Below are 115,343 nucleotides of genomic sequence, written 5' to 3' on the forward strand. Positions count from 1 at the left end.
CAATATAACTTGAACATAGACTACAACGCTAAATTAGAAGTAGATGGAATAGCAGGTCCGGCTACTATGGCAGCATTAAAAGGAATCCAGGGTATCATTATTAAGGGTCATAAGTCCCATGTAGTTCTCTGGATTCAACAGAAACTTGAACAATATGAATATTTAAAGGAAAATTCTTATACTCAAATGCTCTATGACGAACCAACTTTCCAAGCTGTAACTGAACTCCAGAAGAATTGGGAAAGGCCAACGGATGGGGTCTTGAAAATAGAAACCTGGAGTATATTTTTGAATAATTAGGGAGCTGAAAGGCTCTCTTTTTAAATTATAAATTATGGAGGAATGTATAAATGAAAGAACAAATATTAAGTATGGGAGTACAGTTTATTATAGGAGTGTTTGGAATTATAGGAACCTTTGTATATAAAGAAGGTTGCAGATGCAATAGAGGTACAGAAACAGGCTCTTGCAGCGAAAAAAGGAGCAGATAATTACAATCGTGCTCTTAGTGTTGCGAAGGGCTTATACTATGCTTTAGAAGATGAATTTAAGGATTTAGTCAAAGCAGGAGATGCCAAGAGAGCTGAAATGGAGAAAAGGCTGCTTGAAATAATACCAGGGCTTACCCAGAATGAACTGGATGCTATAAATAAAGAGGTATGTAATAATGTCATGAAGGTAGGGGAGGGAATATTGACACCTATACATTCAGCAGCAAATGCTCATAGATAGTAGCATTATATGAATAAGCCTATTGGGAAGACCTCAATAGGCTTATTCATATATTTATTTTATCCCCAGAAGTTAAAGCTTCCTACAGATAATGTAGCTGTCCATGATGAGCCTCCTCGGTTAACAGTACTTGTTACAATCATTCCAAGTCCATATGCCACATCAATATCTACATAATTCATACTTACATCATAATAAAAAGTTGATCCAGTTGGATAAAAATGCTTTTCGGGTTCAGTATCATATGATCCATTCATTAAGCCGCCATGAGTTACAGTTCGTACGTGTTTATTTCTAACTGATACACTTGAATCTAATATATTCCAACCACCTGATACAGATTTTAATGCTCTATAAGTATGATTATTATAACCAGAATACTGAACGGTATCATAGTATATTGTGCCGTATGTTAAAACACAGTAAGAAGAAGAATCATATGAAGAATCATATATACTTCCAATTACTTGAGGACTAATTGCAACAAGCTCATTATTGCTATTTACTTCCATTGGAACAATTATTGTTTCAGCATAGTGGTTAATTTGTTCACCTGTAGTAGTATTTTTTTCAACTTTTAGTAATTGCCTAGTTGAATAATCCTTATTAATATTTAAATTTTCTCTCGTAGAATTATTAGCTATTGAGAGAGTACTGTTAAATTCATTAGAAGGATCATTACTATTGGTTGCTACATTTGAATCATTATAAGAATCATTAATATTATTCTTTGCCCTGTAAAATAGGGTATTTATGTCTTTTATCTCACTTTTTTGATACACAGTGACTAGTTTAGCATCCTCTTTTAAAGATGTACTTTGTGCTTGTACACTTGTTGTTGAAAATGTTATGCCCAAAACTACAGATAAGGCTAGCAATTTTAAAAAGTTTTTTTTCATAAATTTTAATCTCCTTCTTATTATTTTATTAATATTAAAAAGACTTTATAAGGTCTTTTTTATATTTTAAATAGATGAATAGAATAAATATCATTTTTTAAATTAATAATTACTTTCTTTTATAAATAATTCTGTAAGAGTATATCCAAGTAGAATTCCGAAAAATATAAATAAATAAGAATATTGAGTTGTTAATATCGCTATAAAGTTAAACGGAGTAAGTATTTTAAAATATTCTAAAATATATAATATAAAAATAATAATTAGTATAACAGCTAATGTTATTTTAGGAATATTCCATTTAATAACTCCATGTAATTTAATTTGTCTAATAAAATTTTCAATATTTAATAGAAAACTAAAAGCTATAGACAGTAAGCTAATAGAAAATGGAACTAAAAAAACATCTAAATTATTTTTTGCAACTTGTGTTATATGATTAATGAATGCTCCAACAATTATTAAACATATTAATTTAACAATTAAGAATACATGAGAATTTATAGATTTATTCATAAAGTGCAATCCTCCTATATATTTAATATTAACTTTTTAAATAATACATAAATTGAAAATATATTTACTAAAATCAAGTTATGAATTTAATAAAGTTTAAAATCTATTATGATTTATGCATGTGAAATGTTTTTTTAAATTAATTATGAATAAATGATATCATATAATTTGGAAAAATTTTGTTGTAATTTGTTTTAAAAAAGTTTTTTTCTCATTAATTTTTTCAAAAGAAATCGACAAGTATCTTTCGAAAATGTCATATGAAGAGAAGATATTCTCTATTTACGGATATATCGACAAATCTGATGTTATAATGCAACTATAATAAATAATTTGAGTTGCTTTAGCTTACAATTTATTACTATGCAACAGAACAAAAGTTTAAATTCATACCACAGGTAGGAGAACAGAAGAGAAAAGAGTTTGACAAGCTTTTGCTTGAGAAGATTCCAGGAATATCTCAGGAAGAGTTGAACCATTTTAGAGAGGCTATTTGTGGAAAGATAAATTCAGAAGTTAAGGAAAATAAGTTATTAGCTCCTGCGTTTAATCCTAATACAGATAGTGCAGATGTGGTAAATAAAACAGTGTAAGTTAACTCTAGCGGCCTGTTAAGACCACTATATTTTATAAAGAGTGCAATTTGAGCACTCTTTATAATTTCTTTAGTATATAATTTATACTTGATGCATCATATGATGCATGAGGGACATTTCAACAATTTTACTTAAATATTCCCTTGCTTGATTTATTGACATGCCGCAGTTTGTTAATGTCTTTAACATATCAGGATGGTGCTGCTCGAACATCATTACAATCTCTTGTACATCTAATTTCATTTTTTCCATATCTTTTTTTGACATATCCATCATATCTGGCATTTCTTGTTTCATGCCTGATTTCTTCTCCATAGAGGGCATTGTACTTCCTTTATTAATTTTGTTTTCTTTAAATTTTTCTTCCCCCTTGAATAAAGGTTTAGGCTCTTTGCGCATCACAGGCGGATACATAGTTCTATTGACCATCATACAGTAACAACACATTGGTGGTGTTGTTTCTAATGGTGGATACATGTATTTATACATGAAAAGCCTCCAATAAAATTTTTCTCACAATAGTATACTATTCAAAAAACTGTTATTTGGAATGTTTACGTTTCGATTTTTCTTGATACATCTCTTAACCTTAAAAGTAAATTTCTATAATAAAAGCCCTGGCAGCACCAGAGCTTTTATGAATTATGGTAAAAACATATTGAGTGAGATAATAAAACATTTATAGGAGCATTAATTATTATATCCAAATTCAATAAATTCAAAACAAAAGAAAGCTTTATGCCTTGAAACCATTTACATGTCTTATAAAATCATATATCATATACTTATAAGGCTAACCCCCTTAATTAATTTTTCACAACCTAAAATAAGTTTAATTTTTTTAAATCAACACTCCAAATAGTATGATTATCAACCAATCATACTATTTTTTTGACCGATATATACCTTAAAGGTAAATTTATTTTAAGTTTGCTAGAGATTTTCTGGTAGGGTTTATTTTTGTTTAAATATATATTCACATAAAAAGCTGACCAAAGGCCAGCTAAAAAATTTAAAAGGAATAACTATACTTAAATAGTATGACCAAAATTTTCAAATTGCATATAATATATAGGAAACAATTTTAATTAAAATATAAGGTATTCTTTAAATAAAAATTTTTATAATAAAACTAATTTAATGAGATAAGTGTTTTTGTGACATTAAGCATTATACCCAACTTTAAACATTTTATATTTATTTTTCAAAAATTCATTTAATTACCTAGAGTATTTTTTATAGAACTGCACAAACTTTAAATGTAGCATCAAAGATTACTATTTAGAGAGGTGTTTATTATGACACGTAACAATAAGTTAGTAGTCCCAGAAGCCAGAAAAGCCTTGAACAGGTTTAAGGTGGAATCAGCCAAAGAGGTTGGAGTAAATTTAAAAGATGGCTACAATGGAGATCTAACTGCCAGAGAAGCTGGTTCAGTGGGTGGAAACATGGTTAAGAAAATGATTAAAGCCTATGAAGAAGACTTAAAATAATAAAGTAATGGGAAGCCTGTACCTTGAGGGGTGCAGGCTTTAATTAAGACAATAGAGTTCATACTCTCAAATCTTCTTCCACGTATCGTAGAACCATTCCATGTTCTTTCTTCCGAATTGCTTTGCCACATCCTCTTTAACCCTTTCGTCATAGATATTTAAGTTTGGAGTATATATAGCAGCTGCCTCAAATACTTTCTCATACAGCAGATCGAAAAGCTCATCATTAAATGTGTCTAATCCTTTAAACATTAATCACGCCCCCTTTTTGTTTCATTATACCTAATCTAAACAATTCGTCAAAATCCCTATATTTTCTACAGTTTCTATGCAAGAACATATGGATATTTAGTGCATACATTGTATATTACAAATTGCTATTAGATTATTTATTGAAAAATCCTGATATAATAGTGAAGTAGATTAATGTTTGTTCGGTAAACTTGGGGGCGAACTTACATCATAGTAAGGGGAAATCGATTATATGTCATTTCTTGATAACTTAAATAAGACAGTCGGGAGTGCAGCGTCAGCGGCTGCTAAAAAATCAGGGGAACTCGTCGAAATAACTAAAATCAATATGAGCATCAACAAAGAGGAAGACAATATCAATAAGGTTTATGCAAAAATCGGAAAGAAATTCTATGAAGCCAATGCGGATTCAATGGAAAATGATGAATATGCTAAGCTTTTTAAACAGATAAAAAAACATCAGCAAACAATTAATGAACTAAAGAAAAAGCTGAAGCAGATAGGAGGATAAAGACAATGAAGTAAGGAGGGGAGTTTAATATTCCCCTCTGTTATATTCTATAAGACATCTTTAATTTTTTCTTTCATTTTGTCAAAAGTCTTCTTGGAGATAAAATTTTTTTTATTTATACAATTTAAATATGCATTTTCCGAAATACCTAAAATCCTAGAGGCGTGTCTTTTATCTAAGCTATTTTTATTTCTCCATAGTTCTAATATTTTACTACAATCACGCACTATAAATTCCATGTAGTCATCACAAATTATAATATTGCCAAATAGTTCATATAACTTTATTATTATATTAGGAGATGGGTTAATATTGCAATTTTCGTAAGATATAATTGTACCTGTAGAGATATTCAAAATTTTGCCTAGTTCTTTGGCTTTTATATTCTTATTTTTTCGTATTTTTCTTAGTCTAATTCCAAATGTATCTGATTCTAAATAAGGATATATAAGTCTTAGGCAATCATTTAAGTTGAATTCAAATGATTGGGTTAGTGTCGCAATACTATAAGTCATGGATGATTGTGACCTGGAAAATTTATATTTTTATGCCTTGTAACACTATCTGTGATATTTATTAAATCTCCTGCTCCAAGAGCAATGATTTCTTCAGCAGCTGTATATCTGCCATTATTTCTCATTATGCCGCCTACATTTCCAAGGCCAAGTACCATATCTGTTTTTTCGTACATGACTACATCTGCTCCTGCTTTTTTAGCAGTTAGAGCTGCTGCACATCCAGACCAGCCGGAACCAATTACTACTGCTTTCATGAAAAGACCTCCTATATAAATTCTTTATTTTTAAACAAATCTCTTGGATCCATTTGAATTTTGCATAACCTCTTAACTCCATTATTGGTACAGCTTGAGCATATTCCTTCACCACAGTTCATTTTAGTGTTGTTACAGCAGGAGAAATTTATAGATTTTACTGATTGAATAATTTTATAAGTTAGGGTATCAGAACCACCACAGTGAATTATATTTATATTTTCAGCATCTATGATTTCCTTTAAGATAGATTTAAATTCTTTTGTAAGATTTCCATCTTCTAATATACTGCAATGTATGGTTTTAGAACTATACTCTTCGAAGTACTCCCTGGCAAAGTTATTTTCAAATTGAGTATCCAAAATAGATATAATTTTGTTATTATTACAGTGTAGATTTTTCATAACGGAAATTGAAGGCGAAATACCTATTCCTCTTGCTATAATTAAAGATGTGCCATCTTTAGCATTATAAATATTTGATAATCCCATTATTCCATTTGAAAAAGGACCTCTAAGTAGTATTTTCTGATTTTTATTTAATTGAAATAGTTTTTTAGTTTTTATGCCAATTAATTTTATGGCAACTTTTAAAAAAACTTCATCTGTGTTAGCTTCCATTATTGATATGGGAACATCGTAATAATTTATACTTTCTTCACCTCTCATAAATACAAAACTTCCAGGATAAGTTAGCTCTTTTACAAGATTTTCGGGAGCTTTTAGTGTAAATATACATACATCATCCTGAAGTATTTCTTTTTTTAATATATATGAGATATAAGTTCCTCTTAATTTTTTTACTTTATTTCCATTTGACATACATTGTTCATATATACATATACCATGCCAATTTTTACATTGACAGAATTTTTCACCAGAAAGTTGGGAACAGGACACGCAGTCAAGAGTTTCTGCAAGATGACATGGACAATAAATACTCCCAGCGTCAATACAATACATGCAAATAACCTCCGTCTATTATTTATTGTAAGTTTTTATTTTTGATAAAATATTTATCCGAAAGCTGCAATTAGCTAATACCCCAGTCTCTCGAAAATGGAGGATAAGCAATGCTGCGCTCCTGGATAAGTTCTTCTAAGATTTAGATGAAGAGTATTCCCTATAGCAAATTCCATCTGAATCTAAGAATCACTTGATTATAAATATGTGTATAATATCAGATTATTTTTCTATATAATGTTTTGTTACTTTAAAATATATAACAGTAGAAATTATTTAATCTATCTATGTATGAACTTGCAGTGCAATTTATTTTGTGCCATTTAATGAATTAATCGTATGTAAAAAATAAACACCAGTAATAAAACTGGTGTTTATTTCTGTATTATATAAATTAAGTAAGTTATATGAAGTAAGTGTTCTAAATATTAATACCAATCATCGTGACCACTATATGGCAGCATTATAGGCATGATAAATGCCATTGGCATATGATGCATTTTAGGTCTGCGTCTACGCCTTCTTCTACGTCTGCGCCTTCTTCTGCGTTTTCTGGGATCTTTTCGTCTATACCCAGGATAGTATAAAGAGTCCTCATCATCTTCAAGTTCATCATCATAAGGATCTTCGTCTATACACTCATCGTCCATTAATCGAGTATAAGGCATGGAACAGTAAGGACAATACATAGGGGATTCGAAATCGTAGGAATTTTCAAAGTCATAGGAGTCCTCAACCTTTTCGTTACTGATATTGTCATTAGCATCATTAATGCTCATGAAGTACCTCCGCAAATTTATTTACAATGTTATACTATGAATAAAATAGAATATTTGTGAATGAATAATAAAATATATTTATGAACAGTATTCCTTATCTAAAAGAACATATTTAGATTTATTATTTTTCATTTTAGTTCCATATCATTTATTATTTTTCTAATTGTCTTCCTGTATACATTTAACATTCCGGCAATTTGTGTCTTGTTATATCCTTTTTCAAATAAGGTGGTAAAATTATAGAACTTAAACTTAAAAATTTTATTTGCACTTTTTGATAAAATTTTAACATTATAATTGCAATAAGTTGATAAACGTAGTAAAATAAAATTATTAGATAAGAGGAGGCATATAAAATGGATAAATTAGATCAAATATTACAGATATTCAATACTATAAAAGAAGGAGAACCATATTTATATGGCAATTATAAGGAATTTGGGATAAATATAAAAGTATATATAGGATTTGATAAGTATAAGAATAGTTTTTGTCAAATCGTAAAAGAAAATGGGGCTATTAGAAATACAAGGGATATTCAAATTAATCAAGTATTCTTTTATTTAAAAAATATATTTGATGAAATAGATGGAGTTGAAAAAAGTAATTGGCAAAAAAATTTTAAAGAGGAATATTAAGTTAAAAATATAGGGTAGTTAGTTAAATATTTAACTAACTACCCTATAATAATTTTAAGAGGATAGATCAAAATAAGTGGCTAATTTGAGAGTTTTCTCAATTTATCTTGTGTATACAGATGTCATTATCAATGATGATGATACATATTTATCCTGTTTAAACTTGATAATAATCGAATGATCGTTTATTATTTAAATATGAGATGTAAAGATGAAAATAAAAAAGAAAATATTTTTACTGCAACGATACAACTTATTAATGAAATTGGTTTTTCTGAGATATCTATGTCTAAGATCGCTAAAAGGGCTGGTGTATCGTCTTCAACTATTTATGTATACTTTAAAAATAAAAATGACATGATTAATAAATTGTATCTGACAGTCAAACAAAAGATGAGCTGCGAAATATTTTATGGCATTGATGCATCTACTACGGTAAAAGCAGGATTTGAGTTGGTGTTTAGAAACTATCTCAAGTTTCTTTTGAACTGTAAGGACTATTTTCTCTTCATAGAACAGTTTGCAAACTCACCATTGATTCAAAGTTTAAGCCGTGAAGAGGGTTTAAACTTATTTTTACCAATGTATCAGTTATTTGAAAGGGGAAAAAGTGAAAATATTTTAAAAAAAGTAGATACAGATTTATTGATTATTTATGCTTATACTCCTATCAATCAGGTAGCAAAAGCTTGTTTAAATGGGGAATTTAAATTAAATGAGGAGAAAATCAAGAAAATAATTCAAATGAGTTGGGATGCTATAAGACTACACTAGTTAGTAACTTAAGCTATGTTATAATAAAATAAAAATCTGGTAAAAAATTCAACAACACAAACTACAAAATATTTTTGGGAGGAATTATAATGTTATACAGAAAATTTGGTAGGACAAATGAAATGGTTTCAATTTTGGGATTTGGATGTATGAGGCTTCCAATCCTTCCAGGAAGGGATTTATCTAAGATTGATGAAAAAAAAGCTATGGAGCTAGTTCGTTATTCAATCGATAAGGGAGTAAACTATATAGACACTGCATACCCTTATCATGGAACTGGTATGAGTAAAGGCGGGAAAAGTGAACCATTTGTAGCAAAAGCGCTAAAAAATGGTTACAGGAAGAAAGTTAAATTGGCTACTAAACTACCTAGTTGGTTGATAAAAACAAGAAATGATATGGATAAATACTTGAACGAACAATTGGAACGCCTTGAAACAGATTATATAGATTTTTATTTAGTACATTCACTTAATCACAGAGATTGGGATAGGTTAAAAGAAAATGGTATTGATGAATTTTTAGATTCCGCTATAAAAGACGGCAGAATAAAATATGCTGGATTTTCATTCCATGACAAACTGGATCTCTTTAAAGAAATAGTTGATTACTATGATTGGTCATTTTGTCAGATACAATACAACTACCTGGATGAGAATTTTCAGGCTGGAACAGAAGGATTAAAATATGCGGCTGGAAAGGGATTAGGAGTTACAATTATGGAGCCTCTTAGAGGAGGCAAACTTGTTAATAATCTTCCCGAGAAAGCTAAAACCACTTTCAGTGAAGCAACTATAAAAAGAACCCCATCAGAGTGGGGATTAAGATGGGTATGGAATCATCCAGAAGTATCAGTTGTTCTCAGCGGTATGAATTCCATAGATCAGGTCATAGAAAATATAAAAATAGCTAATGAGGCAAAAGAAAATTCGTTGACAGAAAAAGAATTAAAAATAATTGATGAAGTTAAAAATATTATTAAGGGAAAAGTGAAAGTTAATTGTACGGCCTGTGGATACTGTATGCCATGTCCTTCAGGTGTAAATATTCCTGGATGTTTCAGTTCTTATAATAATCATAGTATGTTTGAAAAAGATGAAACTTATGGATTTATTCCACCTGATCAAAAGGCATCAAATTGTGTGGAATGTGGTAAATGTGAAACTCATTGTCCACAAAATATTCCAATTCGTGAAAAATTAAAAAAAGTTAGATTATTATTTGAATAAAATTTAATAATATTCACTTGATAAAGGCTTAAAGGTTGAGATGGAGAAAAGCATTCTTTACGAGCAAACCCCACCTGGACCTAAAAATCACTTGATAAAAAATGCATTGGAGAGTATAGAAATGAAAGTATTATATTATGATTGTTTCTGCGGAATAAGCGGAGATATGAATTTAGGAGCATTAATTGATTTAGGTGTAGACAAAGAATATTTAATAAAAGAACTTTCAAAACTCAATTTGGATTCTGAATATGAAATAGTAATTAAAAAAAATATTAAAAAGGGTATAACAGGAACTAAGGTTGATGTAATTCTAAAAGAACAACACAGCCATAAGCATGAGAATTATCATTACCATGATGAACATAGTCACCATAGAAATTTGAAAGACATTAAAAATATAATAAGTACAAGTGATTTAAGTAAACAAGTTAAAAAGTTAAGTCTAGATATATTCATGAGAATAGCACAGGCAGAGGCTGAAGTACATGGAACATCTATATATGAAGTTCATTTTCATGAAGTTGGTGCTGTAGATTCTATTATAGATATCGTAGGAGCGGCAGTAGCATTAGATTATTTGGATGTTGATAAGATTATGGCTTCACCTGTCCAAGTGGGAGGCGGATTTGTAAGGTGTGCCCATGGTCTTATACCTGTTCCTGCACCAGCAACTGTTAATATATTAAAAAATATACCAATTAAGTCTGGCATAGTATCCTTTGAGACTACTACCCCTACAGGAGCGGCAATTTTAGCAGAGAATGTTACAGAGTTTTCCGATAAAATAGAATTCTTAGTAGAAAAAATAGGATATGGAATAGGAAATAGAGATTTAGAAATTCCTAATGTGCTAAGAGTCTATTTAGGTAAAGAAAAAAAACATGAGGAAATAGAAAAACAATATGTATTGGAAACCAATATAGATGATATGAATCCAGAATTCTACAGTTATGTTGAAGAAAGGCTTTTTGACAGAGGAGCCTTAGATGTGTTTAAAACCCCTATTATTATGAAAAAAGGAAGGCCTGCCATAAAGCTAAGCATACTGGTGGATGAAAAAAATGAAAAAGGTGTAATGGAGGTAATTTTTAAAGAAACTACTTCCATTGGCATTAGAAAATTTGAAGCTGAAAAAATAATGCTTCATAGAGACTTTTTAAAAGTCAAAACTCAATATGGATATATAAATGTAAAAAACTCATATTATCAAGGTGAGTTAATTAAGTATAAAGCAGAATATGAAGATTGTAAAGCCATAGCGGAACAAAACAATATACCTATCAGAAAAGTTTATAGGGAAGTTCAGAAAGTAATAGAAGAGAATGATATATATTCATAAGGTACTAGGAGGAATACAATGAATAAGGATGATATAAGAAAATTACTTGAATCTGTAAAAACTAATGAAATTGAAATAGAAGAAGCTGTAAAAAAATTTGAAGATTTGCCTTTTAAGGATTTGGATTTTGCTAAAATTGACAATCATAGAGAAATAAGAATGGGATACCCTGAAGTAATATATTGTGCAGGAAAAACAGTAGAACAAGTAAAAAATATCATTCAATTTATGATTACAAAAGACAATAATATATTAGCCACTCGAGCTAATGAGGAGATTTATAATTCAGTAAAGGAAATATGTCCAGATGCCAAATATAATCATCTTGGTAGAACAATTACTATTAGAAAAAAAGAAGAAAGTCTGACAAATAGCTATATTGCCATAGTTTCAGCAGGAACATCTGATTTGCCAGTAGTAGAAGAAGCAGCAGAAACAGCAATGATATTTGGAAATAGAATAGAAAAGATTACAGATGTAGGAGTTGCTGGTATCCACAGAGTATTTGCAAAATTAGATATTATAAGAGGAGCAAAGGTTATTATAGTTATTGCCGGAATGGAAGGGGCACTTGCAAGTGTTGTGGGAGGCCTCGTAGATAAACCAATTATAGCAGTTCCTACAAGTGTTGGTTATGGAGCAAACTTTGGAGGTCTTTCAGCACTTTTATCTATGCTAAATAGTTGCGCAAGCGGCGTTAGTGTAGTAAATATAGATAATGGATTCGGTGCAGCATATAATGCCAGCATTATTAATAAGCTATAAGTTAAAGTAGTTAGGGGAGGCCCATTTATATGGTACTTAATGAAAAATTACAATTACTTAAAGATATAATTAAAGAAAAAGGTAGTGCAGCTGTAGCATTTTCAGGTGGAGTAGACAGCACATTTCTTGTAAAAATAGCACATGAGGTATTAGGAGCTAAATTGGTAGCAGTGACAGCAACCTCATCCACTTATCCTGAAAGAGAATTGAAAGAGGCAATTAATTATGCCAAAGATATAGGAGTGAAGCATGTTATAATTTCTTCTGAAGAACTTGAAATTGAGGGCTTTGCAAACAACTCCATAAATAGATGTTATTATTGTAAAAAAGAACTTTTTACAATAATAAAAGAAGTTGCTTTGGCTAATGGAGTAGAATATATTTTCGATGGTTCTAATTTGGATGATATGAACGATTTTAGACCAGGAATGCAAGCAGCAACAGAACTAGAAGTGATAAGTCCACTTAAACAAGCAGGTTTAACTAAAGATGATATTAGACAATTGTCAAAAAAATTTGGACTTCCAACTTGGGATAAGCCATCTTTTGCATGTCTATCCTCTAGATTTCCTTATGGAAATAAGATAACCTTATCTAAACTAAAGATGGTAGAAGAAGCTGAACAATTTCTCATTGATATGGGAATAAGACAAGTTAGAGTAAGATATCATGAACAAATAGCTAGAATTGAGGTTTCACCTGAAGAAAGAGAAAAATTTTTTAGTATTGAATTTATGGATAAAGTAGGTAATAAATTCAAGGATATAGGATTTACATATGTTACTTTAGATATATTAGGTTATAGAACTGGAAGCATGAATGAGGTTTTAACAAAAGAAGATAAATCAATGGAGTGACGGAACTGTAAATTGTTGTGAAGTATTTTATGTTTCAAAATCGTTATATATAGTATAAGACTAAAAAATTATAACGATAGGAGATGAAATTCTTATGTTTATTACAGCTATCAAGATGTTAGTTTATGATTATCTATGCCTAATATTTTTTTGTATTATATTTCAAATAATTATGGTTAAAAAAGAACATAAAAATGGACATAAGTATAATTTGAAGCATTTTGTATGGATTTATATTTTTTACATATACTTAATGCTTGTATTTATTTGCACAGGTACTGGAAATATTTGTGAGTTTACAAGATATATTAGAGTACATGAAACAATTACCGTATTAACTAGATTTAATTTAGTACCCTTTAATTCTACTTCTGGAGGAATTATAACACATGTAGCAAACATCATAATGTTCATGCCTCTTGGTTTTCTTTTACCGTTTATCTGGAGACAATTTAAATCATCCTGGAAAGTGGTATGTACAGGATTATTATTTTCATTGGCAATTGAATTAAGTCAACTTCTCAATATGAGAGCTACTGATATGGGTGATCTAATAATGAATACCATTGGAGCATTTTGTGGCTGGTTACTTTTCTATTTGTTTGAAAAACTATTTAAAAATAAAAATGAAAAACCAATTGATAGCTTAAATATAACAAAACTGTCTTTTTTGGCTCGCCACGAAGCTTGCTTTTATCTTATTCTTTCATTTACAGGTGTATTTTTACTTTATAATCCACTTTTATTCTAACCTGTGAATATAATAACATATTTTTTATTTTTCAACATTCTAATATATCAATGTATAACAGCAAATTTAGAAGGTGGTGTAATTTGTAAGTGTATGAGGAAGATTATATAAAAAGATTGATAACGTCAATTGGACAAATGTTAGTTGCTATTGCTGCAGGACGAGATGCTGTAAAAAACAATATTAAATTAGACAATAATAATGTAGTTATTTCAGAAGATGGATTATTAGAAATCATGATTAGGAAAGATATACATGATGGTAAAATTAATGAAGCTGAGAATAAGATAATTGAAGCAATAAAATCATGTAAATCAAAACGAAGCTGTGAAATAGCGTTATTCTTTTATGAGGAAATCAATAAATGGGATGAAAATAAACTTAGTAAGTGTAATTTTTCAAGGCAAAGAATAATAGAAGGATTAAAAACTGTGAGAAAATTATATGGACAAATATAAGAGTAGCATTTGTATATAATTAATTATTATTCATAATTATTTAAAGAATCAAAAACTGCTGTCAGCCCTTATAAAATTTAAAACATAATATTCATGCACCAAACATTAATATATTTATGCATAAATATTATGTTTTAAAATACTCTAAGTCTGCATTCTTTAATTTAGAATTTTTTATATTTATTTAAATTATAAATTACAGAAGCCTATAATAAATAATTGAATTATATAAAATGTTATATTATACGTAAAATGGAATATTTGCAAATGAAGATTAAATATATTTTAAAGCATTTTCAATGTCTTCAATTATATCTTCAATATCTTCTATTCCCACAGATAAACGGAGCAAATCCTCATAAACTCCCATCTGTTGTTTCTCTTCATCGGTATTATTAGCACATATGGTGGAAGAAGGGTGAATTATTATGGATTTAGTATCACCTATATTTGTGAGGTTCAAAATAAGATTTAAATTATCTACAAATTTAAAGGCTTTTTCCTTGCTTCCAAGCCTGAAAGTCAAAATACCTCCACTCCCATTTGGATAATATTTTTTTGCTAAATTATAGTATTTTGAAGTTTCAAGGCCCGGATAATTTACATCAGTTATGTTATCATTTTTCATTAAATATTTAGCTACAATTAAAGCATTTTTGCAGTGTTCCTTCATTCTGAGAGAAAGAGTTTCTATTCCTGTAAGATTAAAAAAAGCATTAAAAGGGGAGAGGGCAGGACCTATATCCCTTTCTATGGTATCTTTTAGCTTAGCCGTAAAAGCCATTTTCCCATATTTTTTAGTATAGGGTCTAAAATTTTCATATTTTGAATTTATATATTTGTCACTGCCGCCATCTACTATAATACCTCCTATAGAATTAGAAGTACCATTTATATATTTTGATGTAGAGTGAATTACAATATCTACTCCATATTCTAGAGGTTTTATAAGGTAGGGAGTAGTTATTGTAGAATCTAGCATTAAAATTATATTATTTTCTTTGCAAATTTTAGATACAGGTTCTATATCCAAAACATCTAATTTAGGATTTCCTATAGTTTCAGCAAAAACTAACTTAGTATTTTTATTTATGGATTCTTCCAAAGTTGATTGATTTATATTTTCTAAAAATCTTACTTTTATCCCTAATAATTTTAAGTTTCGTATTAATGTATAGGTACCGCCGTATAAACCACTGGAAGCAATTATTTCATCTCCAGGTTCTACTATGTTCATTATTGAAATATAGATAGCACTCATACCAGAGGCAGCAGAGGTGGCTATTAAACCATTTTCTATAGTGGCAATTCTTCTTTCAAAAGAAGTAACTGTGGGATTTGATATTCTTGTATAGGAATATCCCATTTCCCTGCCTTCAAATATATTCTCTAGCTTTTCCGCGCTAGTATGGGCATAGGCGTTTGATAGATATAAAGGAACATTGGTAGCACCTGTTGCATCTGTTTTTAAATTTCCATGTATAAGTTTAGTATTAAATTTCATAGTTTCACCTCAATTTATTACAACTGACATAATCAAATATAATTATGTCAGTTGACTGATTGTGAATTTGATATTATTTTTCTACAACTAAAAGATTATAGCCTTTATAATTTCTATCTATAGAAACTATTTTATGTCCTTCTTTTTTTATGCTCTCCGGTACATTTTTTATTGGATCACCATCGTCTATATAAAAGCCTCTTTTTTGTCCTGGTTTAATTTTGGATAACTCAATTTTAGCTTTTACAAAATTCATAGGACATTTTACTCCTCTAAAGTCGATGATTTCATAATCCTTTTTTTCTTTAAGTTGTTTTCCATCTTCAGAGGGTGCATTTTTTTGCTCCTCCTTAGGAAGGGTTATCTCAAGCTTTCCATTTAAGGATTCATACATAGCCTCAACTTTTTTATATAAATATTCTATTTCAGAAAATTTATCAGATATATTTTCTAAATCTCCAAGTTTGTAATCTATAAGATTTTCAAATAGTTCTTTTATTGAAGATTTAACATAACTTGTATCTATAAAGGCTTTTTCAAATTCTTTGAATATTTCTCTGGGTTTATTTGTATCTATTCCTCTAAGTACCAGAAGGGTTCTTGTAGAAGATACAGCAGAGGAATATAAATCCTGTTGGTTTTCAGATTCCTTATATTTAGCAAGGAAAGATTTGGCATTTGATAAATCAAGTTTAATTACATCCATTACTCCGCTGCTGCATTCTCCAGGACCTCTGTTTTTCAAGGAGAATTTTTCACAGGCTCCAAAATCAAAGAAAATATCCGATTTACTGGTAAATTTTTCTATGTGGCTATATTTTTCTATTAATTCTTTTATATCAGAAGATTTATCAGCTAAAAATTCATAGAAGTCATCATAATTTGAATCAACTTTTAATTTTGATAGCTCATGGAGAAATTCAGGAACTTTTTTAGCTGGAATATCTCCAAAGGCATCTCCCATCCTGGCACATCCTGAACCAACTTTTCCTCCTAGAGAAACAGAATACATAGGTATAAGTCCTTCTTCGGTTCTTCTAGCTCTTCCATGAAGTCCTATCTGTCCTTTTTCATGTTGAGCACAAGAGTTAGGGCATCCTGATATATATAATCTTGGAAGAGAGGATTTTATTTCTGGAGAAGTATTTTTAAACTCTTCTTTTATGGCAGTTAAGAGATTTTGTGAAAGACAAAGTCCTAACTGACAGGTGGAAGCTCCAACACAGGTGAGGGAATTATCTATGTTGTAAATAGAAGTAAAATCTTTAATTATATCGATTAATTTTTCAGCATCATTTTTTTTAAGATCTCTTATAAAAAATCCCTGAGTATTTGTAACCCTGATTGAGGGTTCGTAATTTAAGTTTTTAACAAAGTCAAGTATAGCATCTAAATTATCTGTACTTAAATGACCACTTTGTGGATGTATATAAACAGAATAATATCCTGACTGTTTTTGAGGAAATAATATATTTTTTAATTCTTCAGATACAGCTGCTTTTTTTACTATATCTGCTGAGGTGTTTAATATAAACTCATTTTCGTCTACATCTACATCTAGATTTACAGATGACCTTAATTTGTCCACTTCTTCGTTAAATAATTGGATAAATTTTTCATGTCCAAGTCTTTTGACTATAAATCTTATTCTAGCTTTGTTTTTATTGGTTCTGTCTCCTTCCTTTTCAAAGAGATTTTTCATGGCCTGTATATAGTAGAGAATATCCTTTGTCTCTATAAAATCCCTTAATTTTAAGGATATTGAAGGGCTTCCTCCAAATCCACCGCCCCCATACAATTCAAATCCCTTTTTATTATTCGATATTTTAGCTATAAATCCAAGATCCGATACTGTAGCATTTGCGGTGTCTTCATTACTATTTGAGAAAGCTATTTTGTATTTTCTAGGAAGATTCATTGTAGTTGGATCCTTTATTAAATAATTAGTAGCAGCTTTTACATAAGGAGTTACATCAAATACATCATCCAGGGAAACTCCAGACAGGGGAGAACATTCTATATTTCTTACAGTATTTCCTCCAGTACCTTTTGTAATAATTCCTACTGCTATGAGAGATTTCATTATAGGGTATACATCTTCTAAATTAACACTTTGAAATTGAATATCCTGTCTTGAGGTAAATCTGATTTTGCCATGAGAATATTTTGCACCAAGTTCACTTATGCATTTAAATTGTTCTAAGTTTATAACACCACCGGGTACTCTGGTCCTTACCATATAAGTTTCCTTTTCTCTTTGTTCATATACTCCCATAGAAACTCTAAAAGCCTTGAATCTTAAAGGGTCTATTGTACCTAGTTTATATTGTTCTGATTTATCTTTAATGTCTTCTATAGATTTGTAGTTATCTTCATTTATAGCTATCATATAAATATCACTCCCACTAATTTACTTTTTAAAAATGTGGAACTATTTTATAGTATAGTTCAGTTTTTCCACATTTTTGTCCTTATCTATTTTAAATAGATTAAATACATACTCAGGTTTTTCAAGTGATAAAATTCCGTATAATATTTTAGTATCGAAAGCAAGTCTTTTATCTTCTTCAGAAGGCCTTGAGGGGGAATAAGGATGTGAATGGTAATTCCCGATAATCTTAAGTCCTGCATTTCTTATACATTTTAAAGCATTAAACTGTTCTTTGGGATCCATGGAAAAATGTTCACTGCTTTTATCTGTATTTGTTAAAGCAAATATTTTTTTTATAGATATATCCTCTCCAGATGTACTTCCTGACAAGTATCCGCAGCATTCATGAGGAAATTCATTTTTCGCTTGTTCTACAATCTTTTCATATTCTAATTTATCTATATAAATCATATAATCACCCTTTTAATTGTCCAGTTTTTAAGTCGCAGGCTGCTTGTTCATAATCTATAAGATTTTTTATGGTAGGATGTTGTCCGCATACTCCACAGTTTTCATTTTTACCTAATTTTATTTTCCTAAATTCCATAGTAAGTGCATTGTAAGTTAAAAGATATCCAGCTAAATTATTTTCAAGATTAAGTAAATATTTAATTGCTTCTGTTGCCTGAAGAGTACCTATTACCCCTCCCATAACACCAAGTACTCCTGCTTCTCTGCAGGTAGGCACTACTCCATCAGGGGGCGGTGATTGAAAGATACATCTATAACAAGGTGTACCGTTATTAGGTATATAAGTGGTGAGTTGACCATTAAATCTTATTATTCCCGCATGGGAAAAAGGTTTCTCAGAAAGTACACAAGCATCGTTTATTAAAAATTTAGCTGGAAAATTGTCGGTACCATCTATAATAAAATCGTAGTTTTGATCTTTTATAATGTCTAAAATATTACGAGAATCTACCAATTCATTATAGGTAATTACATTTACATCAGGATTTAAACGGTTTACAGTTTCCTTTCCAGACTGAACTTTAGGTTTTCCTACATCTTCAGTTTCATGTATTATCTGTCTTTGAAGATTGGAAAGGTCCACATTGTCTCCATCTACAAGACCAAGGGTTCCTATTCCTGCAGCTGCAAGATACATAGCCGCAGGTGCTCCAAGGCCTCCAGTTCCAATTATGAGTATTTTGGAATTAAGAAGTTTTTCCTGTCCTTCTACTCCAACTTCTGATAGTATTATATGCCTTGAATATCTTTCTATTTGTTCTTCACTATAATCCAAAAGTTCCACCACCCATAAAATATAAGAAATCTATTTTGTCATTTTCTTTTAGTACAGTAGTTGAAAAGTTAGCTCTGTCTACAAATTCATCATTTAATTGCACAGAAACCATATCTGGCATTTCCACATTTCCAATTTTTAAAAGTTCTGTTACTGTTAATCCATTATTTATTTCTTTAGGATCTCCATTTATTTTTATGTTCATGACGTCCTCCTTGTTATTTTGATATTAAATAGCATAAGAAAATTTACACCATTTAATGTTTTAACCGTTTTGGTAAAAAGAAAACATAAATTTATAACTAAAATAAAAACCTTCTTGCTATGAGTTACAAGAAAGTCTTTCATTCAAGTTTCTCATCTGTCAAGCAAATACATGCCTGCTGGAATTAGCACCAATGAAAACAATCAGGTTGCCGGGTATCACAGGGCCAGTCCCTCTACCTCTCTTGATAAGAATTTAATATTTAATTATTTAAATACTAACATACTTAAATTAATCCTGTCAATAATATATTTTTCACTGTTATGCTATTGACATAGCTCCAGGTTTCAGTTTATTATAGGGGTAAGTTTTTTGTATTTGATTTTTAAAGGTATGATAATTATGGTGGACAATTATAAATTATTTAAAGATTTAAACCCGGATGAAAAAAACATATTTAATTTAATTCAGAAAGATGGAGCCATGACTAAGAATGAAATCCTGCTTAAAACAGGAATGAAGTTGACTTCATTAAATCGTATTATGGGTCCTCTTGAAGAAAAACGTATTATAGTACAGAAATGTATAGGAGAATCTACAGGAGGTAGAAAACCTATTCTATATGATATAAACTTATGTAGATTTTATATTGTAGGGATAGATATATCTAAAACTCATGCACAAGTTTCCATAGTAAATTTAAGAATGGAGATTTTTTATAAGAAGAGTTTTTATGTTAATTCTTCCGATTCATATAATGAAGTTGTAGAAAAAATTGTGAGAATTATAAGTGATGCTTACGTAGAGTTAAATTTAGAGTTTATTGATCTTATTGGAGTAGGACTTGGAATTGAAACAGATATCTGGAATGATGTGAATATAGACGAAATACTTGAAAAAAAATTGGAATGTAATGTAGTTAGTGAAAATGGTGCAAATTCAGCTGTTATTGCAGAGTATTTATATGGCAGTGGAAAACAATTTAAAAATCTAGCTTATTTTAATTGTGGATTGAGAATAAGAGAAGGGACAATTTTACAAGATAGAATTATAAAAACAGCAGATGATAATGAATATGCTTTTGAGCATATGGTTATCAATACAAATCAAGATGTTGATTTTGATAAGGTATGCCTTTCAGTTCAAAAAAACAATGAACTGTCTGAAAAGATAATTTTTGATGTTGCCTCTAAATTGGGGAAAAGTATAGAATTTTATAGTGATTTATTGGATTTGAATTGTGTTATATTAAGTGGACCTTTAATTAATTCGGATCTGTTTTATGAAACATGTGTAAGATATGTTCCTGAAAAGGTTATTTTCAAAAGAGATGGATATTTTAAAGAGGATGCAATTTCAATAGGGGCTGCGGCTTTACTTTTGGAAAGATGTATTGACAGTAAAATATAATGAAAATAAAGAGATAAATTAGTAATAAATAAAAATTTTATGTTGACAAAGCATTTTAAAAGTTATATTATGTACGTAAATTAAAAATGAATTAAATAACTTCTTATCAAGAGAGGTGGAGGGACTGGCCCTGTGATGCCCGGCAACCTAAATGATTTTTTTCATTCAATGGTGCTAATTCCAGCAGGTATATCCTGAAAGATGAGAGACAAGAGGATACAACCTCCTGTGGTTTCTCCACAGGAAGTTTTTTTTTGTCTATATGAAAACCACCTGCTATGCAGGTGTGTTCAGAATAGCTTAAGCGGTGAACAAAAAACCTCACTTTGATAAAATAGAAGAGGTCTCGTCAACCAAATCTATAATCAAAGGAGGTTTGCCCTAAATGGACAGTAATAGTTTATCACATACTAAATGGAGATGTAAATATCATGTAGTATTTTCACCCAAATATAGAAGAAAAGAAATATATGGAGAAAAAAGAAAAGAGATAGGAAAAATATTAAGGAAACTTTGTGAATGGAAAGGTGTAGAAATAATAGAGGCGAATGCATGTGAAGATCATATACATATGCTTTTATCGATACCACCAAAGACAAGTGTTTCAAGTTTTATGGGATTCTTGAAGGGAAAAAGTAGTCTAATGATATTTGAGAGATTTTCAAATTTAAAATATAAATATGGAAATAGGCACTTTTGGTGCAGAGGATTCTATGTAGACACAGTTGGAAAAAATAAAAAAGCAATAGAAGAATATATAAGAAATCAACAGAAAGAAGATATGATCGCCGACCAAGTAAGTATGAAGGAATACATGGACCCTTTTAAGGGTAGCAAGTAACATAAATTGCGGCTGGCGAGATCTTTAAGATGCCTTGAGGCATAATGCTGGTAATGTGCCCTTATAGGGCTTAGGAAAAACCACCAGCTAAGCTGGTGGATATTTATTTGGACTGACTAGAAAACTAGAGATCAAATTTAATTTATTGTAAGTGTTTGTATGCTTGTAATAAGTTAAATTTGATCTCTAATTTTATAAACTTATTTCCAATTTGAAAATAAGTTTTAATTATGAAAGATATGAATACAGTAAAGTAAATAATGAAAATTGACTTAGGAACAGTTAAACAGATTTTATACTTTAAATATGATATGAATTGGGTGGAAAGGAGATAATAATATGCCAAATGTAATTTTATCACCTCAAGAAGAAAAAATACAAGATGAAGCAAAGGGAAAAGTTAATAAGTATGCCGATAAGAGGGTATTTAAGATTTTAAAAGGATTTGAAAGAAGTAAACCTCGTATTGATATTGAAAGAGCAAAATATTTTACCGAGTCATTTAAACAGACGGAAGGTCAACCGCTTATTTTAAGATGGTCAAAAGCATTGAAACACATTGCAGAAAATATAACTGTATATATTGACAATGCTCAGCTTATTGTTGGTAGAGCAGGGTATCAAGGAAGATATGGGCTTTTATATCCAGAACTTGACGGAGATTTTTTAGATCTTGCAATAAGGGAATTACCTAATAGAGTACAGTCGCCTTTTAATATTTCTAAAGAAGATACTGAAGTTGTAATAGAAGATATTGCACCTTATTGGAAAGGAAAAACTTTTCATGAAGATTTAGCGAAAACTCTTCCTGAAGAAACATTAAAACTAACTTATGATCCTAAAGATACATTGAAATCCAGATTTATAGTTAATGAGACGGCATCTTTTAGATCTTCAATACAGTGGGTACATGATTACGAAAAAGTATTAAAAATAGGATTTAAAGGTATAAAGGAAAGTGCGGAAGAAAAATTGAAAGAACTTGATCCATTAAGTCCTGTTGATAATACAGAAAAGAAACCTTTTCTTGAAGCTGTAATAAACGTGAGTGAGGCAATTATAATTTGGGCGAGAAGATATTCTAAACTTGCTGCAGAAAAAGCATTAGACGAAAAAAATCCTGTGAGAAAGCGTGAATTATTAAAGATAGCAGAAATATGTGCATGGGTACCTGAAAATCCTTCCCGTAATTTTTATGAGGCTGTACAATCACAATGGTTTACTCAGATGTTTTCTAGAATCGAACAGAAAACGGGAACTGTAATTTCTAATGGAAGAATGGATCAATATCTTTACCCATATTATAAAAAAGATATAGAAAAAGGAAATATAGCGGATGAAGGGGCAAGAGAGTTACTTGAATGTGTATGGGTTGCAATGGCACAGTTTATAGATCTTTATATATCACCAACAGGCGGAGCATTTAATGAAGGGTATGCACATTGGGAAGCAGTAACTATAGGTGGACAGACAAAAGAGGGCATGGATGCCACAAATGAATTGACATACCTATTCTTAGAATCAAAAAGAGAATTTCCATTAAATTATCCTGATCTTGCTGCAAGAATTCATTCAAGTTCACCAGAACGTTATTTATATGAAGTTTCGGAAACTATAAAAGAAGGAGCTGGATTTCCTAAATTGATCAATGATGAGGAAGTAATTCCATTGCTTATATCTAAAGGGGCTAATTTTGAAGAAGCTTATGATTATGCAGTTTCGGGTTGTACAGAATGCAGAATGCCAAACAGGGATACTTATACAAGCCCTTGTGCATATATAAATTTTGCAGCAGCAGTTGAAATGGTTCTTTATAATGGTAGGATGAAGCTTTATGGCGATGAAGTTATAGGACTTGAGACTGGAGATCCGAGAGATTTTAAAACTTGGAAAGATTTTTGGAATGCATATATAGCTCAGCAAACTAACTTTTTAAAGCATGCTTTTATACAACAATATGCCATAATAAATCTTAGACCTAAACATTTTGCAACACCTCTTGGTTCAGCATTGCATGATCTATGTATGAAAAATTTAAAAGATCTCCATGAACCACATATAGATGGCGGCATTGATCTTGGGTATTTTGAATTTATAGGATATGGTACAGTTGTTGATTCTTTGGCAGCTATTAAAAAAGTTGTTTATGAAGACAAAAGAATAACTATGGATGATCTTATAGATGCAATTTCTTCGAATTTTGAAAGTAAAGAAGCCATAAGACAGATTCTCATTAATGCACCAAGTTATGGAAATGACGATCCATATGCAGACTCCATTGCTAAAGAACTTGATAGGGAAGCTCTTAAATTTACAAAGAGGTATTCTAAGGAATTAGGTGTGTATCTTGATTTAAGATATGTACCATTTACATCACATGTACCTTTTGGAAAAGTTGTTAGTGCGACTCCAAATGGAAGAAAAGCATGGACACCACTTTCAGATGGTTCCTCTGCATCACAGGGAGCAGATATAAATGGACCTACGGCTGTACTTCTTTCAAATTATAGCTCTAAAAATTATAACTATAAGGAGAGGGCATCAAGACTTTTGAATATAAAGTTAAGTCCCTCCTGTGTTAAAGGAGAAGAAGGTACTAAAAAACTTATATCCTTTATAAGAACATGGTGTGATTTAAAATTGTGGCATTTGCAATTTAATATTATAAATAGGCAAACACTTTTAAATGCTCAGGAAGATCCTGAAAAGTATAGTAATTTATTGGTGAGAGTAGCAGGGTATAGTGCATATTTTGTAGAGCTATCAAAGGAGCTTCAAGATGATATAATAGCAAGGAATGAACATGAAAATTTATAATTAAAATGACTTTATATAAAGCTATGGAGGACTAAAATGAATGAAACTAATAGAAATAATGATAAGGGCTGTGTTATTAATATCCAGCATTATTCCGTGCATGACGGTCCTGGTATTAGGACGCTGGTTTTTTTAAAGGGATGTCCTCTTAGGTGTAGATGGTGCAGTAATCCGGAATCTCAGAAAAGCAATCCAGAGTTAGCATGTAATTTAGATAAATGTATAGGCTGTACTGAATGTGGAAAATGTGTTGATATGTGCAAGTATAAGGCGATAAGGAAATCGAAGGATAAAGTAATAGTAAATAGGAAATTGTGTACAGAGTGTTTTATTTGTAAAGATGTATGTCCATCGAAAGCTTTATTTGTGTTTGGAAAACTTATTACATCAAATGAGATAATAAATATAGTAGAGAAAGATGTAGTATTTTATTCTAGATCTGGCGGAGGATTAACTATAAGTGGAGGTGAACCATTTAACCAACCATATTTTACAATTGAATTGCTAAAAAAGGCTAAGAAAAGAAGAATAGATACAGCTGTGGAAACTTGTGGATATGCTAAGTGGAGTATTTTAAAACAAGGATGTGAATTCTTAGATACAATATTATTTGACATAAAATGTATGAATTCAGAAAAACATAAAAAATTTACAGGAGTAGATAATAAATTAATACTTGATAATTTCAATAAATTATGTATACAATTTCCTAATAAGAAGAAAATTGTTAGAACGCCAATTATTCCGAAATTTAATGATTCTATTGAAGATATAGAGGAAATAGTCGATTTTCTAAAAAATAGATCTAATGTAAAATATGAATTATTACCATATCATCGTTTGGGACAACCTAAATACAAATACATCGGAAAAGAGTATTTTATGGGGGATATAAAATTGGATAATCAAAAATTTGAAAAGCTAAAAAAAATAAGCAAATTATGATGAATAATTGATAAGGAGAGCTTGTTTGATGCATAAGATAAAAGATTTTTATAAAATTGTAGAATATTTAATCTTACCAGTAACTGTGCTAATAGTTTGGCAAATACTTTTTAAAACTGGTTTGGTAAACCCTATATTATTGCTAGGACCTGGAAAAGTATGGCATTCATTTATAAATCTCATAGAAGCAGGAACTTTATATAAAAATATAGGTATGAGTATTCTCAGGGTATTAGAAGGTTTTTTGATAGCTTCTGTAAGTGGAATATTTTTAGGTATAATAGTGGGTTTGTCAAAACATTTTGATAGGATAACAAATATTGTGATTCAAATTATCAGGCCCATACCTCCAATTGCTTGGATACCTCTTGCTATACTTTGGTTTGGAATAGGAGAAAATTCGAAAATATATATAATTTTATTAGGTGCGTTTTTCCCTATTTTTACAAATGTTGTTGAAGGCATACATCGAGTTGACAAGAAATTAATTGAGGTAGCTTATGTTCTTGAAATACCAAAAGGGAAATTTATAAGAAAAGTTATAATGCCGTCATCTCTACCATTTATAATGACGGGAATACGATTGGGATTAAGTGGTGCATGGATGTGTGTAGTGGCTGCTGAACTTATAGCATCTACAAGTGGTGTTGGATACATGATTTCTGATGCAAGGCAGCTTTCTCAAACGGATGTTGTAATTGTTGGAATGCTTATAATAGGTGTTATTGGAAAAACGATGGATGTCTTACTTTTAAAACTTCAAAGAAGCTTAGTAAAGTGGTAATTATAAATATTGTGATTTAGGGAGTAAATATGAATATGGATAAATTAACAGAAGATAGAATTTTAATTAGAAATTTGAATAAAAAGTTTGTTATAAATAGAAAAAGTGTTCCTGTACTTGAAAATATTAATTTACATGTGGAAAAAAGCCAATTTATCAGTATAATAGGAAGCAGTGGTTGTGGTAAAAGTACACTTCTTCGTATAATTGCTGGACTTGACAATGATTATGAAGGAACTGTTGAAATGGATGGGGAAAAAATATTGAAACCAAGTTTAAAAATAGGGATAGTTTTTCAGGAACATAGACTTTTCCCCTGGTTTACTGTAAGTGAAAATATATCTTTTGGATTACGGGATAAATCCTATAGCGAGAAAAAAGAAATAGTTAAGCAACATTTAGAATTGGTTGGATTATCAGGATTTGAAGATGCTTATCCATCCCAACTTTCAGGTGGAATGTCACAAAGGGTTTCTATAGCGAGAGCATTAGCTAATAATCCTGAAATACTTTTAATGGATGAACCATTTGGTGCCTTAGATGCACTTACTAGAATTCAGATGCAAGAACAATGTTTAAAAATTTGGGAAACAAAAAAAATTACAATAATATTTGTAACTCACGATATTGATGAGGCAGTATATTTAGGAGACAAAGTTATAGTTATGTCGCAGAGGCCAGGAAGAATAAAAAAAGTAATACCGATAAAAGTTAAAAGGCCAAGAGATAGAAATAGTTATGATTTTTTAGAGATAAGAAAGTTAATATATGAAGAATTTTTTTCTGATCAAAAAGAAATAGTTAATTATGTAATTTAAGATTAATAAAAAGGAGACAATTAAATGTTAAAAATGAGAAATAAGATAATGGTAATAATTATGGCTTTATTGATCATTCCGATTTCAGGATGTAGTAATAATGATAATAACAATAGTTCTTCAGGGGTTAAAGTTAAAGAAATTAGAATAGCAACTCAACCTATACCGAATTACGCACCAGTTTTTGTAGCTAAACAAAAGAAATGGATTGAACAGGATATGGCAAAAGTTGGAGTCAAAGTAAAATGGACATCATTTTTATCGGGTCCACCAGAAAATGAATCATTAGCTTCTGGAAATCAGGACATTGGAATGATGGGAGACTCACCAGCTTTTATAGGAAAATCTGCGGGACAGGATACAAGTATTATTGCATCTAGTTCTATAGGTCCTAAAGCACTAGCTATAATGGTATCTAAAGATTCTAAAATTACTTCGCCAAAACAATTGAAGGGTAAAAAAGTAGCTGTAGTAAAAGGATCATATGCTCATCACCTTTTATACCTTGTTTTAAAAAATAACAATATGACTAGTGATGATGTACAACTTGTAAATATGGACACTAACGGAGATATAAGTTCTGCTATTGCAAGCAAGAGTATTGACGCAGGTGCAGTATGGGAACCTACTATAACGCAAATGGAAGACAAAGGTACAGGAAAAGTTTTGATTGATGGTACGGGAATAAAACTTGGGATATGTATTTATGTAGTTAGAAATGAGTTTGCAAAACAAAATCCAGAATTAGTTAAGATATTTTTGAAGAATATACAAAAAGGAGCTGAATTTGCAAAACAAAATTTAAGTGAAACTACAAAAATTATAAGTAGTGAGGTGAATTTAACACAAAATCAGCTTATTAAAGTTTTACCTAAATATGATTTTAACCCTAATTTAACAGCTGATGATATTACAGAACTTAAAAAGACGGAGAAGTTTATGAAAGGAGCTAATTTAATTACAACTTCAGTAGATGTTGATAAATTTGTAAACAAAGATTATTTAAAAGAAGCAGGAATTAAATAGTATGATTTAAGACTGGTTTCTCCATAGGAAGTTTTTTACTGCAAATTTAATATTTTAGTTGGCTGACTGGAAAACTAGAGGTCAAGTTGAATTTATTATAAAGAGATAATATTTATTCTTTATAACAAAATTGAACTTGACCTTTTATTATTGAATTTATTGTACAGTATTTAGATAATACAAATATGATTTTGTAAAATTTTTACCCAAATATTAAAAAGTATAGGATAAATGGTTTTGAAAAGCAGAGATTAAAAATAAAACTAAAGATTGGATGGTGAAAGTGAATTAAATGTGGAAAGAGCATGATGACATTGTTATAAAAAGGGCATCAAAAAAAGATATATCATTAATACTTCAATTTAGAAAATTTTTGTTTGAGGAAACTGGATTTTTAGATGATTTTTACATAGAAAATATTAAAGAAGAAACTACAAACTTTTATATACAGCAATATAGTAAAAATAAAATGCAACATTTTATTGCTTATAGTTCAGAAGGAAAAGCAATTTGTGTTGCTGGTTCTTTGATAAAAAATGATTTTCCATATTTATTATTTAAACCTGGGTTTTATGGATGGATAGTTGATGTTTATACATTGCCGGAATTCAGAAAAAGGGGATTGGCATCAAGATTACTGAATTTAAATATACAATGGATTAAATCAAAAGGAGCAAATGAAATACAATTGTTGGCATTTAGCAAGGAGGCAATCAGAATATACAGAGATGCAGGTTTTGAGGATGTAAATATAATGAAATTGAAAATATAAATAAAGAGAGAAGGAGAGTGGAATTATGAAGGAAGAAAGGGACAGGAAAAACAAAAGTGAATTAGTTGAAGATGACATAAACTATTTATGGCATGGATTAACCCAATATAAAAAATCTAAGAAATATATACCTAAAATATATACTTATGGAAAAGGAGCTAGAATATTTGATATTGATGGTAAAAGCTATATAGATGGGGTATCAGGACTTTGGTGTGTAAATATTGGATATGGTCAGGAAAAGTTGAGTAAAGCCGCTTATAATCAGATGAATAATCTGCCGTATTATCCTTTGACAGCAAGTCATCTGCCGGCTATAGAACTTTCTAGAAAGATTAATAAGGAGCTTGGATATAAAGCTAAACTGCACTATTCAAATAGTGGATCTGAGGCCAATGAAGTGGCATTTAAAATTGCGCGTCAATATCAAATTCAAAATAACAATCAGCTTAGGTATAAAGTCATTTCAAGATATAGGGCATATCATGGAAATACATTGGGAACATTAAGTGCCAGTGCGCAGGAAGGACGCAAATTTAAATATGAACCTCTGTTGTCAGGGTTTATAAAAATACATCCTCCATATTGTTACAGGTGTCCACATGGCAAAAAATATCCGAATTGTAATTTAGAATGTGCAGAAGAACTTTTACAAGTTATAAATTATGAAGGTGAAGATACTATAGCTGCTTTTATAGGTGAACCAATAATGTCTGGTGGAGGGGTAATTGTACCTCCAAATGAATATTGGAATAGAATTTCAGAAATATGCAGGCAAAAAGGAGTTTTACTCATTTTTGATGAGGTTGTAAGTGGGTTTGGACGTACAGGGAAAATGTTTGGTTTCAAACACTGGAGTATAGAACCTGATATTATAACATTTGCAAAAGGATTGACAAGTGGATATCTTCCATTATCTGCAACTGCTGCTAAAGAGAATATATTTGATAAATTTACAAGTGACGATGATGAAACATCACAACTGAGGCATGTTAATACTTTTGGCGGACATCCTGCATCCTGTGCAGTGGCAATTGAAAATATAAACCTTATAAATGAATTAAATTTAGTAAAAAGAGCTGAAAAAAAAGGTGAGTATTTTATAGATAAATTGAAGGAATTGAGCAATCTGCCCATAGTTGGGGATATAAGATATAAGGGATTGTTTGTAGGAATAGAATTGGTAAAAGATAAAAAATTAAAAGTTCCTTTAGAAGAGAAATATTTGGGAAATTTAATTAAAGAAGCACAGGAGAGGGGTGTTATTGTAGGCAAGAATAGTACCACCGTACCAAATTACAGTAATGTTTTAATACTTGCTCCGCCGCTTGTAATTGAAAAAGGTGAACTGGATATAATAGCAAAAGTTTTAAAAAACTTATTGGAAAAATTATCTGATAAATTAAAAGAGAGGTAAATTTATGTATAAGCGGATCTCAGATAATGAAAAACTGAATGCATCGACTAAAAAAATAGATTTTAAAATGTCGAAATTTATTACTATTGAAAAAATTATTACAATAACTACTGTAACTTTATTGTTAATTATCTGGTACTTGATAACAAAGTTAAAGATATTACCTGAATCCATTATCCCGTCACCCTATAAAGTTATATTGGGATTTAAAGAAATTATTACAGAAGGATATAAGGGAAATACTATTTATAAACATTTTAGTGACAGTATGTTTAGGCTTATGTCGGCATTTATATTAGCAATAATAACAGGAATTCCGATAGGACTGGCAAGTGGGTACAGCAGTAAAATTAGAGCTGTTTTTGAACCCATAGTAAATTTCTTTAGACCACTTCCTCCCCTGGCATATTATGCACTTCTAATAATGTGGCTGGGTATAGGAAATTCATCAAAAGTTATGCTGCTTTATCTGGCAGCATTTCCACCCATATATTTGTCATGCGCATCTGGAGTGAAAGGCATTAGAAAAGATTATATTAATGGAGCATATACTTTAGGTGCAAGTAAAATTCAGACATTTTTACATGTTATACTTCCAACTTGCTTGCCTTCAATATTTACAGGGCTTAGAACTTCTATGGGATTTGCATATACAACATTGGTTGCTGCAGAAATGGTTGCCGCAGTATCTGGCATAGGGTGGATGGTTCTTGATGCCAGTAAATTTTTAAGAAGTGACATAATTTTTGTGGGCATTATAATAATGGGCGTGACGGGAATATTACTTGACAAAATAATTAGGTTAATAGAAATAAAATTTGTTCCATGGGAAGGAAAAGAATAATAATATCTAAAAACGGGAGGAATACTTTATGGAAAAAATTGGAAAATCAATAATAACAACTATCTTGGCAAGTATTCTAGTAGGGAGTTTAGCAGGATGTGGAAATGGTGCAGATAAAACATCCAGTGGGACAAAAGATGATAAAAAGCCTAGTGTTGTCACTATTGGATACCAGCAAATTCCCAATGACGAGATTTTAGCGAAATCAAAGAATTGGTATGAGAAGGAACTGGGAGTTAAGGTCAAATTTGTTCAATTTGATTCAGGGAAAGATGTAAATACCGCAATGACTTCAAAGAGTTTGGATATTGCACTTTTAGGTTCAACTCCAGCATCTATAGGAATATCTCAGAATCTTCCATATGAAGTATTCTGGATTCATGATGTAATAGGAAAAAATGAGGCACTTGTTGCAAAAAATAAGGCCAATATTAATTCAATTAAAGATCTGAAAGGTAAAAAGGTTGCAGTTCCTTTTGGCTCTACAACTCATTATAGTTTGTTAAGTGAATTGAAGGCAGAAAAAGTATCAGCGAATGATGTGACTGTTCTTGATATGCAGCCTCAAGATATTTATGCTGCATGGCAGCGTGGAGAAATAGATGCAGCATATGTATGGGAGCCAACGCTAGCAAAGTTAATAGCTCTGGATGGCAAAGAAATAGTTAATAGTGGAACATTGGCTGAAAAAGGTATTGTTACCGGTGATATTGGTATAGTTAATAAGGAGTTTGCTAAAAAATATCCTAACATAGTGACAAAATATGTAAAACTTCAAATCAAAGCTTATGATTATTTTAAAAGTAATGCTGATGATGCGGCTCAGTCTGTAGCAAAGGAGCTTAATATAAGCAAAGAAGATAGTAAGAATCAAATGAATGAATTAATATGGTTGTCAGCAAAAGAAGAAATATCCGATAAGTATTTAGGGACAAGTTCAAAAAAAGGTGAATTTGCGAAAACTCTTAAAGATACTGCTGACTTTTTAGTTCAACAAAAACAGATACAATCTGCTCCAGAATTATCTGAGTTTGAAAAAGCTATTGACCCTGAATTTATAGAGAGTGCATTAAAAAAATAAGCTGTAATTGATAATTTGGAGGTAAAATATCGTGAAAATCAAGAAAGATAATTATATTATTTCTCTAGAGAATGTCAGTTTAACTTATAAATCCAGTAATACAGAGGTTAATGCTATAGAAGACATAAATGTGCATATAAAAAGTGGAGAATTTATATGCATATTGGGACCATCGGGATGTGGAAAAAGTACCTTACTCAAAATTGTAGCTGGATTTATAAATCCATCAAAAGGTAAGGCGTTGATAGATGGAAATGAAATAAGGGGAGCAGATCATGATAGAGGAGTTGTTTTTCAACAACCTGCGCTATATCCATGGCTTAATGTAGAAAATAATGTTAGGTTTGGCTTGAAAATGAGGAAAATTCCCAGATGGCAAGCTGATGAAAAGACAGATTTTTTTCTTAAAAGAATTGGACTGGATGAATTTAGAAAACTTAAGCCTTATGAATTATCAGGTGGCATGAAACAACGTGTAGCTATAGCTCGTGTACTTGCTAACGATCCAAAAGTATTACTTATGGATGAACCTTTCGGCGCTTTGGACGCATTGACAAGAGAACAGATGCAGAATTTATTAAGACATATATGGAGTGAAAATAAGAAAACTGTTTTATTTATTACTCATGATATTGATGAAGCTCTATATCTTGGTACAAAAGTTATAGTTATGTCTAAAAGACCAGGAAAAATAATTAAACAATTTAACATTGGATTTACTAATTACGAAGGGATAGGAAATCTAAGCGATGTAAAATATAGTGATAAATTCAAAAAATTGCATGGGGACATACTTGATTTGATTACAGATAGATAATTTAATACTAGAGAGGTGTAAAATATAAATGCCAGAAAGAAAAAGAGAATTGACATTAAAAGAAGTTATAGAAAAATATAGTGATGTGTCACCCTTTGCTATAATTAAAGCGGATGTACAGAGAAGAAGTGTGATTTATACTGGTAGGGCAATAAAAGCTGCGGATAAAAATATACATCAGCTCCAATCTAGAGGAATATTTTTTTCAGTAGGTGAAAAAAAAGATTATTTTCCAGTATCTTTACTTCTTAGAGATGGTACATCTATTATAACTGGTCCTCTTCCATCAGCTAAGAATCCATATGTTGTGGATTATATTGATGGCAAATGCTATCTTACAGATGGTGGGAAAATAGTAGAGGAAGTTGAATATTGGCCTAAACCTGATTATTATGAAAAGTTTACAAGCAAGGGGACTCCTATGTGGCATGTAGCAACTTCAAGACCGCAGCGTATAGATATAGATCCATATAGCTATTGCCATTTTTGGGATACAGGAAAAGGTTGTAGGTACTGTAATATAGGGTCAAATTTCAATAAGAACAAAATAGAAAATAACAAGCCGGCAAGACTGGAGCCTCAGGATGTGTATGAGACCGTAAAGGAAGCATTGAAGGAACCTGGAGCTTTAGAAAGTATTTTTTTAACAGCAGGATCTATATTGAGTGGTGAAGAGGTATTTGATGATGAAGTTAATTTATACATAGAAATACTTCAAGCTATAGGAGAAAATTTTAAAACCAAAAAATTTCCCAGTCAGATGATATCTTCAGCATTTAACGAGAAACAATTACAAAAAATATACGAAAATACAGGTAGTATGTCTTATACTTCAGATATTGAAGTGCTTAATGAAGAAAAGTTTAATTGGATTTGTCCTGGTAAAAGTAAACTAATAGGATATAAAGAGTGGAAAAGAAGGATATTTGCTGCGGTGGATATATTCGGAAAAGGAAATGTGGATTCTGGTATTGTAGCAGGTGTTGAGCTTGCTAGACCCTATGGATTTGAAACTGAAGATGAGGCACTTAAAGTAATATTGGAGGAAGCAGAAAAATTTGTTGAGAATGGAGTGAGTATAGTACAGTGTGTCTGGACTCCATATCCTGGTTCCGTATTTCAAAATCAGGAAAATCCTTCTTTGGAGTATTATGTAAAATTATCCAGATCACTTGACAATCTCAGGAAAAAGTATAATTTGAATATTGATATGGATAATTATAGAAGATGTGGTAACCATCCGGATACCGACTTATCAAGAATTATATAAGGGAGGGATTTTAATTGGCGATAAAATTGCAGGATAAAATTATAAAACTAATAAATGATAAGGATACAATAAAAGTTTTATCAACAGTAGATAAGAACAATATACCACATACTACCTTTAAAAGCTTTTTAAAAGTAGATGATTCTGGAAACATAATATATCTAGAATTAATCGAATCGTCGATAACAAACAATAATATGGTGAATAGTATATGGTTTAAGAAAAAAGTTTCAATAACTATAAAATCTAAAAATAATGAGAGTTATCAGATAAAAGGTGTTCCTGTAAAAGCCAAGATAAGTGGAAAAATATTTAAGAAATATTACAAACAAATTTGTTAAAGAAAATATTGAAGATGGAGATTTATCTACAGTATGGGTGATAGAGCCGGAAGAAATAAGAAATGAAACCTATAGTTATAGAAAGAAGCAGGAAGAGGAAAAACATCCACTTTTAATTCATCTGGATAGATTGGCAAAATAAAATTGATGCAATGAAATACAGTGAACAAAAAAACCTCACTTTAATAAAATAGAAATGGTCTTGTCAGCCAAATTTGAAAATCAAAGGAGATTTGCCCTGTTTATTTTGCAATTTTATATTGACAAAAAACTTAAAAGGCTGTATATTATATATAATTTATTTTTTAAAATATGAAATTAAATATAAAACTTCTTATCAAGAGAGACGGAGGGACTGGCCCTATGATGTCCGGCAACCTGAATAAATTTTATATTCAATGGTGCCAATTCCAGCAGGTATACCCTGAAAGATGAGAAACAAGAGGATATAACTTCCTGTGTTTTCTCCACAGGAAGTTTTTTATTGGACTTGATTAGAAAAACCGGAGGTTAAGTTAACATCAAATTTTAGTCATGAAATAACAAAGGCCCATATACTTTTTACCAAAACAGCAAAAAGTATATACTGACAAAATTATTTTGACTTGAAAAAATAACGAGAAAATTGTGAATAAATTATGTATTAAGTTAAAATACTTAGATTCTTATGAGTGTTTTGATAAAATAAAACTTTTTTAAACTAAAGGGGGATTTTTTGTGAAAAAATTTAAGTTTAGCATTTTAATTTCATTGATTGGTATTTTTATACTGGCATTTTTTACAGGTTGTGGGAATCAAAACGCTACAAATACTAAGGAATCATCGAAAAGTGAAAAGTCAGTTGAACTTCTGAATGTTTCTTATGATCCTACAAGAGAATTATATCAAGAGTACAATAAAGCCTTTATTAAATATTGGAAAGAAAAGACTGGCCAGGATGTTACAATAAAACAATCTCATGGTGGATCAGGTAAACAGGGAAGATCAATTATAGAAGGACAGGAAGCAGATGTTGCTACTTTAGCCTTGGCCTACGATATAGATGCAATTCAAGAGGCGGGCCTAATTAATAAAGGATGGCAGAAGAAGTTTGAAGATAACAGTTCTCCTTATACCTCCACTATAGTATTTCTTGTTAGAAAAGGTAATCCTAAACACATAGAAGACTGGGATGACCTTGTAAATGAAGGAATTTCCATAGTAACGCCGAATCCCAAAACATCCGGTGGTGCCAGATGGAACTATCTTGCAGCATGGGGATATGCTTTAAAGCAAAACAATAATAATCAAGACAAGGCAAAAGAATTTGTGAAGAAGTTATATGGAAATGTGGCAGTATTGGATTCAGGTGCAAGAGGTGCTACAACTACTTTTGTTGAAAGAGGAGTTGGGGATGTTCTTATAGCTTGGGAAAATGAAGCTTTCTTATCTGTAAAAGAATTGGGAAAAGATAAGTTTGATATAGTTGTGCCTTCTATGAGCATACTTGCAGAACCACCGGTAGCTGTGGTAGATAAAGTGGTAGATAAAAAAGGTACGAGAAAAGTGGCTGAGGAATATTTAAAATACCTGTATTCAAAAGAAGGACAGGAAATAGCTGCAAAGAATTACTATCGTCCTAGAGACAAGGAGATTGCCAAGAAATATGAAAATCAATTTCCAAAAATCAATTTATTTACAATAGATGATGTATTCGGCGGATGGACAAAAGCTCAGAAAACTCATTTTGAAGATGGGGGAACATTTGATCAGATATATCAGCCTAAACAGTAATACTATATATGGTAAAATAACTTCTAGGATTTTCAAATCTTAGAAGTTATTATATAATGCTAATACTATAGTATCTACATATAATGTATATGTTATAGCGATTTGCAATACAGGAAGGAGGCATAAAATGGCTAAAAAGACAAGAGTTATCCCGGGTTTTAATATATCTATGGGAGTGGCTATTTTATATTTGAGTTTAATAGTTTTAATTCCGCTTAGCACAATATTGATTCAAACATCTAAAATGGGATTTGATGATTTCATAAGAACTGTAACAAATCCAAGGGTAATAGCATCATATAAGATAAGTTTTGGATGTGCATTTATAGCAGCTGGCATAAATGCTGTTTTTGGATTGATTATTTCCTGGGCACTTGTAAGATATGATTTTCGTTTTAAAAGATTTCTGGATGGATGTATAGATTTGCCCTTTGCTCTTCCTACAGCTGTTGCAGGCATTTCACTTACAACACTTTATTCAAAAAATGGATGGATTGGCTCTATATTGGATAAATTTGGTATACAGGGATCCTTTTCCACATTTGGAATTACTGTAGCATTGGTATTCATAGGCATACCCTTTGTTGTACGTACAGTGCAGCCAGTTTTAGAAGATTTAGATGTCAGTATAGAGGAGGCAGCTTCTATTCTAGGCGCATCTAGAATACAAATTTTTTTCAAGGTAATATTTCCGCAACTCATTGCTCCTCTTTTAACTGGATTTTCACTTGCTTTTGCAAGAGGCATAGGGGAATATGGATCTGTGGTATTCATAGCTGGAAATAAGCCCATGAAAACTGAAATAGCTCCCCTTTTAATAATGACCAAGCTTGAACAGTTTGATTATTCGGGAGCAACAGCCATAGCTTTGGTTATGCTTGTATTTTCATTTTTTATGTTGTTTATTATAAATTTAATTCAATGGAGAGCCAACAAGTATGCATAGGGGTGAGAAAATTGAAAAAGAGATACTATACTAAATCTAGTATAATTAAGTATTTACTCATAGCAATAACAATAATATTTTTATTTATAATGCTGGGGATGCCACTGATACTTATATTTATAGAAGCCTTTAAAAAAGGTAAAGATGCATATATGATGGCTATTACGGAGGAAAATACTATTTCAGCTGTAAAACTTACTTTAATAGCTTCCAGCCTGGCGGTTATTTTAAATACTGTATTCGGCACAATAATGGCCTTTGTTGCAACAAAATTTAAATTTCGAGGCAGGAATTTCTTAATTACACTTATTGATCTTCCATTTGCTATTTCGCCGGTTATAGCTGGATTGATATATGTACTGACTTTTGGAAGAGGTGGTTTATTTTATAATTTTCTATTTCAACATGATATAAAAATAGTTTTTGCACTGCCCGGTATAGTACTGGCTACGATATTTGTAACTTTTCCTTTTGTGGCTAGGGAAATAATACCTCTGATGATTACTCAGGGAACTGATGAGGAAGAAGCGGCAGCCTCCATGGGGGCAAATTTGTGGACAATATTCACAAAAATAACACTGCCTAATATAAAATGGGGACTTCTGTATGGAATAGTACTGTGCAGTGCCCGTGCCATAGGTGAATTTGGAGCTGTTTCCGTAGTTTCCGGACATATAAGAGGAGAAACTAACACTTTGCCACTGCATGTAGAAATATTATATAATGAATATCAATTTTCTGCATCTTTTGCAGTATCATCAATTTTAGTATTTATAGCTATTGTAATTTTAATTTTAAGGAATATTATTGAGTGGAAAGTGAAAAAAGAGGTGAAATAATATGTATGTTGAAGTCAGGAACCTTAATAAAAAATTTGGAAGTTATAAAGCGTCGAAGAATATATCCTTTGGGATAGAACGAGGAAAGTTGATAGGACTGCTTGGGCCAAGTGGAAGCGGAAAAACTACAATACTTCGTATAATCGCAGGGCTTGAGACTGCTGATAGTGGAGAAATTTATATCGATGGAAAGTTAGTTAATGATATATCCCCAGGAAAAAGGGGAATAGGGTTTGTTTTTCAAAATTATGCTCTTTTTAAAAATATGACGGTATATCAGAATATAGCATTTGGACTTTCTATTAAGAAGGAAGATAAGAAATATATAAAACAAAGAGTTACAGAATTAATAGAACTTATTGGACTTAAAGGTTTGGAAAAAAGATATCCAAGTCAGTTGTCAGGAGGCCAGAAACAAAGAGTTGCTTTTGCAAGGGCCATTGCTCCAAAACCGCAGCTGCTCCTTCTTGATGAACCTTTTGCTGCTATTGATGCAAAAGTAAGAAAAGAACTTAGAACCTGGCTCAAACAGATGATACACAAATTAGGAATAACAAGTATATTTGTAACCCATGATCAAGAAGAAGCGGTGGAAGTGGCAGATGAAATTATAATAACTAATTTGGGAAGTATTGAGCAAATAAGCAGTGCGGTTGAAATATATAAAAATCCCAAAACTGCTTTTGTAGCAACATTTGTTGGTGAATCAACTATTATTAAGGATTTTAGTGAATTTAAAGCATTTAAGCGACTTCCATCGGGAGCAAAAGCTATTATAAGACCTGAATTTGTTGAAATTGGAAGAAAGGGGGAAATACAATCTGAGCTTGCCTGTGACAAAGGTACTATTACAGATATTTCTTTTGCAGGTTCCAATTGGGTAGTAACTGTTAAAATAGGAAATACTGAAATTTCAGGAGTTTATTCGTTGGAAAAGGACAATCTCAATTTAGGCGAAGAAGTAATTGTTCTTGTGCACAGATTATATTTATTTAATGATGATAATAAAGTAGAAATTATTGAAAACAATTTGAAATCTGATACTACATCTGCATATATATAAAATATTTTTTTGCAAAGCAGGGGTATGAGTAAATAAACTATAAAGATAACTTAATTCATCAATGGTGAAAAGTTTGAGAATAATGGAGGGATTTTTATTGAGTGTGAAATCAACTAACATATCATGGCATAGAGCATTGGTAAATAGAGAGATGAGAGAAAAACTGCTTGGGCAAAATGGAATTCTTATATGGTTTACTGGTCTTTCTGGATCTGGAAAATCCACCATAGCTTCTGAACTTGAAATGAGATTATATAATATGGGAAGGCTCACTTATCTTTTGGATGGTGATAATGTAAGGCATGGTTTAAATTCCAATCTTGGATTTACCAAAGAAGACAGAATTGAAAATATAAGAAGGATAGCAGAGGTATGTAAACTGTTTGTAGATTCTGGGATTATTACAATTTCAACTTTTATATCTCCATTTAAAGATGATAGAGACAAGGTCAGGAAATTACTTGGGAAAGATTTTGTAGAGGTATATGTTGATTGTCCTCTTGAAGTTTGTGAAAGCAGAGATCCAAAGGGAATATACAAAAAGGCTAGAAATGGTAAAATAAAGGATTTTACAGGTGTGGATTCTCCCTATGAGGTACCTGATAATCCTGAGATTGTTGTATCTACCAATTTGGATACTGTTCAGCAATGTGTAAATAAAATATTGGACTTTTTGTCTTGTAAGGTACAGGAGTGATTAAATGGAATTTGTGGTTAAAGAACTGCATACTGATGTATTGATAATAGGTGGAGGTACGGCAGGCTGTTTTGCAGCGTTTAGAATAGCTAAGAAGTCTCCGGAAACAAGTGTCCTTATTGTGGAGAAGGCAAATATAAAAAGAAGTGGATGCCTTGCAGGTGGGATTAATGCTTTAAATGCCTATATAAATGAAGGTGAGACCCCTGAGTCTTTTGTAGATTATGTGAAAGAAGAATTTAATGGAGTCGTAAGAGAGGATTTGGTATATACTATAGCAAAAAGACTCAATAGTGTGACCCGTGAGATGGAGAATATGGGACTTCCTATTTTAAAGGATTCAAAAGGAGAATATGTAAAGAGAGGCAGGAGAAGTATAAAGATAAATGGAGAAAATATTAAACCTATACTTTCAAATGCAGTGGAAAGTCAAAACAGCGTACATGTGCTGAATGGAGTAAATATTATAGATTATATACAGAAAGAGCAAAAAATTATAGGTGCCTATGGATTTTCCATTCACCACAAAGAATTCTATGTAATCCATGCAAAAGCAGTAATATGTGCAACAGGAGGGGCATCAGGCATATATAAACCTAATAACCCTGGATTTTCAAAACACAAGATGTGGTATTCGCCTTTCAATACTGGAGCTGGGTACGCAATGGGAATAAGAGCAGGGGCTGAAATGACAACTTTTGAGATGAGATTTGTTGCATTGAGGTGCAAAGATACTATAGCACCTACAGGAACTATAGCTCAGGGAATAGGAGCTTATCAGGTGAATGGCAAAGGTGAAAAATATGTGGGAAATTACGGGAAACCTACAACTATAAATAGACTTTATGCTACTGTAATGGAAAACAAAAAAGGTAATGGGCCATGTTTTTTAAAGATTAATCATATTACCAAGACTCAGGAAGGCGATTTGATAAGAGCTTATCTGAATATGGCACCGTCCCAGGCACTAAAATGGATAAGCAAAGATGGAATTCCACAAGTGGAAGATGTGGAAATCGAGGGAACTGAACCATATTTGGTGGGAGGTCATGGTGGCAGTGGATACTGGGTGGATACAAAAAGAGCCACAACTTTGACAGGGCTTTATTGTGCAGGTGATGTAAGTGGAGGAAGTCCAAAAAAATATGCAACAGGGTGTTTTGCGGAAGGTGAGATTGCAGCAGATTCAGTGCTGAATTATATTAAAAACGTAAATATTGAGTATATAGATAAAGAAAGTATAAAGAACAAACTGAGTGAAGTAAATGGATTCTTTGAAAATAAACAAAATATTTATAGTGTTTATGAGTTGGAAGAAGCTATGCAGAAAACTATGGATGAATATGCAGGAGGCATATCGCAAAACTATAGCTATAATATAGAAAAATTATGCAGGGCTGAAAACAGGATAGAGGAGCTGCTTGAGATGAGCAGAGGACTAAAAGCCGAGAATTTCCATGAACTATTATTTATATATGAATTAATTGACAGATTGTATATATGCAGGGTTGTTATAGCCCATTTAAAGGCAAGACGTGAAACAAGGTGGAAATGTTATCAGCAAAATAACAATTTTCCTTTTAGAGATGACAAAAATTGGGTAAAATATGTTAATTCTGTGTACAAGAAAGGAAAGGTGTATATTATATTTAGAAATATAGTAGAAAGGGATAAAATATATGAGCATAAAAATTGATAGTGAAAGTTGTATTGGATGCCTTAAATGTAAAAATGTCTGTCCTGGAAATCTTATATATGCAGATGATCATGGGAAAGCATATTTAAAATATGAAAGTGACTGCTGGGGATGTACAGCTTGTGTTAAAGAATGTGCAAATGGTTCAATTAAGTATTATTTAGGAGCAGACATAGGTGGCAATGGTTCCTATTTGTATGTTAGTAAAAATGGAGATGAATTAAAATGGCATTTAATAAATGATGATAATGTTGGAATTACAATAGTCACCAATAGAAAAGAGTCAAATAGATATTAGAAAGAGGGAAATAGTAAATGAATCATTTAGATAGATTGGAAGCAGAAAGTATCTATATTTTTAGAGAGGCTTATAAAAAACTTGGGAAGCTTGGAATGTTGTGGTCCATAGGCAAGGATTCCACAGTAATGCTGTGGTTAGCTCAAAAAGCATTTTTTGGGAATTGTCCATTTCCACTTATACATGTGGATACCACATTAAAAATTCCAGAGATGATAGAATTCAGAGATAGGATAGCAAAAGAATATAATTTAAATTTAATAGTACACACAAATACTAAAGCCTTAGAAGAGGGCATTGGACCGGAAAAGGGAAGACTTGTTTGCTGCAGGGCACTAAAGACAGATGGACTTCAACAGGTAATAGACAAACATAAATTTGAAGGGCTTATTGTAGGTATTAGAAGAGATGAAGAAGGTTCACGTTCCAAAGAAAGAGTATTTAGTGAGAGAAATGCAGAGTCCAAGTGGGATTACACAGATCAACCTCCTGAACTTTGGGATCAGTTTAAAACTGATTTTAAAAAGGGTAACCATATAAGAGTACATCCTATTATAAACTGGACTGAATTGGATATATGGGAATATGTGAAGAGAGAGAATATTCCAGTGGTGGATCTTTATTTTGCAAAGAATGGTAAAAGATATAGAAGCCTTGGATGTGCACCTTGTACAAATCCTATTGATTCCAATGCGTCAAGTTTAGATGAAATAATAGAAGAACTTAAAAATACCAATGAGACAGAAAGATCCGGAAGGGCACAGGACAAGGCAGATGCCCATGCTCTTGAAAAATTAAGAAAAGAAGGATATATGTAGACAATTCACAGTTCACAATTGATATTAAATGGAATTATGAATTGAATAAAATAGGGGGTATTTAAATGGCAAGAGACAGAGAAAATTTAAATATAGTAGTGGTTGGACATGTAGATCACGGTAAATCAACTCTAATAGGCAGATTGCTCTATGATACTAATTCACTGCCTGAAGGTGAAATTGAAAAAGTAAAAAAGATATCTGAAGATAATGGAAAAAAGTTTGAGTATGCATATTTGCTAGATGCCTTTGAGGAAGAACAAAAGCAGGGTATAACCATAGATATAACCATGCTTCAATTTTTCACACAAAAAAGAGACTATGTAATTATAGATGCACCGGGACATAAAGAATTCTTAAAGAATATGATATCAGGAGCTGCCAGTGCAGAGGCAGCTATTTTGGTCGTAGATGCCAAAGAAGGTGTTATGGAGCAGTCAAAAAGACATGGGTATATACTTTCGCTTATTGGTATAAAAAAGGTATTTGTAGTTATAAATAAAATGGATCTGGTAGATTATTCGGAAAAGAGATTTAATGAGGTTCAAGTGGAATTCAATGAATTTTTAAATAATATAAATATCTATCCAGAAAGGTATATACCTATTTCAGCTTCAAAGGGTGAGAATATAGCTAAAAAATCGGATAAAATGCCTTGGTATAATGGCCAAACTGTTTTAGAGAGTATGGATAATATAGAAAAAGATAGGGGAATTGAAGAAAAAGATCTAAGATTTCCTATTCAGGATGTATATAAATTTGACAACAGAAGAATTATAGCAGGTAGAATTCAGTCTGGTACTTTGAAAAAAGGGGATGAAATTATAATTTATCCCTCAGGAAAAAGTACAAGAGTAAAGTCTATTGAGGCATGGCAGGAAAAAGATAAGTCAGATGTAGCAGTTGCAGGTATGTCTGTAGGTATTACTCTAGAAGATGAATTTTACAATAAAAGGGGGGAAGTTATATGTCACAAAGGTTCTCCAATTACCGTAGGAAATGTGTTCAATGCCAATGTATTCTGGCTTGGAAATAATAAATTGGTAAAGGATAAGACCTATAAACTTAAAATTGAAACTCAGGAGGTAAAATTCAATATAATATCTGTAAACAAAATAATTGATGCATCTACATTAAATAGCAGTGAAAATCTAAATTTTCTAAAGAAAAATGATGTAGCAGAAGTTACTATAAAAACGGAAGAACCTATATGTTTTGATGAATTCAGTCAGTTTCAATCTACAGGAAGATTTGTTATAGTAGATGGCTACGATATAAGCGGTGGAGGAATTATTTCAAATATAGAAGATTCGTTGAAAAGGGAAATAAAAGATGTAAAAAGTAAAAATATATCCATAAGAAAAAGACTTGTATCAAGAAAAGATAGAGAGTTGAAACTGGGCCAGAAAGGAAGAGTTATTTGGCTTACAGGGCTGCCTGGATGTGGAAAAAATGAAATAGCAGTTAAACTTGAGAAAAAACTTGTGGATTTAGGGAAAAAAGTATACTATCTTGATTCTTCCCATCTAAGGTTTGGACTCAGCTCCGATCTTACATTTAATTCAGAAGATGCCCATGAACAGACTAGAAGAATTGCAGAAGTGGCTAATTTATTTGCAGATAGCGGCACCATAACCATAGTTACATCTGTAAGCAGATTTAAAGGGGATAGAGAATATGCAAAAAATATAATTGGAGCGGAGAATTATGTAGAAATATTCATAGATGCGCCTAAAGAAGTATATAAAAAGAGAAATCCAACTGTTTTTAGTGAAGATAGTGATAATATATTTAAGTATGAAAGGGCTGATTATCCAGTTATAATGCTCTATATAGATAATCCAGAATTTAATTCGGATGTAAAAGTTAAAGATATTATAAAAACACTTGGCTATTGATAAAATATAGTATTAAAAATCAATTTTGAATCCTGTAAAGTTGTTGACAAATTATAGTCATAATGTATATAATTTATTGTAATAAAAAATGAATACATATTATATACGCTCTTATCACGAGAGGTGGAGGGACTGGCCCTATGAAACCCGGCAACAGCTAGACATTCTAGAAATGTGCTAAATCCTGAAGGAAATTTCCTTAGAGATGAGAGGATGCTATATTTTTGGCCTCTTCTTAATTATTAAGAAGAGGTTTTTGTATTTCAATTTTGTTTTTAGGAGGTTTTAAATATGAAAGGTAAAAGGATAGGCCTTATATTTGGAGTAAGTTCGGTATTTTTAACACTATTAGTTTTTATTGTTTCTAGTATTATTGGAGGAAAGGGTATTATATTAAATAATATTGTATGGGTCTTATTAATTGTAATTTTAGTTACGGCTGTTCTTATAATATTAAATTTCACTCTTAAATCCTTGGAAGATATTAGCGGGTCTATAGAAGAGATATCCCGGGGAGATTTAACAAAAAAAATAAAAATATATGATAAAAGTATTTTTAGTGATCTGTGTTCAAGTATAAATATATTGATTCTAAGTATACGGGGATTTATAAATGAAACCAATATAATGACTGATAAAGTTGTAAATTACTGCGAAGATTTAAGCTCAAATGCATTATTGGTAGAGAGATCAGGTGAAGAAACCAGTTCTGCTATAAATAATATATCCCAGGATATGATAGAACAGATGAATGATGCAATTAAAACGGAAACACTTATTAAAGAATTTGTGGAAGGACATAAATCCATATCACAAAATGGAGAATTGGTTGCAAATAATGCTCATTCTATGATGGAAGTAGTAAAACACAGTAGTGAAACTTATGAAGAATTAATTGAAAAGATGAACCAGTCTTCAGATTTAAATATAGACTTAGTATCAAAAGTAAAAAATTTATATGAAAAAGCTTTTAAAATTCAAAATATAGCAGATGCAGTAAATGATATAAGTAAAAATACTAATTTGCTTTCCTTAAATGCTTCTATAGAAGCTGCAAAGGCAAAAGAAAGTGGTTCAGGTTTTGCAGTAGTGGCAAATGAAATAAGAAAACTGGCTGCTATATCCTCCAATCAGGCCAAAGAAATTCAGTATATAATAGATGAGATTAAATCAGAAATAACGGACATATCTGCTAACATGGATAATGAAGCTAAAATATTTAGTGAAACCATAACATTTTCCAATGCTACAAAAGAAAATTTAGATAATATATATATAGAAAGTAAAAAATCTATAGATTCCATAGAAGATATAAATAAAGTTATAAATATACAAAATAAAAAAGTAATTGATACAAGAGATCTTATGAGAAAGGTATGTGAAATATCAGAAAATACTTCTGAAGCTACCCAGCAAGTAGCGTCAGCTTCCCAAGAACAGTTATCTGCTATGAAAAATGCCTTTGATTCTATATCGAATTTGTCAGATATGAATAAAAACTTAAAAGAGGGCATATCCTCTTTTGCTAAAGATTATAATGTAGATGAGGAAGTGTATAAGAATATAGAAACAGGATTAGAGGTACTTAGGCAGATAGCACAAATTGAAGGTTTAAGTACCATGGATTATAATATTTGTACTGAAATATTAACAAAAAATATAAATAAATACCCTTATTTTGAATTATTTGGATTGGTACAGAGGGATGGGCTTAGAAAAGCTATAACATTGGATTATAGTGAGGAAGAGATATATACTAGTTTTTCCCACAGACCCTATTTTAAAGAATCAATAAAAGGAAAGGAATATCAATCTGAGCCCTATATATCTGTAGATACCAATAATTATTGTATAGCTCTTTCAGTTCCAGTTAGAAATAAAGAAAGTGAAATTACAGGAGTATTAATGGGAGATTTGATATTAGGATAATCAAGTAATTCTAAGATTCAGGTGGAAAAAACTTCCCCTGAATATAGAATCACTTATTTAGGAATATAGCAAAAATTTGCAGTTAATTAAAATATTTATGGACTATTTTTTCTGCGGTACGTGTTGCCAGAGCCTGTGTTGTAAGAGTAGGATTAGCTCCTCCTAAGCTGTTATATAGTACACTGTTGTCTGCAATAAATAGTCTTTTTACCTGTTTTGCTTCGCAATTTGTATCAGTAACATATCCCATACGCATAGTGCTCTGCATATGAACCAATAGGCCAGAGGTACAGTCTGTACGTATGATTTTACTAGCTCCTGCTTTTTTTAGTATATCCGCTGCAATTGCTGCAAGTTTATCTCTTTTTTGCATATCATTTTTGGAGGGAATATATTTAATTACAGGTACAAAACCATTTTCATCCTTTATGAGATTATCCGGTGTAACAGTATTTTTACTATTTGGGGTATCGTCAGTAAATAGTAAAATACTTAAAGTCTGTGGATATGACATCATAATTTCTTTAAGTTCCTGACCTACTACTCTTCCTCTAATATCCCAGGGTTCTTTAGAAGCAGGTTTATGTAAAAAATTGTAGCCATATCTGCTTAGGGAATAGGATAGTGTAGAATATATTCCAGGACTTACACCTAGTCCCTGGAGTGATCCAAGGCCTGGATAGTCAAATCTGGCTGCCGAATTTTGGCCCACATAGGGTCGTACATCAGGGGTACCTAATATATTCATTAAAACTTTTTCCTCAAATATTCCAGATATACAGTCAAACCAATGATTTGTCAATCCTTTTCCCACCCAGGGGTTATGTGGGAGTTTTGAATTTAACCATAATCTGGGGGATTCTATAGGACCTGCGGACATTACTATAACTTTTGCTTTAAGTTCCCCATTTTCTCCTGTCCATGTGTCCTTATATTTAATGCCTATAGATTTTAAGTTTCCCGTACTATCCTTTCTTGTTAAAACTTTTGTAACAAATGTATTAGGTCTGATTTCTACATTATTGGTTTTTAAGGCTAAAGGAATATAACTGATTAGTGTAGAACGTTTTGCTACTCTTTCTACTGAAGGACCTATGCTGCATCCATTCATACAATGGCCGCAAAGAGTACAGCCTTCTGTACTATATTCAAATTTAAAATCTAAATTATTTATATCAGGATCAGGGGGTAAGATTGCATTAGGCTGAGTTCTATATCCTGGATTTGTTATATCAGGAGTTTTTAAAATTGGCCATCCAGCTTTCTTAGCACCATAAAAAAATAACTCTTCCTTATCTGTCATTGGGGCCTGAGAAACAGGAAGTGTAGATTCAACTTTTTCGTAGTATGGAATTAGTTCCTTATAAGAAATCGGCCATGTATCATTTACGGATGAAGGAAAAGCTCTGGGGGAATTTCCCAAATAAAGCAGTGTAGTGCCGCCTATGCTGGAACTTTGCCAGGCAAAGCCTCCTTGAGGAAGCCTTCTAAACCAGGCAGGTTTTCGCCTATCTGCAGGTCCCCAGCGAAATCTGCCAATTACATTATCGTTTGTATCTCCTTCATAATCTGTAAAACATCTATGTAAAATTTCATCACTTAAGTCTTCAGTATCAGCAGAGCTTACAGCTCCTTGTTCCTGCAGTGGATTGGGCCATTTCTTGTTTCCATACCATGTTCCTGCTTCAAGCAATAAAACTTTTATGCCCTTTTCACCAAGTTCTTTGGCAACTACCGGACCTCCTCCTCCCGCGCCTATAACTATTACATCAGCATCTTTTTCCATAAAATACACCTCCTATTTTACGAACTTATATAATTAAGTGATTTTAGGTTCAGGTAGAATTTTACTCATAAATATCCTCTAAAAGCATGGTATCCTTTAGACGGGCCGGGATATCCTACTTGCTCCCATCCTATAGGAAATTGCTCTAATTTTCGTTTATTAGGTGTTTCCATACTTGTTGAACCGTATGCTGACCATTCAGTGTAGTAACCTATTGTAATAAACATAACTATTCCGCCAGTCAGGGAAACTATAAGACCGGGATTATTATAAAAAGGCAGTGGTAAATATGCAGGGTTAATTTTTAGTTCCTCTAAAAGAGTTATGGCACGAAAGCGATCTTCTGGTTCAAGGGATGCAAATATATATTTTTCTCTGAATAATTTAGAATCTATAGATTTTTTATTTTCTTTGGAATCAATCAGTTGTCTGGCAGCTACGTCCAGCATTTTTGCAGTTGAGTTGGACAGATAAATATTCACATCTAGTGGAGGTATATGTAAAGAAACAAAGTGATTTAATATCCATATTTCATATCCGTGGATGTTACAGTCCAATGCCCCGAATAATTGAATAGGCCCATGATTTTCTGCTAATTTAGGAGTTTTAGGTATTGCAGCATCAACTAATGCCTTAAAGGTTATGTTTGTGTGGGGAAAGGGGTATTTATTCTGATTTTTTATCATTTCAGGAAATAGTTTAAAAATATTTAGATTCATGATTGACTCCATATATCCTTAGAATTTTTGTTAAAAAAATAGATTATTTAATAGATATAGTTTATCATCAGTATGAAGTTTTTATTCATATACGATAGAATTCATGATAAAGTTCTTTTTATCCGAACGCTACCATTGCTAAATACTCCCAGATTTTTTAAAGTGGGAGATAAGCGGTTCTCTACAGCAAACTCCACCTGAACCCAAGAATCACTTGATTTACTTCTTCCTTGTGATGGTGTACCATATTTAAGTAAATGTATGTAATTCTAATTTCTAAGAAAGGATTGATAATAATGATAAAAATAGTGGCAAAAAATATATTAAAAAAAGACCAGAGAGAAAAATTTATTAAATTGGCAGAAGAATTAATTGAAAAAAGCAGACAGGAAGCAGGGTGTATTTCTTATGGTCTATTTGAAGATATAAATGATAATTCCATACTTACATTTATAGAAGAATGGGAAGATAGCAAAGCTATTGAAAAACATAACAATACTGAACACTTTAAAAGAATAATTCCTTTATTAGCAGAACTTCGTGTTGATAAGAAAAGTAACCTTTATAAAGAAATATAGAGTTATTTTCAGTTGACTAAATGCACTTTATAAAAAGAGTGCATTTAATTTTTTTATTCTTATTATTTTTATAAATACCAGATGATAGTTTGACAAAAAATATAAATGTAAATATTTTATAAATTTTGTTCGATTGGAGAAATTTTTAATGAATTTCATATATAATGAATAGATAACTTTTTTAGAAAAGATAATAAAAAAGACCTTTTCATACACCTATTCTATTTTTTTTTCAAAAATAGAATAGCGTATAATAAAGGCACTACTTTAGATGGTTTTTATTTTTTTTATGTGATAGAGTATTTTTTTCTGTAATATCAAAAGATTCGCAAAGGCATTCTTCAATAACTTCAGAAGTTATTAATACTGATTTTTTATCATTTATCTTACTCAATGTATTCACCGTCCTTTTACTTTTTTCTATTATATCTCTATAGTATGTGTATGTCAATTAAAATTATACTAAAAATTAAAAAAAATATATTTCCTTCTTCTAAAAGTCAGAATTAATGAACTTTTCTTATAAATATTCATAAACTGTTAATATTAATTATAGCGTAGATTTTGTAGGATAAACTATATGTGTTAATTTAGATTTAATAGATTTAATTTGTATAATTTAAATTTTATATATGTATATTTAAGAATATTTTAAATATTCATATAAATTTTTTAAAACGTTTACTACTCTTAAAGAACATAAGGGAATTTTTAATTTTATATAGAAAAGTTTAATTGTTATGGTAAATAATTTATAATGTTAATAAGTATTTAGACATTATATTTAGAGGGGGAATTAAAATGATTAAATTAATAATTTTTGATTACGATGGTGTATTGGTGGATTCTTTTCCTAACATTTATGACATATATAAAGTTATAGGTAGTGAGTTAGATGTGAAAATACCATCTACAATTGAAGAATTTAGAAATATATATGGTTATGATTTTCATGAGTGTTACAATAATCTTGGTATGGACTCTGATAAACAAAAAAAAGCAGTGGAGATATTTAGAAAAGAGATTATTACTAAAAAACCAGATATTTTTCAGGGTATTAAAGATGTTTTAGAGTGGGCATCCAGTTGTTACAAATTGGTATTAGTATCTTCAAATTACAAGGAAGAAGTAATGCAAAAGCTTTCAAATTATAGTATAGATAAATATTTTTCAGGTGTCATAGGGCATAGATATGGACATCAGGAACTGGATAAGTCCGAAGAGTTTAAAGTTGTACTTCATGAATATAATGTTAGCAGGGATGAAGTGATAACAATTGGTGATAGATTATCCGATTATGATTCAGCGAAAAAAGCAGGAATAAAAAATGTGATTCTAGTGGAATATGGCTGGGGATATGATAAAAACAAGTTTCAAAATAACAATAAACTTATTATAAGTAAACCGGAACAATTAATTGATGCTATTAAAGTAATTGATATTTCTTATAAAAAATGAAAGTTATAACAATTAATAACACTAACAGATATATTATTATATTTAATGTATTAGAAAATAATATGGAATTATTTTCTAATACATTTTATTTTTATATTAAAAACATGAAATAAATATAAAAAAAAGTATTATAAAGTAGAAAAAGGGTTGTTTATGGGATATAATCTTTTATTATAAAGTACTAATTTTTTAAAATATAGTTTTTGATTTATATAATAAAAGTGTTAATAAGATAGTTGTCGTCCTATAGAAATATATAATAAGGATAGTTTTACTCGATTGGTGGTGAATCTATGAATAGAACAGGTGAATTAATCATTAATTTAAAAAAATTATGTAATTTAGATGATTTGTTTATTTCGCAAGAAAATATTAATAATTGTAAATATATAAAAATTAAACTTAATTATTCAAATTATTATTTATATATTTCAAAAAATACTAACTGTAATACTTTAAAGCACATAAGAAATATTTTGAAACTTTTTGTAAAAGAACATTATGAGAATAAACTTTATTTAAGAGAATTGAAAAGAATAAATTTTAAATTAGAAAAAGCAGTAAAATATAGGACTAGAGAAATTGAGAATAAGAACAAATTATTGGAACAAGAAAAGTGTAAGCTAAATAAAGCAAATCTTAAATTGACTAGATTAAATATGTATTTAGATAATATGTCTAGAATTGATCCTCTTACCAAATTATCGAACAGAAGAGATTTAAGGCAAAAATTTGAATGTGAAATAAAAAAAATTAGTACAAGACCTACATCATTTTCATTGGCTATTGGAGATGTGGATTTTTTTAAAAATATTAATGATACATATGGGCATGGATGCGGAGATGAAGTTCTAAAGAAAATAGCATGTATATTTAAAAATAACTTACGAAAAGAGGATGTAATTTCCAGGTATGGAGGAGAAGAATTTGTGATTTTTCTTCCAGAAACAGATTTAAAGTATGCATTATCTATAATTGAAAATATTAGATCTATAATTGAAAATGAAATTTTTGAATATAATAGTGAAATATTTCACATGACCATGAGTTTTGGACTAGTTAACTTTAATCATAGTGTAAGTTTTATAGAGTGTATTGAAAGAGCAGACTCAGCACTTTATGAGGCAAAAGTTAGAGGTAGAAATAGAGTTGTTCTAATATGAGTTTAATTATATATATTTTTATTGGATAATTCTTTTTAAATATACTGACTAAAAAATAATTTTAAATGTTATACGATAAATACTATATTATGAAAATTCTAAATTAAGACAGCGTATAATTAAATATCAAGTAAGCACAAGTAAGCAAATGGTAATAGATCTTTGATTTATTACCATTTGCTTACTCAAATATAATTTTAATATGAATAAATTTGAATCCAAATTTAAATTAACATAATATATATAATAATTTAAATATTCAGTAATAAGATATAAGAGTATTCATAAGCTATAAAAAGCTATGGGGATAATTGATGAATTTAATTCATAATTTAATCTATTATTAAGCATATGGCAGATTAATGAATGATTATGTTCATTGACCATCTTTATAAAAATATAATAGAATTTGTTTGAAGTAAAATTTTTAAGCAGCTCGGTCATGTCGGAAACAGATGGTTTTGGTGGAGGAAAAATTATGAAGGAAAATTTGCTTAGAATTATATTTGTTATATTGGGAAGTTTTATATATTCCATTGGAGTTAATATGTTTATTATCCCACATAAATTTTTAAGTGGAGGGGTGGCTGGTATTGCAATTATTTTTCAATATTTTACAGGGATACCATCAGGATATTTTGTAATATTAATAAATATACCAATATTTATATTAGGATTTAAAACTATAGATAAAGAATTTGGGATTTTTAGTTTTATGGGAATGGTATTTATGGCCTTGCTGCTTATAATTACAAAAAGTATTAATGTATTTTATTATCTTCAGGATCCGTTGTTGTCAGCTTTATGTAGTGGGGTACTTACAGGAATTGGAGCTGGAATATTGTTTAAATTCGGGGCTTCTTTTGGAGGTACAGATATAGTAGCAGTATGGGTGAAGAAAAAATATGGAATTAAAATAGGAAAAGTAACTTTTTTAATAAATGCAATAATAGTTTTTATGGGTATCTTTATAGGAAGTTTGCCAAGGGCACTGTATACTTTAATATCCATGTATATGTACTCTGTAGTAGTGGAAAAAGTAATTCAGGGATTTTATAAAGAAAAAGTACTATTTGTAATAACTGAAAATAGTGATGAAGTGGAAAAGGCTATATGCAAAAAAATTGGAAGAGGAGTTACCTATCTTTATGGAGAAGGAGCTTACACTGGAAACAAGAAAAAAGTTATATATTCTATAATGAATCCAGCACAAATTGAACAAACAAAGAAATTTATTTTGGATATGGATCCCAGATCGGTGATGTCTATTATGGATGTAAGTGAAGTTAGAGGTAAGGGATTTAAAACAGCTATTTTTTGAAACGGTAGGAATTAATGGAATAAAAAGTATTTTCATATGAAAGCAGAGATATGAGCTGAGGTACAGGCCATCAAAAATAACAAAACACACAAAAAGCCCTAGCAAATCCAGAGCTTTTATTGAATTATGTTAAAACATAATAAGTGAGATATTAAAGGAATGACATGAGTATCCTTATGGGCATTAATTATTACGCTCAATTTATTATGTTTTATATTTATTTTCTGAACGTCCTATAATATTATAATTATATAAAAACAAAAGCTTCCAGAAAGGTTATTGCAGAAATAATAAGTTTTATAGCAAGTTTAATCAATGCCAATAATATTTATTAGAATTTTTCATCGACCCCCAGTAGTGTAAAAAACCCCGGGGTTCGATAAATTTAAAAAATAAGATACCATAAGGGTTTATGATTTTTATTAATATTCCCAGGACAAACGCATGAAATAAATTTTATTTAAAATCTCCACTTTTTTTGATAAAATCATAAAAAGGGAGATTTTAAATTTATGAAGAATATTTATGATATGTATGATTTTTTTGAGTCACTGAAAAATATAGATGATCCAAGACAATTTAATAAAGTAAGATATCCAATAAATGAAATTGTGGGAATGGTTTTGATTGCATCTTTAGGAAATGGAAATGAGTGGACTGAAATAGAGGTATTTTGTAAATTACATGAAACACTTTTAAAAAGGTATTTTAAATTAGAAAATGGCGTTCCATCACATGATACTTTCCAAAGAGTGATGGGAATGATAGAACCTAATTTAATTCAACAGATTCAATCTACTTGGAATGAATATATATCTAAAAATGATGGTGAAAGTATAAAAAAAATACTTAACATAGATGGAAAAACTATGAGAGGAAGTAAGACTGAAGGTAAAAAACCACTACACATAGTGTCAGCCTGGTGTGATGAAGAAGGAGTTTGTTTTGGACAAAGTGCAGTGAAAGAAAAAGAAAATGAGATTTTAGCAATTCCTGAATTGTTAGATAGATTACAAATAAAAGGATATGTAGTAACAATAGATGCAATGGGAACACAAACTAAAATTGCTGAGAAAATAATAAAGAAAAAAGCTGACTACGTGTTAGCAGTAAAAGGGAACCAAGAAATACTGCATAATGATTTAATAACCTATTTTGAAGATGATGACTTTAGGGAAAAAATAATTAAAGATGGGAATTATAAAAAAACAGTTGAAAAGTCACATGGCCAAATTGAGATAAGGGAATATTATCAAACAAAGGACATTAAGTGGCTAACTAATAGGGAAAAATGGAAGAATCTTAAAAGTATAGGAATTGTAGAAAAAACTATAAAGAAGAAAGATAAAGAAAGTAAAGAAATACGTTATTATATAAGTAGTTTGGCCCCTGAAATAAACTTATTTGAAAAAGCTGTACGAGGTCATTGGGGAATAGAAATAATGCACTGGCATTTAGATGTTACATTTAAAGAGGATAGCATTAAAACAGTTGAAGAAACAGCAAATAAAAATATGAATATAATAAGAAAATGGGCATTATCTATATTAAAATTATTGGATATGGGAAAAAAGATGAGTTTAAAATTAAAAAGATTTTCAATCAATTGTAAACCTGATGAATATATAAGTAAAATTATGGAAATTTAGTTAACTCGTAATCTTACTTATGTAGTTATATATTTTCATGCGTTTGTCCTGTTAATATTCCATTAACATGTTGATATTTTCATGAACCCTGTTATAATAATAATTGGATGGGATTTTAGACTACCTATAAGGAATTGAAACCAACCACAGAACTGAACAATGGTTTCTATGGGAAATGATTTTAGACTACCTATAAGGAATTGAAACATTCTTCAACTACAGATTTAGTCATATGAACCTCTCGATTTTAGACTACCTATAAGGAATTGAAACATAGAACAAAACGAAACTTATACAAAGTCATTTTTAGATTTTAGACTACCTATAAGGAATTGAAACCCATCACTTGACGATCCTCATATGAAAAATGAAATGGATTTTAGACTACCTATAAGGAATTGAAACCCTCTATATCTTGAGAAGTCGTACGGACTTGATTTAGATTTTAGACTACCTATAAGGAATTGAAACTGAAAATAACTTGCCTGTTGATAATAAACCGGACCCGATTTTAGACTACCTATAAGGAATTGAAACATAGAAGGATCTTTGTTCCCTATTTTTTGAGGGATGGATTTTAGACTACCTATAAGGAATTGAAACCTATCTATTCCTACCGCATCTAACATGGGAGATAAAGATTTTAGACTACCTATAAGGAATTGAAACTACTTAAATGTTTCAATGTATCCTTAGCAAAATCAGCGATTTTAGACTACCTATAAGGAATTGAAACCCTCTTACTATATTAGCAGCGACTAAATCTGCATCTCCGATTTTAGACTACCTATAAGGAATTGAAACTACGATTAGCTGAATATTGCAAATACAAGCTAATTGATTTTAGACTACCTATAAGGAATTGAAACCATAAAGGGGGAATGATAATATGTTTGAAGAATTAACGATTTTAGACTACCTATAAGGAATTGAAACTTTAACTTGTCATTCATGTGGAGCAACTAAAGGTTTAGATTTTAGACTACCTATAAGGAATTGAAACTACTTAAATGTTTCAATGTATCCTTAGCAAAATCAGCGATTTTAGACTACCTATAAGGAATTGAAACAAGTGTACTGCATCTGATAATAAAGAAGGTGGAATATCGATTTTAGACTACCTATAAGGAATTGAAACTGAGGAACCTAAAAAGGCTCTTTTTTTCTTAGATAGATTTTAGACTACCTATAAGGAATTGAAACTCCAATGAGTTTTAAAAATAGGGTTGAAAGATAAAAAGATTTTAGACTACCTATAAGGAATTGAAACTCCAATGAGTTTTAAAAATAGGGTTGAAAGATAAAAAGATTTTAGACTACCTATAAGGAATTGAAACTTAATTAATCATACTTAATTTTTCGTAAGGAAAAATGATTTTAGACTACCTATAAGGAATTGAAACTAGAGTATGAACAGGGCGTAAGGACTGGACAAATTAAGATTTTAGACTACCTATAAGGAATTGAAACCTGTTTCTCCGCCTTTCGTCCAAACAAGTTCTGGACGATTTTAGACTACCTATAAGGAATTGAAACTTTCTTTTATAAAGCTATCATCAACATATACTTTAAGATTTTAGACTACCTATAAGGAATTGAAACAAGTCAAACATTGAAGATTTGGAAACACTTGAAAATGATTTTAGACTACCTATAAGGAATTGAAACTGGAATCCAAACAGGATGGAATTTCATAATAACTAGATTTTAGACTACCTATAAGGAATTGAAACCCACAAATGGTTATGCTACAACAGTACTTAACCGCGGGATTTTAGACTACCTATAAGGAATTGAAACTTGTATACATTTAAGGCGTAGAAACTTTTCTTTAGGATTTTAGACTACCTATAAGGAATTGAAACCTGTAATTCTCTTTAAGCAATCTTTGAACCCTAACCGATTTTAGACTACCTATAAGGAATTGAAACCTTCTTTTATATACTCATACTTCTGGGCATTTTTAGATTTTAGACTACCTATAAGGAATTGAAACTTTATATCTGATTGTAAGTTAGATATTTCAGATTTTGATTTTAGACTACCTATAAGGAATTGAAACCTAAAAAATACACAATCCACGTAAGGAACGGAAAAGAGATTTTAGACTACCTATAAGGAATTGAAACCCAGAAGCAGATATAGCAGAAGGAAGGATTTCAGGGATTTTAGACTACCTATAAGGAATTGAAACTTTCCAATATCTCAGAATAATCTAATCCCATATTGGGATTTTAGACTACCTATAAGGAATTGAAACTCTAAATCTCTTCGGCCTTCAATTTTAAATCTAGCGATTTTAGACTACCTATAAGGAATTGAAACTTTAATGTAGAATGTAAAGAGCTACAAAGCCTAGTTAGATTTTAGACTACCTATAAGGAATTGAAACTAAATTTTTATCACCAGATGCTAGTGATGAAGTGTGGATTTTAGACTACCTATAAGGAATTGAAACTATTGTTCCCTTGTCGTTCCCTTCGTAGTTCTTTCGATTTTAGACTACCTATAAGGAATTGAAACATTTTAAAAAGTCATTGAGGCTATATTTTTTTATATAGATTTTAGACTACCTATAAGGAATTGAAACTAATACTGACAATATTCATGTCCATATCTCAACTGTGATTTTAGACTACCTATAAGGAATTGAAACTTGGAAACACATCACGCATGTTTATCGACTCCTTATGGGATTTTAGACTACCTATAAGGAATTGAAACCCTTTTACATTTGCTAAAGAAAGCTCTGCATTAGCAGATTTTAGACTACCTATAAGGAATTGAAACTAGCTTTTAAAACACTTTCTTTTCCCTCTCTATAAAGATTTTAGACTACCTATAAGGAATTGAAACTTTTCTAAAGGTTTTGTCATTATTTTGTAGAATTAGATTTTAGACTACCTATAAGGAATTGAAACAATGCCACCTTTTCAATTTATTAAGGGGGAATATCAGGATTTTAGACTACCTATAAGGAATTGAAACTTGCTTCACTCCATTCTTTCACAATTACACCTCATGATTTTAGACTACCTATAAGGAATTGAAACTAGTTTTTTTCTATATATTCCGTACACATCTGTATTAGATTTTAGACTACCTATAAGGAATTGAAACTACGGAGAGATAACGGCACTCTGTAATGAAAAAGGAGATTTTAGACTACCTATAAGGAATTGAAACCTAATTTCTCTATCTTTGGTATACTCAATAGATTTAAGATTTTAGACTACCTATAAGGAATTGAAACTATTGATAATCCAGACATTGTACAAGATGTAGATTTGATTTTAGACTACCTATAAGGAATTGAAACCCGCAATATTTCGTACAATCTAATATTGCATTTTTTGATTTTAGACTACCTATAAGGAATTGAAACTTTCTATAACACCATTCTTTTTTAATGCAGTATATAGATTTTAGACTACCTATAAAGAATTGAAACAGTTCTTGTGCTTTTTCTAGTACCTTCGAGATTTAAGAATTTTAGACTACTTATAAGGAATTGAAACTAGTCTGTTTTAATGCCTCCTAAAGTTTCAGTAAGAGATTTTAGACTATGTATTTATAATTTTACTATTTAGTGAATTTTATTTCGAAATCTATTTGAATGATCTTTATAGGCTTGTTACTTTCTTAATAGTTAAAAATAAAATCAGAAATAACATCTTTATTTTTGCCAGCAGAAATTCGTTAAAAATAATATTCAAAAACTAGCTATTTAAAGCTTGTCAATACTATTAGAAAACAGTCTGAAAAGGCTTCATAACAACATTATGGCTACTTTAGGCCGTTTCTTTTATATTAATATTTTAATCATGAATATTATTAAAATATATTAAATTAAAGAATAAGGCTAAAAAACAATTAAATAAGTTGTTCTATTAAGTTAAACTAGATAATTTCATTGAAAATGAGCTTTAAATGTGAGAAATAAAGCTATTATAAAATTAAATAATAATATATAATCGTCTCATACTAAAATTAAAAGAAAGTTTACTTTTAGAGGTGTAAAAATGTTATCTAAATTGGGAAGATTATTAATAGGCAGGAGTCTTAAAACTACAGAACTTAAATCCGAAAAGTTTAATGTGCTTTGGGGATTGCCTGTATTATCCAGTGATGCAATATCCTCTGTAGCCTATGCGGGAGAGGAAATACTATGGGTACTTATACCTGTTTTGGGCATAATGTCCTATAAATATATGTTTTATTCAGCACTATGTGTTGTGTTTTTAATGATATTAGTGACATTGTCTTATAGACAAACTATAGATGCCTATCCTCAAGGAGGAGGTTCTTATATTGTTGCAAAAGATAATTTAGGAACAGTGTCCGGACTTGTGGCAGGAGCATCTTTAACTATTGGATACATACTAACTGTAGCAGTAAGTACATCGGCAGGTACTGCTGCTATAATTTCCGCCATACCTTCTTTATCACCTCATAGAGTTACTATAGCTCTACTTTTTATATTTATTATAACCATAGGAAATCTTAGAGGCGTAAGGGAATCATCTAAAGTATTTGGAACTCCAACTTATATATTTATGGCTGTTATTTTGTGCATGATTATATTTGGAATATTTAAAGTAAAGGTGCTTGGTTATGTACCTAAACCGGTGTACAAAATACCTGAAGCTGTATCTGATATAACCCTATTATTATTTATAAGGGCCTTTTCTTCTGGATGTACGGCGCTGACTGGTATAGAAGCGGTAAGTAATGGTATACCTAGTTTTAAAGAGCCTTCACAGAAAAATGCCCGAATAGTTTTAGAACTTTTGGCTCTGGTAGTACTTGTAATATTTGGTGGGGTATCTTATTTAGCTACTCTTTATCATACAGTACCTAACACTGAAGTAACAGTAGTTGCCCAGCTTGCTTCTCAGATATTTGGCCAGAATATTATGTTTTATCTGGTTCAAATAACTACCACTATCATACTTATAATGGCCAGCAACACTGCTTTTACAGGACTACCATTATTACTGGCTTTTATAGCAAAAGATGGATTTGCACCTAGACAATTTGCCAAAAGAGGAAAGAGACTTGGGTATTCTAATGGAATTATGATGTTGAGTATAATATCCTCTATACTCGTTATTATATTTAATGGTGAAACCCATAGTCTGATGCCTTTGTATGCGGTGGGAGTATTTGTATCCTTTACCTTGTCTCAGGCAGGAATGTTTAAAAGATGGATAAAACTAAAAAGTACAGGCTGGAGGCATAAAGCGGTTATAAATGGTATAGGGGCAGTGGTTACTTTTGCTACAGCTGTTATATTAGGTATAACTAAATTCCTCCAGGGGGCCTGGATTGTCTTTATATTAGTACCTGTACTTGTTTATATTATGGTGGAAATAAATGAACATTATAAAAAGGTAGCTCAGCAGTTAAAGCTTGCAGTAAATGAGAGGCCTAAAGAAATAGATTTTACAAAACAGAAAAGGTATGTTATTGTTCCTATAGATGCTTTAAATAGGTCATTTTTAAAGGCTTTGAATTATGCCAGAACAATATCCAATAATATAATAGTTTTCCATGTTTCAATAGATGATGAGGCTACAGCCAGACTTTTATCAAAATGGCATGAATACGATATAGGTATACCCATAGTGGTGAAGAAATCTATTTATAGAAGTGTAGTTGGACCTCTAGTTAAATTTATAGAATCAGAAGAATACGCAGCAGGTTCTAAGGATACGGTAACAGTAGTACTTCCTCAATTCGTGGTTACCAAGTGGTGGGGAAATATATTGCATAATCAAACTGCATTATTTATTAGAACCATGCTGCTTAGGAGAAGAAATATAGCAATAGTTACGGTACCGTATATAATTTTTGAAGATAATGAAGAAGGTTTGAAGAAATAATTTTGTAGTGAATTTTTTCTACAGGTTTTCCCTATAATGAATATTTGGGAAACCTGTTTTTATTATACAAATAATAGCTTACGTGTTAATTTTTATCTATATCTATGGGGAGCTAATCTGTATTTTACATTCAAAATTACTTGAAATAATTTTGAATGTAAAAGGGAAGGTTTTCTTACATTAAATGAGTTAAAGGCTCCTAAAAATATTATAATTCCAGAAAATATTATTATGGAATTTAAAACTTTATTTATAAATTTTGTATTTTTGGAATTTAGCTTATTACTGAATTTGCCCGCAGTAAAAATTAATATAAGCCACCAGAGCATACTTCCTATAAATACTCCCACTATTAAAAGTATTCTACTAGGCATATCTCTTCCTATATGTATTAAATGCAATCCTGTAAATACAGCTATAAAAGAAAAGATCGTAAGTGGATTTGCAAATGCCATTAGAAAAGTTGATATAAAAGCTTTAAATAAAGAAGTATTATTTAACGATTCTGTTTTAGCTGATTTGTGGATATTATTAGCTGATTTTTCTTTTATAAAAGTATAGATACCGAAACAAATCAATATAATCCCACCTATGATACGAAAATATAATCCGTGCAGGAGAATAAATTTTTCCACCACTATGAAACTTAAGGAAGCCAGTGATGCATAGATAGTATCTGCCAGGGCTGAACCTAATCCTGATACCAAACCATAGGTATTTCCAAGGGCTATAGTATTTTTAAGACATATGGCCCCAATAGGACCTGTAGGCATTCCGGTTATTAAACCTATAAGTATTCCTCTAAACAAGTTAAGTAACATATAAATTTCCTGCTTTCATTATTAATTTATTGTTATGTAATTATTTTATATTTAATATGATACATCTTCAATAACTATATGTATTTTAAAAGTGTTGACTTAAAAAAATATAAGTAGTAAAATGATTCATAAATAAAATATTCGGATAGAAAATATTCGGATAGAAAATATTTTTAAATTTAAAGTAGGTGAATCCATGACAGAAGGGAATAAAGGTATTTTAATAGTGGCAAAAATGAAGTCAATTCTATTTTCTTTTAAAAAAAATATGTCAAATAAGTTTAATCCTTTCAATCTTACAGGAACGCAGGGGATGCTTATTGGCATATTACATAGACATGGACAGATGAAAATAAGTGACTTGAGTGAAAAGATGGGATTGTCTAATAGTACTGTGTCAGGAATTGTAGATAGACTAGAAAAACAGGGATTAGTTAAGAGAATTAGAAGCAAGACAGATAGGAGGGTAGTATATATAAGTGTAACTGAAAAATTTAAAAAAAGCTTTCACCATAATTTTTGTGAAATTGAGAAGAAATTTGAAGATATCATAGATGGAGTTCCATCTCATGAAATTGATAAAATACTTGAGGGATTGAATTTGTTAGAAAAATTGATCAATGAAAAGAAATAATTTTAAACCTATATTATTGAATGAGGAGAGTAAATCTAATAATGATAAAATTAATAAAATACTTAAAACCATTTGTTGCAATGATTATTATGGCCGTAGTACTTTTGTTTGTGCAGGCTATGTGCGATTTGGCTCTTCCAGATTACACTTCTAATATTGTAAATAAGGGTATACAACAAGGGGGTATTTTAGATGCAGTTCCCCAAGCAATAAGACAAAGTGAAATGAATAAAACACAATTGCTCATGAATGAAGAAGATAAAGAGGAGGTTTTTAAAAGCTATAAATTTATTGATAAGTCCAGTAAAGATTATGAAGAGTATTTAAAGGAGTATCCTAATCTTAAAAATGAACCTATTTTTGTAATTAAAGATATAAAAAAGAGTGAAAGAGAAAAACTGAATAACATAATGGGCAGGGCAATACTTAGAGTTTCCAGTATTGAAAAGATTAAATCCAATAGTGAAAATGGAATAATATCCTTTAATGGATTTAAAGTGCCTGTGGATACAGATTTGTTCGCAGTAATTTCCTCCATGCCATATAATCAGCGTGAAGAAATAATTAAAGGCATAGATGATAAAATCTCAAATTTAGATGAAAGCATGATAACTCAATCTGCTGTTTCAAAAGTTAAGGCTGAGTATAAGGCTCTGGGGATGAATACGGATAAGATGCAGAATAGATATATCATAAATACGGGAATGATTATGCTTCTTATATCATTATTAGGTGGTGTATGCACCATAATAGTGGGATTTTTAGCGTCTAAAACAGCGGCAGGACTTGCAAGGAATCTCCGTAAAAATATATTTGAAAAAGTGGAGAAATTCTCAAATAAAGAGTTTGATGATTTTTCAACAGCTTCCCTTATAACAAGGAGTACTAATGATATAACGCAGATACAAATGCTTATGGTAATTATGATAAGAATGGTATTTTATGCGCCTATTATGGGAATTGGGGGTGTAATAAGAGCTATCCAAAAAAGTAGTTCTATGTCATGGATTATTGCAGTGGCAGTTATAGTACTTTTAGGGTTGATTTTTATAATATTTGCAGTGGCTTTTCCTAAATTTAAGATTATACAAAAACTCATTGACAGACTTAACCTTGTAACCCGTGAAAGTCTTTCAGGAATGATGGTAATAAGAGCTTTTAATACTCAAGATTTTCAAGAAGAACGTTTTGATAGGGCAAATAAGGATGTTACCAATACAAATCTATTTGTAAATCGTGTAATGGCCTGTATGATGCCTGTTATGATGCTTATTATGAACGGGATAACGTTGATTATTGTGTGGATAGGTTCTCACGAAGTGGCAAATGCAAGTATGCAAGTGGGAGATATGATGGCCTTTATGCAATATGCAATGCAGATAATCATGGCATTTTTAATGCTTGCAGTGATGTTTATTCTCATACCTAGAGCCTCTGTTTCAGCACAACGTATTGATGAGGTTTTTAGGAAGGAAATCTTAATTTCAGATCCCAAAATACCTAAGCATTTTGATGATAGCGTGAAAGGTGTGGTGGAATTTAAGAATGTATCTTTTAGATATCCGGGAGCTGAAGAGGACATACTTAAAAATATTAGTTTTAAAGCATTGCCGGGCAAAACTACTGCATTTATAGGCTCTACGGGTTCAGGTAAAACTACTCTTATAAACTTAATTATGCGTTTTTATGATATAAAAGAAGGAGAGGTTTTCGTAAATGGTATAAATGTAAAAGAGGTGTCACAGCAAGAGCTTCGTAATAAAATTGGATATGTACCTCAAAAGAGTTATTTATTTAGTGGTACAATTGAATCCAATCTTAAATATGCAAATAAGAATGCAGCGGAAAAAGATATTAAAAATGCCGCAGAAGTTGCTCAAGCCCTGGAATTTATAAATACTAAACCAGAAGGATTTAAAACTGAAATTTCCCAGGGAGGTTCAAATGTGTCTGGAGGTCAGAAACAGAGATTATCCATTGCCCGTGCACTCTTAAAGAAACCTGAAATTTATTTGTTTGACGACAGTTTCTCAGCTCTTGATTTTAAAACAGATGCTGCACTTAGAAAAGCACTAGAAAAAGAGACTGCATCATGTACATTTCTTATTGTGGCACAACGTGTTTCAACAATTATGGATGCAGATGAAATAATAGTTCTTGATAACGGCAGTATAGTAGGAATGGGTACTCATAAAGAGCTTATGAAAAATTGTGATGTGTATAAAGAAATTGCATTATCACAGCTTTCAAAGGAGGAATTGGCATGAGTAAAAAGGGTAGAAAACATGCAAAGGGTCCTGGAGGAATGATTCAGGGAGGAGAAAAAGCAAATAATTTTAAAGGTACAATGAAAAATCTTATAAGATATATGAATGAATATAAAGTTTCTGTGATTGTTGTGGTTATATTTGCAGCAGTTAGTGCATCTTTTTCTATAATAGGCCCTAAAATGTTAGGTAATGCTACAACAAAGTTATTTGAAGGAATTATGAATAAACTTTCAGGTAGTGGAACAGGAGTGGATTTTAATTATATAGGGAAAATAATAGTTATACTTGGGGCATTATATTTGATAAGTTCATTATTTGCCTATATTCAGGGATGGATAATGTCTGGAGTTTCTATGAAGGTAAGTTATAAAATGAGAAAGGAAATTTCTCAAAAAATAAATAAATTGCCCCTTAAATATTTTGATGGTACAAATCAGGGAGAAGTGCTATCTCGTGTTACCAATGACGTGGATACCTTAAGTCAAACACTTAACCAGAGTCTTACACAGATTATCACATCCGTTACCACTGTAATTGGTGTATTTATTATGATGCTTAGTATAAGTGTTCTCATGACTGTAGTAGCCCTTTGTATAATTCCCTTATCAATGATAATTATGATGTTTATAATAAAGTATTCTCAAAAATACTTTAAGGAGCAGCAAGATTATCTGGGACATGTAAATGGACATGTAGAGGAAATGTATGGTGGACATATAGTTATGAAGGCTTTTAATGGAGAAAAAGACAGCATTGAAAAATTTGATAAACTTAACAATACTCTTTATAAATCTGCATGGAAATCTCAATTTTTAACTAGTATAGTAATGCCTGTAATGAATTTTGTAAGTAATCTGGGGTATGTAGGTGTATGTGTTTTAGGAGGATGGCTTGCAATAAAGAAGACCATTGAGGTAGGTGATATTCAGGCTTTTATACAGTATGTAAGATCATTTACCCAGCCTATTACTCAAATTGCCAATATATCCAATATACTTCAACAGACAGCTGCTTCAGCAGAGCGTGTATTTGAGTTTTTGGAAGAGGAAGAAGAAGTTTCGGAGGTCCAAAATCCTGTAAAAATTGAAGATGTTGCAGGTAGTGTTGAATTTAAAAATGTTCAATTTGCATATAATTCTGATAAAATTGTAATCAATGATTTCTCAGCTAGAATAAATCCAGGACGGAAAGTAGCAATTGTAGGCCCTACAGGCGCTGGTAAGACCACTATAGTAAAACTTCTAATGCGTTTTTATGATGTGAATAAAGGTGCTATACTGGTAGATGGACATGATATAAGAGAATATACAAGAAGGGATCTTAGGTCTATGTTTGGAATGGTACTTCAGGATACTTGGCTTTATAATGGAAGTATAATGGAAAATATAAGATATGGAAAACTCCAGGCCAAAGATGAAGAAGTAAAAGCTGCAGCAAAAGCAGCATATGTAGATGGCTTTGTGCATACTCTTCCTGGAGGATATGATATGATTCTTAATGAAGAAACTTCAAATATATCTCAGGGACAAAAACAACTTTTAACTATTGCAAGAGCAATACTTTCAGATCCTAAAATTCTTATTTTAGATGAAGCAACCAGCTCTGTGGATACTCGTACGGAAGTAAGAATAAAAAAGGCTATGAGAAATCTTATGAAAAATCGAACCAGCTTTATTATTGCACATAGATTGTCTACAATTCGTGATGCTGATTTGATTCTGGTAATGGATAATGGAGATATTGTAGAGCAGGGAACTCATGATGAACTTCTTAAAAAAGGAGGAGTGTATTCCAAGCTTTATAATAGTCAATTTACCTATTCTTTAGAAAATGAATAAGTTAAAAAGTGAGAGTTATGGATGATTTGATCCCATGACTCTTAATCTTTAACTTAAATTATTATATTGCCTTAGTCTACGACAGTGCCGGGGTTAAGAATTTTATTAGGATCGAAAACCATTTTAATTCCACTCATAATATCAATTTCCCTTTGGGTAAACTGAAGAGGCATATATTTTTTTCGTGATTTTCCAGTACCATGTTCTGCAGTTATTGTACCACCGTATTTTAATGCAATTTTATACATTTCCTGTTTGAATTCTTCATAATAGGAAGGTAGTTTGCCATTTTCACTCATAATAAAATTGTGAATATTTCCATCTGCTATGTGGCCTACAGCGGGAATTATAGTATTGTATTTTTCAGCAAGAGCTGTTATGTCGTCAAAAAAATCAGGTACGGAGGATGGAGGAACTGCCATATCAAGACCGTCTGCTACATGTTCTTTAAAAGGAGTGTAGGCATTGCTGCGTATGTCCAAAAGATTTTTTTGCTCTTTTGAAGTTTCTGCTATAATACTGTCCACTGCATTATGTTTTTCACATATTTCTACAATTTTTTCACTGGTTGAGTATAATTCATCCTCGGTAGCTCCATCCAGCATAAACATCAAGTCTACAGAGCCTTTATTGGCAGGCCAGGTAGTTCCAAGGTGTTCTGCGGCTTTTTCTGAAATAAACCTATCCATATATTCAATAGCTAAAGGGGTAATTCCTTCCTGAAGTATTTTAGGTACTGTATCACAAGCTTCACGTCTTGTGTTAAAGGAAATTAAAAGGGTACCTGTATAATTATTTTTTGCGTAAAGCCTTAAAGTAACTTTTGTAACTATACCAAGAGTTCCTTCGCTTCCTATCATCATATGAAGCAAATCGTAACCCATATTGTTTTTTAAGAGCTTTCCACCAAAATTAACTATTTCTCCTGTAGGGAGAACTACTTCCAGTGATTTTACATGGTTTCTCATGATTCCGTGTTTTACAGCTTTTGTACCTCCCGCATTTTCCATAACCATGCCGCCAATTTGTGCACCTTCATCTCCAGGATGTATAGGAAAGAATAATTTACCCTGTTTATTTAATGATTGAAGTAAATCTGCTAAAGTAGTTCCTGACTCCACAGTAATCATCAAATTTTTTTCATCCAGTTCAATAATTTTATTCAATCTTTCAAGAGAAAGAATTATACTGGGTTTTATAGGTACTGTCGCACCACATACACCAGTGCCACCTCCTCTTGGAACCACAGGTGTTAATGTTTCATTGGCATATTTTAATATTTTAGATATTTCTTCTGGTGAACCAGGCTTAACTACTATACAATCCTCTGAGGGTCTAATACGAATTAAAGATTCAGTTTCATCATATAAATAACTTTCCATTTGGGATAAATCATTGGTAACCCAATCTTGTCCTACAACTTTTTTTAAATTTTCAACAATTTCTTCTTTCAATGTTTTACCTCCCTTTATAATCATCATTGTATATTTTTACAGTTTAAAATGGATACTATACTGCATATTATATAGGTTACATATAAAACATTCAATTGTTCATGATTAGATTTATAAACGAATTCTTAGAAGCCCTAGTATCATATTTACTATATTGCAAATAATATTAACAAAAATATATAGCAGGGGAGGAATCAATAAATGAATTCACAGGCAAGAGACAGCATTCATAAGGTGAAAGAATCATTAAAAAGTGCTCAACAAGGTTTGCAGATGGCTGCAAGAGAAGTAGAAAATTCCAACATTAAAAATCAAATAAGTAACCAATTAACTCAAGTTACTAATTGTCTTGGGGAATGTGAGAAAATAGCTTCCGGATTAAGCCAGCATAGAAATTGTTAATTATAATTATAAGGATCACCTCTAATACAAAATATGAAAACCATCAATTTGCCAATAATTGGTGGTCTTTTATATGTTTTTCAATAAATAATGTACAAACAGTAATTTTATGTAAATATTTCTCTCTTTTTTGATGTATAATAAAGCTTATCATACATATAATAAAAAAGTAATATTATATAGGATAAAAATATAATATTATTACAATTATGATAATTTATACATGTAAAAAATATTTAATGGGATTAAATATTTTTTAATTGAGTTTAAAATTTATCTTCTATAAAAAGAGAAAAAGGAGATGTCAAAATAGTGAGTAAAGATTGTCCCAAGATTGCTTATTTTTGTATGGAATTTGGATTACACTCTGATTTTAAAATCTATGCTGGGGGACTTGGAATATTAGCGGGAGATTATCTTAAAGCTGCTAAAGAAAATAATTTTCCTGTAACTGGTATAGGGATAAGATGGAAACAAGGTTACGTAGAACAGCATATAGATGACAAACAGAGAATAGTGGATTCTTTTTATAATTATGATTATGATTTTCTCCAGGATACGGGAATAAAAGTAAATGTAAAAATAAGAGGTAGAGTTGTACATTGTAAAGTGTGGAAGGTAGATTGTTTTGGTAATTCGGAACTTTATCTGCTGGATACAGATCTTCCGGAAAATTCTGATAGATGGATAACCGGCCAATTGTATGGATGGTTTGAAGAAGAAAGAATAGCCCAGGAAATGGTACTTGGAATAGGAGGGGTAAGGGCATTAAGAGCATTAAAGAAAGATATAGATATATACCATTTCAACGAAGGACACGCTGTTTTTGCTGGGTTTGAACTTATAAGAGAGAGAATTGGAAAGGGAGAAGATCCTTATGAGGCGTGGAGAAAATGTAGGGACAGTATTGTATTTACCACTCATACTCCTATTATAGAGGGAAATGAATCCCATGGTCTTGATATATTACAATATATGGATGCATATGATGGACTAGATAGGAATTTTATAGAACAAATAGGAGGAAATCCTTTCAATATGACTGTAGCAGGACTCAGACTTTCTAAAAAATCTAATGCAGTTTCAGCTATGCATGGAAAAACAGCAAATGAAATGTGGAAAAATATTCACAATAGAAGTGAAATTATAAGTATAACAAATGGAATAAATATTAATACCTGGGGAGATAAGCGTATTATAGAAGCTGCCAGAAAAAAAGAGAATCTATTGGAACTTCACATGAAGAATAAATTGAAGATAATACAGTATGTATATGAAGAAAAGGGAGTAGAACTAGATAAGGATAATTTGATTATAGGTTTTGCCAGGAGGGCAGCACCATATAAAAGAGGAGATTTGATATTTAGTAATGAAGAAAAAATTTCACCTCTTTTAAAAAGCAAAAAAGTACAAATAATAATATCATTAAAGGCACATCCTTTGGATTTTAGCGGAAAAGAAATAATAAAGCATATTTTAAATATACAAGAGAAGTATCCTCAATCTGTAGTTTTTCTAAATAATTACAATATGGAAAAAGGAGCACTACTTACAAGAGGAGTAGATATATGGTTGAACAATCCAAGGGTCACTAGGGAAGCTTGTGGTACTTCTGGAATGAAGGCTGCTGTAAATGGGGTATTGAATTTAAGTACTTTAGATGGATGGTGGCCAGAAGCTTGTTGGGATGGAGTCACAGGATGGCAGATAGGAAATGGATTTATAGGTAGAACTGAAAGTGAACAGGATATTTATGATGGAAAAAGTCTCTATGATGTATTAATCAATAAAGTTTTGGAAACTTATTATAATGATAAAAATAGGTGGAATGAAATGATGATAGCCAGTGTAAATGCAATGGTGGAAAGATATTCAGCAGATAGAATGATTATGGAATATTATGATAAAATGTATAACTAAGTGAAAAGGAATTATAATAAATATGAACTCAAAATTTTTTATAATCAGATAAAGTTATAAAAAACAAATTAATTAGTAAATTTCTACAATATTATCAATTAATTTTAAAGATAAAATTTATAAAGAAAAGAGTGATATAATGAAAATTTTAATGATTTCTTGGGAATACCCGCCTAAAACCATAGGTGGATTATCAAATCACGTATATTATCTATCCCATTCTCTTTGTGAGAAGGGAAATGAAGTTCATGTTATTACCTGTGAAGAAGGTACAGCACCTGTAGATGAAGATGACAAGGGAGTTTTTGTTCATAGGGTTACACCTTATGCTATAGATACTCAGGATTTTACCAAATGGGTAATGCAGCTTAATTTTGCCATGGTAGAAAGAGCAGTTAGATTGATAAATGAATGTGGAGAATTTGATTTAATACATGTTCATGATTGGCTTACTGCATTCTGTGCAAAGACTTTAAAATGGTCCTTTAGAATACCGGTAGTATGTACTATGCATGCTACAGAATATGGGAGAAATGGAGGTATAAATACTGTAACTCAAAGATATATCTCTGCTACAGAATGGATGCTTACCTATGAGTCATGGAAAGTGGTTGCCTGCAGTAATTATATGAAAAGCCAGATAAATAAGCTGTTTTCAACGCCAGAAGAGAAGATATGGGTTATTCCAAATGGAATCAATTTGGGAAAATTTAACTTTGAATTTGACTGGCTTTCCTTTAGAAGAAAATATGCCATGGATAATGAAAAGATAATCTTTTGCATAGGAAGGCATGTTTTTGAGAAAGGAATACACCTTCTTATAGAAGCAGCTCCTAATATAATAAGTAGATACAATGATTCCAAATTTATAATAGCAGGTACCGGTCCTATGACAGAGGAATTGAAGGATAAAGTTAGATATTCTGGATTAGCAGATAAATTCTTATTTACAGGATATATGGATGAATCAGAAAAGAATAAATTATACAGAGTATCTAGTGCAGCAGTATTTCCATCTCTTTATGAACCTTTTGGCATTGTAGCTCTGGAGGCTATGGCAGCAGGGTGTCCTGTAGTTGTTTCAGATACAGGTGGATTAAGCGAGATTGTGGATCATGGAGAAAATGGACTTAAATGTATAAATGGAAATTCCAATAGTATAGCAGATAATATAGTTCAGCTGTTATATGATGAGGCCTTTGCTAAGCATATAAGTGATAATGGAAAAAATACTGTAAAAGATAGATTCACATGGGATAAGGTAGGGGATCTTACTATGAAAATGTATGATGAAGTTTTAGAGGAAGCTGGTGGCACGGAATGGAGAAAGTTGGAGATGGAAAATAATAATAAATCTTTTAGAGAAGACTATAAGGTATATAAAAGTTTAAATGAGGAAAATAAGGATTTAGCGGAAGTTGCAAAAACTAATCATAATGAGCCTGCAAAAGATAATTTTAAAAAGGAAGAGATTTTAGAATATTATGAGGATCTTAGAGAAAGTAGACAGGAAGATAAAAAAGAACAGGAAGATGCGAAAGTAAAAGTAGGAGCTAGAGTTAAAGGTAAAAGTCAGACTGCAGGAAGAAAAAGAACCAGTACTAAAAATAAAGAAAAAAGTAAGGTTTAAATATTAAAAATGGATAAAGGGTGTGATGGTTGTGAAAGCTGTAATAATGGCCGGAGGAGAGGGAACCAGGTTAAGGCCTTTAACCTGTAACATACCTAAACCCATGATGCCCATTATGGGCAAACCCATAATGGAATATGCATTAGAACTACTTAAGAGTACGGGCATAGAAGATATTGGAGCCACCCTACAATATTTGCCCGATGAAATAATAAATTATTTTGGGGATGGCAAAGATTTTGGAGTAAATATAAGTTATTTTATAGAAGAAACCCCTTTAGGAACTGCAGGAAGTGTTAAAAATGCAGAGGCATTTTTAAATGACACATTTATTGTTATAAGTGGAGATGCCCTTACAGATATAGATTTATCCAGAGCAATTGCCTATCATAAAAGTAAAGGTGCGGTAGCCACTTTGGTGCTTAAGGAAGAACCGGTACCTTTGGAATTTGGAGTGGTAGTTACAGATGATAAAGGAAAGGTAACTGGTTTTTTGGAAAAGCCGGGATGGGGGGAAGTATTCAGTGACAAGATAAATACAGGAATATATATTTTAGAACCGGATATTTTTAAATATTATGATAAAAATAAGAAATTTGATTTCAGCAGAGACCTTTTTCCTATTTTGCTTAGGGAAAAAGTACCTGTGTTTGGGTATGTATCACAGGGATATTGGTGTGATATAGGAAATATTGATCAGTACATGAAATGTCATTTTGATATATTAAAGGGACTTGCAAGTGTAAATATAAAAGCACAAAAATATAGTGAGGATATATGGATGGGAGAAGACTGTGAAATAAGCCCTCAGGCTAAGATTTCAACACCTGTATATATAGGAAGGGGCAGTAAAATATATAAAAATGCCCAGATTGGTCCCTATACTGTATTGGGAGAGAACAATATCATATGTTCTGATGCTACCATAAAAAGGAGTGTGCTTTTTAATAACTGTTATATAGGGGACAAAGCACAGATAAGAGGTGCTGTACTCTGTAAAAAAGTTCAAATTAAATCTCAGTGTTCTGTATTTGAAGAAGCTGCTCTTGGAAATGACACTATTATAAGGGATAAGGCCATAATAAAGCCGGGAGTTAAAATATGGCCCAATAAGATAATAGAAAGTGGCACTTTGGTAAACTCTAATATTATATGGAAAGAAAAAGCATCAAAATCCATTTTTGGCAAGAATGGTATTAGTGGAGAGATAAATGTAGATATAACTCCAGAGTGTGTATCAAGACTTGGTTCTGCCTATGGCTCTGTTCTAAAGGCAGATTCCAGGGTTGCCATAGCCTGCAGTGATAATGGAGCGGCACAGATGTTCAAATATTCCCTGGCCACAGGGCTTTTATCCATGGGTATGGAGGTCATGGACTTAAAAAAGATGCCAATGGCTTTTATAAGACAGTCAATTCTCTTTTTTGGAGCTCAGGCAGGAATTTATGTATGTGTAAATAGAAATGCACCGGAGAAGGTTACTATAATATTTATGGATAAAAATGGTCTTAATATAGACAGAGCAATGGAGAGAAAAATAGAAAGCAGTTTCACAAGAGAGGACTTTAGAAGAGTTAAACCAGATAAGTTTAAGCACATGGAACATATATACAATTGTCTGGAGTATTATGAAAGACAGCTTATAAATGGACTTTCTATTGAAAATATAAAAAGCCAGAAGTACAGGGCAGTTTTAAGTATAGAAGATCCCATGGTACTTGAAGTAATGAGAGCAATTTTGAGAGAACTTAAAGTAGAGGCAATACTTTATGATAGGTTTGGAGATACCAAAGGGTTGGCCAAAAAAGTTGTAGAAGACAGTGCGAACTTTGGAATTGAAATAGATGAGGAATGTGAAAGACCTGTTATTATAGATGAAAAGGGAGGCATAATAAAGGATAATTTGTATGATGCCTTAAATGCACTGATTATGCTTAAAACCCATGACATAAAAACTTTAGTAGTTCCAGTTACAGCCTCTTCCACCATGGAAAAGCTGGCAAAAATATGCGGATGTAAATTTATAAGAACTAAGACTGCCCATAAAGTTATACTGGAAACCTACTTGAAAAATACAACAGGTATAAGTAAAAGGGATATGGTAAATGCATATCTTATGACATTAGATGCAGTAAGTGTATGTGCCATGATTATTAATTTTATGGCAAACTGCAACAGAACTCTTTCTCAGATAACCTCTGTTATACCCAAATATTATACTATGAAAAAGGAAATAAAGTGTCCCTGGAATATGAAAGGGAGATTGATGAGAAATTTAATAGAAGAAAATACTTCAAAATCCATAGATCTGATTGAAGGGGTAAAACTTAATTTTGAAGATGGATGGACATTGGTAATGCCAGATGCAGATGAACCTTTATGTAAGGTTTATACAGAGTGCAGTGATTATAAAAAACTCAATAAACTTACAGATGATATTTTAAATAAAATTACTACTATAACTAATCAATGTTGAAATAATGAATTAAAAGTTAAGATATAAGTTGATTTTTAATTTACTCTTAACTCTTAATTGTTTATCCGAACACGGTAATTAGCTAACACCCCTGACTTCTTCAAAGTGGGGGATAAGTACTGCTATGCGCCTGGATAAGTTCTTCTAAGGTTCAGGTGGAGAAAAGCATTATTTATGAGTAAACTCTACCTGAACCTAAGAAAAACTTGATATAAGGGGGATTTAGAATATGAATGCAAATAGAAAATACATAGAGGTGGAAGAAATATATTTAAAGTTAAGGGGAATTTTAAAAAGATGCAGAGAAGAAAATAAAAGAACCTTTGAAGATTTATCCGGTATTTCTGGATTCAAAGAAGAGGAATTAAAAAATATAGAAGAAGGTATAGATAAAGATATAATACATTTTTTAATATATGCCAGAATATTAGGTATTAACATAAATTTAACTTATAGGGAAAGTTGTAAGCCTGTTTGAAATTATTGTCCAACCTATTTTCAATTTTACTTGATTGAAGATAGCTTTTGTGATAGTATATAAAAAAGTTAAATAATATATAGAGGGGGGCTGGTGTTTCCGGCTGAGATTAAGAAAGTTAATTCTTTGACCCTAAACCTGATCTGGGTAATGCCAGCGTAGGAAGTTGTTTGTGTAAATATATTGGTAATTAAAGCATAAGTCTACGGATTTATGCTTTTTGTTTTTATAGGCTTTTATTAAATTCATTATACAAATGACATGACTCATCGGTGTATAAAGAATTAACAATAAAAGGAGGATGAAGTATGAATTTTACTACTCAAATGGATGCTGCTAAAAAGGGAATTATAACAAAGGAAATGAAAGTGGTATCTCAAAAAGAAGATATGGATGTAGAAATTTTAAGGAAGCTTGTATCTGAAGGTAAAATAGTAATACCTGCAAATAGGAATCACAAATCTTTAGATGCCCAGGGTGTTGGTCAGGGATTAAAAACTAAAATAAATGTTAACCTAGGCATATCAAAAGATTGTGCCAATATGGATATGGAACTTGAAAAGGTTAAAACGGCAGTTGATATGAAAGCAGAAGCTATAATGGATTTAAGTTCTTATGGGAAAACTGAAAAATTTAGAAAGAAAATTGTAGAGATATGTTCGGCTATGATAGGTACTGTACCTATATATGATGCTGTAGGGTTTTATGATAAGGAATTAAGTGATATATCATCGGAAGAATTTTTAGCTGTAGTAGAAAAACACGCCCAGGATGGAGTGGATTTTATGACTATACATGCAGGAATCAACAGGGAAACTGTAAAAGTATTTAAGAGAAATAAAAGACTTACTAATATAGTTTCAAGAGGGGGATCTCTTTTATATGCATGGATGGAACTAAACAATAAAGAAAATCCATTTTATGAATACTACGATAAAGTTTTAGATATATTTGCAAAATACGATGTTACCATAAGTCTCGGAGATGCCTGTCGTCCAGGAAGCATCAATGATTCTACAGATGCCAGTCAGATAAAGGAACTTATAACTCTTGGAGAGCTTACCAAAAGAGCATGGGAAAAGAATGTGCAAGTTATAGTCGAAGGACCAGGACATATGCCTTTAAATGAAATAGCTTCTAATATGCAGCTGGAAAAAAAATTGTGTCATGGTGCGCCTTTTTATGTACTTGGACCTTTAGTTACAGATATTGCACCGGGATATGATCATATAACAAGTGCTATTGGTGGAGCGATAGCAGCTGCAAACGGTGCAGATTTTCTGTGTTATGTTACTCCAGCAGAGCATTTAAGGCTTCCAAGTGTTGAGGATATGAAAGAAGGAATTATAGCTTCTAAAATAGCAGCACATGCTGCAGATATAAGCAATAATATAAAAGGTGCAAAAGATTGGGACTATAAAATGAGCAAGGCAAGACGGGAGCTTGACTGGGATAAGATGTTTAAATTGGCAATTGATCCGGAAAAGGCAATAAGATACAGAAAAGAATCTACCCCGGAACATGAAGATACTTGTACTATGTGTGGAAAAATGTGTGCTGTAAGAAATATGAACAAAGTAATGGAGGGGAAAAATATAAATATTTTAAGAGAAGAAGATTAAAGGTATTTTGAAATATACAGTATAATTGTAAAAAATATATATTATGTATAGATATTGCAAAAGGTTAAAAATTATATGAATTTCATAATAATTTTATATATTAATTTTTTTATTGTAAATAATAAGGAATAAAATTTAAGAAATTGATATGGAATTTTAGTATTTTATTGACACTATAAAGGGGCTATGCTAATATTTTATTAATAAAAATATAATACTCGGATGATGGATTTAGGAGAGACTGCCGGAATATGGCAGCACCGAAGGGGAAGCTGCAGTAAACTCTCAGGTAAAAGGACTGGATTTTGACGAAACTCTGGAAAGTAGCAATAAGCAATACACCGAAGAAGCTAAAATCTTTCAGGTATAAAGACAGAGCGCATAAATAAATAGGTTGTTTATTTATGTGCTTTTTTTATTGAAAAGGGGATGGAGCAATGGAAAAAAAGACACCACTTTATGAAAAACATCTAAAGTATAAAGGAAAAATGGTTCCTTTTGCAGGCTATCTGCTTCCGGTTCAATATGAAGAGGGAGTAATAAGAGAGCACATGGCAGTACGAAAGGCCTGTGGCGTATTTGATGTATCCCATATGGGAGAAGTTACTTGCAGAGGTGAAGATGCATTAAAAAATCTTAATTATCTGCTTACCAATAATTTTGAAGGAATGTATCATGGTCAGGCAAGATATAGTCCCATGTGCAATGAAGAAGGCGGTGTAGTGGATGATATGATTGTGTATAAAGTAAAGGACAATGATTATCTGCTTGTGGTCAATGCTGCAAATAAAAATAAAGTTTATAATTGGGTGAAGACTCATGGACAGGGTAATGTAGTATTTGAGGATATTTCAAAAGAGGTGGCACAGATTGCATTACAGGGGCCGAGAGCATTTTCAGTCATAAGCAAGGTAGCAAAGTTAGATGAAATACCAAAGAAATATTACAGCGGCATATTTAACTGTACTTTAGAAGGCGCAAAGTGTATGATTTCAAAAACAGGATATACCGGAGAAAATGGCTATGAGATGTACATGGAAGCTTTAGAGGCACCGAAAATATGGGAAATTCTTTTAGAAGCAGGCAAGGAAGAAGGATTAATTCCCTGCGGTTTGGGTGCCAGAGATACACTGAGATTGGAAGCAGGCATGCCTTTGTATGGACATGAGATGAATGATGAAATAACGCCCATAGAAGCAGGTCTTGGTATGTTTGTTAAAATGGATAAAGAGGACTTTATAGGTAAAAAGTCATTGGAGCAAAAGGAACCGGCACAAAAAAAGAGAATAGGACTAAAAGTTACAGGAAGAGGTATTATAAGAGAGAATATGGAAGTTTATTCAGGAGATTGTAAGATTGGAATCACTACATCTGGAACCTATTGCCCATATATTGGTTATCCTGCAGCTATGGCCATGCTTCCTTCAGATTACAGTAAGCCGGGAACAAAAGTAACAGTAATTGCAAAGAGAAAAAAAGTAGAAGCAGAGGTAGTAGAGCTGCCATTTTATAAAAAAAGTAAATAGGAGGAATAAAAATGAATTTTCCAAAGGAACTTATGTACACTAAATCACATGAATGGGTAAAAATAGAAGGAGATAAGGCTTTAGTTGGCTTGACTGATTATGCACAGAGTGAACTTGGGGATCTGGTATTTGTAAATCTTCCAGAGGAAGGTGATGAAGTTACTTGTGGGGAAGTATTTTTAGATGTGGAATCCGTTAAGGCTGCATCGGATGTATTTGCACCACTAAGTGGTGTTGTAGAGGAAGTTAATGAAGAGCTTTTGGATAGACCGGGGTGGATTAATGAAGCTCCTTATGAAGCATGGCTTGTAAAAATAAGAGAAATAAGTGCTAGAGAAAATTTATTGACAGCTGAAGAATATGAGGCAGTTGTAAATAGTGAGAAAGAATAACAGATGGAGGTAATCCTATGGGAACTTATGTGCCAAATACCGGAGAAGAACAGCTGGAGATGTTAAATGAAATAGGCTATAAAAGCTTTAATGATTTATTCTGTGATATTCCACAGAAAGTAAGATTTAAAAGAGAATTGAAACTTCCTGAAGGGATTTCTGAAATGGAGACATCAGCTAGAATGGAGGAAATAGCTGAAAAAAATAAAATTTTTAAATATATCTTTAGAGGGGGAGGAGCATATAATCATTATATACCGGCTGTTGTAAAAAGTGTACTTTCAAAAGAAACATTTCAAACTGCATATACCCCCTATCAAGCAGAGATCAGCCAGGGAATTTTACAATCCATTTTTGAATATCAGACTATGATTTGTGAACTTACTGGCATGGATGTTTCCAATGCGTCAGTTTATGATGGAGCCAGTGCAGCAGCAGAAGCAGTAGCCATGTGCAGAAATAAAAAAAGAAAAAGTATATATGTATCTGAAACTATAAATCCTCAGGTTATGAGCACTATTAAGACCTATTGTTTTGGCAGTGGTGCAGAACTTTTTATTGTACCTGAAAAAGATGGTATTACAGACTATGAAAAACTTAATAAAATGCTTGGTGATAAGGCAGCATGTTTTTATATGCAGCAGCCAAATTATTATGGCATTGTAGAGGATGGAGACAAGATTTCAGAGATGGTACATGAAAAAGGAGCAAGTTTTGTCATGGGCTGTAATCCTATTTCTCTTGGGATTTTAAAAACACCAGGAGAATGTGGTGCAGATATCGCAGTGGGAGAGGGGCAGCCCCTTGGAATGCCTTTATCTTTTGGAGGACCTTATCTTGGGTTTATGGCAGCTACATCTAAAATGATGAGGAAGCTTCCTGGACGTATTGTAGGAGAAACTGTAGATGTGGATGGAAAAAGGGCTTTTGTACTGACTCTGCAGGCGAGAGAACAACATATTAAAAGGGAAAGGGCAGGTTCCAATATTTGTTCCAATCAGGCACTGTGTGCAATGGCAGCATCAGTTTATATGACAGTTATGGGAAGTGAAGGTATAAGAGAAACGGCTATTCAATGTACCTCTAAAGCCCATTATTTGCAAAAGGAATTAGAAAAGGCAGGATTGAAATTGAAATATTCGCAGGAATTTTTTCATGAATTTGTAACAGTTTCAGACAGTAATGCGGATGAAATACTTAAACAATTGGAGAAAGAGAATATTCTAGGAGGACTTCCTATTGGAGAAAAAGAAATACTATGGTGTACCACAGAATTAAATACTAAGGCTCATATGGATAAATTAGTTGGTATTGTAAAGGAGATGCAGAAAAAATGAAATTGTTATTTGAAAAAGGAAATACCGGAAGAAAATCCAGCATTTTACCTGAAAATGATGTACCTTCTGTAATTCCAAACTGTGCACTTAGACAGAAAGAAATCCGTCTTCCGGAATTATCAGAGAGTGAAATCAGCAGACATTATGCCGGCCTATCCAAAAGATCTCATGGAGTTAATGATGGGTTTTATCCACTTGGGTCATGCACCATGAAATATAATCCCAAAATCAACGAAGAAATAGCATCACTTTCTGGATTTACAAAAATACATCCGATGCAGCCGGAAGATACAGTACAAGGTTGTCTTAAGCTGCTTTATATGGCAGAGCAGTATTTATGTGAAATAACGGGAATGGATGCAATGACCATGCAGCCTGCAGCAGGCGCCCATGGAGAATTTACAGGATTACTTTTAATTAAAGCCTATCACGAAAGCAGAAATGACAAAAAGAGAGATAAAATTATCGTACCGGATTCAGCTCATGGAACCAATCCTGCAAGTGCGGTTATGGCAGGGTTTAAAGTAATCAGCATTCCTTCAGGGAAGGATGGATGTGTGAATATAGATAAATTGAAAGAAGTACTTGGAGAAGATACCGCAGGACTTATGTTAACTAATCCTAATACTTTAGGTTTATTTGACAAGAATATTTTAGAAATAACTAAAATGGTTCATGAAGCTGGGGGATTAAATTATTATGATGGTGCCAATTTAAATGCAGTTATGGGTATTGTAAGACCTGGAGATATGGGATTTGATATTGTACATATTAATCTACACAAGACATTTTCAGCACCTCATGGAGGAGGAGGACCTGGAAGCGGTCCTGTAGGCTGTAAGGATTTTCTACAGAAATTTCTTCCCGGAAAAATAGTTATAAAGCAGAAAGATGACACTTATGTATTACATAAGACAGAAGAAAGTATAGGTGATGTAAAGTCATTTTACGGCAATTTTCAAGTGGTTGTAAAAGCTGTTGCCTATATTATGATGTTAGGCCGGGAGGGTATTCCAGAAACAGCTAAAAATGCAGTATTAAATGCCAATTATATGAGAGTGAAATTATCTGATTGTTATGATGTGGCTTATAACAGAACTTGTATGCATGAATTTGTTATAACCCTGAAAAGGATGAAGAAGGAACACCAGGTTCTGGCATTGGATATAGCAAAGGCTCTTCTTGATTATGGCATACATCCTCCTACAATATATTTTCCGTTGATTGTCCATGAGGCACTGATGATTGAGCCTACTGAAACTGAGACAAAAGAAACACTGGACCATGCAATTTGTGTCTTCAAAGAAATATATAAAAAGGCAGAAGAAGCACCGGAAAAGATGCATGAATATCCATATAATACGGCAGTTCACAGGCCAGATGAAGTTCTTGCGGCTACAAAACCTAAACTCCAGTATTACATTAAGGATAAAAATAATACAGGGAAGGCGGTTTATAAATGATAGAGAAGCTGTTATTTGTGAAAAGTGAAGGAACTTATCCTTATAAAAATCTGGCCCTGGAAGAATATCTAACCTTTCATGTGGGGGAAAGGGAATGTATTTTATACTTGTGGCAAAACCGTCATACGGTGGTTATAGGAAGAAATCAAAATTGCTGGAAGGAATGTAAGGTAAAAGAACTTGAAAATGATGGAGGATATTTAGTACGCAGATTATCTGGAGGAGGAGCTGTATACCATGATCTTGGAAACCTTAACTTTACATTTTTAATAAGAAAAGATAACTATGATGTAGACAAACAGCTTGAAGTAATTGTACAGGCGGTTAAAAAGCTGGGAATCAATGCAAAAAAAACAGGAAGAAATGATATTACAGTAGATGGAAGAAAATTCTCGGGAAATGCATTTTATAAGTCCGGTAATTTTTGCTATCATCATGGAACACTTTTGATTGATGTAGATATGGAACATATGGCTAAGTATCTTAATGTTTCAAAAGAAAAATTACAATCCAAAAGTGTAAATTCCATAAGATCAAGGGTAGTAAATTTAAAAAAACTTTCTTCCTCTCTTACAATAGATAAGATGTGTGAGAAACTTATAGAAGCTTTTGGAGAAGTATATGGATTAAAGCCGAAACCCTTTCATGAATCACGGATTCAAAAAGAAGAACTTGAAATTTTAAAGGAAAAGTTTGAATCCTGGAAATGGAAATATGGAAGAAAAATTGAATTCCAGTATGAAATGTTAGGACGTTTTGAGTGGGGAGATATACAATTGCAGTTTGAAGTTCAAGGTGGCAAGATAAAATCGTTAAATGCATTTTCTGATGCCATGGATGAGGAAATGATTTTGAGGATTTCTGAAATACTCATTGGATGTACCTATGAGGAAAATACATTAAAAGATGTATTGACTAATAATTTTGCAGATAAGCCAGAGCGGGCAGTTATTGCCAAAGATATAGGAATGCTGATTCATGACAATATGTAAGTAAAGGAGAAAAAATATGTGTCAGAGATATGATCTAATTGTAATAGGAGCGGGACCCGGCGGGAGTACAGCAGCACTTGAAGCAGCAAAGTTTGGGATGAAGACGGCAGTTATTGAAAAAAATGAATTGGGCGGTACTTGTTTAAACAGGGGCTGTATTCCAATGAAATCTTTATTACATTCAGCAGGTATTTACCAGAAAATAAAGGAAAGTAAAAAGTTTGGAATACAGGTTGAAAAAGCTGTACTTGACATATCTGCTCTGTTGAAATATAAGGAAGAGATGATAAATAAGCTTTCTGATGGTATGAAAATGTTACTTCAAAAAAATAAAGTAGATATTTTTTATGCTTCAGGAAAGATTGTTAATGCACATCAAGTAGCTGTCAGTGAAAATGGAGAGGAAAAGATTATTGAAGCAGAACGAATTCTTATAGCTTCGGGATCTAGTGCTGCAATTCCTCCTATTCCTGGTATCCAATTGGAAAATGTCGTTACAAGCTATGAACTTTTAAATAGAAAAGAGGATTTATTTGACCACCTTATTATTATTGGCGGCGGTGTCATTGGAATGGAATTTGCAGCCCTATATAGTGCTTTTGAACACAGGGTAACGGTTATTGAAGCCATGAACCGGGTACTGCCTGACATGGATAGAGAAATTGGTATGAATTTAAAACAAATTTTAAAAAAACATGGAGTAGATATTCATACATCTGCTAATGTGGAAAAATTAGAACAAATACAAGAAGGAAAAATTCTGTGTGTCTATAAAGAAAAGGAAAAATTACAGCATATTGAAGCAGATGGGGTACTTGTGGCAATTGGAAGAAAGCCTAATACAGAAGGACTTTTTGGTGAAAATTTTACCGTTGAAATAGAAAAAAGCAAAATTTTGGTGGATAAATATTATAAAACCAGCTGTCCTTCTATATATGCTATTGGTGATGTTATTGGAGGTGTACAGCTTGCCCATGCAGCTTCCTCTGAAGCACTTTGTGCAGTTATGCATATGGTGGGAAAAGAAGAACCTCTAGATATAAAATTGATTCCAGGTTGTGTCTATACCAATCCTGAGATTGCTACAGTAGGTATTACGGCTAGTGGGGCAAAAGAGGCAGGTATCGAGGTAATTACTAAAAAATATCCCATGATGGCAAATGGAAAATCAGTGTTGACAATGCAGGAGAGAGGGTTTATGAAAGTGGTTGCAGAAAAGGAAACGGAAAAAATTCTTGGAGCACAGCTTATGTGTGCCCGGGCAACGGATATAATAAGCCAATTCACATCGGCCATTGTAAATGGTATGACTCTTTCACAAATGGCCCATGTAATTCATCCCCATCCTACTTTTTCTGAAGGAGTATGGGAATTGGTGAGAGAGTGATTTGAATTAAAGTGGATATAGCCTTGGTTTAATAATAGCAAAGAGCATTTTGTGCTAAAAGTAAAGGGAGACAGTATGATAGGAGCAAATATAGATAATGGAGATCTAGTGGTTATGAAAGTGCAAAATACCGCAGACAATCGTGATATTGTAGCAGTTGCAGTGGATATGGAAAATGCCACCTTGAAAAGATTTATGAAAATGTAGTTAAACCAAGATTCAAATAATCTTAAAATAAGATTATTTGAATTCTATTCTTTTTAAGTGAAGATTACTTACATATATACAAAATATAATTGTTAAAAGACATAATATTAATAATTTGAAAAGGTCAATAAATTTCACATGATTAATTATAGCATTAATTACTAAATTAAAAGGCAGCAAATTAGATATTATAGGATTATTAAAATTACTGATACATATAGCAACAAAAAGTATAAAAAATGGTGAGATAATAGTGAGTACACTATTTCGGGTTAAGATTGATATTAAAAATGTAATACTTGAAATAGCTGTAATACCAAGCATATTCACTAAAATTGATTTCAATATAGTTAAAATAAAATATATATTCAAGTCTTTTTCAAACCCATATAATATTGAAAAAATTATTGTAGATGAAAAAATAAATATATAAAGTATGGCTGCTGAACCTACCAGATAAACGAGAAATTTACTTAATAAAACTTTTATTTTGCTATAACCATATGTAAATGTCATATTTATAGTTTCATTTTCAAAATCTCTGCAAACAAAAATGGCTGCTACTATAGCAAATAAAAAATTTTCCCATGCAACTGCAGTTAATAACAAATATAAAATAGAGCTTCCAGAAATATTATTTAAACTTTCAGGCTTTCTTTGCATAGAAATTTGATAATAGCAAAAAAAAAACAGCTGAACTTATTAACACTAAAATTATTGTTAATTTAATTCCTTTATTTTTAATAAATTTAAAAAATTCACCCTTGATTAAATTATTCATTATTATCCCCCTTAATTAATCTGCTAAAATAGTCTTCCAGAGATTCTTCATTTTGGAAAAGTTCATAAATTGCTATACTATACTTTGATAAAATTAGAGATAAATTTTCAATTTTGATTTTATCATATATATTTACAGTGTTATCTGGAAATATTTCATAATTGGGTGTATTAAATTGTTCTTCTATTATTTTACCAATATTAGAAATAGAGTTAACTTTTAAATGCAGGTAGTTTCTACATTCTAAATGTAATTCTTTTGATGAAATTTCTTTAATTAAATGTCCCTGATTTATAAATCCATATTTAGTAGCTAATTGTGTTAACTCAGATAATATGTGGCTTGATATTAAAATAGTTGTTCCATATTTATTGTTTAAATTAAGTAATAATTCTCGGATTTCTTTTATTCCAATTGGGTCCAAGCCATTTATAGGTTCATCTAATATTAATAATTCTGGATTATTTAAAATAGCCATAGCAATACCAAGCCGTTGTTTCATACCTAAAGAAAAATCCTTAGATTTATTTTTAACATTATGTAAATTAACTAATTTTAATATTTTATTTAAGTCTATAGTATTTTCTAGATTTTTTTGAATTTTTATTAACTGGAGATTTTCTCTTGCAGTCATATTTCCATAAAAAATAGGTCTTTCGATCAATGAACCAATTTTAGCTCTTGATAAATTTATTTTTTCTATATCGGTATTACCCAATAATTCAATTTCACCGGAATCAGGATAAATTAATCCTAATATTATTCTGAGCATACTAGTTTTACCTGCTCCATTTTTGCCAACAAATCCGTAAATATCTCCTTCTTCTATATTTAATGATAAATTATTTAATATTTTATGATTATTATAGGATTTATTGATATTGTTACTTCTAAATAAATAATTTTTCAAAATAGATACCTCCCGTCAATAATTATAAATTATTTTTTGTCCGAATGAGGCAATTAGCTAATACACTTAAAGAATTTTATCTATTACTCCATAAGTTAGGGCTTCCTCTGCAGACATAAAATAATCCCTTTCCATATCCCTTTCTATTTTTTTAATGGATTTTCCTGTTTTTTCACTATTTATTTTATTCTTAGTCTTTAAAAGCCATTCCTACACATACTGTAGATATGATATATTAGCTGTTTTTAGTGAATAAAAACAATAGTTCAATTTCTATGTATTCTTTGTTATAGACTGTAACTATAACAAGTAATAGTTTTTGGGATTTACACTATAGGTAGGAATTTTTGTTATGATTAACTTAGAAAAAATTTTTGCTGAAAGGATATAGTGTTATGAAAGACTCAATTATTGGTTATCCTAGAATAGGTGAACTTCGTGAGCTGAAATTTTGGACAGAAGATTATTTTAAAGGAAATTTATCTTTGGAAAAGTTGCAGCAAAATGTTAAAGATTTAAAAAGAAAACAATGGAAACTATTAGCTCAGACAGATATTGATTTCATACCTTCCAATGATTTTTCTTTTTATGACGGAATGCTTGATATGGCAGTTCTTTTAAATGTAATACCAGATAGTTACAAATCATTAGGTCTTAATAAATTAGATACTTATTTTGCAATGGCCAGAGGATATCAGGGAGAAAAAGGCGATGTTAAAGCACTTCCCATGAAAAAATGGTTTAATACAAATTATCATTATATAGTACCGGTAGTGGAAGACAATACAGAAATCAAGTTAAATAGTAAGGAGCTTTTTAGCCAGTATAAGGATGCTCTGAAGATTGGAATTAAAACAAAGCCTATAATCATAGGTGGGTTTACTTTCTTAAAATTGGCACATTATGAGGGTATAAAAAGACTAGATGATTTTATTGAAGATATAATTAAGGTATATGGAGATATTCTTATAGAATTAAATAAATTAGGGGTAGAATGGGTACAGATTGACGAACCTATTTTAGTTACAGATTTAAGTGAAAATGATATAGAAATATTTAAAAGAATATATACAGAATTGTTAAAAAATAAAGGTGACCTCAACATATTAATTCAAACATATTTTGGAGACATCAGGGATTGTTACAGGGAAGTGATCTCTCTTGGTTTTGATGGAATAGGGCTGGATTTTGTGGAGGGGAAAAAATCTTTAGAGTTAATTAAAGATAGGGGATTTCCAAAGGATATTCTTCTTTTTGCAGGTATAATAAATGGCAAAAATATATGGAAAAACTCTTATGAAAAATCCTTTGTAGTTTTAAATGAGCTTTCAAAGCATATGAAAAAAGATAATATTGTAATAAATACAAGCTGTTCTTTGTTACATGTTCCCTATACTCTAAAAAATGAAAAAAAACTGTCAGAAGATTATAAAGCCCATTTTGCTTTTGCAGAAGAAAAACTGATAGAGCTTGCTGAATTAAAAGAGCTTTTTGGTGATGTAAATTATATAAATTCAAGTAAATATAAAAACAATATTTCACAGTTTACAAAAAAATTAAATAGTGATAATTTTAAAGTGAAGAAAAAGGTTAAAAATTTAACTGAAAAAGATTTTGTAAGACTTCCAAAGTTTGATGAAAGGGTAAAGATTCAAAGAGATTTTTTTAAATTTCCATTACTTCCAACTACCACAATAGGCTCTTTTCCACAGACCTCTGAAATAAAATCAAATAGAGCAAAATTTAAAAAAGGTGAAATCACAAAAGAGGAATATGTAAAGAAAGTAAAGGAAAAAATTAAGGAGTGTATAGAACTTCAAGAAAAAATTGGTATTGATGTTTTAGTTCATGGTGAATTTGAGAGAAATGATATGGTGGAATATTTTGGAGAAAATTTAAAAGGATTTTTATTTACAGAAAGAGCCTGGGTTCAGTCTTATGGTACCCGTTGTGTTAAACCGCCTATAATATGGGGAGATGTATCTAGGGCAAAACCTATTACTGTTGAATACTCTAAATATGCTCAAAGTCTTACATCAAAGCCTGTAAAGGGTATGCTTACAGGCCCTGTAACTATTCTCAACTGGTCTTTTCCACGGGAGGATATTTCGTTAAAGGAAATGGCTTTTCAAATTGCTCTGGCTATTAAAGAAGAAGTTTTAGATCTTGAAGCCAATGGCATTAATATAATTCAAGTAGATGAAGCAGCATTAAAAGAAAAACTTCCCCTTAGGAAAAGCAGCTGGCACAGTGAATATCTGGATTGGGCCATATCTGCATTTAGACTGGTTCACAGTAGCAGCAAGGCAACTACGCAAATACATACACATATGTGTTATAGTGAATTTGAGGAAATAGTGAAGGATATTGATTCCATGGATGCAGATGTAATTTCCTTTGAAGCATCACGTTCAAATCTATCTATTATTGAAGCTTTAAATAAAAATAATTTTACTACTGCAGTGGGACCTGGTGTCTATGATATTCATTCTCCAAGAATACCTGGTGTAGAAGAAATTGTTAAAGCTATAAATTCAATGCTCGAAAAAATTAATAAGGAAAAGCTGTGGATTAATCCAGATTGTGGTTTAAAAACCCGAGGCGAAAAAGAAACTGTTCCAAGTCTTAAAAATCTTGTGGAAGCAGCTAAAAAAGTAAGAAATATATTAGGAGAATATATATGAATATAAAAGAAAAACCTTTAATTTTTGATGGTGCAATGGGGACATATTATCCCAGTGTTTCTAAAAATCCATTGCCTAAATGTGAGCTTGCAAATATCTATGATAAAAATACCATATTAAAAATACATAGAGAATACATAGATGCAGGCTGCAAGGCAATTAAAACTAATACTTTCGGAGCAAATAAAATTAGCCTTGAAAGTGATTTTGATAGGGTAAGAGAAGTTATTGTAAATGGATATGAAATTGCAAAGGAGGCTGCAAAAGACACAGATGTTTTGATTTTTGCAGATATTGGACCAATACCTTTTTTAGAAAATATGGATTTATATGAGGGGTATAAAGAAATAGTAGAATTGTTTTTAGAGTTAGGAGCAAAATATTTTATATTTGAAACTTTTAGCAGTGACGAATATCTAAAAGAAATTTCTGAGTATATAAAAGGGAAAAATCCAGAAGCATATATTCTGACGGAGTTTGCAGTTTCTCCGGAAGGTTATACAAGAGTTGGTAAATCAGGGAAAAAGCTCATAGAAAATATTTTAAATATACCAACCATTGATGCCTGTGGTTTTAATTGTTTTTCTGGTCCCTATCATTTATTGCAGTATATTAAAACTTTTAATATAGGAAATGAAACTATATCTGTTATGCCAAATTCGGGTTACCCAACAGTAATAAATAACCGAACTTTTTTTGATAACACTAAAGAATATTTTGCCCAGAGGATGTTGGAAATTGCAAAACAGGGTGTGTCCATTATAGGTGGTTGCTGCGGTACAACTCCAGAATTCATAAGAGAAACTGTTATAAAATTAAAAAAATTATCTAAATCAGAAATTGTTTTAAAAAAACAGGTAAAAAAAATTCATACTGAAAAACCAGTTGTTAAAAATGTACTTTTAGAGAAAATTAATAAGGGTAAAAAAATTATTGCAGTAGAGCTGGATCCTCCCCTTGATACAGAAGTAGATTTCTTTTTAAATAGTGCTAAAACTCTTAAAAAACAGGAAATTGATGCAATAACAATTGCAGATTGTCCTATTGCCAGAGCTAGGGTAGACAGCAGTCTTCTGGCCTGCAAGCTAAAAAGGGAATTAGATATTACTACTATACCGCATATGACCTGTAGAGATAGAAATATAAATGCTACAAAAGCACTGCTTTTAGGTTTAAATATTGAAGGGGTAAACAATGTTCTAGTGGTGACCGGAGATCCTATACCATCTGCTGAGAGGGATGAGGTTAAGGCAATGTTCAGTTTCAATTCTGCAATACTTGCAAATTATATTACCAATTTAAATGATACAACATTTTCATCCCCCTTTAATATCTGTGGCGCCCTAAATGTGAATTCTGGAAATTTTAATACTGAACTTAAACGGGCCAAGACTAAAATAGAAAATGGTATAGCTATGTTTTTAACACAGCCTGTTTTAACAGAAGAGGCTCTGGAAAATTTAAAGCTGGCACGCAGAGAATTATCTGCCAGAATATTAGGAGGAATTATTCCAGTTGTAAGCTATAGAAATGCCTGTTTTATGAATAATGAAATTTCCGGAATAAAAGTTTCAAAACAAATTATCAAACAATATAAGGATATTTCAAAAGAAGAGGCAGCAAAACTGGCAGTTAAAATATCCATTGATATTGCAGAGAAAATTTATCCTTATGTAGATGGATATTATCTCATTACACCTTTTAAAAGAATAGATATTATTTCTGAAATTATTCATAATATCAAAGCAAAAAACACCATTACAATATAATAGTGGTGTTTTTTATTTTATCCGCGGCAATTGGCTAATATTCCCATATTCTTCAAGGTGTAAGATAAGCACTGCTTTTATAATTTAATTTGCTGGATCTATATCTGGTGTACTTGGATTATCCATCTTTCCCATAAAGGATATAATTCCCGTTTTATTATCTCCTATAAAGAAGAAAGGTCTGTCTGCCTTAAAGTAAATTGGTTTATTATAAGGGGCAGAGGTGCCATTCATAATCTCAACAGTAACAGCAGCAGCTTCTGTACCCTCTTCATCTACACTTATATAAGCTTTATGTTTTATTTTATTTATATATAGGGAAGTCTGGTTTAGGGTATTATTGGTTACAAGCTTTTTAAAATCTGCTTTTTCAGGATCAAAAGCATCAAATATTCCTAAAGCTTTTAATGGATTATTTAAGTCTGTGTCATAGTACATTTTAAATTTAGGAATCTGTTGCAGAACATAAGTACTTTTAAAGTTATTCATCCATTTATCAAAGTTGTCTTTAGTAATATTTTGGGAGAACTCATTTATATTTATATCTTTTTTAGGTAGAAATATATCCATTTCCATATTATCGTGATAAGAAAGTAAAATTGTTTGGAAATTGCTTTCCTCCAGATAATTTACATAGGAAGTATTTTGCATGGTGTCTATGTTTATTTTATTACCGTTAGATAAATTAAACTCTTCTTTTTTTGTATTTTCAGTTAAAAATTGATCCTCCCATTTTCCTTTAAGACATAGGGAATTAATTAAAATAACTTCAGTTTTATCTTGTGATATCAAATTTTCCATTAGATTAAAAGCAAAAGTATTGTTAGTTGTAACTATAGAAGTAGTTTCATCTATATCTATAGATCCTATATCACCAGTTGTAAATTTTATCTGTATGCCATTTTTAAGTGATCTGCTCTGGTATTCAAATGTTATGTCTTTGGAGATGTTAAGGTAATATGTTTGTCCTACTTTATAGCCTTCTTTTGGAGGGTCTACATAAACATATTTTCCAGAATTCCCTGTAGAAATTTTTATATTCATTAAGTTCCCTTGAGAATCCTTTACAGTTATTATACCGGGTTTAAGTATGGAATTTAAATCTACAGGTGTTTTGAACTCTATAGTCCAGCATTTTATTGTACTTGTATTTTCCCTCTGATTTAATTTTGTTATATGTAGATTTTCATTTGAATCTGCATATATATAGGGGGTAAAACTGGTACATGACATCATAAATAATATAGTAAGAAGTATGGGAATAATTTTTCTATTTTTATTCATTATAGTGCATCACTCTCCCTTAATACTCATAATATTCCATATTATAATAATAATATGAATAAGCCTTTAAAGCAAACTCAATTTTTTATGAAAGGAGTAAACTTTATATAGTCTATGGTTCAAATATGAATCTTCAACATAGGGTTATGTCCATCGGCAAAACTAAAAAAAGTTATAAAAGCTATGTTTGAAGGTAAAGAATTGGAGGCTATGGTTTATATAATGAATAAAGATAGAGTATTAGGAAAGCCAGATCCTAAATATTATATTATTATATATACTATTATATTTTTAACAAATTAATAAATAATACTTAAAAAAACTTGACTTTTAATAAAATAGAAAATATAATAATACGAAACAAAGTAAAACATAATAAAGCTACCATTTATACTACTATTGGTTGCAACTGGTGGGGTACCTCTATATTTCATAACCCTGTGCAGTGACAGCGGACAAGGCTGGGACAGTTGCTATGAGATATTTTTTACAGTGCGAGAGGTATGGATGTGGAAGTTATGCTACCAGGCAGGAGATAATGATTTGAATGAGTTTGAAAAACTTGATTCCATATGTATTGTGAAAAGAGGATATGCGGGTTTCAATGGGGCAATAAATTTAATAGAGGATTTAACTAATTCTATTATGACAGGTAACTTTAGAAGAGAGGGTTTATATGATAATAATTTTTATAGGGATAGGAGGAATTTTCACTATGAAAATGGATTTGACCATAAGGAGAGCTGACCAGGGTGATATTGAAATGATGACTCAGTTGTTAAAAGTTCTTTTTTCCATTGAGGAAGATTTCATTTTCAATGAGGAAAAGCAAAGGAGAGGTCTTGAAATCATGCTTGAAGACAGGGAGAATCGGTGTGTATTTATAGCGGAGTATAATGGCCAAATTGTGGGGATGATCTCAGGCCAAGTTTTGATTTCAACTGCTGAGGGAGGCATATCTGTATTGGTAGAAGATTTAATTGTTAAAGAGGTTTACAGGAAACGAAGTATTGGAAAAGAACTCCTTTTTAAAATAGAGAAATGGGCAGCTTTAAAGAAGGCAAAAAGACTGCAGCTTTTAGCGGAAAATGACAACTCTCCCGCGTTAAATTTTTATAGGCATTTAAACTGGAATGATACAGGTCTTATATGTTTAAATAAAAAGAATATATAGACTATGTTTATTTGACGAAAGAATAGAAATATGGGAGTATACCTTTTAGTTTTGTGAAGGAAATGCCAGAAGTATACTCAAAAAATGAATTAGGATATGTTAAATTGTAACCTTATATAACTTATTATAACATAAAATGTCATTATTACTGTCTATTTTAAATGTTAATTAAATAAAGGAGGGTGCATTATGTCAGTTATAATAAAGCACAATAAAAAATTTATTATAGATAGAACTTTACCGGAAATTATGAAAAGATCAGAAAAGATTCATGAAAATATGATAAAAAATTTTTTAATGTTACTAAAGGAAGTAGGTGTAGATTTAATAGAGATAAATAAGAGTACTTTAAGTAAAATTAAAAATTTTCCTAGAGACCTAGATTATATATACAATGTAGATGATATTTGTGATATATATTTTTTAGATAAATGTGAATTTAAATTTAAATATATAGCTGTGGATTATAAAAAGGCTGTTACTTTTAATAAGGATATTTTAAATAGATTGAAAGATAGGAAGATAATACTTGAGGTGGATATTAAAATTTTAGATAAATTACTTTCAGGTGAGAATAATAAAATTTTTAATGAGTTAAACATAAGTTGTTTGAGAATAAAGGGTATTGTAAAATACAATTTATCAGGATGGAGCGGATTAATAGAAAATATAAAAACACGTTTTTCTACGGATGTGGACTTTTGTCCGGATAATAAATTTTACATGGCAACTGCAATAGGTATGGAAGCTTGTATCGATGGCGCGGATTTTATAACGGGAACTTTTAATGGACAAATTTATGGATTTGCATCTATAGAGGAAATTGTTTTAGGACTTAAAGTGATAAAAAAGGGTGAAGTATCTGGAAATTTAAAGTTAGTAGGAGACCTGGCAAAAGTATATACACAGCTGACAGGGGAAAAGGTCTACTGTATGAAAGCTGTAATTGGAGAAGATATATTTAAATATGAATCGGGTATTCATGTGGATGGAATAGCAAAAAATCCTTATACTTATGAACCTTATAATCCATATGATATTGGAGAAAAGAGAACCATGTATATAGGAAAACATTCAGGCAAAAAAGCGGTAATGTTGCGCCTTAAAGAGCTAAATATAGACTATGAAGGAATTAATGGAAATAATTTTTTAAGTAAGATAAGGGAAACCAGTATTAAACTAAAGAGAAATATTTTTGATGAGGAGTTAATTCAAATCTATAACGACTTTAAAAATACTTGTTTGCAATAAGGGGGAGGATAATTGTAAGTTATCCATTAAGTTAAATTGGTTGATGCATAAATTCAAATTGTAAATTAAAAAGGATGTGAATTGTGCATTGAAAAAGAGGTGGGATGTAAAGTGAATGTTAGTATTGTAGACACTACTTTGAGAGATGGAGAACAAAAGGCTGGCATAGCATTAGGTATAAAAGAAAAAGTAAAAATTGCTGAAATTGTAAATGATATGGGCATTGCTCAGATAGAAGCAGGAACAGCATCTATGGGGGGAGATGAAAAGGAAAGTATTGAGAAAATTGTAAGCCTGAATTTAAACAGTAAGATATCATCATGGAATAGAATGAATATAAAGGACATAAATCATTCCATAGATTGTGGCGTGGATATAATTCATATATCCATTCCTTCATCAGATATTCAAATTAAATCTAAACTAGGGAAAGATAGGACTTGGGTTATAAATAATATAAAAAGATGTATTACTTATGCATTGGATAAAGGATATGAAGTAACTGTAGGATTGGAAGATGCCAGTAGGGCAGACATAAATTTTTTAGTTGAATTATGTAAAATTGTTTTTGAAATGGGAGTAAAGAGAGTTAGATATGCAGATACAGTGGGTATTTTATATCCGAGGAAGATTTTTTACCACATAAATAAATTGAGACAAGAGGTGCCAGTAGAAGTAGAAGTGCACACACATAATGATTTTGGAATGGCACTTGCCAATTCTTTAGGAGCAGTAGAGGCCGGAGTTATGTATGTAGATTGTACTGTTACAGGTATAGGAGAACGTGCCGGTAATTGTGATTTTGTAAAGTTTGCTAAAGTTTTATATATGCTGGAAGGTAATAAAGTATCCTGTAGAGATTTTGATGATTTAATGGAAATGGAACAACAAATTAAAGATATTATAAAATTGTCAGAGTAATTAAGAATCACTTGATTTGTATAGAAATAGGAAGGAGATTACTATGGGGATGTACATGGTAAGTTATGATTTAAGTCATCCGGATTACAATAATGAAAAAGTAAAAGGGGCTATACAAAGTTATGAAGATTGGTGCCATTATCTGGATATAACTACCTACGTAATAAAAACTTCTGCATCTTATGAAGATATAAGAAATTCTTTGAGTAAATTTTTAATAGGTACTGACAGGTTAGTTATTTGTGAAATTCCTAATCCTGAAGTGTGGGTTACAAATAAAAAGTTAAATTGGAAAAATAAAACCTATGATGCCAGATATAAAAATATTGATAAAAAAAATAATTATAAATTAGCAATCTCAAGCAAGACAGGTGAGAATATAGATGAACATTTTGGACATACTGATAGATTTTATATTTATTCCTATGATAAAAATGGTATTAATTTTGTAGAAATAAGAAAAGTCTACAGGTACGGTATAGGAGTTGAGGAATGTAGTAACCATGATGAGAAAATTTCTAAAATACTAGAAACCATAGAAGACTGTGATATTGTGCTAACTTTAAAAATAGGAGTGGAGGCTATAAAGAAACTAAAGCAGAAAGGTATTGAAGTAATTCAGATAAATACAACTGTAGATAAAGGAATTGAGAAAGCTTTAGAAGAGATTACTATGATGAAGTAAATTGTTAAAATATCATTGTGAAAGGGGGATTATTATACTAAATTTACAATTATATTATAAATTTAGTAAAAAGATTATGAATAAAGAAATTGCAGTATTAGAAAATTATAATGGAGAAATAGCTTCTTTTTTAGAACCAGGTGTAGTTAAAATATATACTAAACAGGATAAAGACTGGAAGATAAAAGATGAAATAATTTTTTCAATATACAAAATAACTGATGTAAATTTAATTCGAGAAAGAATTATAAAGATGGTAGAATCTCTAGGACAATGCAAAATTTTTGTAGGAAGAAAAATTGGAGGAATTCCCTACAGCATTTTAGAAAGATTTGAAGTGAATTCCTGGGAAATAACCGGAAGGCCTTATGAATTTCTAGATCATGTTATGGAAACAGAGGAAGATGAAGAACGTAAACTATTAAAATCTTCTTCACAATCTCAAAATAAGCGTGTATGTGAACCTGTCAAAATTGGACAAGAGGGTCATTATTTTTTAGATCTTATTAAGGTACAGCAGCAGAATCCAAATATTACTACCAAACAAATATTAGTTCCATTTTTTAAGAATCAAACCTTTTCTGAGTTGGTAATAAACTGCAGTCATGTCCCAAAGTGGTTTGAAAAAGAATTGGATAATTTTGGTTTAAAAGTTGATGTTCAAATAGAAAAAAAGGACCGGTTTAAAGTAACTGTTAAATATAAGACATGTTGAGACCAGGTCTATTTTACGTAAGATAATGATATTAATAGAAAAAGGATTTATTATGTTGTTTTACACCACCTAATAAATCCTTTTTTCTTAACAGATAATTTTTATATTATAAAGCCAGTACGCCTTTTTCTGAAGTCCTTATTCTTATAACTTCAGTAACATCTTTTACAAATATTTTTCCATCTCCTGGATTATGGGTTTGATTTGTGCTGATAATTATATCTACTACTTCTTGTACATCCTGGTCATTTACCATTATTGTAAACAATCTTTTGGATATTAGTCTGTGTTGTTCGGATAAATTTTCTGCTTGGTGTTTATTTATAGATATTTCGCCATTGGATACCTTAAGATCTACCATTTTTTTACCGCGTCCAAGAACTTTTCTACAGGTAAAGCAAGGAAAGCCTGCTTTTTTTAAATTAGTTGCAGTTTTACTCACCATATTCATTCTAATAATAGCATTAATTTCTTTCATAGTGTCATCTCCTTTATTTAAAGTTCTTTAGAGCCTGTACTTATCGTGTAAACTTCGTCTACAGGTGCTGTGAAAATTTTACCATCTCCAAATGCCCCTTCTTCCCCAGTTTTTGCTGTGTGTATTATAATATCTATTACTTCATCTTTGTCAGTGTCATTTACAACAATCATGAGCATTTCTTTAGGGATTTCATCATAATGTATGGAACCCACTTGAAGCCCCTGCTGCTTACCCCTTCCTACAACATCATATTTTGTAACAGCCGGAAAACCTGCACTTGAAAGTGCGGATAAAACTGACTCTACTTTTTCTGGTCTTATAATAGCTTTAATCATTAACATAGAATTTCCTCCTAACAAAAGTTATTTATTTTATGAACGTCCTTGATTTGAACGTTATTATCTTTAATTTTAGGTATCAACTATAATATTTAAGAGTATCTAAATTTTCCATATATCATCGAAACATCTTTTTCTGTTTTTTATATTTCCTTTACTGCAGGTGTAGCAAAAAATTTTTTTGGCTTCCCGCCTTGTAATGTTACACTCTGGGTTGTGTCTTATCCAATGAATAATATTTTTTAACCTGAACATATTAATATCATTTATTCCTGTATTTAAGAGTCTTTTAATTATTGGCTTAAGTCCACCTTCGTCGGACATAAATATAGTTATACTTAATGCTTTTGCAATGGCTAGTGAATACACCTCTCCTAAATGGCCGTGTCTTTTACAGAGATTTTCAAGGCCTATATACTCTTCACATAAAATTTTAAATGAATCTTTATACACGCTATATCCAATTTTATCAAGTATATTTTTTGGATATAATATCTCTAATTTTTTCATAGCTATTAGTTGTTCTAGCTGTTCTCTTTTTGTGAGAATTTCTTCTTTATAAACATATTCATGTATGTAAGCCTTATCTGTTATATTATTAATGATTTTTACAAAAGCATTTATATCTTCAAATTGTACTAACTTATAATAAATATCCGCATCTAAAATTAAACAGCTGTATTTTCCATTATAAGTCATAAGGTATCTCTTCTAACCCTTCTTCTGAAAGATGTTTAGGTAATTTTTTTTTCACACCAAGTTTTTCAGGTGTTAAATCAAATAATTTTAATACATACTTTAATTTATCATAAGTTCTTACAGTCATCTCATAAGAATTAATTGCTAAATCGATAAAGTTAGAGAAGCTCTTAATTCTTGTCAGTTCATTGTTCCTGGAACACAAACCAAGCCTATTTTGTAATTGAAATATGGAATTATTACAATTAATATCAATTAATTCTTTATATCTCTCATAGGATATTTTACCTATACAGTACAATTTTAGTATCATAGGTTTATAAGGAAATAAAAATATATCCATTAGCCTTATAATATCTTCCGTAGTTATAGAATCCAGTTTATTTATTTTCATTTTTAGAAGCTGTGATTCTAAAATAGTGTCTTTTACCAATAACTCAGAGGCAAAATAATTTGCTAGCATTTCATTTTTATCTATGTTCTCCATACTATCAAAGACATAATTAAATATTTTATCCTCCACAAGAAGCTCTTCATGATCTCCGGCAATACCAATAATATGTGAAAATTCATGAGCTGCTGCAAATATTTGTATTTCATAGGGCATGAAGGTATTTATGAAGATAATGTTTTCTTTGAAGTGATTATTGTCTATTTTAATATAAAAAGCACACACATTATCCTTGATGGGATAATAAAGTACCTTACCTACTGATTCTAATAGCCTAAACATATCATCTTTTATTATAGGATTAATGATGTGATTTTCTTTTATCAATATGTTAATTTTAGATTTGATACTTTTGATGTCATTTTCCAGAAGTACTTTTTTTAGATAATTTGAATTCATGCAAATCTTCCTCCATATTTATATATTCTTCAATTATGAAATATATAAGTTTAAAATTATCTTTGTTATAAAAGCTGTCAATGAATTTTTCAGATAAATTATCTTCACAGTAAATTTTTTTCTTTTTCCTTAAAAGCTTTTCTGGATCTACATCTAAAGTATTTGCAATTTTAGCTATTTCAACAGCATTTAGTGCTTTCTTACCTTGTACAATTTGTTTAAATACCTCATCTGAAACTCCAATCTTATGGGCAAACATAGATTGAGTCCAATTTTTTTTGTTAAGTTCAATAAGAATACTATTTCCGATTACTTGAAAGAAATTCATTGCGAGCACCTCACCATTATTTTTAACCTTCAGGTGATATATTTTCTATTTAAATATCAGTTTTTAATGTTCAATAAAGAAAGTATGATAAAATATAATAATTTGGTATCAAAAATTATATTATACATTGCAAATGGCTGATTTAAATATATTTTATATTGTTTCGTATTATTATATTTTTTATTTAGAGAAAAGTCAAGTTGTTGGAATGAATTTTCACTTAATTGGAATGAGTTTTTATTATGGAATTCTAAAATAATATAGTAAATCGTTTGTATAAGCAATAAATAATTAACTATTTATCAATAATTTATAGATTTTTTGATAAATAATCAAAATACTATTGCAATTTACGAAACATTACATTACAATATTAACAATATAATAATATAATGTTTTATACAAGTTGAAATAAATTAGCATAAAAATGTTATGCGATATTATTACTATTAAAAATTAGAAAAGGGGATGTGTAAATAAAAGAATAGAATTTTAGGTAGTTATTAATATATCAATTTTAATACTATTCTTATGATATATTATTATTAATCGTATATTTATTTTAATAAAATATCAATAAAACTATTGCCTTTTTAGAAAAATTGTGGTATATTTTCATATAATTATTATTCAAAATCATACTAACACTTTTTATAAGAATCTAAAAAGCTTGATGTTCAATCAATATTTTATTGTTAGATAGTTATATTGGTAATTAATTTAGAAATATAGAAAAATAATTGTAATAGGTTGTGAATAATAAGGTGGGTTAATATCAATATAGGAGTATACCTCTTAGTTTTGTGAAGGAAATGCCAAGAGATATACTCAAAAAATGAGTTAGAACATGCCAAATTCTAACCATATATATTAAAATTATACCATAAAAGAGCAGCAGGTTCAATATAGTTTTTAAACTGCAATTGGTAATCTAAGGCAAATACAAAAGATTCTAAACCAAAAGCTGATAAGGAGATGATTGAGTTGAAAAATAAAAATTTAAGGGCTGTAGATTATAATCCATGTGAAATCTATGTTCCAATTAATAGGGCCATGAAATCAAATATACATCCCTGTTTTGGAGATAACGCTCATAAATTTGCCAGAATGCATATACCTGTGGCTCCTAAATGTAATATAAGCTGTAATTACTGCAGTAGAAAATATGATTGTGCAAATGAAAGTAGACCTGGAGTTACAAGTGAAATTTTAAGTCCGGAAGAAGCCCTTGAAAAATTTAAAGTAGTTAAAAGTAATATGAAAAATCTAACTGTTGTAGGCATAGCAGGTCCTGGAGACGCACTGGCAAATTTTCAAGAGGTAAGAAAATCTTTAACACTTATAAGGGAAGAGTCTCCTGAAACTATATTTTGTCTATCAACCAATGGACTTATGCTTCCACTTTATGCAAATGAACTTATAAAACTTGGGGTATCCCATGTCACAGTAACCATAAATGCTGTAGATAAAAAAATAGGAGCAAAAATATATAAGGAAGTTAACTATCTAGGTCATAAATATGTAGGAGAAGAAGGGGCAGAAATACTTTTAGATAAGCAGCTTAAAGGTCTTAAATATTTATGTTCAAATGGCATAGTGTGTAAAGTAAATATAGTTATGCTTAAAGGAATAAATGATAAGCATATAAAAGAAGTTGTTAAAAAAGTTAAAGAGTGCGGGGCATATATGACAAACATAATGCAGATGATACCAGTCCCAGGAAGTAGATTTGAACATTTGCCTCTGGTTTCAAATATAGAGTTGAATGAAATGAGGAAAAAATGTGAAGTTGATATAAAACAAATGTATCACTGCAGACAGTGCAGGGCAGATGCAATAGGCACCTTATCCCAAGATCTTTCTATAGATTTCAGAAATGCGGGATGTGGAATCTGTGAAAGTAAACATTCTGTTAAAGTAGAAAAACACAACCTTGAAAAGAGCATATCTAAAGGCAAAAAGTATAAATTTGCAATTTCATCCAAATCAGGCATTAATATAGATCAACATTTCGGACATGCTGATGAATTTTACATTTATTCATATGATTCAGGCACTGTGAAATTTCTGGAGAAAAGAGATGTAAATAAATATTGTACAGGAATTCAGGACTGTGATAAACATGATGATAAAATTTCAAGGATAATTAAATCTATAAGGGATTGTGATGCAGTACTTGTACTTAGAATTGGACTTGATCCAAAAGAAAAATTAGAAGTAGAGGGAATTAAAGTTATAGAGATGTATGATCCTATAGATAAAGGTATTCTCCGGGCTGTTCAGGAATTTGAAGAAGTTGACTGCCAGTTATCTTCTGTTATTGGAAAGTAATAGATGTAACTATAGATTATTAACCAGTAACTAAATAAGGAGGTGATGCCTAGGGTTGAAAGTGAAAAATCAATATAAAGCTTAATTATTTTAATAATTTTACAATTTAAAGGGGGAACAAAAATGACAAGAAAAATAGCATTTTATGGTAAAGGTGGAATAGGTAAATCAACTACACAGCAAAATACAGCTGCAGCACTAGCTCATTTCTATGGCAAAAAAGTTTTTATTCATGGGTGTGACCCTAAGGCAGACTGTACACGTCTTATACTTGGAGAGATGACTCAAAGTACAATAATGGATACCCTTAGAGAAGAAGGAGAAGATTCAATAACAGAAGAAGCCGTTATTAAAACAGGGTTTAAAGGTATCCGCTGTGTTGAATCTGGAGGACCTGAGCCTGGTGTTGGATGTGCAGGAAGAGGTGTTATAACCTCAATTAATTTGATGGAAGAGCTTGGAGCTTATACCCCTGATCTTGACTTTGTGCACTTTGATGTTTTAGGTGACGTTGTATGCGGAGGATTCGCAATGCCTATTCGTGAAGGAAAAGCACAGGAAGTATATATTGTTGCATCTGGAGAAATGATGGCAGTATATGCCGCAAATAACATATGTAAGGGTATACTCAAATATGCAGATCAAGGTGGAGTCAGATTAGGTGGTATTATATGTAACAGCCGTATGGTTGATAAAGAATTAGAACTCATGGAAGAATTTACAAGCGCAATAGGCACTCAACTGATTCATTTTATGCCTAGGGATAATATAGTTCAAAAAGCAGAGTTCAATAAACAGACAGTAGTTGAATATGATCCTGATTGCAATCAGGCAAAGGAATATGGAGAATTAGCACGTAAAATTATAGAAAATAAAAATTTTGTTGTACCTAAGCCTTTAAAGATTCCTGACTTAGAACAGATGGTTATTAAATATGGTCTGCTAGATTAACTAAGAATTTTGCGTATGCCTAAAGCATGTTAGATGTCTTAATGAGTCTAATTGTTGTAAATGCCTCCTCTTTTGTATATTACTTGGAAATTTAAAGATACATGAATTAAAAATGTGAACGGAGTGGAGGTAGTTTACTTCAAAAATTATAATTTTAAAAATTAAGGAGGTATGTAAAAAATGCCATTAAAGCTATTTAAATGTGATGAAACTATTCCAGAGCGAAAAAGACATTGTTATGTAAAGCAGCCTGGAGAAGATACCACAATGTTTTTACCTGATGCAAATATAAATACTATTCCAGGAACACTTTCTGAAAGGGGCTGCAGCTTTTGCGGGTCAAAACTTGTTATAGGGGGAGTTCTTAAAGATACAATTCAGCTAATTCACGGCCCTGTTGGATGTGCATATAATACATGGCACACAAAGCGTTATCCAAGTGACAATGATAATTTTCAACTTAAACATGCATGGTCTACAGATGTTAAAGAAAAGCATGTTATATTTGGCGGAGAAAAAATATTAAAGCAAAGTATGCTGGAAGCTTTTGCTGAATTTCCGGATATAAAAAGGATGATAGTTTATACCACCTGTGCCACTGCATTAATTGGGGATGACCCAAAAGCGGTTGCAAGAGAAGTACAAAAAGAGTTAGGGGACGTAGACATATTTTGTTCAGAATGCGCTGGATTTGCAGGAGTTAGCCAGTCTAAAGGACACCATGTATTCAATATTAGCTGGATGCATGAAAAGGTAGGAACATTTGAACCTGAAATCAAAAGTCCATATACCATAAATCTTATTGGAGATTATAATATTCAGGGAGACAGCTATGTTTTAAGCAGATATCTTGACAGGATGGGAATCCAGGTGATAGCCCATTTTACAGGTAATGGTACCTATGATGGCCTCAGGTCCATGCATAAAGCTCAGCTAAGTGTGGTTAACTGTGCCAGGTCTGCAGGGTATATAGCCAATGAATTGAAAAAAACATATAATATTCCTCGTATTGATATTGATTCATGGGGTTTTGATTATACTGCAGAAGGGCTGAGAAAAATAGGGACATTCTTTGGAATAGAGGATAAAGTAGAGGAGCTAATTTCAGAAGAATATGCAAAATGGAAGCCAAAACTTGACTGGTACAAGGAAAAATTAAAGGGTAAGAAAGCTTGTATATGGACAGGAGGACCAAGATTATGGCACTGGACAAAATCCCTTGAAGATGACCTGGGTGTTGAAGTTGTAGCAATGTCTTCAAAATTTGGACATCAGGAAGATTTTGAAAAAGTAATTGCAAGGGGAAGAACCGGGGCAATTTATTTAGATGATGCCAATGAGCTGGAATTTTTTGAAGTTTTAGAGCAAATTGAACCGGATGTGATATTTACTGGTCCTAGAGTTGGTGACTTAGTTAAAAAATTGCATATACCATATATTAATGGACACGCATATCACAATGGACCTTACATGGGATTTGAAGGTTTTGTAAATTTGGCAAGGGATGTATATAATGCTACAAGGTCTCCACTTTGGAAACTTGCCGGAGAAGATATAAGAGAGGTGTAGGCATATCTATGAAAAATAGAGTAGAAGAATTATTTTCATTTATTCAAGAACGTTATTTGTGGCAATTTTATTCTCGTTCCTGGGATAGAGAAGAGAATATAAAAGGAATTTTGGATGCTACATTTGAAATTTGTACAGGTAAGCAAGTAAAAGATAAAACATTAATGAATAAATATTTCTATACTGAGGCAAAGGCATTTTCAGAAGTTATAAAAAAGAAGTTTCCGTGGTTTTTAGAACTTGATGAATCAGAAAAAAAATCTGTAATTAATGACCTTCAGGCAAAATTGTTAGATGTAGTTGTAACAAGGTCATTAAATGCTGAATTAAAGAATCCAAATTATTAATAAATTAGAATAGAGGTGATAATATGTCCTTAAAAATAAAAGAAAAAGAACGGGCGGGAATAGTAAATCCAATCTACAATTGTCAGCCTTGTGGTGCAGAGTTTGCATCTATCGGATTAAAGGACTGCATTCCTTTAGTGCACGGTGGACAAGGATGCTCAATGTTTGTCAGGCTGTTATTTGCACAGCATTTTAAAGAAAATTTTGAAATGGCATCATCTTCCATACATGAACATGCAGCTGTTTTCGGTGGAAAGAAAAATGCTGAAGAAGGAATTCAGGTGCTTGTAGACAGGTATCCAGACTTAAGAATAATTCCTATTGTTACTACCTGTTCAACTGAAACCATAGGTGATGATATTGAAGGTATAGTGGAAATTATGAATAGGAAGCTAAAAAAATCACATCCTGACAGAAAAGTTAATCTTATTCCAGTTCATACCCCAAGTTATAGTGGAAGTCATGTTCAGGGTTATAATGTAGCTATAAAAGCATTTGTCAATGCTTTAGCAAAAAAGGGGGAGCCAAATGGTAAATTAAATATTATAACTGGGTGGCTGAATCCCGGTGATGTAGCTGAAATTAAGCATATATTAAAAGAAATGGACGTAGAGGGAAATATACTTATAGATACAGAAACATTTATGACACCGATTATGCCGGATAAATCCAGATTTGCATATGGGAATACAACAGTAGAGGATATAGAAGATTCTGCAAATTCTCTTGGTACTATAGCCTTGTGTAAATACGAAGGCGGTGCCGCAGCTCAGCTGCTTGAAACAAAATTTAAAGTTCCGTCAGTAATTGAAGATATACCTATTGGTATAAAAAATACAGATAAGTTTTTGAAAAATATCAGTAAGTTTACAGGTAAACCAATACCGCAATCATTAGTTGAAGAACGTGGATTAGCTATTGATACTATGGTAAATCTGGCGCATATGTTCTTTGCAAATAAAAAAGTTGCAATTTATGGTGATCCTGATTTGGTTATAGGACTTGCACAGTTTTGTTTGGAATGTGAATTAGAGCCTGTACTTCTTTTACTGGGAGATGATAACAAGGCTTATCAGAAGGATCAAAGATTAACTGAAATAGAAGAAAATGCAAATTGTGATATAGAAGTAATATGGAATTCCGATTTGTGGGAATTAGAGCGCAGATTGAAGGATAAATCAATAGAGGTGGATTTAATCATGGGACATTCTAAAGGCAGATTTATGGCAATAGATTATAAAATTCCTATGGTTAGAGTGGGATTCCCGACTTTCGATAGGTCAGGTTTATGGAGACAGCCTGTTATTGGATACAAAGGTGCTATGCTGCTGGCTGACATGATTGCTAACACCATGTTTGCTGATATGGAAAACAAGCATGATAGGGAATGGATTTTAAATACATGGTAGTTCATAATCAATAAACTGGTAATTTTAAGTATGTTGCCCATTTGACTAAAAATCAATTAGTTATTAATGGGCAATATGCTCAATTAATTAAATTCTCAGGGGGTGCATTTTATTGAATAGTATAAATGATAGTATTGTTTTTCATGGTAAATTGAGTAGATTATACCGTCTAGCTAAAGAAGGCAAAATTAAAACTAATCTGCAGGGCAGTCATACCCGTCCGTGTAAATTTTGGACAGCTACAAAAATTTTGAGTGGTATAAGAAATTCCATTGTCATTGCCCATGGCCCCAGCGGATGTGCCTATGGAGTTAAACAATCATATAAGTTAACAAACAGTAGAAACAGTGGTGCCCCTTATGAGGCAGTAGTCAGTACCAATATGGATGAAAAATATGTAATATATGGGGGAGAGAAAGGGTTAAAAGGAGCCATTAAAGAAGTAGATGACAAATATCATCCGGATGTAATTTTTATTGCTACCAGCTGTGCAACTGGAATTATTGGAGATAATGTGGATGCTGTGGCAGATAAAATAAAGGATGAGATAAATGCCAAAATAATGCCTATACATTGTGAAGGATTTGCAGGAGAATACAGAAGTGGATTTGATCTGGTATTTAAACAAATTGTAAGATTCATGGACCCTCCTACTGAAGAAGAAAAAGCTAAATTGGCACATTCTGTGAATATTGTAGGGGGTAAAATGGGACCTGAAAGAACAGAAGTGGATACAGATGTAAAAGAATTGGTAAGATTGATAAAGGGAATGGGTGCAGAAGTTAATTCAGTTATTGCAGGTAATTGTACTTTAGAGGAAATTAAAAGAGCACCGAGTGTTGCTGTAAATTGTACTCTTTGTCTTGATTTAGGCTATGCCATAGGAAACGCTATGTTAGGAGAATATGGAACTCCATTAAACTCCACAATATTGCCTTATGGTATTAGTGCCACTAAAAAATGGTTAAAAGGTGCAGCTAAAAAATTAGGAATGGAAAAAGAAACTGAAGATTTAATAGAAAGAGAATATAATGAAATAAAAGATGAATTTGAGGAAGCTAAAAAATTTCTTCAAGGGAAACTGGCTATTGTTGAGGGACATGATGCTATTAAATCATTATCCATTGCACATATGCTTGAACGTGATCTTGGAATGCGTCCGGTTATATTTAATTTTCATCCTTGGAGTACAGAGGCAAGGGAAACCAGTATAGATTATTTGTTAGAAACTGGATTGGATCCTGAGGTTTTAATTACAAAAGGTACTATTGCTTTTGGTAAATATGAATCCATGAAGCAGACGGAAGAGGAACTGCTGGCCTTTCTTGGGGGACTCAGTGAGGATTCAGCTGTTTATTTTGGTTCTTCTCTCAGCTTTCCAACCATACCTTTGGTGGATTTAAATGCTATACTAAATCGTCCGAGATTTGGATTTAGGGGGGCACTTAAAGTGGCTAAGTGTGTTAAAACAGCACTGGAATATTCTTTTAGGCCAAGGAGTTCATTATCTAAAAGAATGGTTTTTCCTGAAAAGTCGGGCCTTGCATCTATCCAATCATTAACGCCTAAGCTAGGGCAAGATATGCCTGATTGTACAGTATATGCACATAGGAGGAGAGGCAAATGTATGATGAGTTGAAATTCCATAATTGTGAGCACAGCAAGGATCCGGTTTTAGGATGTGCTCTTGAAGGTGTTGCCAGTGTAATAGCGGGAATAGATGATGTGAGTATTGTTATTCATTCACCACAAGGTTGTGCAGCAACAGTGGCGAATGCATATGATTTACATGAGATAGATTTTACCAGGAGAAAAATAGGCTGTACCCGTTTGTTTGAAACAGATGTTATTATGGGAGCTTCAGAAAAACTTAAGCAGCTTATAAAAGATGCAGACAATACTTTTAATACTAAAACTATGTTCGTGGTGGGTACCTGTGCTGCGGATATAATTGGTGAGGATATAGGAGGGATATGTAAAAGTATGCAGCCCGAGGTAAAGGCAAGACTTATACCTATAGTTGCAGGGGGATTTAGAGGCAACAGTTATGATGGACAGGATATAGCGCTAAATGCCATTATACCTCTTATAAAGAAAAGTGAAAAGAAATACAGAAATAGTGTAAATATTATATCACCGCAGGCAAATTTAAATCCTACATGGTGGGAAGATTTAAATTGGGTAATTAAAACTTTAAATTCATTAGGGATAAATGTTCAGGCAGTTCTTCCGCATAATACTTCCATGGAAGAAATCGAAAATTCAGCTTCAGCATCAGCTAATATACTTTTAAGCCATGATGCAGGTTATCAGTTTGCAAAAAAAATGGAGAAGATACATCATATACCTTTAATTCTTTCTGATATTCCACTGCCTATTGGCACAGAAAATACTGCCAGGTGGCTTAGGGCAATAGGTATGTACTTTGGTGTTGAAGATAAAGCGGAACAAATAATTAAAGAGGGAGAAGAAAAAGTAATAAGTTTATTGAGAAAGAGGGCACTTATGATAATTCCACGTTATCGGAACTGCAGGATTGCCATATCTGCAGACGCCACTATAGGAATTGGCCTTGTGAGAATGTTATTTAAAGAATTAGAAATGATTCCTGAAATCATAATGATAAAATCAGGTAGGGAAGAAGCAAAAAAAGTACTCAACTGGGAGCTAAGCACCCTGGGTATTTCACCCAAGGTAGCATTTTCTGTGGATGGATATCAGATTAAAAAAGGATTAAGTGACTTTCATGTTGATACAGTTATTGGTTCTGCCTGGGAAAAATATATGGCAGAAGAAATAGGAATAAAAGTTGCCTTTGATGTTTTAAATCCCACAAATAGAGATATATATGTGGATAGAGCATATTTTGGATATGATGGTATGCTCAATATACTGGAGATCATGGGCAATGATTGGGAAAGGGCATACCGTTCAAAGGAGATTAGCTCGGCACAATATGAATAATTTTTACTAGCTTTCTCCTATAATTTTTCCTGTTTCACTTGTATCATATACGTCAATACCTTGAATTTCCATTTTGAATTCCTGGGAATTTAAAACGGAAATTATTGCTTGAATAATTGGAGAATCAAAGTCTTCTTTTTTAATAACTAAATCACACTTTTGTTTCTGTATTGGTATAAATTCTATATTTTCCACCTGGGAAGCGGTTTTCTGGGTTCCCACAGCAATATCTGCCTCACCCCTGGATACAGCACTGGCTGCAGCAAAATGAGAAAAAACTTCTACATCATAACCATTGATAAGTTTTCCTGATATTCCAAGTTTCCTAAATTGTTCGTCTATAAGTATACGTACACCGGAACCTTTTTCCCTATTTACCATAACAATGCCAGACCTTGCTAAATCATCCCATGAGGATATATTTTTGGGATTTCCTTTGAAAACATAAAAACCCTGCATATGACATGCAAGACGGACAATTATGCAGGGAACACCAGGTATTAATCTGCGGACGTAGGGTATATTGTAGATGTTATTGTCTGAATCCCATAGATTGCAAGAAGTAGCAGAAGCACTGCCTTTATATAGATTTATCAATCCATCATAGCCTCCTATATATCTTCGCAGTACTTGAAATTCATTTGGATAATGTCCCAGATGCTGTGTCAATACATCAAGAAGCAGTTCCTGACCGCATATTATAAAATTTTTGTCTTCAGATAATGGGGGCTGGGGTACTTGAGTCTTATGTTCAATAACAGTATTAATAATTTTAATATTATTAGTTCTGCTTTTATTTTTATAATATTCAACATCTTCAATATCAACACGAACCTTTCGGCCAATGCGATAAGAAGGCAATTCACCTTTTTTAATCAAATCATATACTGTATTTTTTGATATATCTAAAAGTTCGGCTACTTCTTGTGCCGATAATGATGTTTTATCTTTCATATAAATGATCCACCTTTTTAATAAAATGATATGAATTGAACTACTTTAAACTAAAGCAGTAATCATTAAACATATTATCTACTATTTCATAGTATTTTGCAAGGCTAATGTTATTTATTTTTTAGGATTCATTATATCTTCTAGATCTTCACTGTTTACATTATAATTATAATATGTTTTGTAAAATTCTTCTACCTCTTTATTCATATCTATATCTGTAAACATGTCAGGGTATAAAGTTTTAGCTGCCCATAATACTTGTAGTGCATTATCACCACTTCTTGCACACCACACATTGACACCTTTGGGATTTATATAAACTTTATTGTTTTTAACTGCATTAATGTCTTTAAATCGCTCATCTTTTAAAATTGCATCTTTGTTAGGTGCATCTCTGACTATAATTACATCAGGATTCCATTGGACTACATTTTCCATAGAAACAGTTTGAGACATACCTGTAACTCCATTTTGTGCAGCTGTGTTTATGCCACCAGCTATTTCTATCCAGGAAGTAACTATTGAGTTATTTCCGTCGGTACTTAAAGGACTATCTGCTGAATAATACACTTTTAACTTGTCATTGTCAGAAATAGATGAAGTTTTTTCAGTAATACGTTTTATATTAGAATCATAATAGGAGCAAAATTCAGAAGCTTTTTTAGTTTCTTCTTCTCCAAGTAAATTCCCCATTAAAGTTACAGACTTTTTAAGTTCTTCTGGTGTATCGTAGGATATTATAACTACAGGTATACTTAATTGTTCTATTTTTTTCTGAAGTGCTTCTTTGCCCGACCATAATACAACTACATCTGGTTTTGATTTAATAAGTTCTTCAATATTTACTTCTTTGTCAAAAGGTGCCGATACTGTTTCTATTTTAGGATAAATTTTTATATACCAGGGATTGGATTTAATAGAAGGCAATGTTGCAACTATTTTATCAGCACCTCCTATCATCACTGCTAATTGAGTCATTGCCGTTCCATTTATGGCTATTCGGTTGACCTGGGAAGGTAGGGTTACTTTCCTTCCTGACATATCCGTAATAGTTTTTTTAGCAGATTGTGTACTCTCACTCTGGGTTTGTTCAGATTGTTTATTTGTACATCCTGCTGACCACAGCACTAAAGTCAGTATTATTAAAAATAAATTTAATAGTTTAAAACTCTGTTTTTTCAAAGTTGAACACATCTCCTTACATAATTCGTAAATTAATCAGTTTATTGTGGCGCTTGTCCATTTAAAATTCTTTCAACTTCATTATCTGAAAGAGAGTAATTGAAAAATGTTTTATAAAACCATTTAGTTTCTTTGGAAATATCTAAAGATTGGAACTTTTCGGGATATAAGGTCTTTGCTGCCCACTGGATTTGGAGGGCTTCCTCAGCACTATATCTATCCCAGGAAAAAACTCCGTCGGGATTTACATATACCCTTCCTTTTTGTACTGCAGTTGTTTTTTTCCAAGATTCATCCTTTAATATTTTATTAATACTTTCTTTTCTATCTGCACTACCCACTGTGCTGCTTACTATAATAACATCGGGATTCCACGTTAATATTTGCTCCATGGATACTTCTTTGGTATTACCGTCAATATCGGAGGATACATTTATACCTCCTGCTATTTGTATCCAGGAGTCGATTATTGTTCCTTTTCCATCTACCTTTAATGGAGAAAGATCTGATAGGTGAAGTACTTTAAGTTTTTGGTCTTCAGGTATTTTAGAAGTTACGCTGGTTAACATATTTATTTTTTTATCTAAATAGGAGGTATATTCTTCAGCTCTTTTTTTACCTTCTTCTCCTAGAATATCTCCTGTAAGCTTTACGCATTTCTTTAAACTGTCAAAATCTTTAAAGCTAACTTGAATAACTGGAATCTTTAAATCTGACATTTTGCTAATATTTTTATTTCCTGTAGGTATAAATAAAATATCTGGTTTAGTTTTAATAAGCTCTTCCATATTTATGCTACTTGCATCTACACTGAATGCAGTAACTGCATTGTTCATTTTAGGAGTTACTTTAAAAAGCCAGGGTTTTAATTCGGCATTAAGGGTAGTTGCCACTATTTTATCTCCAGATCCAAGCATTGTCACCACTGCATTGTGAGCTCCCCAGGCATCGGCAATACGAGAAATATTAGCAGGCACTTCTACTTTGGCTCCGCTTGAATCTGTAACTGTTATCTTGTCAGATTTAGTAGAAGTTTGAGTTTTGGATATTTGTTTACTGCACCCAATCAATGCAAAAACTCCTAGTATAATACTAAACAATATTAAAGCTGATTTTTTCTTCATATTGTAATCACTCCTAATTATCTATTAATTTCTAGCAATAGTTAGTTGGTTAACAAAGGTATACATGCCTTTATAGGTTTACCTTGGCTATTTACTGTACTGGTAATTTTTACATCAACTCCATAAGCTGACCTTAAATTTTCTTCCGTAACCACATCATCTACATTGCCCACAGTAAATATATTATTTTTCTGCATCAATGCTACTTTGCTGGAACAGAGAAAAGTATGATCAGGAAAATGTGTAGTCATAATAACTCCTAAGCCTTTTTTTACCAGGGAGTTGATCTGCTCAAGTACTCTGATTTGGTTACCAAAATCTAAATTAGAAGTAGGCTCATCCATAACAAGAATACTTGGCTGCTGGGTTAGCGCTCTTGCTATTAAAACCATCTGCCGTTCTCCTCCACTGATTTCTGTATAAATTTTATTCTTTAAAAATGATATTCCTAAAGTTTCTAGAGATTCTTCTGCAATAGCTATATCATTTTTTGAAGGTGATGCAAAAGCTCCTAAATGAGCAGTACGCCCCATGGTAACAACATCAAGTACAGAAAAAGGGAAGGGAGGGGTATGGGCTTGAGGCACATAGCCAATAGCTTTAGCTAGTTTTTTCCTAGACAAGTTATTGATATTTTCTCCATCTAAAATAATCTCTCCACCTTGTAATTTTAAAAAGCCTAAAATAGTTTTAAAAAATGTAGTCTTACCTACACCGTTAGGTCCAAGCAAACATAATATTTCTCCTGACTTTACTTTTACCGATATACCTTTAATCACAGTTTTAGAGCCATAACCGCAAACGGCATTTTTAACTTCTAACTTCATACCCAACCTCTCCTTCCTTTTAGAAGTAAATAAATAAATATAGGTGCACCTATAATGGCTGTAAGTATTCCAAGGGGAATTTCTACAGTAAATGCACTGCGCGCTACATCGTCTACTAAAAGTAGAAAAGTACTTCCGATAAGCATAGATGCTGGTAATAAAACTTTATAATTAGGTCCCACTAGGAGCCTGGCAATATGTGGAATAATAAGTCCTACCCAGCCTATCATCCCACTGACTGATACAGATGATGCTGTAAGCAAAGTTGAACAAATGATGACTATTATACGAATTTTATGGGTGTCTATTCCCATGGCCTGGGCTTCCTCTTCTCCAAAAGAGAGAACATTGAGTTTCCATCTTAAAAGCAATATGGGAATGATTCCTAAAATTAGTGGAATAATTAGAATTATTACATCTCTTGTACTGACAGAAGAAAGGCCTCCCATAAGCCAGAAAGTAATGGCCGGTAATTTGCTTTCCGGATCAGCTACATATTTAGTAATGGAAATAAAAGATGAAAACAAGGTGGAAATGACCATTCCTGTAAGTACAAGTACTAAAATAGCATTATTTCCTCTGCCTATAATACTGGCGATTGTGTATGTAAGGATTACAGCTGCGAGTCCTACTAAAAAGGCAGAAAACTGTATGCCTACAATGTTGAAAGACATTAAAATAGCAATAGCAGCTCCAAAGCCTGCACCGGCAGAGGCACCTAAAATATCTGGAGAAACCATGGGATTCTTGAATAACCCTTGATATGTGGCACCTGCTGTGGCTAAGGCAGCTCCCACCATCATGGCAGCAATAATTCTAGGAATACGAACTTGAAATAAAACCGTTTCTACAGTTTGAGGCCAGGTTATAGGAAGATTGAAAAGCTTGCCTGTAAAAATATCAAATAATTGGGAAAGTGGAATACCATATCTTCCAAGAGTAAGAGACAATATGAAGGCAATTACAGGCATTAAAGACAGAATAATTATAATATTATTTTTTTGACTTTTTTCTTTTTTTATTGAATTAGGTATATATGCTGATATTTCACTTGCACTTTTCATTTTAATCACCCTTTTTGATTTATATTACTTTAAATGGGCAAAACCATTTGTAAATATATAAAATGAAATTTGCTCACTTAAAGTTATTTGGTAATTTTCTCATGTATTTGCGCATCTGTTATGTTGTCATACAAATACACTTTTGAATAAAAAGTCTTAACCTCTTTATCAATATCCAGTTTTACTTTATCAGGATAAAGAGTATTTGCTGTCCATACTAGGCCCATTAATGACTGAATTCTATCTAACATTTCGTATTTTAAAGATGCATAAACGCGTTTATTTTTTACAGCATTTATACCCTCCCACTGGGGACTTGAAAGTATTTCATCACGTGCTCCGGAGGTTTTGGTTATAATCACATCTGGATTAAATTTAAGGATTTGCTCCATAGAAGCAGTTATACTTTCATTTTGTTCGTCTGCTTTTGATATTGAAATAGTATCGTAAAGGTTTATTCCTCCTGCATCACGTATAATTGAGGCCATGATGCTTTTTGTTCCCACTGTTTTATTTATATCAGGTTGAGCGTAATACACTTTCAGTTTTTCATTTTCAGGAATTTTGCTTGTTTTATCTGTAACTTGGGAAATGGTCCTATGCCAGTAATCCGCTAGTTCATTTCCTTCCTTTTCATTTCCTACTATTTTGCCTATAAGTCTCCAAGATTCTTCATAATCTAGAAGACTGTCCTTTGAAGCTGCAACTACTGGAGCAGAATAATCCTTTTGTTCTTTGTCAAGATTTGTATCTTTCTTTAAAGATATAATAATGTCTGGTTTTATGGTAAGCATTTGTTCTCTATTCATATCTCCAGTGTTAAAAGTTCCTGTTATAGGAAGACTGGTGAGTCTTTTAACTTCTTCATCCTTTATAAAAAATAGTCGATCCTTAAATTGATTATCAATACTGGCCAATTTTTTTGGTGCCAACCTCCAGACCATATGTGAAGGAATAGGATGTATGCAGCTGATCTTATTAATTTGAGATGGTATGTTAACTTTGCGTCCAGCCATATCAGTAACTTCTGTAGTAGTTTTTTTAGTTTCCGATGTTGTTTGTTTAGCAGTAGTGTTACTACCACAGGCAGTAGCACTAACAGTAAGTATAATAAGAGTTAATCCAAGTATGATTGTTCTTATTTTTTTGATCATTTTTAATCCCCCCTTATGCGTTTATATATACATTAATAGTGTCATTTTTTAATAGACTTCTAAAATTTGTTTTTCAGTTTCTGGACCTTTATAACAAAAGGACAACTTATCATAATAAATGCATTTTCCACGGCAGTGTATTTTGTTTTTACAATGGTTAATACATGTATTCTTTAGTATTTCTTTTCTGTAATTCTCGTATTTTTGCTGCCATATGGTTTCCATAGTATATTCTTTTAAATTGTATGAAAATTTTTGGTTATTGGCAAAGGAACAGGGGGTTACATTTAGTTTTTCATCAATGTAAACTGAAAAAAAACCACATTCACAGGAATCA

Annotated in this window: 105 protein-coding genes, 3 pseudogenes, 1 CRISPR repeat array and 6 riboswitches (2 of these 115 cut by a window edge); of the genes and pseudogenes, 75 read left to right on the forward strand and 33 right to left on the reverse strand. The window is 31.5% G+C overall.

Annotated elements, in window-relative coordinates; all coding sequences use genetic code 11:
* Both AB3K27_RS09020 and AB3K27_RS09025 read left to right on the forward strand, forming a co-directional pair.
* Positions 1-300, forward strand: the final stretch of a protein-coding gene (locus tag AB3K27_RS09020; protein WP_368490857.1) for a glycoside hydrolase family 25 protein. The gene continues 621 nt to the left of window position 1, outside the view; only the last 300 of its 921 coding nucleotides appear in the window; the start codon falls outside the window, past its left edge; the stop codon is at positions 298-300.
* Between the two features lie 117 nt (positions 301-417).
* Positions 418-732: a hypothetical protein gene (locus AB3K27_RS09025; RefSeq protein ID WP_368490858.1), complete on the forward strand. Its 315-nt coding sequence runs from the start codon at positions 418-420 to the stop codon at positions 730-732.
* A gap of 59 nt (positions 733-791) precedes the next feature.
* On the opposite strand, the gene AB3K27_RS09030 is transcribed toward AB3K27_RS09025, so the two are convergent.
* Together AB3K27_RS09030 and AB3K27_RS09035 are read right to left on the reverse strand one after the other, a co-directional pair.
* Positions 792-1,631, reverse strand: coding sequence for a hypothetical protein (locus AB3K27_RS09030; protein ID WP_368490859.1), 840 nt, complete (start codon positions 1,629-1,631; stop codon positions 792-794).
* A 102-nt stretch (positions 1,632-1,733) separates the two neighbouring features.
* Positions 1,734-2,147 carry a hypothetical protein gene (locus AB3K27_RS09035; protein ID WP_368490860.1) on the reverse strand — a complete coding sequence of 138 codons (414 nt, stop codon included), beginning with the start codon at positions 2,145-2,147 and terminating at the stop codon, positions 1,734-1,736.
* Between the two features lie 434 nt (positions 2,148-2,581).
* On the opposite strand from AB3K27_RS09035, the gene AB3K27_RS09040 reads away from it, so the two are divergent.
* Positions 2,582-2,740 carry a hypothetical protein gene (locus AB3K27_RS09040; protein WP_368490861.1) on the forward strand — a complete coding sequence of 53 codons (159 nt, stop codon included), beginning with the start codon at positions 2,582-2,584 and terminating at the stop codon, positions 2,738-2,740.
* Positions 2,741-2,824: 84 nt separating this feature from the next.
* Here AB3K27_RS09040 and AB3K27_RS09045 read toward each other — a convergent pair whose 3' ends face one another.
* Positions 2,825-3,232, reverse strand: coding sequence for a hypothetical protein (locus AB3K27_RS09045; RefSeq protein ID WP_368490862.1), 408 nt, complete (start codon positions 3,230-3,232; stop codon positions 2,825-2,827).
* An 809-nt stretch (positions 3,233-4,041) separates the two neighbouring features.
* Between AB3K27_RS09045 and AB3K27_RS09050 the strand changes: the two genes are divergently transcribed.
* Positions 4,042-4,236: a small, acid-soluble spore protein, alpha/beta type gene (locus tag AB3K27_RS09050; protein WP_368488353.1), complete on the forward strand. Its 195-nt coding sequence runs from the start codon at positions 4,042-4,044 to the stop codon at positions 4,234-4,236.
* Between the two features lie 66 nt (positions 4,237-4,302).
* On the opposite strand, the gene AB3K27_RS09055 is transcribed toward AB3K27_RS09050, so the two are convergent.
* Entirely contained in the window at positions 4,303-4,488 is a 186-nt protein-coding gene (locus AB3K27_RS09055) for a hypothetical protein (RefSeq protein ID WP_368490863.1), read from the reverse strand.
* Positions 4,489-4,720: 232 nt separating this feature from the next.
* Between AB3K27_RS09055 and AB3K27_RS09060 the strand changes: the two genes are divergently transcribed.
* On the forward strand, positions 4,721-4,999 hold the full coding sequence (locus AB3K27_RS09060; protein WP_368490864.1) for a hypothetical protein: 279 nt from the start codon (positions 4,721-4,723) through the stop codon (positions 4,997-4,999).
* Positions 5,000-5,046: 47 nt separating this feature from the next.
* On the opposite strand, the gene AB3K27_RS09065 is transcribed toward AB3K27_RS09060, so the two are convergent.
* The 4 genes from AB3K27_RS09065 to AB3K27_RS09080 all read right to left on the reverse strand — a co-directional run bounded on the left by AB3K27_RS09065 (position 5,047) and on the right by AB3K27_RS09080 (position 7,512).
* The gene (locus AB3K27_RS09065) at positions 5,047-5,514 is read right to left on the reverse strand and encodes a helix-turn-helix domain-containing protein (protein WP_368490865.1); all 468 of its coding nucleotides are present in this window, start codon (positions 5,512-5,514) and stop codon (positions 5,047-5,049) included.
* Positions 5,511-5,771, reverse strand: a complete 261-nt coding sequence (locus AB3K27_RS09070; RefSeq protein ID WP_368490866.1) for an FAD-dependent oxidoreductase — start codon at positions 5,769-5,771, stop codon at positions 5,511-5,513. The genes AB3K27_RS09065 and AB3K27_RS09070 overlap by 4 nt, the downstream gene beginning before the upstream one ends.
* 11 nt (positions 5,772-5,782) lie before the next feature.
* The gene (locus AB3K27_RS09075) at positions 5,783-6,733 is read right to left on the reverse strand and encodes a sulfide/dihydroorotate dehydrogenase-like FAD/NAD-binding protein (protein WP_368490867.1); all 951 of its coding nucleotides are present in this window, start codon (positions 6,731-6,733) and stop codon (positions 5,783-5,785) included.
* Between the two features lie 428 nt (positions 6,734-7,161).
* Entirely contained in the window at positions 7,162-7,512 is a 351-nt protein-coding gene (locus AB3K27_RS09080; protein ID WP_368490868.1) for a hypothetical protein, read from the reverse strand.
* Positions 7,513-7,868: 356 nt separating this feature from the next.
* Between AB3K27_RS09080 and AB3K27_RS09085 the strand changes: the two genes are divergently transcribed.
* The 8 genes from AB3K27_RS09085 (at position 7,869) to AB3K27_RS09120 (ending at position 14,326) form a co-directional block, all read left to right on the forward strand.
* Positions 7,869-8,150: a hypothetical protein gene (locus AB3K27_RS09085; RefSeq protein ID WP_368490869.1), complete on the forward strand. Its 282-nt coding sequence runs from the start codon at positions 7,869-7,871 to the stop codon at positions 8,148-8,150.
* A 177-nt stretch (positions 8,151-8,327) separates the two neighbouring features.
* On the forward strand, positions 8,328-8,924 hold the full coding sequence (locus AB3K27_RS09090; RefSeq protein WP_368490870.1) for a TetR/AcrR family transcriptional regulator: 597 nt from the start codon (positions 8,328-8,330) through the stop codon (positions 8,922-8,924).
* A gap of 89 nt (positions 8,925-9,013) precedes the next feature.
* Positions 9,014-10,153: an aldo/keto reductase gene (locus tag AB3K27_RS09095; protein ID WP_368490871.1), complete on the forward strand. Its 1,140-nt coding sequence runs from the start codon at positions 9,014-9,016 to the stop codon at positions 10,151-10,153.
* Positions 10,154-10,274: 121 nt separating this feature from the next.
* A complete protein-coding gene (gene larC, locus AB3K27_RS09100; RefSeq protein ID WP_368490872.1) occupies positions 10,275-11,495 on the forward strand; it encodes a nickel pincer cofactor biosynthesis protein LarC in 1,221 nt (406 codons plus the stop codon).
* 18 nt (positions 11,496-11,513) lie between these two features.
* Positions 11,514-12,260 carry a nickel pincer cofactor biosynthesis protein LarB gene (gene larB, locus AB3K27_RS09105; protein ID WP_368490873.1) on the forward strand — a complete coding sequence of 249 codons (747 nt, stop codon included), beginning with the start codon at positions 11,514-11,516 and terminating at the stop codon, positions 12,258-12,260.
* 29 nt (positions 12,261-12,289) lie between these two features.
* The gene (gene larE / locus AB3K27_RS09110) at positions 12,290-13,117 is read left to right on the forward strand and encodes an ATP-dependent sacrificial sulfur transferase LarE (RefSeq protein WP_368490874.1); all 828 of its coding nucleotides are present in this window, start codon (positions 12,290-12,292) and stop codon (positions 13,115-13,117) included.
* A 94-nt stretch (positions 13,118-13,211) separates the two neighbouring features.
* A complete protein-coding gene (locus AB3K27_RS09115; protein WP_368490875.1) occupies positions 13,212-13,868 on the forward strand; it encodes a VanZ family protein in 657 nt (218 codons plus the stop codon).
* An 89-nt stretch (positions 13,869-13,957) separates the two neighbouring features.
* Entirely contained in the window at positions 13,958-14,326 is a 369-nt protein-coding gene (locus AB3K27_RS09120) for a DUF6483 family protein (protein ID WP_368490876.1), read from the forward strand.
* 274 nt (positions 14,327-14,600) lie between these two features.
* Here AB3K27_RS09120 and AB3K27_RS09125 read toward each other — a convergent pair whose 3' ends face one another.
* From AB3K27_RS09125 to thiS, 5 genes are all read right to left on the reverse strand, one after another.
* Positions 14,601-15,830, reverse strand: coding sequence for an O-acetylhomoserine aminocarboxypropyltransferase/cysteine synthase family protein (locus AB3K27_RS09125; protein ID WP_368490877.1), 1,230 nt, complete (start codon positions 15,828-15,830; stop codon positions 14,601-14,603).
* A 73-nt stretch (positions 15,831-15,903) separates the two neighbouring features.
* On the reverse strand, positions 15,904-18,219 hold the full coding sequence (locus tag AB3K27_RS09130; protein ID WP_368490878.1) for a sulfurtransferase TusA family protein: 2,316 nt from the start codon (positions 18,217-18,219) through the stop codon (positions 15,904-15,906).
* Positions 18,220-18,261: 42 nt separating this feature from the next.
* Positions 18,262-18,672 carry a M67 family metallopeptidase gene (locus AB3K27_RS09135; protein WP_368490879.1) on the reverse strand — a complete coding sequence of 137 codons (411 nt, stop codon included), beginning with the start codon at positions 18,670-18,672 and terminating at the stop codon, positions 18,262-18,264.
* A gap of 4 nt (positions 18,673-18,676) precedes the next feature.
* Positions 18,677-19,507, reverse strand: coding sequence for a ThiF family adenylyltransferase (locus tag AB3K27_RS09140; protein WP_368490880.1), 831 nt, complete (start codon positions 19,505-19,507; stop codon positions 18,677-18,679).
* Positions 19,497-19,712 carry a sulfur carrier protein ThiS gene (gene thiS, locus AB3K27_RS09145; RefSeq protein WP_368490881.1) on the reverse strand — a complete coding sequence of 72 codons (216 nt, stop codon included), beginning with the start codon at positions 19,710-19,712 and terminating at the stop codon, positions 19,497-19,499. The genes AB3K27_RS09140 and thiS overlap by 11 nt, the downstream gene beginning before the upstream one ends.
* Before the next feature lie 149 nt (positions 19,713-19,861).
* A riboswitch (SAM riboswitch) is annotated at positions 19,862-19,966 on the reverse strand.
* 118 nt (positions 19,967-20,084) lie between these two features.
* On the opposite strand from thiS, the gene AB3K27_RS09150 reads away from it, so the two are divergent.
* The 25 genes from AB3K27_RS09150 (at position 20,085) to AB3K27_RS09270 (ending at position 46,852) form a co-directional block, all read left to right on the forward strand.
* A complete protein-coding gene (locus AB3K27_RS09150) occupies positions 20,085-21,122 on the forward strand; it encodes an ROK family transcriptional regulator (RefSeq protein ID WP_368490882.1) in 1,038 nt (345 codons plus the stop codon).
* A 100-nt stretch (positions 21,123-21,222) separates the two neighbouring features.
* A riboswitch (SAM riboswitch) is annotated at positions 21,223-21,330 on the forward strand.
* A gap of 177 nt (positions 21,331-21,507) precedes the next feature.
* Entirely contained in the window at positions 21,508-21,963 is a 456-nt protein-coding gene (gene tnpA, locus AB3K27_RS09155) for an IS200/IS605 family transposase (protein WP_368487531.1), read from the forward strand.
* A 339-nt stretch (positions 21,964-22,302) separates the two neighbouring features.
* The gene (locus AB3K27_RS09160) at positions 22,303-24,780 is read left to right on the forward strand and encodes a pyruvate formate lyase family protein (protein WP_368490883.1); all 2,478 of its coding nucleotides are present in this window, start codon (positions 22,303-22,305) and stop codon (positions 24,778-24,780) included.
* Between the two features lie 36 nt (positions 24,781-24,816).
* Positions 24,817-25,725 carry a glycyl-radical enzyme activating protein gene (locus AB3K27_RS09165; RefSeq protein WP_368490884.1) on the forward strand — a complete coding sequence of 303 codons (909 nt, stop codon included), beginning with the start codon at positions 24,817-24,819 and terminating at the stop codon, positions 25,723-25,725.
* A gap of 28 nt (positions 25,726-25,753) precedes the next feature.
* Complete coding sequence (locus AB3K27_RS09170; protein ID WP_368490885.1) at positions 25,754-26,509, forward strand: ABC transporter permease; 756 nt, start codon at positions 25,754-25,756, stop codon at positions 26,507-26,509.
* 35 nt (positions 26,510-26,544) lie between these two features.
* Positions 26,545-27,327 carry an ABC transporter ATP-binding protein gene (locus AB3K27_RS09175; RefSeq protein WP_368490886.1) on the forward strand — a complete coding sequence of 261 codons (783 nt, stop codon included), beginning with the start codon at positions 26,545-26,547 and terminating at the stop codon, positions 27,325-27,327.
* Between the two features lie 24 nt (positions 27,328-27,351).
* Positions 27,352-28,353: an aliphatic sulfonate ABC transporter substrate-binding protein gene (locus AB3K27_RS09180; protein WP_368490887.1), complete on the forward strand. Its 1,002-nt coding sequence runs from the start codon at positions 27,352-27,354 to the stop codon at positions 28,351-28,353.
* A 292-nt stretch (positions 28,354-28,645) separates the two neighbouring features.
* Complete coding sequence (locus tag AB3K27_RS09185) at positions 28,646-29,125, forward strand: GNAT family N-acetyltransferase (protein WP_368490888.1); 480 nt, start codon at positions 28,646-28,648, stop codon at positions 29,123-29,125.
* A gap of 25 nt (positions 29,126-29,150) precedes the next feature.
* Positions 29,151-30,542: an aminotransferase gene (locus tag AB3K27_RS09190; RefSeq protein ID WP_368490889.1), complete on the forward strand. Its 1,392-nt coding sequence runs from the start codon at positions 29,151-29,153 to the stop codon at positions 30,540-30,542.
* A 4-nt stretch (positions 30,543-30,546) separates the two neighbouring features.
* Positions 30,547-31,386, forward strand: coding sequence for an ABC transporter permease (locus AB3K27_RS09195; RefSeq protein ID WP_368490890.1), 840 nt, complete (start codon positions 30,547-30,549; stop codon positions 31,384-31,386).
* 28 nt (positions 31,387-31,414) lie between these two features.
* Entirely contained in the window at positions 31,415-32,467 is a 1,053-nt protein-coding gene (locus AB3K27_RS09200; protein ID WP_368490891.1) for an aliphatic sulfonate ABC transporter substrate-binding protein, read from the forward strand.
* Positions 32,468-32,498: 31 nt separating this feature from the next.
* A complete protein-coding gene (locus tag AB3K27_RS09205) occupies positions 32,499-33,284 on the forward strand; it encodes an ABC transporter ATP-binding protein (protein WP_368490892.1) in 786 nt (261 codons plus the stop codon).
* 28 nt (positions 33,285-33,312) lie between these two features.
* On the forward strand, positions 33,313-34,554 hold the full coding sequence (locus tag AB3K27_RS09210; RefSeq protein WP_368490893.1) for a radical SAM protein: 1,242 nt from the start codon (positions 33,313-33,315) through the stop codon (positions 34,552-34,554).
* Positions 34,555-34,568: 14 nt separating this feature from the next.
* Entirely contained in the window at positions 34,569-34,895 is a 327-nt protein-coding gene (locus tag AB3K27_RS09215) for a hypothetical protein (protein WP_368490894.1), read from the forward strand.
* Positions 34,855-35,037, forward strand: a complete 183-nt coding sequence (locus tag AB3K27_RS09220; protein ID WP_368490895.1) for a hypothetical protein — start codon at positions 34,855-34,857, stop codon at positions 35,035-35,037. Before AB3K27_RS09215 ends, AB3K27_RS09220 begins: the two co-directional genes overlap by 41 nt.
* 189 nt (positions 35,038-35,226) lie before the next feature.
* Positions 35,227-35,333, forward strand: a riboswitch (SAM riboswitch).
* Between the two features lie 279 nt (positions 35,334-35,612).
* A complete protein-coding gene (locus AB3K27_RS09225) occupies positions 35,613-36,668 on the forward strand; it encodes a sulfate ABC transporter substrate-binding protein (protein ID WP_368490896.1) in 1,056 nt (351 codons plus the stop codon).
* A 127-nt stretch (positions 36,669-36,795) separates the two neighbouring features.
* The gene (cysT, locus tag AB3K27_RS09230) at positions 36,796-37,614 is read left to right on the forward strand and encodes a sulfate ABC transporter permease subunit CysT (protein ID WP_368490897.1); all 819 of its coding nucleotides are present in this window, start codon (positions 36,796-36,798) and stop codon (positions 37,612-37,614) included.
* A gap of 11 nt (positions 37,615-37,625) precedes the next feature.
* Positions 37,626-38,453, forward strand: coding sequence for a sulfate ABC transporter permease subunit CysW (gene cysW / locus AB3K27_RS09235; RefSeq protein ID WP_368490898.1), 828 nt, complete (start codon positions 37,626-37,628; stop codon positions 38,451-38,453).
* Position 38,454: 1 nt separating this feature from the next.
* On the forward strand, positions 38,455-39,516 hold the full coding sequence (locus AB3K27_RS09240) for a sulfate/molybdate ABC transporter ATP-binding protein (RefSeq protein WP_368490899.1): 1,062 nt from the start codon (positions 38,455-38,457) through the stop codon (positions 39,514-39,516).
* An 82-nt stretch (positions 39,517-39,598) separates the two neighbouring features.
* The gene (cysC, locus tag AB3K27_RS09245) at positions 39,599-40,213 is read left to right on the forward strand and encodes an adenylyl-sulfate kinase (RefSeq protein WP_368490900.1); all 615 of its coding nucleotides are present in this window, start codon (positions 39,599-39,601) and stop codon (positions 40,211-40,213) included.
* A 4-nt stretch (positions 40,214-40,217) separates the two neighbouring features.
* Positions 40,218-41,909, forward strand: coding sequence for an adenylyl-sulfate reductase subunit alpha (locus AB3K27_RS09250; RefSeq protein ID WP_368490901.1), 1,692 nt, complete (start codon positions 40,218-40,220; stop codon positions 41,907-41,909).
* Complete coding sequence (locus AB3K27_RS09255) at positions 41,893-42,207, forward strand: ferredoxin family protein (RefSeq protein ID WP_368490902.1); 315 nt, start codon at positions 41,893-41,895, stop codon at positions 42,205-42,207. The genes AB3K27_RS09250 and AB3K27_RS09255 overlap by 17 nt, the downstream gene beginning before the upstream one ends.
* Positions 42,208-42,224: 17 nt before the next feature.
* A complete protein-coding gene (gene cysD / locus AB3K27_RS09260) occupies positions 42,225-43,025 on the forward strand; it encodes a sulfate adenylyltransferase subunit CysD (protein ID WP_368490903.1) in 801 nt (266 codons plus the stop codon).
* 65 nt (positions 43,026-43,090) lie between these two features.
* A complete protein-coding gene (locus tag AB3K27_RS09265) occupies positions 43,091-44,923 on the forward strand; it encodes a GTP-binding protein (RefSeq protein ID WP_368490904.1) in 1,833 nt (610 codons plus the stop codon).
* A gap of 108 nt (positions 44,924-45,031) precedes the next feature.
* A riboswitch (SAM riboswitch) is annotated at positions 45,032-45,135 on the forward strand.
* Between the two features lie 79 nt (positions 45,136-45,214).
* Positions 45,215-46,852, forward strand: a complete 1,638-nt coding sequence (locus AB3K27_RS09270) for a methyl-accepting chemotaxis protein (protein ID WP_368490905.1) — start codon at positions 45,215-45,217, stop codon at positions 46,850-46,852.
* 82 nt (positions 46,853-46,934) lie between these two features.
* Here AB3K27_RS09270 and AB3K27_RS09275 read toward each other — a convergent pair whose 3' ends face one another.
* Entirely contained in the window at positions 46,935-48,638 is a 1,704-nt protein-coding gene (locus AB3K27_RS09275) for a GMC family oxidoreductase N-terminal domain-containing protein (RefSeq protein ID WP_368490906.1), read from the reverse strand.
* Positions 48,639-48,703: 65 nt separating this feature from the next.
* Positions 48,704-49,357, reverse strand: coding sequence for a hypothetical protein (locus AB3K27_RS09280; protein ID WP_368490907.1), 654 nt, complete (start codon positions 49,355-49,357; stop codon positions 48,704-48,706).
* A 296-nt stretch (positions 49,358-49,653) separates the two neighbouring features.
* Between AB3K27_RS09280 and AB3K27_RS09285 the strand changes: the two genes are divergently transcribed.
* From AB3K27_RS09285 to AB3K27_RS09310, 6 genes are all read left to right on the forward strand, one after another.
* The gene (locus AB3K27_RS09285; protein WP_368490908.1) at positions 49,654-49,935 is read left to right on the forward strand and encodes a putative quinol monooxygenase; all 282 of its coding nucleotides are present in this window, start codon (positions 49,654-49,656) and stop codon (positions 49,933-49,935) included.
* 801 nt (positions 49,936-50,736) lie between these two features.
* The gene (locus AB3K27_RS09290) at positions 50,737-51,393 is read left to right on the forward strand and encodes an HAD family hydrolase (RefSeq protein ID WP_368490909.1); all 657 of its coding nucleotides are present in this window, start codon (positions 50,737-50,739) and stop codon (positions 51,391-51,393) included.
* A gap of 293 nt (positions 51,394-51,686) precedes the next feature.
* Positions 51,687-52,556 (forward strand): GGDEF domain-containing protein, encoded by an 870-nt coding sequence (locus tag AB3K27_RS09295; protein WP_368490910.1) that lies wholly within the window; start codon positions 51,687-51,689, stop codon positions 52,554-52,556.
* Between the two features lie 478 nt (positions 52,557-53,034).
* Entirely contained in the window at positions 53,035-53,877 is an 843-nt protein-coding gene (locus AB3K27_RS09300; protein WP_368490911.1) for a YitT family protein, read from the forward strand.
* 512 nt (positions 53,878-54,389) lie between these two features.
* Positions 54,390-55,526 (forward strand): ISAs1 family transposase, encoded by a 1,137-nt coding sequence (locus tag AB3K27_RS09305; protein ID WP_368488402.1) that lies wholly within the window; start codon positions 54,390-54,392, stop codon positions 55,524-55,526.
* A 111-nt stretch (positions 55,527-55,637) separates the two neighbouring features.
* Positions 55,638-59,110: a CRISPR direct-repeat array (repeat unit 30 nt; unit sequence GATTTTAGACTACCTATAAGGAATTGAAAC).
* A gap of 438 nt (positions 59,111-59,548) precedes the next feature.
* A complete protein-coding gene (locus AB3K27_RS09310) occupies positions 59,549-61,411 on the forward strand; it encodes an APC family permease (RefSeq protein ID WP_368490912.1) in 1,863 nt (620 codons plus the stop codon).
* A gap of 92 nt (positions 61,412-61,503) precedes the next feature.
* Here the strand turns inward: AB3K27_RS09310 and AB3K27_RS09315 are convergent, their stop codons facing one another.
* On the reverse strand, positions 61,504-62,232 hold the full coding sequence (locus AB3K27_RS09315) for a LysE family translocator (RefSeq protein ID WP_368490913.1): 729 nt from the start codon (positions 62,230-62,232) through the stop codon (positions 61,504-61,506).
* A 196-nt stretch (positions 62,233-62,428) separates the two neighbouring features.
* On the opposite strand from AB3K27_RS09315, the gene AB3K27_RS09320 reads away from it, so the two are divergent.
* The 3 genes from AB3K27_RS09320 to AB3K27_RS09330 are packed head-to-tail and all read left to right on the forward strand — an operon-like array spanning position 62,429 to position 66,974.
* Positions 62,429-62,866 carry a MarR family winged helix-turn-helix transcriptional regulator gene (locus AB3K27_RS09320; protein ID WP_368490914.1) on the forward strand — a complete coding sequence of 146 codons (438 nt, stop codon included), beginning with the start codon at positions 62,429-62,431 and terminating at the stop codon, positions 62,864-62,866.
* A gap of 41 nt (positions 62,867-62,907) precedes the next feature.
* On the forward strand, positions 62,908-65,133 hold the full coding sequence (locus AB3K27_RS09325; protein WP_368490915.1) for an ABC transporter ATP-binding protein: 2,226 nt from the start codon (positions 62,908-62,910) through the stop codon (positions 65,131-65,133).
* Positions 65,130-66,974, forward strand: a complete 1,845-nt coding sequence (locus AB3K27_RS09330; RefSeq protein ID WP_368490916.1) for an ABC transporter ATP-binding protein — start codon at positions 65,130-65,132, stop codon at positions 66,972-66,974. The genes AB3K27_RS09325 and AB3K27_RS09330 overlap by 4 nt, the downstream gene beginning before the upstream one ends.
* Positions 66,975-67,045: 71 nt before the next feature.
* On the opposite strand, the gene AB3K27_RS09335 is transcribed toward AB3K27_RS09330, so the two are convergent.
* The gene (locus AB3K27_RS09335) at positions 67,046-68,428 is read right to left on the reverse strand and encodes an FAD-binding oxidoreductase (protein WP_368490917.1); all 1,383 of its coding nucleotides are present in this window, start codon (positions 68,426-68,428) and stop codon (positions 67,046-67,048) included.
* A gap of 201 nt (positions 68,429-68,629) precedes the next feature.
* On the opposite strand from AB3K27_RS09335, the gene AB3K27_RS09340 reads away from it, so the two are divergent.
* The 13 genes and pseudogenes from AB3K27_RS09340 to AB3K27_RS09400 all read left to right on the forward strand — a co-directional run.
* Entirely contained in the window at positions 68,630-68,830 is a 201-nt protein-coding gene (locus AB3K27_RS09340; protein ID WP_368490918.1) for a hypothetical protein, read from the forward strand.
* A 312-nt stretch (positions 68,831-69,142) separates the two neighbouring features.
* Positions 69,143-70,750, forward strand: coding sequence for an alpha-glucan family phosphorylase (gene glgP / locus AB3K27_RS09345; protein WP_368490919.1), 1,608 nt, complete (start codon positions 69,143-69,145; stop codon positions 70,748-70,750).
* A 139-nt stretch (positions 70,751-70,889) separates the two neighbouring features.
* Positions 70,890-72,380: a glycosyltransferase gene (locus AB3K27_RS09350; RefSeq protein WP_368490920.1), complete on the forward strand. Its 1,491-nt coding sequence runs from the start codon at positions 70,890-70,892 to the stop codon at positions 72,378-72,380.
* A gap of 31 nt (positions 72,381-72,411) precedes the next feature.
* A complete protein-coding gene (locus AB3K27_RS09355) occupies positions 72,412-74,856 on the forward strand; it encodes a sugar phosphate nucleotidyltransferase (protein ID WP_368490921.1) in 2,445 nt (814 codons plus the stop codon).
* A 229-nt stretch (positions 74,857-75,085) separates the two neighbouring features.
* Positions 75,086-75,334, forward strand: coding sequence for a hypothetical protein (locus AB3K27_RS09360; protein ID WP_368490922.1), 249 nt, complete (start codon positions 75,086-75,088; stop codon positions 75,332-75,334).
* Between the two features lie 73 nt (positions 75,335-75,407).
* Positions 75,408-75,517: riboswitch (TPP riboswitch) on the forward strand.
* A gap of 125 nt (positions 75,518-75,642) precedes the next feature.
* Complete coding sequence (thiC, locus tag AB3K27_RS09365; protein WP_368490923.1) at positions 75,643-76,956, forward strand: phosphomethylpyrimidine synthase ThiC; 1,314 nt, start codon at positions 75,643-75,645, stop codon at positions 76,954-76,956.
* 222 nt (positions 76,957-77,178) lie between these two features.
* Positions 77,179-77,267: riboswitch (glycine riboswitch) on the forward strand.
* 126 nt (positions 77,268-77,393) lie between these two features.
* Complete coding sequence (gcvT, locus tag AB3K27_RS09370; protein ID WP_368490924.1) at positions 77,394-78,482, forward strand: glycine cleavage system aminomethyltransferase GcvT; 1,089 nt, start codon at positions 77,394-77,396, stop codon at positions 78,480-78,482.
* Between the two features lie 11 nt (positions 78,483-78,493).
* Positions 78,494-78,874, forward strand: a complete 381-nt coding sequence (gene gcvH / locus AB3K27_RS09375) for a glycine cleavage system protein GcvH (RefSeq protein ID WP_368490925.1) — start codon at positions 78,494-78,496, stop codon at positions 78,872-78,874.
* Between the two features lie 17 nt (positions 78,875-78,891).
* Complete coding sequence (gcvPA, locus tag AB3K27_RS09380; RefSeq protein ID WP_368490926.1) at positions 78,892-80,211, forward strand: aminomethyl-transferring glycine dehydrogenase subunit GcvPA; 1,320 nt, start codon at positions 78,892-78,894, stop codon at positions 80,209-80,211.
* A complete protein-coding gene (gene gcvPB, locus AB3K27_RS09385; protein ID WP_368490927.1) occupies positions 80,208-81,674 on the forward strand; it encodes an aminomethyl-transferring glycine dehydrogenase subunit GcvPB in 1,467 nt (488 codons plus the stop codon). Before gcvPA ends, gcvPB begins: the two co-directional genes overlap by 4 nt.
* The gene (locus AB3K27_RS09390) at positions 81,671-82,666 is read left to right on the forward strand and encodes a lipoate--protein ligase (RefSeq protein WP_368490928.1); all 996 of its coding nucleotides are present in this window, start codon (positions 81,671-81,673) and stop codon (positions 82,664-82,666) included. The genes gcvPB and AB3K27_RS09390 overlap by 4 nt, the downstream gene beginning before the upstream one ends.
* 16 nt (positions 82,667-82,682) lie before the next feature.
* On the forward strand, positions 82,683-84,053 hold the full coding sequence (lpdA, locus tag AB3K27_RS09395; protein ID WP_368490929.1) for a dihydrolipoyl dehydrogenase: 1,371 nt from the start codon (positions 82,683-82,685) through the stop codon (positions 84,051-84,053).
* 36 nt (positions 84,054-84,089) lie between these two features.
* A pseudogene (locus AB3K27_RS09400) lies at positions 84,090-84,251 on the forward strand (LexA family protein); the annotation flags it as partial.
* A gap of 42 nt (positions 84,252-84,293) precedes the next feature.
* Here AB3K27_RS09400 and AB3K27_RS09405 read toward each other — a convergent pair.
* The 3 genes and pseudogenes from AB3K27_RS09405 to AB3K27_RS09415 form a co-directional block, all read right to left on the reverse strand.
* Positions 84,294-84,923 (reverse strand): ABC transporter permease, encoded by a 630-nt coding sequence (locus AB3K27_RS09405; RefSeq protein WP_368490930.1) that lies wholly within the window; start codon positions 84,921-84,923, stop codon positions 84,294-84,296.
* A 110-nt stretch (positions 84,924-85,033) separates the two neighbouring features.
* Complete coding sequence (locus AB3K27_RS09410) at positions 85,034-85,951, reverse strand: ATP-binding cassette domain-containing protein (RefSeq protein ID WP_368490931.1); 918 nt, start codon at positions 85,949-85,951, stop codon at positions 85,034-85,036.
* 66 nt (positions 85,952-86,017) lie between these two features.
* Positions 86,018-86,161 (reverse strand): annotated as a pseudogene (locus AB3K27_RS09415) (ATP-dependent Clp protease proteolytic subunit); the annotation flags it as partial.
* A gap of 185 nt (positions 86,162-86,346) precedes the next feature.
* On the opposite strand from AB3K27_RS09415, the gene metE reads away from it, so the two are divergent.
* Together metE and AB3K27_RS09425 are read left to right on the forward strand one after the other, a co-directional pair.
* Entirely contained in the window at positions 86,347-88,635 is a 2,289-nt protein-coding gene (gene metE / locus AB3K27_RS09420; RefSeq protein ID WP_368490932.1) for a 5-methyltetrahydropteroyltriglutamate--homocysteine S-methyltransferase, read from the forward strand.
* Complete coding sequence (locus AB3K27_RS09425; RefSeq protein WP_368490933.1) at positions 88,632-90,404, forward strand: bifunctional homocysteine S-methyltransferase/methylenetetrahydrofolate reductase; 1,773 nt, start codon at positions 88,632-88,634, stop codon at positions 90,402-90,404. Before metE ends, AB3K27_RS09425 begins: the two co-directional genes overlap by 4 nt.
* Before the next feature lie 84 nt (positions 90,405-90,488).
* Here AB3K27_RS09425 and AB3K27_RS09430 read toward each other — a convergent pair whose 3' ends face one another.
* The gene (locus AB3K27_RS09430) at positions 90,489-91,688 is read right to left on the reverse strand and encodes a serpin family protein (RefSeq protein ID WP_368490934.1); all 1,200 of its coding nucleotides are present in this window, start codon (positions 91,686-91,688) and stop codon (positions 90,489-90,491) included.
* A 399-nt stretch (positions 91,689-92,087) separates the two neighbouring features.
* Between AB3K27_RS09430 and AB3K27_RS09435 the strand changes: the two genes are divergently transcribed.
* The 6 genes from AB3K27_RS09435 (at position 92,088) to anfO (ending at position 96,434) form a co-directional block, all read left to right on the forward strand.
* Positions 92,088-92,435: a hypothetical protein gene (locus AB3K27_RS09435; RefSeq protein ID WP_368490935.1), complete on the forward strand. Its 348-nt coding sequence runs from the start codon at positions 92,088-92,090 to the stop codon at positions 92,433-92,435.
* Positions 92,404-92,862 (forward strand): GNAT family N-acetyltransferase, encoded by a 459-nt coding sequence (locus AB3K27_RS09440; RefSeq protein WP_368490936.1) that lies wholly within the window; start codon positions 92,404-92,406, stop codon positions 92,860-92,862. The genes AB3K27_RS09435 and AB3K27_RS09440 overlap by 32 nt, the downstream gene beginning before the upstream one ends.
* Positions 92,863-93,051: 189 nt before the next feature.
* Complete coding sequence (locus AB3K27_RS09445) at positions 93,052-94,113, forward strand: homocitrate synthase (RefSeq protein WP_368490937.1); 1,062 nt, start codon at positions 93,052-93,054, stop codon at positions 94,111-94,113.
* Between the two features lie 111 nt (positions 94,114-94,224).
* Positions 94,225-95,034: a homocitrate synthase gene (locus AB3K27_RS09450; protein ID WP_368490938.1), complete on the forward strand. Its 810-nt coding sequence runs from the start codon at positions 94,225-94,227 to the stop codon at positions 95,032-95,034.
* A gap of 43 nt (positions 95,035-95,077) precedes the next feature.
* Entirely contained in the window at positions 95,078-95,719 is a 642-nt protein-coding gene (locus AB3K27_RS09455) for a NifB/NifX family molybdenum-iron cluster-binding protein (protein ID WP_368490939.1), read from the forward strand.
* Between the two features lie 76 nt (positions 95,720-95,795).
* The gene (anfO, locus tag AB3K27_RS09460; RefSeq protein ID WP_368490940.1) at positions 95,796-96,434 is read left to right on the forward strand and encodes a Fe-only nitrogenase accessory protein AnfO; all 639 of its coding nucleotides are present in this window, start codon (positions 95,796-95,798) and stop codon (positions 96,432-96,434) included.
* A gap of 106 nt (positions 96,435-96,540) precedes the next feature.
* Here anfO and AB3K27_RS09465 read toward each other — a convergent pair whose 3' ends face one another.
* From AB3K27_RS09465 to AB3K27_RS09485, 5 genes are all read right to left on the reverse strand, one after another.
* Positions 96,541-96,912, reverse strand: coding sequence for a P-II family nitrogen regulator (locus AB3K27_RS09465; protein WP_368490941.1), 372 nt, complete (start codon positions 96,910-96,912; stop codon positions 96,541-96,543).
* Between the two features lie 17 nt (positions 96,913-96,929).
* Positions 96,930-97,256: a P-II family nitrogen regulator gene (locus tag AB3K27_RS09470; RefSeq protein WP_368490942.1), complete on the reverse strand. Its 327-nt coding sequence runs from the start codon at positions 97,254-97,256 to the stop codon at positions 96,930-96,932.
* 99 nt (positions 97,257-97,355) lie between these two features.
* Positions 97,356-97,952, reverse strand: coding sequence for a hypothetical protein (locus AB3K27_RS09475; protein WP_368490943.1), 597 nt, complete (start codon positions 97,950-97,952; stop codon positions 97,356-97,358).
* Positions 97,942-98,802 carry an ImmA/IrrE family metallo-endopeptidase gene (locus tag AB3K27_RS09480; protein WP_368490944.1) on the reverse strand — a complete coding sequence of 287 codons (861 nt, stop codon included), beginning with the start codon at positions 98,800-98,802 and terminating at the stop codon, positions 97,942-97,944. Before AB3K27_RS09480 ends, AB3K27_RS09475 begins: the two co-directional genes overlap by 11 nt.
* Positions 98,762-99,130 (reverse strand): helix-turn-helix domain-containing protein, encoded by a 369-nt coding sequence (locus tag AB3K27_RS09485; protein WP_368490945.1) that lies wholly within the window; start codon positions 99,128-99,130, stop codon positions 98,762-98,764. Before AB3K27_RS09485 ends, AB3K27_RS09480 begins: the two co-directional genes overlap by 41 nt.
* A gap of 1,068 nt (positions 99,131-100,198) precedes the next feature.
* Here AB3K27_RS09485 and nifB point away from each other — a divergent pair.
* From nifB to AB3K27_RS09520, 7 genes and pseudogenes are all read left to right on the forward strand, one after another.
* Positions 100,199-101,461: pseudogene (gene nifB, locus AB3K27_RS09490) on the forward strand (nitrogenase cofactor biosynthesis protein NifB); the annotation flags it as partial.
* A 123-nt stretch (positions 101,462-101,584) separates the two neighbouring features.
* Entirely contained in the window at positions 101,585-102,412 is an 828-nt protein-coding gene (nifH, locus tag AB3K27_RS09495) for a nitrogenase iron protein (RefSeq protein ID WP_368490946.1), read from the forward strand.
* Between the two features lie 180 nt (positions 102,413-102,592).
* The gene (gene vnfD, locus AB3K27_RS09500) at positions 102,593-103,981 is read left to right on the forward strand and encodes a nitrogenase vanadium-iron protein, alpha chain (protein ID WP_368490947.1); all 1,389 of its coding nucleotides are present in this window, start codon (positions 102,593-102,595) and stop codon (positions 103,979-103,981) included.
* Between the two features lie 8 nt (positions 103,982-103,989).
* Entirely contained in the window at positions 103,990-104,328 is a 339-nt protein-coding gene (locus tag AB3K27_RS09505) for a Fe-only/vanadium nitrogenase subunit delta (RefSeq protein ID WP_368490948.1), read from the forward strand.
* Positions 104,329-104,351: 23 nt separating this feature from the next.
* A complete protein-coding gene (locus AB3K27_RS09510; protein ID WP_368490949.1) occupies positions 104,352-105,737 on the forward strand; it encodes a nitrogenase component 1 in 1,386 nt (461 codons plus the stop codon).
* A gap of 112 nt (positions 105,738-105,849) precedes the next feature.
* Positions 105,850-107,376, forward strand: a complete 1,527-nt coding sequence (locus AB3K27_RS09515; protein WP_368490950.1) for a nitrogenase component 1 — start codon at positions 105,850-105,852, stop codon at positions 107,374-107,376.
* Positions 107,361-108,701, forward strand: coding sequence for a nitrogenase component 1 (locus tag AB3K27_RS09520; protein ID WP_368490951.1), 1,341 nt, complete (start codon positions 107,361-107,363; stop codon positions 108,699-108,701). The genes AB3K27_RS09515 and AB3K27_RS09520 overlap by 16 nt, the downstream gene beginning before the upstream one ends.
* A 6-nt stretch (positions 108,702-108,707) precedes the next feature.
* Here the strand turns inward: AB3K27_RS09520 and AB3K27_RS09525 are convergent, their stop codons facing one another.
* The 7 genes from AB3K27_RS09525 to AB3K27_RS09555 all read right to left on the reverse strand — a co-directional run.
* A complete protein-coding gene (locus tag AB3K27_RS09525; protein WP_368490952.1) occupies positions 108,708-109,655 on the reverse strand; it encodes a substrate-binding domain-containing protein in 948 nt (315 codons plus the stop codon).
* A 114-nt stretch (positions 109,656-109,769) separates the two neighbouring features.
* Positions 109,770-110,837: an ABC transporter substrate-binding protein gene (locus AB3K27_RS09530; RefSeq protein WP_368490953.1), complete on the reverse strand. Its 1,068-nt coding sequence runs from the start codon at positions 110,835-110,837 to the stop codon at positions 109,770-109,772.
* Positions 110,838-110,878: 41 nt separating this feature from the next.
* A complete protein-coding gene (locus tag AB3K27_RS09535; RefSeq protein WP_368490954.1) occupies positions 110,879-111,961 on the reverse strand; it encodes an ABC transporter substrate-binding protein in 1,083 nt (360 codons plus the stop codon).
* A gap of 41 nt (positions 111,962-112,002) precedes the next feature.
* Positions 112,003-112,788: an ABC transporter ATP-binding protein gene (locus tag AB3K27_RS09540; RefSeq protein WP_368490955.1), complete on the reverse strand. Its 786-nt coding sequence runs from the start codon at positions 112,786-112,788 to the stop codon at positions 112,003-112,005.
* Positions 112,785-113,852 (reverse strand): FecCD family ABC transporter permease, encoded by a 1,068-nt coding sequence (locus AB3K27_RS09545; protein WP_368490956.1) that lies wholly within the window; start codon positions 113,850-113,852, stop codon positions 112,785-112,787. Before AB3K27_RS09545 ends, AB3K27_RS09540 begins: the two co-directional genes overlap by 4 nt.
* 83 nt (positions 113,853-113,935) lie before the next feature.
* Positions 113,936-115,006, reverse strand: a complete 1,071-nt coding sequence (locus AB3K27_RS09550) for an ABC transporter substrate-binding protein (RefSeq protein ID WP_368490957.1) — start codon at positions 115,004-115,006, stop codon at positions 113,936-113,938.
* A gap of 48 nt (positions 115,007-115,054) precedes the next feature.
* Positions 115,055-115,343, reverse strand: partial view of a radical SAM/SPASM domain-containing protein gene (locus tag AB3K27_RS09555; RefSeq protein ID WP_368490958.1) — the final stretch only. 773 nt of this gene lie beyond the right edge of the window; only the last 289 of its 1,062 coding nucleotides appear in the window; the start codon falls outside the window, past its right edge; its stop codon occupies positions 115,055-115,057.

It is taken from the genome of Clostridium sp. BJN0013 (assembly GCF_040939125.1).
In the GTDB taxonomy this organism is placed as follows: Bacteria; Bacillota; Clostridia; order Clostridiales; family Clostridiaceae; genus Clostridium_B.

Coding starts and splice junctions, on each gene's coding strand:
- AB3K27_RS09240 (WP_368490899.1), top strand. CDS start 38,455: ATGTATGTTGAAGTCAGGAACCTTAATAAAAAATTTGGAAGTTATAAA.
- AB3K27_RS09425 (WP_368490933.1), top strand. CDS start 88,632: ATGAATATAAAAGAAAAACCTTTAATTTTTGATGGTGCAATGGGGACA.
- larB (WP_368490873.1), top strand. CDS start 11,514: ATGAATAAGGATGATATAAGAAAATTACTTGAATCTGTAAAAACTAAT.
- AB3K27_RS09200 (WP_368490891.1), top strand. CDS start 31,415: ATGGAAAAAATTGGAAAATCAATAATAACAACTATCTTGGCAAGTATT.
- AB3K27_RS09455 (WP_368490939.1), top strand. CDS start 95,078: ATGGGGATGTACATGGTAAGTTATGATTTAAGTCATCCGGATTACAAT.
- gcvT (WP_368490924.1), top strand. CDS start 77,394: ATGGAAAAAAAGACACCACTTTATGAAAAACATCTAAAGTATAAAGGA.
- cysC (WP_368490900.1), top strand. CDS start 39,599: ATGGAGGGATTTTTATTGAGTGTGAAATCAACTAACATATCATGGCAT.
- AB3K27_RS09300 (WP_368490911.1), top strand. CDS start 53,035: ATGAAGGAAAATTTGCTTAGAATTATATTTGTTATATTGGGAAGTTTT.
- cysT (WP_368490897.1), top strand. CDS start 36,796: ATGGCTAAAAAGACAAGAGTTATCCCGGGTTTTAATATATCTATGGGA.
- AB3K27_RS09130 (WP_368490878.1), bottom strand. CDS start 18,219: ATGATAGCTATAAATGAAGATAACTACAAATCTATAGAAGACATTAAA.
- AB3K27_RS09090 (WP_368490870.1), top strand. CDS start 8,328: ATGATCGTTTATTATTTAAATATGAGATGTAAAGATGAAAATAAAAAA.
- AB3K27_RS09095 (WP_368490871.1), top strand. CDS start 9,014: ATGTTATACAGAAAATTTGGTAGGACAAATGAAATGGTTTCAATTTTG.
- thiC (WP_368490923.1), top strand. CDS start 75,643: ATGAATTTTACTACTCAAATGGATGCTGCTAAAAAGGGAATTATAACA.
- AB3K27_RS09190 (WP_368490889.1), top strand. CDS start 29,151: ATGAAGGAAGAAAGGGACAGGAAAAACAAAAGTGAATTAGTTGAAGAT.
- gcvPB (WP_368490927.1), top strand. CDS start 80,208: ATGAAATTGTTATTTGAAAAAGGAAATACCGGAAGAAAATCCAGCATT.
- AB3K27_RS09440 (WP_368490936.1), top strand. CDS start 92,404: ATGAAAATGGATTTGACCATAAGGAGAGCTGACCAGGGTGATATTGAA.
- AB3K27_RS09350 (WP_368490920.1), top strand. CDS start 70,890: ATGAAAATTTTAATGATTTCTTGGGAATACCCGCCTAAAACCATAGGT.
- AB3K27_RS09330 (WP_368490916.1), top strand. CDS start 65,130: ATGAGTAAAAAGGGTAGAAAACATGCAAAGGGTCCTGGAGGAATGATT.
- vnfD (WP_368490947.1), top strand. CDS start 102,593: ATGCCATTAAAGCTATTTAAATGTGATGAAACTATTCCAGAGCGAAAA.
- AB3K27_RS09070 (WP_368490866.1), bottom strand. CDS start 5,771: ATGAAAGCAGTAGTAATTGGTTCCGGCTGGTCTGGATGTGCAGCAGCT.
- AB3K27_RS09550 (WP_368490957.1), bottom strand. CDS start 115,006: ATGATCAAAAAAATAAGAACAATCATACTTGGATTAACTCTTATTATA.
- AB3K27_RS09475 (WP_368490943.1), bottom strand. CDS start 97,952: ATGACTTATAATGGAAAATACAGCTGTTTAATTTTAGATGCGGATATT.
- gcvPA (WP_368490926.1), top strand. CDS start 78,892: ATGGGAACTTATGTGCCAAATACCGGAGAAGAACAGCTGGAGATGTTA.
- AB3K27_RS09465 (WP_368490941.1), bottom strand. CDS start 96,912: ATGAAAGAAATTAATGCTATTATTAGAATGAATATGGTGAGTAAAACT.
- AB3K27_RS09185 (WP_368490888.1), top strand. CDS start 28,646: ATGTGGAAAGAGCATGATGACATTGTTATAAAAAGGGCATCAAAAAAA.
- AB3K27_RS09035 (WP_368490860.1), bottom strand. CDS start 2,147: ATGAATAAATCTATAAATTCTCATGTATTCTTAATTGTTAAATTAATA.
- AB3K27_RS09055 (WP_368490863.1), bottom strand. CDS start 4,488: ATGTTTAAAGGATTAGACACATTTAATGATGAGCTTTTCGATCTGCTG.
- AB3K27_RS09340 (WP_368490918.1), top strand. CDS start 68,630: ATGAATTCACAGGCAAGAGACAGCATTCATAAGGTGAAAGAATCATTA.
- AB3K27_RS09280 (WP_368490907.1), bottom strand. CDS start 49,357: ATGAATCTAAATATTTTTAAACTATTTCCTGAAATGATAAAAAATCAG.
- AB3K27_RS09250 (WP_368490901.1), top strand. CDS start 40,218: ATGGAATTTGTGGTTAAAGAACTGCATACTGATGTATTGATAATAGGT.
- AB3K27_RS09170 (WP_368490885.1), top strand. CDS start 25,754: ATGCATAAGATAAAAGATTTTTATAAAATTGTAGAATATTTAATCTTA.
- AB3K27_RS09210 (WP_368490893.1), top strand. CDS start 33,313: ATGCCAGAAAGAAAAAGAGAATTGACATTAAAAGAAGTTATAGAAAAA.
- AB3K27_RS09480 (WP_368490944.1), bottom strand. CDS start 98,802: ATGAATTCAAATTATCTAAAAAAAGTACTTCTGGAAAATGACATCAAA.
- AB3K27_RS09265 (WP_368490904.1), top strand. CDS start 43,091: ATGGCAAGAGACAGAGAAAATTTAAATATAGTAGTGGTTGGACATGTA.
- AB3K27_RS09255 (WP_368490902.1), top strand. CDS start 41,893: ATGAGCATAAAAATTGATAGTGAAAGTTGTATTGGATGCCTTAAATGT.
- AB3K27_RS09060 (WP_368490864.1), top strand. CDS start 4,721: ATGTCATTTCTTGATAACTTAAATAAGACAGTCGGGAGTGCAGCGTCA.
- anfO (WP_368490940.1), top strand. CDS start 95,796: ATGAATAAAGAAATTGCAGTATTAGAAAATTATAATGGAGAAATAGCT.
- AB3K27_RS09045 (WP_368490862.1), bottom strand. CDS start 3,232: ATGTATAAATACATGTATCCACCATTAGAAACAACACCACCAATGTGT.
- AB3K27_RS09175 (WP_368490886.1), top strand. CDS start 26,545: ATGGATAAATTAACAGAAGATAGAATTTTAATTAGAAATTTGAATAAA.
- AB3K27_RS09315 (WP_368490913.1), bottom strand. CDS start 62,232: ATGTTACTTAACTTGTTTAGAGGAATACTTATAGGTTTAATAACCGGA.
- AB3K27_RS09470 (WP_368490942.1), bottom strand. CDS start 97,256: ATGTTAATGATTAAAGCTATTATAAGACCAGAAAAAGTAGAGTCAGTT.
- AB3K27_RS09525 (WP_368490952.1), bottom strand. CDS start 109,655: ATGAAAGATAAAACATCATTATCGGCACAAGAAGTAGCCGAACTTTTA.
- thiS (WP_368490881.1), bottom strand. CDS start 19,712: ATGAACATAAAAATAAATGGAGATCCTAAAGAAATAAATAATGGATTA.
- AB3K27_RS09325 (WP_368490915.1), top strand. CDS start 62,908: ATGATAAAATTAATAAAATACTTAAAACCATTTGTTGCAATGATTATT.
- AB3K27_RS09430 (WP_368490934.1), bottom strand. CDS start 91,688: ATGAATAAAAATAGAAAAATTATTCCCATACTTCTTACTATATTATTT.
- AB3K27_RS09125 (WP_368490877.1), bottom strand. CDS start 15,830: ATGAAATTTAATACTAAACTTATACATGGAAATTTAAAAACAGATGCA.
- AB3K27_RS09160 (WP_368490883.1), top strand. CDS start 22,303: ATGCCAAATGTAATTTTATCACCTCAAGAAGAAAAAATACAAGATGAA.
- AB3K27_RS09320 (WP_368490914.1), top strand. CDS start 62,429: ATGACAGAAGGGAATAAAGGTATTTTAATAGTGGCAAAAATGAAGTCA.
- AB3K27_RS09195 (WP_368490890.1), top strand. CDS start 30,547: ATGTATAAGCGGATCTCAGATAATGAAAAACTGAATGCATCGACTAAA.
- AB3K27_RS09360 (WP_368490922.1), top strand. CDS start 75,086: ATGAATGCAAATAGAAAATACATAGAGGTGGAAGAAATATATTTAAAG.
- metE (WP_368490932.1), top strand. CDS start 86,347: ATGAAAGACTCAATTATTGGTTATCCTAGAATAGGTGAACTTCGTGAG.
- AB3K27_RS09510 (WP_368490949.1), top strand. CDS start 104,352: ATGTCCTTAAAAATAAAAGAAAAAGAACGGGCGGGAATAGTAAATCCA.
- AB3K27_RS09485 (WP_368490945.1), bottom strand. CDS start 99,130: ATGAATTTCTTTCAAGTAATCGGAAATAGTATTCTTATTGAACTTAAC.
- AB3K27_RS09445 (WP_368490937.1), top strand. CDS start 93,052: ATGTCAGTTATAATAAAGCACAATAAAAAATTTATTATAGATAGAACT.
- AB3K27_RS09520 (WP_368490951.1), top strand. CDS start 107,361: ATGTATGATGAGTTGAAATTCCATAATTGTGAGCACAGCAAGGATCCG.
- lpdA (WP_368490929.1), top strand. CDS start 82,683: ATGTGTCAGAGATATGATCTAATTGTAATAGGAGCGGGACCCGGCGGG.
- larC (WP_368490872.1), top strand. CDS start 10,275: ATGAAAGTATTATATTATGATTGTTTCTGCGGAATAAGCGGAGATATG.
- AB3K27_RS09075 (WP_368490867.1), bottom strand. CDS start 6,733: ATGTATTGTATTGACGCTGGGAGTATTTATTGTCCATGTCATCTTGCA.
- tnpA (WP_368487531.1), top strand. CDS start 21,508: ATGGACAGTAATAGTTTATCACATACTAAATGGAGATGTAAATATCAT.
- AB3K27_RS09085 (WP_368490869.1), top strand. CDS start 7,869: ATGGATAAATTAGATCAAATATTACAGATATTCAATACTATAAAAGAA.
- nifH (WP_368490946.1), top strand. CDS start 101,585: ATGACAAGAAAAATAGCATTTTATGGTAAAGGTGGAATAGGTAAATCA.
- AB3K27_RS09115 (WP_368490875.1), top strand. CDS start 13,212: ATGTTTATTACAGCTATCAAGATGTTAGTTTATGATTATCTATGCCTA.
- AB3K27_RS09290 (WP_368490909.1), top strand. CDS start 50,737: ATGATTAAATTAATAATTTTTGATTACGATGGTGTATTGGTGGATTCT.
- AB3K27_RS09165 (WP_368490884.1), top strand. CDS start 24,817: ATGAATGAAACTAATAGAAATAATGATAAGGGCTGTGTTATTAATATC.
- AB3K27_RS09505 (WP_368490948.1), top strand. CDS start 103,990: ATGAAAAATAGAGTAGAAGAATTATTTTCATTTATTCAAGAACGTTAT.
- AB3K27_RS09050 (WP_368488353.1), top strand. CDS start 4,042: ATGACACGTAACAATAAGTTAGTAGTCCCAGAAGCCAGAAAAGCCTTG.
- cysD (WP_368490903.1), top strand. CDS start 42,225: ATGAATCATTTAGATAGATTGGAAGCAGAAAGTATCTATATTTTTAGA.
- gcvH (WP_368490925.1), top strand. CDS start 78,494: ATGAATTTTCCAAAGGAACTTATGTACACTAAATCACATGAATGGGTA.
- AB3K27_RS09405 (WP_368490930.1), bottom strand. CDS start 84,923: ATGCAAAGAAAGCCTGAAAGTTTAAATAATATTTCTGGAAGCTCTATT.
- AB3K27_RS09295 (WP_368490910.1), top strand. CDS start 51,687: ATGAATAGAACAGGTGAATTAATCATTAATTTAAAAAAATTATGTAAT.
- AB3K27_RS09305 (WP_368488402.1), top strand. CDS start 54,390: ATGAAGAATATTTATGATATGTATGATTTTTTTGAGTCACTGAAAAAT.
- AB3K27_RS09545 (WP_368490956.1), bottom strand. CDS start 113,852: ATGAAAAGTGCAAGTGAAATATCAGCATATATACCTAATTCAATAAAA.
- larE (WP_368490874.1), top strand. CDS start 12,290: ATGGTACTTAATGAAAAATTACAATTACTTAAAGATATAATTAAAGAA.
- AB3K27_RS09310 (WP_368490912.1), top strand. CDS start 59,549: ATGTTATCTAAATTGGGAAGATTATTAATAGGCAGGAGTCTTAAAACT.
- AB3K27_RS09285 (WP_368490908.1), top strand. CDS start 49,654: ATGATAAAAATAGTGGCAAAAAATATATTAAAAAAAGACCAGAGAGAA.
- AB3K27_RS09270 (WP_368490905.1), top strand. CDS start 45,215: ATGAAAGGTAAAAGGATAGGCCTTATATTTGGAGTAAGTTCGGTATTT.
- AB3K27_RS09065 (WP_368490865.1), bottom strand. CDS start 5,514: ATGACTTATAGTATTGCGACACTAACCCAATCATTTGAATTCAACTTA.
- AB3K27_RS09180 (WP_368490887.1), top strand. CDS start 27,352: ATGTTAAAAATGAGAAATAAGATAATGGTAATAATTATGGCTTTATTG.
- AB3K27_RS09535 (WP_368490954.1), bottom strand. CDS start 111,961: ATGAAGAAAAAATCAGCTTTAATATTGTTTAGTATTATACTAGGAGTT.
- AB3K27_RS09390 (WP_368490928.1), top strand. CDS start 81,671: ATGATAGAGAAGCTGTTATTTGTGAAAAGTGAAGGAACTTATCCTTAT.
- AB3K27_RS09030 (WP_368490859.1), bottom strand. CDS start 1,631: ATGAAAAAAAACTTTTTAAAATTGCTAGCCTTATCTGTAGTTTTGGGC.
- AB3K27_RS09135 (WP_368490879.1), bottom strand. CDS start 18,672: ATGATTTATATAGATAAATTAGAATATGAAAAGATTGTAGAACAAGCG.
- AB3K27_RS09080 (WP_368490868.1), bottom strand. CDS start 7,512: ATGAGCATTAATGATGCTAATGACAATATCAGTAACGAAAAGGTTGAG.
- AB3K27_RS09275 (WP_368490906.1), bottom strand. CDS start 48,638: ATGGAAAAAGATGCTGATGTAATAGTTATAGGCGCGGGAGGAGGAGGT.
- AB3K27_RS09540 (WP_368490955.1), bottom strand. CDS start 112,788: ATGAAGTTAGAAGTTAAAAATGCCGTTTGCGGTTATGGCTCTAAAACT.